This window comes from Bradyrhizobium sp. LMTR 3, assembly GCF_001693485.1.
Lineage (GTDB): Bacteria > Pseudomonadota > Alphaproteobacteria > Rhizobiales > Xanthobacteraceae > Bradyrhizobium.
Window position 1 is genome coordinate 55,926 of the sequence record NZ_MAXC01000007.1, and the last position, 115,343, is coordinate 171,268.

General features: G+C 62.9%; 92 protein-coding genes (1 of these 92 only partly in view). 28 read left to right on the forward strand and 64 right to left on the reverse strand.

The genetic code is table 11. From position 1 onward, the window contains the following. Nucleotides 1-5: 5 nt before the first annotated feature. The gene (locus LMTR3_RS06345) at nucleotides 6-1,598 is read right to left on the reverse strand and encodes an FAD-binding oxidoreductase (RefSeq protein WP_065744235.1); all 1,593 of its coding nucleotides are present in this window, start codon (nucleotides 1,596-1,598) and stop codon (nucleotides 6-8) included. Between the two features lie 191 nt (nucleotides 1,599-1,789). Here LMTR3_RS06345 and LMTR3_RS06350 point away from each other — a divergent pair, with 191 nt between their 5' ends. Further along, nucleotides 1,790-2,704 (forward strand): amidohydrolase family protein, encoded by a 915-nt coding sequence (locus LMTR3_RS06350; protein WP_245319784.1) that lies wholly within the window; start codon nucleotides 1,790-1,792, stop codon nucleotides 2,702-2,704. On the opposite strand, the gene LMTR3_RS06355 is transcribed toward LMTR3_RS06350, so the two are convergent. The 5 genes from LMTR3_RS06355 to LMTR3_RS06375 form a co-directional block, all read right to left on the reverse strand. Further along, on the reverse strand, nucleotides 2,692-3,597 hold the full coding sequence (locus LMTR3_RS06355) for a methylenetetrahydrofolate reductase (protein WP_065744237.1): 906 nt from the start codon (nucleotides 3,595-3,597) through the stop codon (nucleotides 2,692-2,694). The two genes, LMTR3_RS06350 and LMTR3_RS06355, sit on opposite strands and share 13 nt — an antisense overlap. 15 nt (nucleotides 3,598-3,612) lie before the next feature. Next, a complete protein-coding gene (locus tag LMTR3_RS06360; RefSeq protein ID WP_245319786.1) occupies nucleotides 3,613-5,088 on the reverse strand; it encodes a hypothetical protein in 1,476 nt (491 codons plus the stop codon). Nucleotides 5,089-5,192: 104 nt separating this feature from the next. Continuing rightward, nucleotides 5,193-8,309, reverse strand: coding sequence for an efflux RND transporter permease subunit (locus tag LMTR3_RS06365; RefSeq protein ID WP_065744238.1), 3,117 nt, complete (start codon nucleotides 8,307-8,309; stop codon nucleotides 5,193-5,195). Nucleotides 8,310-8,338: 29 nt separating this feature from the next. Beyond that, nucleotides 8,339-9,538: an efflux RND transporter periplasmic adaptor subunit gene (locus tag LMTR3_RS06370; protein ID WP_502686606.1), complete on the reverse strand. Its 1,200-nt coding sequence runs from the start codon at nucleotides 9,536-9,538 to the stop codon at nucleotides 8,339-8,341. 179 nt (nucleotides 9,539-9,717) lie between these two features. Continuing rightward, nucleotides 9,718-11,112 (reverse strand): CoA transferase, encoded by a 1,395-nt coding sequence (locus tag LMTR3_RS06375; protein ID WP_065744240.1) that lies wholly within the window; start codon nucleotides 11,110-11,112, stop codon nucleotides 9,718-9,720. Between the two features lie 55 nt (nucleotides 11,113-11,167). Here LMTR3_RS06375 and LMTR3_RS06380 point away from each other — a divergent pair, with 55 nt between their 5' ends. The 5 genes from LMTR3_RS06380 (at nucleotide 11,168) to LMTR3_RS06400 (ending at nucleotide 14,564) form a co-directional block, all read left to right on the forward strand. Continuing rightward, a complete protein-coding gene (locus LMTR3_RS06380) occupies nucleotides 11,168-11,455 on the forward strand; it encodes a hypothetical protein (RefSeq protein ID WP_065744241.1) in 288 nt (95 codons plus the stop codon). A 133-nt stretch (nucleotides 11,456-11,588) separates the two neighbouring features. Further along, nucleotides 11,589-12,359, forward strand: a complete 771-nt coding sequence (locus LMTR3_RS06385; protein WP_065744242.1) for an SDR family NAD(P)-dependent oxidoreductase — start codon at nucleotides 11,589-11,591, stop codon at nucleotides 12,357-12,359. A 297-nt stretch (nucleotides 12,360-12,656) separates the two neighbouring features. Next, the gene (locus LMTR3_RS06390) at nucleotides 12,657-12,929 is read left to right on the forward strand and encodes a PilZ domain-containing protein (RefSeq protein WP_065744327.1); all 273 of its coding nucleotides are present in this window, start codon (nucleotides 12,657-12,659) and stop codon (nucleotides 12,927-12,929) included. Nucleotides 12,930-13,122: 193 nt separating this feature from the next. Further along, the gene (locus tag LMTR3_RS06395) at nucleotides 13,123-14,040 is read left to right on the forward strand and encodes a hypothetical protein (RefSeq protein ID WP_065744243.1); all 918 of its coding nucleotides are present in this window, start codon (nucleotides 13,123-13,125) and stop codon (nucleotides 14,038-14,040) included. Nucleotides 14,041-14,132: 92 nt separating this feature from the next. Next, nucleotides 14,133-14,564 carry an MgtC/SapB family protein gene (locus tag LMTR3_RS06400; RefSeq protein ID WP_065744244.1) on the forward strand — a complete coding sequence of 144 codons (432 nt, stop codon included), beginning with the start codon at nucleotides 14,133-14,135 and terminating at the stop codon, nucleotides 14,562-14,564. Nucleotides 14,565-15,232: 668 nt separating this feature from the next. On the opposite strand, the gene LMTR3_RS06410 is transcribed toward LMTR3_RS06400, so the two are convergent. From LMTR3_RS06410 to LMTR3_RS06430, 5 genes are all read right to left on the reverse strand, one after another. Continuing rightward, nucleotides 15,233-16,048 (reverse strand): slipin family protein, encoded by an 816-nt coding sequence (locus LMTR3_RS06410; RefSeq protein ID WP_065744328.1) that lies wholly within the window; start codon nucleotides 16,046-16,048, stop codon nucleotides 15,233-15,235. Between the two features lie 11 nt (nucleotides 16,049-16,059). Next, a complete protein-coding gene (locus LMTR3_RS06415; RefSeq protein ID WP_065744246.1) occupies nucleotides 16,060-17,445 on the reverse strand; it encodes an NfeD family protein in 1,386 nt (461 codons plus the stop codon). 281 nt (nucleotides 17,446-17,726) lie between these two features. After that, nucleotides 17,727-21,305: an error-prone DNA polymerase gene (locus LMTR3_RS06420; RefSeq protein ID WP_065744247.1), complete on the reverse strand. Its 3,579-nt coding sequence runs from the start codon at nucleotides 21,303-21,305 to the stop codon at nucleotides 17,727-17,729. Next, nucleotides 21,302-22,795, reverse strand: a complete 1,494-nt coding sequence (locus tag LMTR3_RS06425) for a Y-family DNA polymerase (protein WP_084029450.1) — start codon at nucleotides 22,793-22,795, stop codon at nucleotides 21,302-21,304. Before LMTR3_RS06425 ends, LMTR3_RS06420 begins: the two co-directional genes overlap by 4 nt. Before the next feature lie 316 nt (nucleotides 22,796-23,111). Further along, nucleotides 23,112-23,924 carry an ImuA family protein gene (locus LMTR3_RS06430; protein ID WP_065744248.1) on the reverse strand — a complete coding sequence of 271 codons (813 nt, stop codon included), beginning with the start codon at nucleotides 23,922-23,924 and terminating at the stop codon, nucleotides 23,112-23,114. Nucleotides 23,925-24,123: 199 nt separating this feature from the next. On the opposite strand from LMTR3_RS06430, the gene LMTR3_RS06435 reads away from it, so the two are divergent. Then, the gene (locus LMTR3_RS06435) at nucleotides 24,124-25,494 is read left to right on the forward strand and encodes a UdgX family uracil-DNA binding protein (RefSeq protein ID WP_065744330.1); all 1,371 of its coding nucleotides are present in this window, start codon (nucleotides 24,124-24,126) and stop codon (nucleotides 25,492-25,494) included. A gap of 221 nt (nucleotides 25,495-25,715) precedes the next feature. Here the strand turns inward: LMTR3_RS06435 and LMTR3_RS06440 are convergent, their stop codons facing one another. Then, entirely contained in the window at nucleotides 25,716-26,186 is a 471-nt protein-coding gene (locus tag LMTR3_RS06440; RefSeq protein ID WP_065744249.1) for a VOC family protein, read from the reverse strand. A 448-nt stretch (nucleotides 26,187-26,634) separates the two neighbouring features. Here LMTR3_RS06440 and ppk2 point away from each other — a divergent pair, with 448 nt between their 5' ends. Further along, on the forward strand, nucleotides 26,635-27,561 hold the full coding sequence (ppk2, locus tag LMTR3_RS06445) for a polyphosphate kinase 2 (protein WP_065744250.1): 927 nt from the start codon (nucleotides 26,635-26,637) through the stop codon (nucleotides 27,559-27,561). Between the two features lie 147 nt (nucleotides 27,562-27,708). On the opposite strand, the gene LMTR3_RS06450 is transcribed toward ppk2, so the two are convergent. Continuing rightward, nucleotides 27,709-28,881 (reverse strand): M20 aminoacylase family protein, encoded by a 1,173-nt coding sequence (locus LMTR3_RS06450; RefSeq protein ID WP_065744251.1) that lies wholly within the window; start codon nucleotides 28,879-28,881, stop codon nucleotides 27,709-27,711. Between the two features lie 173 nt (nucleotides 28,882-29,054). Here LMTR3_RS06450 and LMTR3_RS06455 point away from each other — a divergent pair, with 173 nt between their 5' ends. Further along, the gene (locus tag LMTR3_RS06455; protein ID WP_065744252.1) at nucleotides 29,055-30,677 is read left to right on the forward strand and encodes a GMC family oxidoreductase; all 1,623 of its coding nucleotides are present in this window, start codon (nucleotides 29,055-29,057) and stop codon (nucleotides 30,675-30,677) included. A 56-nt stretch (nucleotides 30,678-30,733) separates the two neighbouring features. Here the strand turns inward: LMTR3_RS06455 and LMTR3_RS06460 are convergent, their stop codons facing one another. Beyond that, nucleotides 30,734-31,006, reverse strand: coding sequence for a hypothetical protein (locus tag LMTR3_RS06460; protein WP_065744253.1), 273 nt, complete (start codon nucleotides 31,004-31,006; stop codon nucleotides 30,734-30,736). Nucleotides 31,007-31,347: 341 nt separating this feature from the next. Between LMTR3_RS06460 and LMTR3_RS06470 the strand changes: the two genes are divergently transcribed. After that, on the forward strand, nucleotides 31,348-31,662 hold the full coding sequence (locus LMTR3_RS06470; protein WP_057848059.1) for an EthD family reductase: 315 nt from the start codon (nucleotides 31,348-31,350) through the stop codon (nucleotides 31,660-31,662). Between the two features lie 848 nt (nucleotides 31,663-32,510). Here the strand turns inward: LMTR3_RS06470 and LMTR3_RS38340 are convergent. The 11 genes from LMTR3_RS38340 to LMTR3_RS06520 form a co-directional block, all read right to left on the reverse strand. Then, nucleotides 32,511-32,663 (reverse strand): hypothetical protein, encoded by a 153-nt coding sequence (locus tag LMTR3_RS38340; protein WP_176721827.1) that lies wholly within the window; start codon nucleotides 32,661-32,663, stop codon nucleotides 32,511-32,513. A gap of 159 nt (nucleotides 32,664-32,822) precedes the next feature. After that, nucleotides 32,823-34,289 (reverse strand): flavin-containing monooxygenase, encoded by a 1,467-nt coding sequence (locus LMTR3_RS06475; protein ID WP_065744255.1) that lies wholly within the window; start codon nucleotides 34,287-34,289, stop codon nucleotides 32,823-32,825. 198 nt (nucleotides 34,290-34,487) lie between these two features. Further along, entirely contained in the window at nucleotides 34,488-35,921 is a 1,434-nt protein-coding gene (gene ahcY / locus LMTR3_RS06480) for an adenosylhomocysteinase (protein WP_065744256.1), read from the reverse strand. A gap of 128 nt (nucleotides 35,922-36,049) precedes the next feature. Then, nucleotides 36,050-37,243, reverse strand: coding sequence for a methionine adenosyltransferase (metK, locus tag LMTR3_RS06485; protein WP_065744257.1), 1,194 nt, complete (start codon nucleotides 37,241-37,243; stop codon nucleotides 36,050-36,052). Nucleotides 37,244-37,303: 60 nt separating this feature from the next. After that, nucleotides 37,304-38,656 carry a hypothetical protein gene (locus tag LMTR3_RS06490; protein ID WP_065744258.1) on the reverse strand — a complete coding sequence of 451 codons (1,353 nt, stop codon included), beginning with the start codon at nucleotides 38,654-38,656 and terminating at the stop codon, nucleotides 37,304-37,306. A 342-nt stretch (nucleotides 38,657-38,998) separates the two neighbouring features. Beyond that, nucleotides 38,999-40,120, reverse strand: coding sequence for a cobalamin-independent methionine synthase II family protein (locus tag LMTR3_RS06495; RefSeq protein ID WP_065744259.1), 1,122 nt, complete (start codon nucleotides 40,118-40,120; stop codon nucleotides 38,999-39,001). Nucleotides 40,121-40,139: 19 nt separating this feature from the next. After that, on the reverse strand, nucleotides 40,140-40,856 hold the full coding sequence (locus LMTR3_RS06500) for an ABC transporter ATP-binding protein (RefSeq protein ID WP_065744260.1): 717 nt from the start codon (nucleotides 40,854-40,856) through the stop codon (nucleotides 40,140-40,142). Next, the gene (locus tag LMTR3_RS06505; protein ID WP_065744261.1) at nucleotides 40,849-41,601 is read right to left on the reverse strand and encodes an ABC transporter ATP-binding protein; all 753 of its coding nucleotides are present in this window, start codon (nucleotides 41,599-41,601) and stop codon (nucleotides 40,849-40,851) included. Before LMTR3_RS06505 ends, LMTR3_RS06500 begins: the two co-directional genes overlap by 8 nt. Beyond that, nucleotides 41,598-42,629 carry a branched-chain amino acid ABC transporter permease gene (locus LMTR3_RS06510; protein ID WP_065744262.1) on the reverse strand — a complete coding sequence of 344 codons (1,032 nt, stop codon included), beginning with the start codon at nucleotides 42,627-42,629 and terminating at the stop codon, nucleotides 41,598-41,600. The genes LMTR3_RS06505 and LMTR3_RS06510 overlap by 4 nt, the downstream gene beginning before the upstream one ends. 7 nt (nucleotides 42,630-42,636) lie before the next feature. Next, a complete protein-coding gene (locus LMTR3_RS06515) occupies nucleotides 42,637-43,506 on the reverse strand; it encodes a branched-chain amino acid ABC transporter permease (RefSeq protein ID WP_065744263.1) in 870 nt (289 codons plus the stop codon). Between the two features lie 153 nt (nucleotides 43,507-43,659). Next, the gene (locus LMTR3_RS06520; protein WP_065744264.1) at nucleotides 43,660-44,832 is read right to left on the reverse strand and encodes an ABC transporter substrate-binding protein; all 1,173 of its coding nucleotides are present in this window, start codon (nucleotides 44,830-44,832) and stop codon (nucleotides 43,660-43,662) included. 350 nt (nucleotides 44,833-45,182) lie between these two features. Here LMTR3_RS06520 and LMTR3_RS06525 point away from each other — a divergent pair, with 350 nt between their 5' ends. Further along, nucleotides 45,183-45,461, forward strand: a complete 279-nt coding sequence (locus tag LMTR3_RS06525) for a hypothetical protein (protein ID WP_057848049.1) — start codon at nucleotides 45,183-45,185, stop codon at nucleotides 45,459-45,461. Here the strand turns inward: LMTR3_RS06525 and purU are convergent. Continuing rightward, complete coding sequence (gene purU / locus LMTR3_RS06530; RefSeq protein ID WP_065744265.1) at nucleotides 45,458-46,321, reverse strand: formyltetrahydrofolate deformylase; 864 nt, start codon at nucleotides 46,319-46,321, stop codon at nucleotides 45,458-45,460. The genes LMTR3_RS06525 and purU overlap by 4 nt on opposite strands. Before the next feature lie 138 nt (nucleotides 46,322-46,459). Here purU and LMTR3_RS06535 point away from each other — a divergent pair, with 138 nt between their 5' ends. Continuing rightward, the gene (locus tag LMTR3_RS06535) at nucleotides 46,460-47,305 is read left to right on the forward strand and encodes a uroporphyrinogen-III synthase (protein ID WP_065744266.1); all 846 of its coding nucleotides are present in this window, start codon (nucleotides 46,460-46,462) and stop codon (nucleotides 47,303-47,305) included. Nucleotides 47,306-47,367: 62 nt separating this feature from the next. Here LMTR3_RS06535 and LMTR3_RS36090 read toward each other — a convergent pair whose 3' ends face one another. The 4 genes from LMTR3_RS36090 to hpnO form a co-directional block, all read right to left on the reverse strand. After that, nucleotides 47,368-47,718, reverse strand: a complete 351-nt coding sequence (locus LMTR3_RS36090) for a DUF3551 domain-containing protein (protein WP_349643791.1) — start codon at nucleotides 47,716-47,718, stop codon at nucleotides 47,368-47,370. 467 nt (nucleotides 47,719-48,185) lie between these two features. Next, the gene (locus tag LMTR3_RS06540; RefSeq protein WP_084029454.1) at nucleotides 48,186-49,163 is read right to left on the reverse strand and encodes a tripartite tricarboxylate transporter substrate binding protein; all 978 of its coding nucleotides are present in this window, start codon (nucleotides 49,161-49,163) and stop codon (nucleotides 48,186-48,188) included. A gap of 209 nt (nucleotides 49,164-49,372) precedes the next feature. Then, nucleotides 49,373-49,780 (reverse strand): GFA family protein, encoded by a 408-nt coding sequence (locus LMTR3_RS06545; RefSeq protein ID WP_065744267.1) that lies wholly within the window; start codon nucleotides 49,778-49,780, stop codon nucleotides 49,373-49,375. A gap of 133 nt (nucleotides 49,781-49,913) precedes the next feature. Further along, the gene (gene hpnO, locus LMTR3_RS06550) at nucleotides 49,914-51,305 is read right to left on the reverse strand and encodes an aminobacteriohopanetriol synthase HpnO (RefSeq protein WP_065744268.1); all 1,392 of its coding nucleotides are present in this window, start codon (nucleotides 51,303-51,305) and stop codon (nucleotides 49,914-49,916) included. A 100-nt stretch (nucleotides 51,306-51,405) separates the two neighbouring features. On the opposite strand from hpnO, the gene LMTR3_RS06555 reads away from it, so the two are divergent. After that, nucleotides 51,406-52,062: a DUF2147 domain-containing protein gene (locus LMTR3_RS06555; RefSeq protein WP_065744269.1), complete on the forward strand. Its 657-nt coding sequence runs from the start codon at nucleotides 51,406-51,408 to the stop codon at nucleotides 52,060-52,062. Here the strand turns inward: LMTR3_RS06555 and hpnN are convergent. Then, nucleotides 52,030-54,618 carry a hopanoid transporter HpnN gene (gene hpnN, locus LMTR3_RS06560; protein ID WP_065744270.1) on the reverse strand — a complete coding sequence of 863 codons (2,589 nt, stop codon included), beginning with the start codon at nucleotides 54,616-54,618 and terminating at the stop codon, nucleotides 52,030-52,032. The genes LMTR3_RS06555 and hpnN overlap by 33 nt on opposite strands. 451 nt (nucleotides 54,619-55,069) lie before the next feature. Between hpnN and ispH the strand changes: the two genes are divergently transcribed. Both ispH and hpnH read left to right on the forward strand, forming a co-directional pair. Further along, the gene (ispH, locus tag LMTR3_RS06565; protein WP_057848041.1) at nucleotides 55,070-55,996 is read left to right on the forward strand and encodes a 4-hydroxy-3-methylbut-2-enyl diphosphate reductase; all 927 of its coding nucleotides are present in this window, start codon (nucleotides 55,070-55,072) and stop codon (nucleotides 55,994-55,996) included. A 41-nt stretch (nucleotides 55,997-56,037) separates the two neighbouring features. Continuing rightward, nucleotides 56,038-57,198, forward strand: coding sequence for an adenosyl-hopene transferase HpnH (gene hpnH, locus LMTR3_RS06570; RefSeq protein ID WP_065744271.1), 1,161 nt, complete (start codon nucleotides 56,038-56,040; stop codon nucleotides 57,196-57,198). Nucleotides 57,199-57,302: 104 nt separating this feature from the next. On the opposite strand, the gene LMTR3_RS06575 is transcribed toward hpnH, so the two are convergent. The 10 genes from LMTR3_RS06575 to LMTR3_RS06620 all read right to left on the reverse strand — a co-directional run bounded on the left by LMTR3_RS06575 (nucleotide 57,303) and on the right by LMTR3_RS06620 (nucleotide 67,846). Continuing rightward, nucleotides 57,303-58,217: a Rossmann-like and DUF2520 domain-containing protein gene (locus LMTR3_RS06575; protein WP_065744272.1), complete on the reverse strand. Its 915-nt coding sequence runs from the start codon at nucleotides 58,215-58,217 to the stop codon at nucleotides 57,303-57,305. Then, nucleotides 58,214-59,059: a class II aldolase/adducin family protein gene (locus LMTR3_RS06580; protein WP_065744273.1), complete on the reverse strand. Its 846-nt coding sequence runs from the start codon at nucleotides 59,057-59,059 to the stop codon at nucleotides 58,214-58,216. Before LMTR3_RS06580 ends, LMTR3_RS06575 begins: the two co-directional genes overlap by 4 nt. A gap of 26 nt (nucleotides 59,060-59,085) precedes the next feature. After that, nucleotides 59,086-60,774: an acyl-CoA dehydrogenase family protein gene (locus LMTR3_RS06585; protein ID WP_065744274.1), complete on the reverse strand. Its 1,689-nt coding sequence runs from the start codon at nucleotides 60,772-60,774 to the stop codon at nucleotides 59,086-59,088. Further along, on the reverse strand, nucleotides 60,771-61,415 hold the full coding sequence (locus tag LMTR3_RS06590) for a TetR/AcrR family transcriptional regulator (protein ID WP_065744275.1): 645 nt from the start codon (nucleotides 61,413-61,415) through the stop codon (nucleotides 60,771-60,773). Before LMTR3_RS06590 ends, LMTR3_RS06585 begins: the two co-directional genes overlap by 4 nt. A gap of 263 nt (nucleotides 61,416-61,678) precedes the next feature. After that, on the reverse strand, nucleotides 61,679-62,395 hold the full coding sequence (locus tag LMTR3_RS06595) for a phosphorylase (RefSeq protein ID WP_245319787.1): 717 nt from the start codon (nucleotides 62,393-62,395) through the stop codon (nucleotides 61,679-61,681). A 26-nt stretch (nucleotides 62,396-62,421) separates the two neighbouring features. Then, on the reverse strand, nucleotides 62,422-64,383 hold the full coding sequence (gene shc, locus LMTR3_RS06600) for a squalene--hopene cyclase (RefSeq protein WP_065744333.1): 1,962 nt from the start codon (nucleotides 64,381-64,383) through the stop codon (nucleotides 62,422-62,424). Between the two features lie 65 nt (nucleotides 64,384-64,448). Next, nucleotides 64,449-65,702: a hydroxysqualene dehydroxylase HpnE gene (gene hpnE / locus LMTR3_RS06605; protein WP_065744276.1), complete on the reverse strand. Its 1,254-nt coding sequence runs from the start codon at nucleotides 65,700-65,702 to the stop codon at nucleotides 64,449-64,451. Next, nucleotides 65,702-66,541, reverse strand: a complete 840-nt coding sequence (hpnD, locus tag LMTR3_RS06610) for a presqualene diphosphate synthase HpnD (RefSeq protein WP_065744277.1) — start codon at nucleotides 66,539-66,541, stop codon at nucleotides 65,702-65,704. The genes hpnE and hpnD overlap by 1 nt, the downstream gene beginning before the upstream one ends. Further along, entirely contained in the window at nucleotides 66,538-67,416 is an 879-nt protein-coding gene (hpnC, locus tag LMTR3_RS06615; protein WP_065744278.1) for a squalene synthase HpnC, read from the reverse strand. Before hpnC ends, hpnD begins: the two co-directional genes overlap by 4 nt. Nucleotides 67,417-67,609: 193 nt before the next feature. Continuing rightward, nucleotides 67,610-67,846: a hypothetical protein gene (locus tag LMTR3_RS06620; RefSeq protein WP_065744279.1), complete on the reverse strand. Its 237-nt coding sequence runs from the start codon at nucleotides 67,844-67,846 to the stop codon at nucleotides 67,610-67,612. Between the two features lie 425 nt (nucleotides 67,847-68,271). Between LMTR3_RS06620 and LMTR3_RS06625 the strand changes: the two genes are divergently transcribed. Next, nucleotides 68,272-68,775 carry a hypothetical protein gene (locus tag LMTR3_RS06625; RefSeq protein WP_065744280.1) on the forward strand — a complete coding sequence of 168 codons (504 nt, stop codon included), beginning with the start codon at nucleotides 68,272-68,274 and terminating at the stop codon, nucleotides 68,773-68,775. 69 nt (nucleotides 68,776-68,844) lie between these two features. Here the strand turns inward: LMTR3_RS06625 and LMTR3_RS06630 are convergent, their stop codons facing one another. From LMTR3_RS06630 to LMTR3_RS06655, 6 genes are all read right to left on the reverse strand, one after another. After that, a complete protein-coding gene (locus LMTR3_RS06630) occupies nucleotides 68,845-69,903 on the reverse strand; it encodes a hypothetical protein (protein ID WP_065744281.1) in 1,059 nt (352 codons plus the stop codon). Between the two features lie 58 nt (nucleotides 69,904-69,961). Beyond that, on the reverse strand, nucleotides 69,962-72,352 hold the full coding sequence (locus LMTR3_RS06635; protein WP_065744282.1) for an efflux RND transporter permease subunit: 2,391 nt from the start codon (nucleotides 72,350-72,352) through the stop codon (nucleotides 69,962-69,964). Between the two features lie 209 nt (nucleotides 72,353-72,561). Beyond that, the gene (eutC, locus tag LMTR3_RS06640; RefSeq protein ID WP_065744283.1) at nucleotides 72,562-73,356 is read right to left on the reverse strand and encodes an ethanolamine ammonia-lyase subunit EutC; all 795 of its coding nucleotides are present in this window, start codon (nucleotides 73,354-73,356) and stop codon (nucleotides 72,562-72,564) included. 5 nt (nucleotides 73,357-73,361) lie between these two features. Beyond that, the gene (locus tag LMTR3_RS06645) at nucleotides 73,362-74,948 is read right to left on the reverse strand and encodes a B12-binding domain-containing radical SAM protein (RefSeq protein ID WP_065744284.1); all 1,587 of its coding nucleotides are present in this window, start codon (nucleotides 74,946-74,948) and stop codon (nucleotides 73,362-73,364) included. A 132-nt stretch (nucleotides 74,949-75,080) separates the two neighbouring features. Further along, entirely contained in the window at nucleotides 75,081-76,463 is a 1,383-nt protein-coding gene (locus LMTR3_RS06650) for an ethanolamine ammonia-lyase subunit EutB (protein ID WP_065744285.1), read from the reverse strand. 165 nt (nucleotides 76,464-76,628) lie between these two features. Further along, entirely contained in the window at nucleotides 76,629-77,210 is a 582-nt protein-coding gene (locus tag LMTR3_RS06655) for a hypothetical protein (protein ID WP_210184678.1), read from the reverse strand. 465 nt (nucleotides 77,211-77,675) lie between these two features. Between LMTR3_RS06655 and LMTR3_RS06660 the strand changes: the two genes are divergently transcribed. Both LMTR3_RS06660 and LMTR3_RS06665 read left to right on the forward strand, forming a co-directional pair. Beyond that, the gene (locus LMTR3_RS06660) at nucleotides 77,676-79,382 is read left to right on the forward strand and encodes a methyl-accepting chemotaxis protein (protein ID WP_065744287.1); all 1,707 of its coding nucleotides are present in this window, start codon (nucleotides 77,676-77,678) and stop codon (nucleotides 79,380-79,382) included. A 430-nt stretch (nucleotides 79,383-79,812) separates the two neighbouring features. Continuing rightward, entirely contained in the window at nucleotides 79,813-80,445 is a 633-nt protein-coding gene (locus tag LMTR3_RS06665; protein ID WP_065744288.1) for a hypothetical protein, read from the forward strand. A 131-nt stretch (nucleotides 80,446-80,576) separates the two neighbouring features. On the opposite strand, the gene LMTR3_RS06670 is transcribed toward LMTR3_RS06665, so the two are convergent. The 9 genes from LMTR3_RS06670 to hpaR all read right to left on the reverse strand — a co-directional run bounded on the left by LMTR3_RS06670 (nucleotide 80,577) and on the right by hpaR (nucleotide 94,148). After that, nucleotides 80,577-82,277 (reverse strand): methyl-accepting chemotaxis protein, encoded by a 1,701-nt coding sequence (locus LMTR3_RS06670; RefSeq protein WP_065744289.1) that lies wholly within the window; start codon nucleotides 82,275-82,277, stop codon nucleotides 80,577-80,579. Nucleotides 82,278-82,331: 54 nt separating this feature from the next. After that, entirely contained in the window at nucleotides 82,332-82,799 is a 468-nt protein-coding gene (locus tag LMTR3_RS06675; protein WP_065744290.1) for a cache domain-containing protein, read from the reverse strand. A gap of 181 nt (nucleotides 82,800-82,980) precedes the next feature. Continuing rightward, complete coding sequence (locus LMTR3_RS06680) at nucleotides 82,981-83,859, reverse strand: transglutaminase family protein (protein WP_065744291.1); 879 nt, start codon at nucleotides 83,857-83,859, stop codon at nucleotides 82,981-82,983. Then, entirely contained in the window at nucleotides 83,856-86,366 is a 2,511-nt protein-coding gene (locus LMTR3_RS06685) for a circularly permuted type 2 ATP-grasp protein (RefSeq protein WP_065744292.1), read from the reverse strand. Before LMTR3_RS06685 ends, LMTR3_RS06680 begins: the two co-directional genes overlap by 4 nt. Before the next feature lie 28 nt (nucleotides 86,367-86,394). Next, nucleotides 86,395-89,673, reverse strand: coding sequence for a transglutaminase family protein (locus tag LMTR3_RS06690; RefSeq protein ID WP_065744293.1), 3,279 nt, complete (start codon nucleotides 89,671-89,673; stop codon nucleotides 86,395-86,397). A 197-nt stretch (nucleotides 89,674-89,870) separates the two neighbouring features. Beyond that, on the reverse strand, nucleotides 89,871-91,397 hold the full coding sequence (locus tag LMTR3_RS06695; RefSeq protein WP_065744294.1) for a UxaA family hydrolase: 1,527 nt from the start codon (nucleotides 91,395-91,397) through the stop codon (nucleotides 89,871-89,873). A gap of 160 nt (nucleotides 91,398-91,557) precedes the next feature. Further along, a complete protein-coding gene (locus LMTR3_RS06700) occupies nucleotides 91,558-92,337 on the reverse strand; it encodes an HpcH/HpaI aldolase family protein (protein ID WP_057901996.1) in 780 nt (259 codons plus the stop codon). Between the two features lie 51 nt (nucleotides 92,338-92,388). Then, nucleotides 92,389-93,474, reverse strand: a complete 1,086-nt coding sequence (locus tag LMTR3_RS06705; protein ID WP_065744295.1) for a malate/lactate/ureidoglycolate dehydrogenase — start codon at nucleotides 93,472-93,474, stop codon at nucleotides 92,389-92,391. A gap of 209 nt (nucleotides 93,475-93,683) precedes the next feature. Next, nucleotides 93,684-94,148, reverse strand: a complete 465-nt coding sequence (hpaR, locus tag LMTR3_RS06710) for a homoprotocatechuate degradation operon regulator HpaR (protein ID WP_245319790.1) — start codon at nucleotides 94,146-94,148, stop codon at nucleotides 93,684-93,686. 218 nt (nucleotides 94,149-94,366) lie between these two features. Between hpaR and hpaH the strand changes: the two genes are divergently transcribed. The 6 genes from hpaH to LMTR3_RS06740 all read left to right on the forward strand — a co-directional run bounded on the left by hpaH (nucleotide 94,367) and on the right by LMTR3_RS06740 (nucleotide 100,760). Next, on the forward strand, nucleotides 94,367-95,173 hold the full coding sequence (gene hpaH, locus LMTR3_RS06715) for a 2-oxo-hept-4-ene-1,7-dioate hydratase (RefSeq protein WP_065744296.1): 807 nt from the start codon (nucleotides 94,367-94,369) through the stop codon (nucleotides 95,171-95,173). Between the two features lie 29 nt (nucleotides 95,174-95,202). Further along, a complete protein-coding gene (locus tag LMTR3_RS06720) occupies nucleotides 95,203-95,601 on the forward strand; it encodes a 5-carboxymethyl-2-hydroxymuconate Delta-isomerase (protein ID WP_065744297.1) in 399 nt (132 codons plus the stop codon). Continuing rightward, a complete protein-coding gene (gene hpaE / locus LMTR3_RS06725) occupies nucleotides 95,594-97,129 on the forward strand; it encodes a 5-carboxymethyl-2-hydroxymuconate semialdehyde dehydrogenase (protein ID WP_065744298.1) in 1,536 nt (511 codons plus the stop codon). The genes LMTR3_RS06720 and hpaE overlap by 8 nt, the downstream gene beginning before the upstream one ends. A 109-nt stretch (nucleotides 97,130-97,238) precedes the next feature. After that, the gene (gene hpaD, locus LMTR3_RS06730) at nucleotides 97,239-98,222 is read left to right on the forward strand and encodes a 3,4-dihydroxyphenylacetate 2,3-dioxygenase (protein ID WP_065744299.1); all 984 of its coding nucleotides are present in this window, start codon (nucleotides 97,239-97,241) and stop codon (nucleotides 98,220-98,222) included. Between the two features lie 11 nt (nucleotides 98,223-98,233). Continuing rightward, nucleotides 98,234-99,103, forward strand: a complete 870-nt coding sequence (locus LMTR3_RS06735; protein WP_065744335.1) for a fumarylacetoacetate hydrolase family protein — start codon at nucleotides 98,234-98,236, stop codon at nucleotides 99,101-99,103. Between the two features lie 28 nt (nucleotides 99,104-99,131). Further along, entirely contained in the window at nucleotides 99,132-100,760 is a 1,629-nt protein-coding gene (locus tag LMTR3_RS06740; RefSeq protein WP_065744300.1) for a thiamine pyrophosphate-dependent enzyme, read from the forward strand. A 101-nt stretch (nucleotides 100,761-100,861) separates the two neighbouring features. On the opposite strand, the gene LMTR3_RS06745 is transcribed toward LMTR3_RS06740, so the two are convergent. The 5 genes from LMTR3_RS06745 to LMTR3_RS06765 form a co-directional block, all read right to left on the reverse strand. Next, on the reverse strand, nucleotides 100,862-102,097 hold the full coding sequence (locus LMTR3_RS06745; protein WP_065744336.1) for an MFS transporter: 1,236 nt from the start codon (nucleotides 102,095-102,097) through the stop codon (nucleotides 100,862-100,864). Between the two features lie 197 nt (nucleotides 102,098-102,294). After that, the gene (alkB, locus tag LMTR3_RS06750; protein WP_065744301.1) at nucleotides 102,295-102,948 is read right to left on the reverse strand and encodes a DNA oxidative demethylase AlkB; all 654 of its coding nucleotides are present in this window, start codon (nucleotides 102,946-102,948) and stop codon (nucleotides 102,295-102,297) included. A 12-nt stretch (nucleotides 102,949-102,960) separates the two neighbouring features. Continuing rightward, entirely contained in the window at nucleotides 102,961-103,704 is a 744-nt protein-coding gene (locus LMTR3_RS06755) for a 2OG-Fe(II) oxygenase (RefSeq protein WP_065744302.1), read from the reverse strand. A 159-nt stretch (nucleotides 103,705-103,863) separates the two neighbouring features. Continuing rightward, nucleotides 103,864-104,550: a DUF2848 domain-containing protein gene (locus tag LMTR3_RS06760; RefSeq protein ID WP_065744338.1), complete on the reverse strand. Its 687-nt coding sequence runs from the start codon at nucleotides 104,548-104,550 to the stop codon at nucleotides 103,864-103,866. After that, complete coding sequence (locus LMTR3_RS06765) at nucleotides 104,543-105,892, reverse strand: amidase (RefSeq protein WP_065744337.1); 1,350 nt, start codon at nucleotides 105,890-105,892, stop codon at nucleotides 104,543-104,545. The genes LMTR3_RS06760 and LMTR3_RS06765 overlap by 8 nt, the downstream gene beginning before the upstream one ends. 248 nt (nucleotides 105,893-106,140) lie before the next feature. On the opposite strand from LMTR3_RS06765, the gene LMTR3_RS06770 reads away from it, so the two are divergent. The 4 genes from LMTR3_RS06770 (at nucleotide 106,141) to LMTR3_RS06785 (ending at nucleotide 110,168) form a co-directional block, all read left to right on the forward strand. Then, the gene (locus LMTR3_RS06770; protein WP_065744303.1) at nucleotides 106,141-106,554 is read left to right on the forward strand and encodes a Zn-ribbon domain-containing OB-fold protein; all 414 of its coding nucleotides are present in this window, start codon (nucleotides 106,141-106,143) and stop codon (nucleotides 106,552-106,554) included. 5 nt (nucleotides 106,555-106,559) lie between these two features. Beyond that, the gene (locus LMTR3_RS06775; protein WP_065744304.1) at nucleotides 106,560-107,699 is read left to right on the forward strand and encodes a thiolase C-terminal domain-containing protein; all 1,140 of its coding nucleotides are present in this window, start codon (nucleotides 106,560-106,562) and stop codon (nucleotides 107,697-107,699) included. 150 nt (nucleotides 107,700-107,849) lie between these two features. Further along, nucleotides 107,850-108,764, forward strand: coding sequence for an SDR family oxidoreductase (locus tag LMTR3_RS06780; RefSeq protein WP_065744305.1), 915 nt, complete (start codon nucleotides 107,850-107,852; stop codon nucleotides 108,762-108,764). 468 nt (nucleotides 108,765-109,232) lie between these two features. Further along, the gene (locus LMTR3_RS06785) at nucleotides 109,233-110,168 is read left to right on the forward strand and encodes an SMP-30/gluconolactonase/LRE family protein (RefSeq protein WP_084029457.1); all 936 of its coding nucleotides are present in this window, start codon (nucleotides 109,233-109,235) and stop codon (nucleotides 110,166-110,168) included. 129 nt (nucleotides 110,169-110,297) lie between these two features. Here the strand turns inward: LMTR3_RS06785 and ppc are convergent, their stop codons facing one another. The 3 genes from ppc to LMTR3_RS06800 all read right to left on the reverse strand — a co-directional run. After that, nucleotides 110,298-113,090: a phosphoenolpyruvate carboxylase gene (gene ppc / locus LMTR3_RS06790; RefSeq protein ID WP_065744307.1), complete on the reverse strand. Its 2,793-nt coding sequence runs from the start codon at nucleotides 113,088-113,090 to the stop codon at nucleotides 110,298-110,300. A gap of 224 nt (nucleotides 113,091-113,314) precedes the next feature. Further along, on the reverse strand, nucleotides 113,315-114,859 hold the full coding sequence (locus tag LMTR3_RS06795; protein ID WP_065744308.1) for an acyl-CoA synthetase: 1,545 nt from the start codon (nucleotides 114,857-114,859) through the stop codon (nucleotides 113,315-113,317). Between the two features lie 143 nt (nucleotides 114,860-115,002). Beyond that, a protein-coding gene (locus LMTR3_RS06800) for a crotonase/enoyl-CoA hydratase family protein (RefSeq protein ID WP_065744309.1) crosses the window boundary here: on the reverse strand, nucleotides 115,003-115,343 show its 3' end. The gene runs 475 nt beyond the window's last position; only the last 341 of its 816 coding nucleotides appear in the window; its start codon lies beyond the right edge, outside the window; the stop codon is at nucleotides 115,003-115,005.

Sequence of the window (115,343 nt, forward strand, 5' to 3'; positions counted from 1 at the left end):
AGGCATTACGACGCGTACTTCTGGTAAAACGTATTGGTGAACAACTCGCCCGGATCATACTTCCGTTTCGCTGCGAAGAAATCGTTGATCTGTGGGTATGAGCGCTGCAACTGGTCCTTCGAATAGTAGAGCTGGTAAGGCAGGAAGAACCGGCCCTTGTGCGCGATGGTGAGGTCGATCAGTTCTTCCGTCGCCTTTTTCATCCGCCGGCTGCCCTCTTCGTCCGTGGTCTGGTTGATGTAGAGCACCAGCGAGAACGCCGGCTCCGGCGAATAGGTCAGGAAGTTGTTTTCCTGATGCACGACGCGCACCGATGCGTTCAGCAGATTGGTCTTGTTGTCGGTCAGCACCTTGCGCATGCCGTCGACAAACGAAACAAACTGGCTGCGCGGGATGAAATATTCGTGCAGGATGTCCGTATCGTCAGGCAGCGAGTTGCGCAAATAGGGCACGGAATCGTGCATGGGGTCGTTGCGGTTGACGAGGCAAGCATCCGCCGATCCGATCGCCTGCGCGCGCGTCGCCGTACAGTTTTCCATGCGGTGCTCGATGTGCTTCTCGGACAGCCACTTTATTTCCTGAAACAGCGGGCCTTGCTTGGACAGGTTGATGGTCAGCCGCCGCAGCTTGGTGCCGCTGACCTCGCCGAGCGGCTGGCGCTTGAAATCGGTGCCGTCGATTTTGGTGTAGGTATAGAGCAGCAGTTCCTTCAGGAACGTGCTCGGCGCAGTCGAGAGATGGCCGTACATCAGGCCTATATCGGCGTCCTTCTCGATCTCGCCGGCGAACAGCGCCGGAAATTCCTTGTAGTCCATCATGCGACGGCCGGTCTGGTAGACGAGGTTGTCGGCAATATCGAGCTCGGCCTCGACGATCACGCCGAACAGGCCGTAGCCGCCGACCACGAGGTTGAACAGATCCGCATTCTCGGTCGACGAGACCGTGCGCAGCGAACCGTCCGCCAGCATCACCTTCATCGACTTGATCGATTTCGCGAGCGCGCCGGCCTGATGGTCCATGCCGTGGGCATTGACCGAGATCGAGCCGCCGACGGTGAAGATGTCGGTCGACTGCATGGCGCGCACCGCAAAGCGCGGATGCAAGACGTTCTGGATGTCGTGCCAGGTCGCGCCCGGCTGCACCGTGATCGATCGCGAACTCTCGTTGAGCACGATCTTGTTGAAACCGCGCATGTCGAGCACAATGCCGCCCTTGCGGAAGGCGTGCCCGCCCATGCTGTGGCGGACGCCGGCGGTGGTGACGGAGAGCCTGTTGTCGCGTGCAAAGGTCAGCGTCCTGGCGATGTCCTCGACGCTGCGCACCTCGACCACGCCGTAGATTTCGGTCTTGTTGAGACAGCTCGCATCATTGATGCTGCCGCCAAGCTGCGACCATTTCACGTCCTTGAGCGGCGCTATCGCCTTGATCCGCTCCAGATCGATTTTCGCCTGCTCGCCGCCGCCGCCGACCGCCGGGCCGCAATCCTTTTCCCCGGCAGGATCGGCCGCCAGCGCCTGAAGCTTGCGGTAGCTGTAAACGCCGAGCAGCACGACGACCACGGAGACGCCGGTTTTGAATTTTTGCGAAAATTTCTTCATGAATTGATTCCAGGGGATTGCGAGATATTCCGGGCGGGCGGATCTTTAGTCAAATCTGGGCGGCTTCTGGTTCGATAGACCGGTTGCGTTACCGAAGCGATAAGCCGGAGCGGACAATTGCAGAGCTGCCGCATACATGTGAGAGAACGCGACGCAGTATAATGCTCACCTCCATAGCGGCCGGAGTGATCATGAACGATAGAACCGCCTCTGCCAAAGCGGCGCAGCCGGCGACGCCGGTGAATTTCGAGGTGCCCGCGGACGCCTGCGACTGCCATACCCATATCCACCCCGATCCCGAAAAATTCCCGTTCTTCTCCGGCCGCGTCTATACGCCCGAACTGGCCTCGCCCGAGGAAATGACCGCCCTGCACGAGGCGCTGCACATGGAGCGCGTGGTGATCGTGACGCCCTCGATCTACGGCACCGACAATTCGGCCACGCTGTTCGGCATGGCGGCACGGGGGCCGACCGCGCGCGGGGTTGCGGTGATCGACGACAAGACGTCGGAGAGCGATCTCGATGTCATGGGCAAGGCCGGCATTCGCGGTATCCGCCTCAATCTCGCGACCGGCGGCGTCAACGATCCGAGCGTCGCCCGGCCACGCTTCACAGCCGCCGTCGAGCGCATGAAAGCGCGCGGCTGGCACGTGCAGATTTTCACCAACCCGGCGATGATCACCCCGATCAAGGATCTGGTGTTGGCCTCGCCGGTGCCGGTCGTGTTCGATCATTTCGGCGGCGCCAAGGCAGCCCTTGGCGTCGAGCAGCCGGGCTTTGCCGACCTCGTGGATCTCGTCAAATCGGGCAAGGCCTATGTGAAGATTTCCGGCGCCTATCGCGCCTCCAAACTCGCGCCCGATTACACCGATTGCATCCCGCTCGCCAAGGCGCTGATAGCAGCCAATCCCGACCGCATCGTCTGGGGCACCGACTGGCCGCACCCGAACTCGGTCACGCCTGCGGACAGGAAGATCACCGACGTCACTCCGCTGTTTCAGATCGACGACGGGCGGCTCTTGAATCAGCTTCCGGTGTGGGCGCCGGATGCGACGATCCGCAAGAAGATCTTGGTCGACAATCCCGCCCAGCTCTACGGGTTCTGAAGCCCGGCACTCGACATCGCGGCCCGCTGCTGTCCGAACGGATCGCGGTCGTAATTGCGCAGCCAGTCACCGGCCTTGCGCAGGCCGCCGAACGGGAACAGGTGGAATCCGGCGATCGGCACGGTTGCCGCCCCGGGCGCCGCTCGCAATCCCCTGACGACGTCGTCAGGTCCGGTGTCCGTCAGCAGGCGGCCGAACCGGCCGATCTGGGCCCGCAGCGCACGCATGGAATTGCCGATGCCGCAGCGGAGCGCGAATTTTGTCAATGTCGCCGGCGTTGCCGGACCGGCCAGGCCGACGATGACAGGCAGATCGATACCCGCGCGATCGAGGGCGCCGATCCATTCCAGGATCGGCGTGCTCTCGAAGCAGAATTGTGTGACGACATCGACCCGCGTTCCGGTCCGCCGCCCCCAGTCGCGCCACGCCTTGAGGCCGTTCAGCGCGTCCGGCAGATCGTGATAGGGGTGCCCCTCGGGATGACCGGCAATGCTGACGGATGCAATCGCATGCGCCTCGAGCAGGCCGCTGGCGGCGACATCGCGTGTCGATTTGAACGGGCCTCTCGCAGCGGCGACATCGCCGGCGATCAGGAGGATGCGCGAGACATCGGCCTCGCCGCGCGCCCGCGCCAGGAAATCGTTGAATGCTTCCCGCGAGGCCATTTCGCGCGCCGCGATATGGGGCACCGGATTATAGCCGGCCCGGCGCAGCGCGGCAGCCGTCTCAATGTTGTGGCAATAATTATCGCCGGGCAGGAACGTGATCGTGACGTCGGTGCCTCCAGCGAAATGATCGCTCAGTTCCGCGATCTGATGCCCGCGCGAGGAAATTTCGACGGATGCCGTCGGCAGTAGCGCGGCTAGTCTAGAGGATTGATCGGAGACGATCACGAGCGCCTCCCTTTGTCATGCCGGCGCGCGGCGGCGCGAGATCACATAGGTTTCGTCGTTGAACCAGAGGCCGCCATGTTTCTTCAGCACACGATCGGTGGCTTCGAGATAGCGGCCATCGCGAACCACTTCCGACAACCTGTTGTCCTCGATCTGCGCCACATAGATCGCGGCGTTCCAGGCCGCGAACAGCGTCGAGGTGCCGATCGGGCCGCTGACCTCGTCCGGCAGCGTGTGCATCTGGTAACGGAAGATCGAGCGTGCATCCGAGGACGCATTGAAATTGTAGTGGCGTGCGACCGCGCCAAGCTCGTGCTTGACCTGGCGCAGGATCGCGTAGCGGTCGGTCTTGAAGGGATCGTCGCCCGGCCAGACCTGATCGATGATCTCGATGCCGGGATCCTTGCCATGCGAATGAATGCCGATCAGCCGTCCACCCGGGCGCAGCGCCTTGACCAGCGGTGTCACTACCTTCGAAGCCTTGAACTCGACGCTCGCCCGCGCCCGATAGGGTTGCGAGGCGATGACCAGATCGTAATCGGCCATCACGCGGCCGGGCCGCGGCATGATCGGATCGAGCAGGAAGGAATGATCCTCACGCCGCAGCGTCAGGATCACCGGGCGCTGGTAGACCGGATTGCCCGTGGTCGGGCTGATGCCTGCGCGCCAGTTCTCGGCCAGGAAGCTCTCGAGCTCGCCGATCTGCTCGGCGAAACCGTGCGCGGTGTTGCCTGATAGCGTGACGTCTTTCCAGATCAGGCCTTGCGCTGACGTGACCGAGCGTGGCGTCAGCCATGGCGCCTCGGCGTAATAGAGGTTGGTCACGACCAGCACGGTGGCGGGATGCTCGAACAGGCGGTCCGCCATTTTCTCCAGCATCAGGCGGACGTCTTCGTAACTGATCTCTTTCGCCACGGCATAGAGCGGCATGGTGGGGAAGCGCGCATGCACCGCCCGCATCACCCGCGACAGCACGGTGCCGTCGCCGACGCCGGCATCGAAGATACGAAGCGCCGGCGGCGCCGGCTGCAGATTGCCGAGCTCGAGCGAAATCCGGTTGCCGACCTCGGTCTTCTCGCTGCAGGTCGAGACGAACAGCAGGTATTTTTGGCGGTTGTCGAAGAATCGGAAGCCTGGCGGCGCGACCGCATTGGCGGCGGCCGCGTCGTTCAGTGGTTGGGCCGAGAGCGAGTTGGCCGGCGCGCCGTCCGATTCCGGCCGATGCTCGGCGAGATACGCGCGGACCTTGTCGAGCGTGCCGGTCGTGATCCGGGCGCCATCGCGTAAGCGCGACACCAGCTTGCCGTCATTGACCACCAGCCGGCCGAAGGTCGATTCGGCCGTGCGCGTCTGGCGGCAATAGTCACGGATTTCTCCGAGTACCTGCTCGGCCGTGGGCGCCGATTTTGCCGGCGGCGCGTGGCCGTTTTGTTGCCCCGTAGATCCTTGGCCAGATGCTTGGCTAGATCCTTGGCTTTCCTCGATCCGCATGGCTTGCTCCTGCGGTGGTCCCTGCCGGTATCAAGGGACGGCCGCCGGATCGCGTCAACCACAAACCGAGTGGGCAGGAAACATGGGCATGTGCCCACACGATTCTAGCGTGCGCGGCGTGAAAACACCGAGATCAGCACCGGCAGCGTCACCAGGATCACCAGCGGCGCCAGCATCATGCCGGTGACGACCACGATCGCCAGAGGCTTTTGCACCTGCGAACCGATCCCCTCCGATACCGCCGCCGGCAGCAGGCCGACCCCGGCCACCACGCAGGTCATGAGCACCGGCCGCAACTGCAATTCACCGGTGCGGATCACCGCCCGCATCCGCTCATAGCCTTCGTCGATGAGTTGGTTGTACTGCGACAGGATGATGATGCCGTCCATCACGGCGATGCCGAACAGCGCAATGAATCCGATTGCCGCCGAGACGCTGAAGGGAATTCCCGAGATCAACAATCCGAGCACGCCGCCGAAGATCGCCATCGGGATCACGCTCATCGCGAGCAGCGTATCGACCATCGACCCGAAATTGAAAAACAGCAGCACACCGATCAGCGCCAGGCTGATCGGCACCACGATCGACAGCCGCCGGATGGCGTCCTGCAGATTTCCGAATTCGCCAACCCATTCGATCCGCGATCCCGGCGGCAATTGCACCTCGGCGGCGACCTTGTCCTGCGCTTCATGGATCGCGCTGCCGAGATCGCGGTTGCGGACCGAGAACTTGATCGGCAGGTAGCGCTCCTGTTGTTCGCGGTAGATGTAGGCGGCGCCCGAGATCAGGTTGATCGAGGCGACCTCGCTGAGCGGGATCTGCGTGATCGTGCCGCCCTGCCCGGCCACGCCGATCCGTAAGTTATGGATCGCCTCCGCGCTCTTGCGGTATTCGGGCGCGAGGCGAACGATGATCGGGAAATGCCGGTCGCTGCCGGGCTCATAGAGATCGCCAGCGCTGTCGCCGCCGACGGCGACCTTGATGGTGGCGTTGATATCGCCGGGCGATAGGCCATAGCGTGCCGCGCGGGCACGATCGATATCGATCTGGATTGTGGGTTGGCCGAGCGAAGTGAACACTGCGAGGTCGGTAACGCCCTGCACCGTGCCGAGCACGGATTTGATCTTTTTGGCGGTGTCAGTCAGCGCCTGCAGGTCGTTGCCATAGAGCTTGATCGAGTTCTCGCCCTTGACGCCCGAGACGGCCTCCGAGACGTTGTCCTGCAGGTATTGCGAGAAGTTGAACTCGACGCCCGGAAAGTTCTCCTGCAACTGCCCCAGCAATTGCGCTGTCAGCTCGTCCTTGTCATGGGTATCAGGCCACTCGCTGTTCGGCTTGAGCGGCGCGAAAAACTCCGCATTGAAGAGACCGGCGGCGTCCGTTCCGTCGTCGGGCCGGCCGTGTTGCGACACCACCGATTCGACCTCAGGACGCGCGCGGATGATCTTGCGCATCTCGTTGACGTAGGCATTGCCCTCCTGCAGCGAGATGGTCGGCGGCAGCGTGGCGCGGATCCACAAATTGCCCTCTTCCAGCTTGGGCAGGAATTCCAGTCCGAGCAGCCGCGCGAAAGCAATGGTCGTGAGCACCAGGACGGCCGCGCCGGTGAGCACGATCCTGCGGTTTACGAGGGCCCATTTCAGCACCGGCACGTACAGCCGGTCGAGCTGTTTCACGATCCAGGTTTCGGCTTCATCCAGATGCGAGGGCAGGATGATCGCGCTCAACGCCGGCGTCACCGTGAAGGTCGCGATCAGCCCGCCGGCCAGCGCGTAGGCATAAGTCCGCGCCATCGGCCCGAAGATATTGCCTTCGACGCCGCTCAGCGTGAACAGCGGCAGGAAGGCTGCGATGATGATCGCGGCGGCGAAGAAGATCGAGCGCGACACGTCGATCGCCGCAGACAGGATGGCGTGGCTCTTCATCCCCATCGTGGTGTCGAGCGAGCTGCGCTCGGCTTCCGACAGCGCGCTGGTCTGCGTCAGCCGCCGGAAGATCGCCTCCACCATGATCACGGTGGCGTCGACGATGAGACCGAAATCGATCGCGCCGACCGACAGCAGATTGGCGGATTCGCCGCGCAACACCAGGATGATCACGGCGAAGAACAGCGCGAAGGGGATCGTCGCGCCGACGATCAGCGCGCTGCGGAGATCGCCGAGGAATACCCATTGCAGCAACACGATCAGGATGATCCCGACCACCATGTTGTGCAGCACCGTATGCGTGGTGATGTCGATCAGATCCTTGCGGTCGTAGATACGCTCGATCTGCACGCCGGGCGGCAGGATCGAGGAATGATTGATGTCGTGGACGAGCTTTTCGACACGGGCAATGGTCGGCGAACTCTGCTCGCCGCGCCGCATCAGGACGATGCCCTGCACGATGTCGTCGTCCTGGTCGAGGCCGGCGATGCCGAGCCGCGGCTTCTCGCCGATCGTGACATGGGCGATGTCGCGCACCAGCACCGGATTGCCGCCGGACTGCGATACCATCGTGTTGTTGAGGTCGTCGATCGAGCGGATCAGCCCGACGCCGCGCACCACGGCGGATTGCGCGCCGATATTGACGGTGTTGCCGCCGACATTGATGTTGGCGTTAGAAACGGCCTGCAGCACCTGCGGCAGCGTCAGCCCGTTGGCGACGAGCTTGTTGAAATCGACCTGCAGCTCGTAGGTCTTGGTCTTGCCACCCCAGCCGGTGACGTCGATGACGCCGGGCACCGCGCGGAAGCGGCGTTGCAGCACCCAGTCCTGCAGCGTCTTGAGATCGAGCACGCTGTAGTTCGGCGGGCCCTTCAGGCGGTAGCGAAAAATCTCGCCGGTCGGGCTCAGCGGCGAGATGGTCGGCTGCACGTTGCCCGGCAGTGGCGCGAGCTGCGACAGCCGGTTCAACACCTGCTGAAGCGCTTCGTCATATGTGTAGTCGAACGAGAACTGCAGCTTGACGTCGGACAATCCGTACAGCGAGATGGTGCGGATGGTGCGCAGGTTCTTGATGCCGGCGACCTGGGTTTCGATCGGGATCGTGATGTAGCGTTCGATCTCTTCAGACGACAGCCCCGGGCTTTGGGTCACGATGTCGACCATCGGCGGGGTCGGATCGGGATAGGCCTCGATGTTGAGCTGCTTGAACGCGATCAAGCCGCCGACCAGCACGGCGATGAACATGCCGACCATCAAATAGCGGCGGCTGACGGCTAGGGCGACCAGGCGATCCATTCAGACCGAAGCTTTCAATGAGGCAAGCATCAGCTTCCGGACGCGGCCCGGTCGATGAACAGAGCGCCCTTGGTGACGATCTGCTCGCCGGGCTTCAAATTGCCGACTACCTCGACGAGATCGCCATTGGTGAGACCAGGCTTGACCTGACGCAGTTCAATCGTCTTGTCCGGATGCGCGACCCAGATCCGGACCTGATCGCCTTCATAGATCAACGCCTGCTTCGGCACGCCGACCGCAGGACGGTCGCCTGCCGAATAGATCGTGACGTTGGCGAACATCTCAGGCTTCAGCGTACCGTTCTTGTTGTCGATCGTGGCGCGGACGAGCAGCCGCCGCGTCGCAGGGTCGATTGCGGTTGCGACGTAGTTGATCCGCGCCGAAAGCGAACGGCCCGGCAGCGCCAGCACGTTGAACGTCACCTCCTGCCCGACCGCGACGTTCGCGCAGTCGCTTTCGCGGACGAAGGCCGTCATCCAGACGGTGGAGAGATCGCCGATCACATAGATGGGGTCGCTGGCGCCGGCGTTGACGTATTGCCCCGGGCCGATCTTGCGTTGGACCACGGTGCCCGCGATCGGTGCGAAGATGGTGATCTCGGGATTGATGCGGCCCTTCTCCTGGAAGGTCGCGATGTCGTCGTCGGTGAGGCCGAGAAGGCGCAATTTGTTGCGCGCTGCCTGGACCGCCGTTTCCGACGAGCGCACGTCATTCTGCGCCTGGATCAGCGTCGCCTGGCTCTGCTGATAATCCTTCAGCGGAACGGCCTTGCCCTCGAACAGGTCCTTGGCGCGAGCTCCCTGCAACTCCGCCAGATCAAGCGCAGACTTTGCCTTGTTCATCGCGCTCATCGCCGCGATGAAATCGTTTTGCGCCTGAACGTTATCAGCGGCCTCGATCACGAACAGCGGCTGGCCCTTGACGACGCTATCGCCTGGCTTGGCCAGCAACCTGGTGACGCGGCCCGCATAGGGCGAGAACACCGGTGTCGAGCGATCTTCGTCGATTGCGATCTTGCCTTCGGTGACACGCTCGGCGCGGAAGTCGCGTTCAGCGACGGGCTGAATGGTCAGGCTGGCCCATTCGGCTTGGCTCGGCGTGTAGCGCTGCAGTCCGCCCTTGCGGGACTGGCTCGAGATTTCCGAATGCCCGCGCTTTGGGCCGCCGAGATGGATGGCGCCGTAAGCGGCCGCCCCAGCCACTGCCATCAGGGCAACGACCACGACCATTTCTGACCTAACCGTCTGCAATCGCTTGAAAAATCGGCCAAACATACGATATGGGTTCCAGCGACAATTTGTCTCACCCGCGCTATAATGCCCAATTGGCGTCCCGCACAACCCAAAAAAACAAAATAGCCGTACCGGACGCGATTAAAATTTGGAGAGGCAGGCTCTGAGGGGACCTCCTATTCGCGGACGGGCCATTGCGGCGGGTGGCTGCCGAGTGGCATCGCCGGGCCCGCCCAGAACGCTGGCGTTTTCGACAACAGCGCCGAGTGCGTCACGTACCGCAGCGGCCCGAAGCCGGAGCCCACCTCCGCGATGAACGGCTTCACCGCTTCCCCCTTCAGATCCTCGATCGCAAGCCCGCCGGCCACTCGCCCGAGATTCCAAAGCCAGCGTCCGGTCTGCGCCAGCGATACCTGGACGTGCCAACTACCGCCTTCGCGCGCCTGGCGCGCCTTGGCCATCATGGCGCCGAACGCCATGAAGTAGCCGGTGGCGTGGTCGAGCATCTGCGCCGGCAATTCCTTGGGTCCAGCGACACCTGCGGCCTGCCCCTCGGCATGGTTGAATCCGGTCGCCGTCTGCACCAGCGAGTCGAAACCGCGACGCTCCGCCCAGGGGCCGGCGGCACCATAGGCCGACAGCGTGACACAAATGATGCCGGGATTGATGCGCGCAGCCTCCTCCGGCGAGAAGCCGAGGGCGGCGAGTGCGCTAGGTCGATAGCCTTGCGAAAAGATATCCGCGTGCGCCAGTAGATCGCGCAGCACGCCACGCCCCTGCTCGCTCTTGAGTTCGACAAAGCTCGTCAGCTTGCCCCTCCCGGTGTCGATGACGAGCCAGGGGATCGCCGGCAAATCGGGCCCCGAGATCAACAGCACGTCGGCGCCATGCGCGGCGAGCGTTCGGCCTGCAACGGGACCTGCGATGACGCGCGACAGATCAAGCACACGGATACCTGCGAGCGGCCGCTCGCCCTTGGGCCACAGCTTTGGCGGCGCCGCGCCAATCTTCGTGATCGAGATCAGCGGCAATCCGGCGAGCGCCTTGGCATGCGGTGTCGCCAGCCATTCGTCATGCGAGCGCATGAAGGCGACGACGCCGCCGCTCGCATAGGCCGCGGTCTCGAACGCCTCGCCGTCCCATTGCAGCAGCGCGGCCTGCACCGCGTCACGCTCCGGCTTGCAGTTCAGCACCTTGCAGACGGCGTCGCGGTGATGGGGAAAATTGGTGTGCAGGCGCACGAAGCCATCGCGGGTCTTGTAGACACCGGCGATGGCGTCCCAGGCCGGCGGTGGCGGCTTGCCGTCGACGCGCAGATAACGCTCGCTCCGGCATTCGACCACGGCATGGCGCATATCCACCGCGACGTCCTGCGTCTCGCCGCTGCGCATTTTCCAGATCTCGGCGGCTGCAAGCCCGGTTGCGGCGACGCTGACCTGCGCCGCGGCGGCGACGCGAAACGACGACGGCAATTGCGGTTCGTCGCCGGTCAGCGTGAGCGCGCCGAGCGCGCACGGATCGCCGCCGACGGAGGTCCAGATATCGGAGAGCATTTCTCTGGGGCTTTGCATCGGCGTGTCTCTTCCCTAGTTTCTCAAGCTCTGCCCGACCACCAGAGGAGTTGCAATGGCTGCCATCGATCCCCTGACGGCGGGAGCCGTTTTGCTTGCGACCGCCGCAACGGATGCGGTCTACGTCATGTTCACTTCCGCGGTGGTGGCGCGCAAGCGCGTGCCAGCGGCGACCTGGAGCAGCGTCTGGTATTTGCTCTCGTCGTACGCCGTCATCAGCTACACCGAGAACTGGGTTTACGTCGCCTTCGCCGCACTCGGTTCGTGGCTCGGTGCCTACGCGACGATTACTTTCCTGCACCGTCCGCCCGGCGGCCCGCCGGTGGGCGCGGCGCCGGAGTAGTGTGCGCATCCGGCTACGAGTTCATTGAGAACCGCCCTGGAATGGGCGGAAGGGAGAGGCTTTCTCGGTTTGAGCTTTCGTCGTAACCGCCGTCGTCGCTACAATGCTGCGGAATCAACTAAGGAAAAACAAGATGGACTTGGGTTTGAAAGGCAGAAACGCCGTCGTGCTCGGCGGCACGCGCGGCATCGGACGGGCGATTGCGGAAACGCTGGCGGCCGAAGGCTCGGGCGTCGCCGTGTGCGCCCGCAATGCGGATCAGGTCGCCGCCACCGTTGCCGAGCTGAAAGGGCTTGGCGTGCGCGCCACCGGCGCGCCGGTTGACGTCACCGACGCGGCTGCGCTGAAATCGTGGGTGTCGGATGCGGCCGGGGAGCTAGGCAGCATCGACATGCTGTTTTCCAATGCCGGCGCCATGGCGCAAGGCGGCGATGCTGCCTCCTGGGAGCAGAATTTCCGGCTCGACGTGCTCGGCGCCGTCAACGCATTCGAGGCCGCGCGGCCGTTGCTCGAAGCGGGCGCGCAGAAGACCGGCGATGCAGCCTTCATCATCATCTCGTCGATCTCGGCGGCGCAGGCGGATAGCGCCAGCTCCTACGGCCCGATCAAGGCGGCGCTGATCCACATGGCCAAGGGACTGGCGCGGCAATACGCGGACAAGAAAATCCGCGTCAATGTGGTGTCGCCGGGCACGGTCTATTTCAAGGGCGGCATCTGGAACATGGTCGAGCAGAATATGCCGAAACGCTACCAGGATGCGCTGGCGCGTAACCCGACCGGCCGCATGGCGACGCCGCAGGAAATCGCCAACGCAGCCGTGTTTCTGGCGAGCCCGGCCTCCTCGTTCACGACCGGCTCGAACCTCGTCGTCGACGGCGCGATTTCGAACCGCGTGAATTTTTGAGGAAGTTGGTAGGGTGGGCAAAGGCGCATCGCGCCGTGCCCACCATCCATCCCGGTCGTGAATGGTGGGCACGCTTGCGCTTTGCCCACCCTACCATTCCGGAATGACGGACGGAGCACCGCATTGCGGAGGCCTTAACGTGCCGACGGGACTGGCAGGGTTGTGAGAGCTCGGCTTACAACTCGCAAACCAAACCGGTCAATTTGAATCGATAAGCTAACTGAACTTTACGAACTTGCCCTCACTGTGAGCCTGCTTCGATGACCCAGCCGCTGGGTCCAATGACGGATGGCCACGATGATTGTCGACGAGCAAAGGACAAAAGTGCAGCGCGAACCGCGACGCCAGCTCCGCAAGCGGCCGACATGGATGACGACCGACAACGGGACGACGAGGATTGAATGCTTTGTCCTGGACGTCTCGCCGGGTGGCGCCAAGATCGTGACCGATGTCGCGTTCGACGTCAGGGACAGCTTTCAACTGGCGCTGGTACCCGACCATACGACGCGCCAGTCCTGCGAGGTGGTCTGGCGCCGGGGCAAGACCTACGGCGTGAAATTCCTGTCTTGAGGAGCGACGCTTAGAACCTCATCCTGAGGAGCGGCATCTTTGCCGCGTCTCGAAGGATGCAGGCCCTGTCGCCTGATGGCCTTGCTCGCCGCCGGAGTGCCATCCCGCCCCGCCCTACTCTCGTCGCCATTGGCTTCGATATGTGACTGTATTATTACAGTCAGATGTCAATTCGATTACGGCGGAGCGGCGAATGAGCTTGGAATGGCAGGCGCGGTCAGGTTCCCTGGCCTGGTCGAATCCCGTGTCCTGGTGGTGGGGCCTGCTGACGCTGGTGAGCGGCGTCAATATCGCCATCTGGTTCGCGCTGTACCGCGAGCTTCCCGTCCAGCCGACCGGCGCTGCCGGCGGCTCGTCCGGCATCGGAATGATGCTGCTGTTCTGCGCGGCCTATGTGTTCGGCTGTGCCTTCAGGTCGTTTCTGCCGCGCGCCGATGTGCAGCGGATCTGCCTGGTCGACACCTGGTTGTCGAGCGTCATGGTCGGACGTTCCGTGGCAACCGTGGCCGAGATCTGCTTCGTGGCGCAATGGGCGATTATCCTGCACCAGCTCGGCACGATGACCGGCGCGGAAACGACCGTAAATGTCGCGTGGGTGATCGTGCCGCTGATCCTGATCGCGGAATGCCTTTCATGGTATGCGGTGCTGACCAGGAATTATCTCGGCAACGCCATCGAAAATTCGCTGTGGGCGGTTGCCTTCTTCGCCGTCGGCGTCGGCCTTTGCCGCCTGCTTCCGGAATTCAACGGCGCGGTTCGCATAGGCCTCGTCGTCGCCATCGCGGGCATTGTGGGCTTCCTGGCGTTTCTGATGACGATCGACGTCCCGATGTACCTGAAGCGCTGGCGGACCGGGGATGCCGATGGCGACAAGCGCCTGACGCCGCGCGAGGGCCTGCGCGACGTCAGCACGCGCTGGGTCGTGACGCACGACCTGGCCGAGTGGAAGGACGAGATTGCCTGGATGTCGCTTTATTTCAGCCTGGCCGTCTGGTCCAGCCTTGCGCTTTGCGTCTTCTATTCGCTCGAACATCATTTGCCGCAGTACCGGACCGAAGCAGCGATCACGAGCGCAGCGCCCAGCACGACCGTCGTCGGCAGCACCCGGTGACACAACCGCCGCCGCGCTGAAACTTGCGCCGCTTTGCGGCGTTACACGCCTGCGTCGCGGGTTGCGCGACTTCTATTTCAGAAGGGCGTGTTTTGGACTGGACTCAGATAGGCATCCATTTTCTGACGCTGGCCGCCTCGTTCGCGCTGGCCATACCGATCGGATGGGATCGCGAGAAGCGGGCGCGCAGCGCAGGCCTGCGAACCTTCCCGCTGGTGGCGCTGGCAAGCTGCGGTTTCGTGCAAGCCAGCGAACAGTTGATGGTGAATTCTCCCGATGGCATGTCGAAGGTGATCGAGGGTGTGATCACCGGCATCGGCTTCATCGGCGGCGGCGCGATCCTCAAGCACGGCACGACCGTGCAGGGCACGGCGACGGCGGCGAGCCTGTGGGCCACCGGCGCGATTGGCCTCGCCGTCGGGCTAGGCAGTTATGACGTCGCGGTGACGATCGCGGTGGTTACGTTCCTGACGCTGAGGCTGCTGACGCTGGTGAAGGACGAACACGACCTGAAGATGGATTGAAGTCCGGGGGACGGGCTGCGGCAACCAACGGACAGGGAATAGCAGTCACGACGCTGTGAAGGTGTTTCGTCGCCCGCGGCCATATGAATATTTCCGCCCTCCCGGCGAAGCCATTTTTCCCGGACGACGAAGAAATCCGGAAACAATCTGCTGGTAGTGTGACACAATGATCAACCTGGCGTCCGATCATGTGGAACCTGATCAACATACTGTACCGGGAATATTGCCTGGCCCGGTTAAAGGACATGCGTAGGGTTCATCTCTCGCACTGAATACCAGTGGCGCGAGCAATCCATCGCAGCCACCATCTGCGGTTCAGCCAGCGACTCGCGGTGAACCGACATCAGAGAATCCAGCCGGAACCAAGATTGAGGGAGGAGGATATGCAGCCATCGACAGACGATCTGCTGATACGCCAAATCAGTGCCCTGATATCAGCGACCGCTGCTGCGGCGTCCAGCCCAAGGGAGCACGCTCCATTCGTGGAGGCAAGGCTATACGAAACTCTCGCGGCACATTGCGCCGAAAAGCAGAGGCTTGCAGCAGCCTTTGCGAAAGGCGGAGCCGGGACGGCGCAAAGAGGATTGATCTACTGGTAACGAAAGACGTGTCCAAGCGAAAGAGGCCGCCAGGTTTGGCTTCCGATCTCCGGACCAACCGGAAGAACGTCACGCCTGGGTAGCTTCTGATCCCCGCCGGCGACTTGCCGTTTCCCGCTGTACTGTCGCCGGCGCTGCCAGAGCTTGAAGAAACTCCACGGGCACCGGGAATACGATCGTCGAATTCTTTTCGCCTGCAATGTCCTGCAGCGTCGACAGGTAACGCAATTGCATGGACTCCGGCCTCCTTGCGAGCATCTCTCCTGCTTCCACCAGTTTCTCGGCGGCCTGCTGCTCCGCTTCGGCGCCTATAATTCGTGCGCGGCGGTACCGTTCGGCCTCGGCTTGACGAGCAATGGCACGAATCATGCTCTCGTTGATGTCGACGTGCTTGATTTCGACATTCGCGACCTTGATACCCCACGCATCGGTCTGGCTGTCGAGAATTTCCTGAATATCGCGATTGAGCTTGTCCCGCTCGGCCAGCATTTCATCCAGCTCGTGCTTGCCAAGCACGGACCTGAGGGTGGTCTGTGCCAACTGGCTGGTGGCGGCCATGAAGTTTTCCACCTGGATAACGGCTTTGTCGGCATCTACCACGCGGAAGTAGATAACTGCGTTGACCTTTACCGAGACATTGTCTCGAGAAATCACGTCCTGGCTGGGAACATCCAGCACGAGCGTACGAAGATCTATCCGTACAAGCTGCTGGACGATCGGCACCAATATGATGAGCCCGGGACCTTTCACGCCGGAAAAGCGCCCCAATGTGAAGACCACCGCACGCTCGTATTCCCGCATGATCCGAATCGCCGACAGGAGCACCGCAATGATTATGGCTCCGATCACGATGTACGGGAGGGTCTCTGTTACGAATGTTGGCATGGTTTCACTCCTCATGATTTCCGTGGGGCGTCAGGATCTGGCACGACGAGCAGTTTCAGGTTTTGACGTTCGAGAACACGCACGCGATCGCCCGGGGTGAACTCGCTTTCCGATTTCGCCGCCCAACGTTCTCCCATGACCAGGACCTCGCCTTTGCCGTCGGCCCACGACAGCACCTGCCCCGCGCTGCGAAGCAGAGCCGCTTCGCCTGTGGTCACCTCGCGCCGATGCGCCCGCCATGCCGCCGCCAGTGCAATCACCAGGAATCCCGCGCTGGCAATGGTGGCCGTGGCGACCACCGGCCATGAGAGTTGGAAACCCGGCACGTCGCCGCGAAACAGGAACAGCGAGCCAACGGCGAACGAGACGACGCCGCCGATTCCGAGCACGCCAAACGAGGGCAGAAAAGCTTCCGCAATCATCAGCGCAATGCCGAGCAACAGCAGGCCGGCACCGGCGTAGCTGATCGGCAGGAGATTCAAGGCATAGAGGCCGATGAGGAGAGCGATTCCGCCGATCACCCCGGGGAAAATAGCGCCTGGACTGATGAACTCGAATAGAAGCCCGTAGAGCCCGATCAGCATGAGTATGTAAGCGATGTTCGGATTGGTAATCGTGGCCAGAATGCGGTTGCGCCAATCGGGCTCAATTGCCGTAGTGCTCAGGCTTCCGGTATGCAGACTGACCTGTTGATCATTGATCGTTACGGTTCGACCCTCGGCCTGGGACAACACATCGGATAAATCCTTCGCAACAATCTCGATGACACGCTGCGACTGGGCCTCGCTCGCGGTGAGAGTGGCGGCTTCCCGGACGGCTTTCTCCGCCCAGGAAACATTTCGTCCCCGAAGCTCTGCCAGTCCCCTGATATAGGCAACCGCATCGTTGATCGCCTTCGCCTCGCCTGCATTGGCCGGCGACGAGGCTCCTTTCTTGTCACCGTCTTTCTTGTCATCATCTTTCTTGTCATCGGTGCGCCAGCCGGAGCCGCCGCCGCCAAGCAGGACGGGCGTGGCTGCACCGAGATGCGTGCTCGGCGCCATCGCGGCGAGGTGGCTGGCATAAACGATGTAGGTGCCGGCGCTGGCGGCTCGCGCACCGCTCGGGGTCACGTAAGAGATCACAGGAATGGGGGACTTAAGTATCTCTCCTATGATCTCGCGCATTGAGGGGTCGAGACCGCCAGGCGTATTCAGTCTCAGCACGATGACCTTCGCCTGTCGCCGACGCGCCTCCTCAAGTCCATCGCGGATATATTCAGAAGTCGCCGGCCCAATCGCTCCATTCACATCCAGTAGAATGGCGACATTCGCCGGCTCGCTACTTTGTCCAAGTGCTGCTCCTGGGCCAAGTACGAGCAATGCTACGGTAAAAAGCCTGTAAAGAAAGTGCACCATGGTAGTCGCTCAAAAGCTTGCGCGACGAGACAGTCACAACTGTGTGGCCCATTCGCAGGTAAACCTGACTGTTACGGCTGGAGCGCAGGAACGGGGCCGGGCGGGCGGTGACATGTGCTGAAGTCCTGTTGCGCAAAAGCGCGCTCCGCAGGTCATGTGAAGCGAACGCACATCCGAAATCCCGGTTCCCCAAACTTATGCCTCCGGGACGGATTTCATCTCGGTGTGCCGGCAACACCCTGGATGATGCACGGCGATCACCGCCGTCCGAAGAGAGCGGCTCAATGAAAATCGCGGGACGGCGGCAGGATGCGGACGTCGCGGGGGTGACGGATTTTCTGCGCGGGCGCGTCAGGGTGATCGCGGCGGTCGTCGTTGAGCGGTTCGACCAGCGCGGGCCCTGCGGGCACCGGGTGCTTGCGGCTTAACGCATCATTGGCGAGGCCGATCAGGTCGTGGGAGCGGTCGAACATCCGCTGCGCCACCAGATGCGTCACCTGCTCCGGGCTGCTCTGGATATAGCCTTCGACCAGGATCAGGCGCGCGCCCATCACCTCTTTGCGGTACTGCTCCATCACCTTGGGCCACACCACGATGTTGGCGATGCCGGTCTCGTCCTCCAGCGTCATGAAGACGACGCCCTTGGCGCTGCCCGGCCGCTGCCGCACCAGTACCACGCCGGCGCAGCGGATACGGCGGCGGTCGTTGCTGTGATTGACGTCCTTGCAGGGGACGACACGCTCTTTCGTGAACCGCTCGCGCAAGAATTCCATCGGATGGCCCTTCAGCGACAGTCGGACCGTCTGGTAATCGGCGACCACCTGCTCCGGCAGCGGCATCTGCGGCAGCGGCTTGGCGTTCTCGTCGGGCTGCTCGCGGGCGACCGCGGCCTGAAACAGCGGCAGCGGCACGTCGTCGGGCAGCCGCCGCACCGCCCAGAGTGCTGCGCGGCGATCGAGACCGATCGAGCGGAAGGCATCGGCGTCGGCAAGTAGGATCAGCGCGCGCTTGGGCAGGCCGGTGTCGCGGGCGAATTCCTCCAGCGAGGTAAAGGGCCGGCGTTGACGGGCGGCGACGATGCGGTCGGTCCAGTCGGTTGCTTCCACAGCGGCTAGTCCGCGGGCACGCTTCACCTCTCCCGCTTGCGGGGGAGGTCGGATCGCATCGATAGATGCGATCCGGGTGGGGGAAGCTCTCTCCATACGGGCAGTGTGACTCGCGGAGACACCCCCACCCCAGCCCTCCCCCGCAAGCGGGAGAGGGAGCACAGTCCCCGTGCGGCTGGCCGAATGGGATTCCGCCTCCGATATACCGCGAAACGACGACTGCATTCGCTTCAGCCGCTCCTCGTCTTCATCGAGCCAGTGAAAACCATCGATCTGGCGGAAGCCGAGCCGGACGGCGCAATATTTCCCGCTCCCCTCCTCCAGCGTGTTCTGGGCAAAGCTGTAGGAGACGTCGATCTCGCGGACCTCGACGCCGTTCTTGCGGGCGTCGCCGACGATCTGGGCGGGCGCGTAAAACCCCATCGGCTGCGAATTGAGCAGGCCGCAGCAGAACGCATCCGGATGATAATGCTTCAGCCATGACGAGACGTAGACGAGCTGCGCAAAACTTGCGGCGTGGCTTTCCGGAAAGCCGTAAGAGCCAAAACCCTTGATCTGGTCAAAACAGCTCTTGGCGAATGCCGGGGCGTAGCCGCGCGCGATCATGTTGTTGATCAGCTTGGCCTCGAATTTTCCGATGGTGCCGACGTTACGAAACGTCGCCATCGCACGGCGCAAGCCGTTGGCTTCCTCGGGCGTGAATTTTGCGGCTTCGATTGCGATCCGCATCGCCTGTTCCTGGAACAGCGGCACGCCGAGTGTCTTGTGCAGCACGCGGTACAATTCGTCCGAAGGGCCGTGCTCGGGCGCCGGCGAGGGATAGCTCACCTTTTCCTGGCCGTTTCGCCGTCGCAAATAGGGATGCACCATGTCGCCCTGGATCGGACCGGGGCGGACGATCGCGACTTCGATGACGAGGTCGTAGAAGGTGCGCGGCTTCAGGCGCGGCAGCATGTTCATCTGCGCGCGGCTCTCGACCTGGAACACGCCGAGGGATTCGCCCCGCTGCAGCATTTGATAAACTTCGTCGTCGTCCTGCGACTTGATGTCGGCCAGCTCGTAACGCCGACCCTTGTGGTCGGCGATCAGATCGAAGCTCTTGCGGATGCAGGTCAGCATGCCCAGCGCCAGCACGTCGACCTTCATCATGCTGAGCGCGTCGACGTCGTCCTTGTCCCATTCGATGAAGGTGCGGTCGTCCATCGCGGCGTTGCCGATCGGCACATAGGTGTCGAGCCTATCCTGCGTCAGCACGTAGCCGCCGACATGCTGTGACAGATGGCGGGGGAATTCGATCAGCTCGGAGGCCAGCGCAACCGCGAGCTCGACCATCGCATTCGCAGGATCCAGCCCGGCCTGCCGGACCTGCATCTCATTGAGGCCCTTGCCCCAGCTCCCCCACACGGTGTCGGCAAGCGCTGCGGTAACGTCCTCGGTCAGCCCCAGCGCCTTGCCGACGTCGCGGATGGCGCTGCGCGGGCGGTAGTGGATGACGGTCGCAATGATCGCGGCGCGGTGACGGCCGTAGCGGCGGTAGACATATTGCATCACCTCCTCGCGCCGCGAATGCTCGAAATCGACGTCGATATCGGGCGGCTCCAGCCGCTCCTTGGAAATGAAACGCTCGAACAGCAGGTCGACCTTGGTCGGATCGACCGAGGTGATGCCGAGCACGTAACAGACGGCGGAGTTCGCCGCCGATCCCCGGCCCTGGCACAGGATGTTCTGGCTGCGCGCGTAGCGGACGATGTCGTGCACGGTGAGAAAATAATGCGCGTATTTGAGCTCGGCGATCAGATCGAGCTCTTTGCGCAGGGTGGCGCGCAGCTTGCCGTCGATCACGCCCCCGAAATATTTGTCGACACCGGCCCAGGTCAGGTCTTCGAGGTGCTGTTGCGCGGTCTTGCCCGGCGGCACTGGCTCGTCCGGATACTGGTATTTGAGCTGGTCGAGCGAGAAGTTGATGCGATCGGCAAAGCGCATGGTTTCCGCAATCGCCTCGGGCAGATCGCGAAACAGCCGTGCCATTTCATGGACAGGCTTGAGATAGCGTTCAGCATTGGCCTCGAGCCGCCTGCCGATCGCATCGATCGTGGTCTTCTCTCTGATACAGGTCAGCACGTCCTGCAGCGCTCGGCGGGCGGGATGGTGGTACAGCACCTCGTTGGTCGCCAGCAGCGGCACTTTGGCCGCGAGCGCCAAACGATGCAGCCGCTCGAGGCGGCGTTTGTCGTCGCCGCGGTAGAGCAGGCTTGCGGCGAGCCACACGCCATCGGCATCGGAGTTCTTCAGGCGCTCCAGCGTTGTCTGCGCGCTCGCCACGTCAAAGCGATGCGGCAGCGCCAGCACCAGAAGCTGGCCCTCGGCGAAATCGAGGAGGTCGTCGAATTTCAGGTGGCATTCGCCCTTTTCGATCCGCGTGATGTCATCGCCGCGTTTGCCGCGGGTGAGTAACTGGCAGAGTCGGCCGTAAGCCGCGCGGTCGCGCGGATAGGCCAGAATGTCAGGCGTGCCGTCGATGAAGACGAGACGCGCGCCGATCAGAAGCTTTGGCTTATGCCTGACGGCAGGGTTGTCGAGCTCGCTCCAGGCGCGCACCACGCCGGCCAGTGTGTTGTGGTCGGCGATGCCGATCACGGGAATACCAAGCTCGCTTGCCTGATGCACATAGGCGCGCGGATCCGAGCCGCCGCGCAGGAACGAGAAATTGGTGGTGATGCCGATTTCGGCATAGTCGGGCACAGGGCTTTTCATGCGAACAATCCATGCACGAACCATCTGATAGAAGCGGGCTCGCCCTCCGCATCCGTCGGTTCGCTCTCATAGAGGCCGTCGCGAAAGATCCAGAAACGAAGTCCCGCTTCATCCTCGATACGGAAATAGTCCCGCGTCGGGCCGTCGCTACCCGGCTTCCACCATTCCATCGCGATGCGTTCGGGCCCCTCCACCCGCACCACCGCGTGCGTGACGCGCCGCCAGGTGAATTGATGCGGCGGGCCGTCGGGCACGGTTGCGAACGGCACTTTTATCGGCTCCGGCTTGTCGAACAGGCGCAAGGGGCGCAGCGGCGGCTCGCCCTCGATACGCTCGGGCCATGCCGCCTGCGTCGCGGCCGCCAGATGATGCTGCGCTGGCACCGACAGCACCGCGCGTTCGGGGATGTGGGTATCCTCCGGCAGATGCACGACGACGCGTTTTCCGCCGATGCGCGCGGCGATGCGGTCGATCAGCGCGGACAGTTCGTCATTGTCATGGACGTTGGCATCGAGATCGCGCTGCTGCTGCACCACGATTTCGGTGCGGCTGGCGGAGAGACGGATGAGATCGAAGCCAAAGCCGGGGTCGAGGGGATCGTTGAGCGCATCGAGCCGCTCGCGGAACAGGCGGTCGATCACATCAGCTTTTGTCACGGGACGCCCGGTATCGACCGAGATCGTGCGTACCGCGCCGTCGGTGCGGAAAAAGCTCGCCTCCAGCCGCCGCGCGCCCTTGCCCTGCTTGTCCATCGCCGTAACCAGCATTTGAGCGAGCGCGGACAGGTTCATCGCGATCACGGTGTCGGTGGCGACCGGATCGGGAAAGCGTTTCTCGACGATGTAATCCGGCGGCGGTTTGCGCGGGCTGATCGGCGCATCGCCCTGCCCGAGTGCCTGCTGCAACAGCGTCGTGAAGGGCGCACCGAACCGCGCCGTGATTTCGTGCGGCGCGCGCGAGGCGACGTCGCCGATGGTTTTCAAGCCGGCGCGGCGCAGGCCGGCGGTGATGGCATCGCCGGCGCCGAGCGCAGATACCGGCAGCGGACTGACGGCCTCCGCCTCCTCGCCATCGGCAACGATCTTTCCGGAAGTCTGGCGCGTCAGCGTGCGGGCGCAGATCGCGGTGCTCGCGATCGCGGCGCTGACGGCAAAGCCGCGGCGGCTCAGCGCACCGCTGACGATCTGCAGCAACGCACGCTCGCCGCCGAACAGATGGGCGCAGCCGGTGATGTCGAGGAACAAGCCGTACGGCGGATCGAGCGCCACCAGCGGGGTGAAGCGGTCGCACCAGTCGGCGATGTCTTCGAGTGTCTTGCGATCGGCGACTTCATCCGCGTCAAACACCGTCAGCTCGGGGCAGATCGCGCGCGCATTGGCGAGCGGCAGGCCGATCGAGAGGCCGGCCTGGACGGCAAGATCGTCGAGGGAGTGGATCAGGATGGCATTGTGCTGCTTGGCGACGACGACGGAGGGCGAGGTTTGCGTCATCTCGAGAGTAGGACTCGCGGCGAGACCCCCACCCGTAGCCGATGCTCCGCATCGGCGTTCTTCTAAAGAACGGCGGCCATAGGCCGCCTGTGCCTCCCCCGCAGGCGGGAGAGGGAGGGCACCGTTTGTGGGGTGAGAGATATCAATCCGGGCACCGCTGTCGTTCCCTCCCCCCTTGCGGAGGAGGGTTAGGGAGAGGGGTAAGCCGCACGGGCGGTGCTCGTGGCCACCCCTCTCCCCCGCCCTCCCCCGCAAGGGGGGAGGGAGCCCACTGTCCGTGCGGTTAGAGATTTCGCACGAAACCGCTTGGCAATTTTCAGCTTGCGCGGCGCTGGCCGGCGAAAGCTTGCGCTTGATGCGGTCGATGGGCAGGCGTGGCAGCCAGAGGCTGAGGATACGCCGACGGTTCTCTGAATAGGCGCTCATCACAATTCCATTCCATGATCCAGCGGCCGACCGGGCCATGACGGTTACGAACGAGCTGCGCGTCGAACACCGGCGCGCCCCAGGCGCTCCAAGGCGCCGCAGGCTTTGGAGGAGCTGACGGCGGCGAATGCGCCGCGCGCACGATCCATCTTGTCTCCGCGGTCGAGGGGCGCGGCTCCGCCGCCACCCGCAGCAGCAATGCGGTGACGCCGGAGGCTGCTGCGGCCAGCGTGAGCTTGCGGCTGGCGACAAGATCGAGCTGACGCGCCTGCCCCCAGACTTCCAGCACGACGGCGCCGAGCGCGTCGCAGGCCAGCGCATCGGCGGCGGTCCGCAGCGCGGCGTCGGTGTCGGTCGCGCGCACGGTGACGAGCAGCCGCGGATCGAGCCCGAGTTCGGCGAGCCCGCTCATCGACAGCGCGCCCGATTCAATTTCCGAAAAGTCCTGCCGCACCCAGACCAGTGGCCGGCGCGGCGATACCCTTCCCGCCAGCCCTGCGATGAAGCCGGTTGCGGTCGCGCTCTGGTGTCCCTCGGCGAACACTTCATGCACCGCCGCGAGCGCAAGCCCGCCGTGCAGCACAGCATCCGCCGCCTTATGTCCAAGCGTAATCTTGTTGAGGTCATGCGCATCGCCATGCGCCTCCAGGCGCTCGATGCTTCCGCGCAAACTCGCAAGCGTGCTTGTGCGTGCGGTGCTCATCCGCCGTCCCTTCAGAAAATTGGCCTTTACCGCTTTTTCCCTAAGTGAACGCGCGGCTGGCTCATTTGTTCATGATATGTTCTAATATAAAGCTAACAGCGCCGGCAGAGTCAATCGAGATCGACGCTTTGGCGATTCATGAGCGGAATCAAAGGGATTCGGGGGCTCCTCAGACGAGGGAGTATGAGGCATGAGCACAATGCACCACATCACTCTCTCCAGCCAAACTGATTTCGATGGCTGGCGTAAAGCGGCCCGCGCGCTGGCGCTGAATGACGTGAAACCGTCCGACGTGAGCTGGCGCGTGGCTGATGATGCGCCGGAATTGTTCGAGCCAACGGCAGCACCGCTCGAGCCGCCACAGGGCACCTTCAACGTGCCGGCCAGATTCGTCGAACTGGCTGAGATTACGATCCTGCACCGCAACCCCGAGCGCTTCGCCCTGCTCTATCGCCTGCTATGGCGGTTGCGAATGCATCACGATCTGCTTGAACCCGCGACCGATCCCGACGTAGCCGAGATCACCGCGATGGCCAAGGCCGTGCGCAGCGACGAGCACAAGATGCACGTCCTTGTCCGCTTCCGCGAAATAGGCCGCGAGCAGAAATCGCACTTCGTCGCCTGGTTCGAGCCGGAGCACCACATCGTCGAACTGGCCGCCCCGTTCTTCGCGCGCCGTTTCGCCGACATGCCCTGGTCGATCCTGACGCCTGATCTCTGCGCGCATTGGGACGGCCACGTCATCTCGTTCACGCCGGGAGTCAGCAGAAGCGAAGCCCCCAGCACGGACCGGCTGGAGGAAACCTGGCGGCGCTATTACGCCAGCATTTTCAATCCCGCCCGGCTGAAAGTGCAGACCATGCAAAAGGAGATGTCCCGGAACTACCGGCGGAACCTGCCGGAGGCTTCATTGATTAAACCCCTGGCAAGCGACGATAAGGCAAGCGATATGCCCCGCAAACACGCCGATGATATCGAGACGCTGCGCGAAGAAGCCGCCGAGTGCCGCGCCTGTCATCTTTACAAGAATGCCACCCAGACCGTGTTCGGCGAAGGCCGGCAAACCGCGCGGATCATGCTGGTCGGCGAGCAGCCCGGCGACAAGGAAGACCTCGCCGGCAAACCGTTCGTCGGGCCCGCGGGGCAAATGCTCGACCGCGCGCTGGAAGAAGCCGGCATCGACCGCCGCACGGTCTACGTCACCAATGCGGTCAAGCATTTCAAGTTCGTGCCGCGCGGAAAGATCCGTCTGCACCAGAAGCCGAACACGCCGGAGATCAAGGCCTGCCGGCGGTGGTACGAGCGCGAGTTGGCCGCGATCAAACCCGATCTGGTGGTGGCAATGGGCGCAACCGCAGCGCAAAGCGTGTTCGGGAAAATTACGCCGATCAACAAGAACCGCGGCCGTGCGATCGATCTCGACGACGGCACCAGGGCGCTGGTGACGGTGCACCCGTCCTATCTGCTGCGATTGCCTGATGCCGATGCCAAGGCGCGCGAATACCGGCGCTTCGTCCAGGACCTCAAAATCGCCGCCGACGTGCTGCGAAAATCGGCACATGCGGCCTGAATTCCGCCAATCCGATAGCCGCAATTTCTGGCGAAATAGAACGGGAAAAATTGACAATCCTGCTTGCAACTATTAATTGATAGAGGACACAATCGCATTCTCAAGGGAATGTGGCAAGGGAATGTGGGACGTCTGCTCACGCTATGATGCTCCCACATGGTCGACGCGCTGCGCGGTTCCCTACCTCCAGCCCCGGCGCCGTGCAGCGCGCGACCCTCTTGTTAGCCTCTCGCCACGGCCTCCAGTTCTGCAATATCGAACTTGACCATCTTCAGCATGGCCTCGGCAACGCGCTTGGCTTTTGCGGGATCGGGATCGTTCATCAATTCGCCGAGCCGCCTGGGCGCGATCTGCCAGGAGAGGCCCCAGCGATCCCTTAGCCAGCCGCATTGCTCGATCTTGCCGCCCTCCCTCAAGGCATCCCACAAATTGTCGATCTCGGCCTGCGTGTCGCATTCGACCATGATCGAAAAACTGTGGTTGAACCGGTCGAGGAGCCCCGCCTCGATCGCCATGTAGCGTTGGTCGCCCAGGGTAAAGGCCGCGATCTTGACGCTGCCGGGCGGGCCGCTCGGGCTCTCGGCCGGCAGCGACGAGACCCACTGGACTGACGAGCCGCGGATCAGCGAGGTGTAGAAGCCGATCGCGGCCTCCATATCCTTTTCGAACCAGAGATGCTGTGTAACCTTCATCGATGCTGCCTTTCTCCATCAACTACTAGCCGGCGCGGCCGCACCTGTGACAAGGACGGATGGAGCGGGCGGCGTTCCGACAGGGGCGATTAAAAATATTGTGGAATTTCCCTGAACCACCTGCGGCCTGGACAGCGCGCATCCCTGGCCTTACGCGGCCGGGATAGCCCAACTGTCATTAACGGTTCGCAATCTCCTGATGGCGTAGGTGCCGCTCTGCCGGCCGCGATCTGCCTGTCGGCGAGTTCTACGTACTGTTCTCGAACCTGTTCTGACGACATCGGCGATACGGTCGGAACGCTGCAGTGGCAGGCCCCGACCGGATAGCGGGAGACCGGAACCAAACTGCGGCCTTCTGCTTTTCCGCAAAGTACCTGACGGATGATACGGCAGGACATCGACATTCACACATCACGTGAACCCAACAGCTCTGCAGCCGGAGCCCGCCATGACCAAAAGGCCCCCGAATGGCACCAAGCCGATCCACGATCCGATTCGGGAGGAAATGCTGGACAGTTTCGATGAAGAACTGGAACTTGAGATCGACGACGATCGCCTCGATGCACTGACCAATGAATTTGCCGACCATACGGCAGAAGAGACGATCGATCGGCGCGTGTATTTCAAGGAATTATTCCGTCTGCAGGGTGAATTGGTAAAATTGCAGACCTGGGTGCAGGACCATCAGCTCAAGGTGGTGGTGATTTTCGAGGGGCGCGATTCCGCCGGCAAGGGCGGCGTCATCAAGCGCATCACCCAGAGGCTCAATCCGCGGGTCTGCCGCGTCGCGGCGCTGCCGGCGCCGAATGAGCGTGAGCGCACCCAATGGTACTTCCAGCGTTACGTTTCGCATTTGCCGGCCGGCGGTGAGATCGTGCTGTTCGACCGTAGCTGGTACAACCGCGCCGGCGTCGAGCGCGTGATGGGCTTCTGCACCGAAGATGACGTCGAAGAATTCTTCCGGTCGGTGCCGGAATTCGAGCGTATGCTCGTGCGCTCCGGAATCACCCTCATCAAGTACTGGTTTTCCATCACCGATGAAGAGCAGTATTTGCGCTTCATGATGAGGATCCATGATCCGCTCAAGCAGTGGAAGCTCAGCCCGATGGATGTGGAATCGCGCAGCCGTTGGGAGCAATACACCAAAGCCAAGGAAGCGATGCTGGAGCGTACCCACATTCCGGAAGCTCCCTGGTGGCTGGTGGAGGCCGACGACAAGAAGAAGGCACGGTTGAACTGCATCGCGCATCTGCTCGAACAAATTCCCTACCAGGAAATCAAGGTCGAACCGGTGGTACTGCCGCCGCGGGTTCGCAATCCGGAATATAGCCGCGGACCGATTCCACCCGAAATGTACGTCCCAGAGCGCTATTGAGCGCGGCGTGACCACCAGATGCTGAAGGCGAAGAGCCCCACACTTCAAGTCGCGGCTGAGCGGGAAAAATAAAGAAGGCCCGCACTGGAGATACGGGCCTTCCTTGATGTGACCTCGCACTTCAAGTGCGATCGAAGTTGAAGGACCTTACGACGCCGCCAGCTTGTTCTCGACCAGCTTGATCCAGTACGAGGTGCCGTACACGATCGCCTCGTCGTTGAAATCGTAGGCGGGGTGATGAAGCCCCGCGCTGTCGCCGTTGCCGCAGAAGATGAACGCGCCCGGCCGCGCCTCCAGCATGTAGGAAAAGTCTTCCGCGCCCATCAGCGGCGGCATCTCGTGGACGTTCTGGGCACCGGCCACCTCCTTGGCCACCTGCGTGGCGAACTCGGTCTGCTCGGCGTGGTTCTTGGTCACGGGATAGCCGCGCTCGTAAGTGAGGTCGATCTTGGCCCCGGTCATCCTGGCTACGCCCTCGCACACCTCGCGCACCCGCTTCTCGACGGTCTCGCGGACTTCCGGCGTCAGCGTCCGCACGGTGCCCCGGAGTTCCGCGGTGTGCGGGATCACGTTGCGGGCGTTGCCGGCGTGGAACTCGCAGATCGAGATCACCGCCGACTCCAGCGGATCAATGGTCCGCGAGACGATCGACTGCAGGGCAGTAATGAGCTGTGAGCCGACGAAGACGGAATCGATGCATTTGTTGGGGCGCGCGGCGTGCCCGCCGAGCCCCTCGATCTTGATGTCGATCGAGTCGGTCGCGGCCATCACAGGGCCGGTCCGGATGGCGAATGAGCCGACCGGAATTCCCGGACCGTTATGCATGCCGTAGACCTGCTCGATCCCGAACCGGTCCATCAGCCCGTCCTGGATCATGGCGGCAGCGCCCGCGCCACCCTCCTCGGCCGGCTGGAAAATCACGACCGCATCGCCGGCGAAATTCCTGGTCTCGGCGAGGTACCGCGCTGCACCCAAAAGCATCGCGGTGTGACCGTCATGGCCGCAGGCGTGCATCAGGCCCGGCGTCTTGGAGGCATGAGGAAGGTTGGTCGCCTCTTCGATCGGCAGCGCGTCCATGTCGGCGCGAAGCCCGATCACCTTGATCTCGCCGTTGCCGGGCTGCTTGCCCTTGATGACGCCGACGACGCCGGTACGGCCAAGGCCGGTGGCGACCTCGTCGCAGCCGAATTCGCGCAGCCGATCGGCCACGAATGCTGCAGTGCGGTGCACGTCGTACAGCAACTCGGGATTTTGATGGATAACGCGGCGCCAGGCCTGGATATCGGGTTGCAGATCGGCGACGCGGTTGACGATGGGCATGGGAATTCTCGAACCTCGGGTTGGAACGTTAAACCTCTGTAGCATGCAAGCGGCGGTCCACCCAACAGAGCCTGGAGACGCCGCCCATTCCCGGACGTCATGGCCGGGACTTGTCCGAGCCATCCACGTCTGACTATTAGGCACAAGGGGCGCGTGATGGGCGGAAACTGAGCATGCCGAAAAGGCTTGAAGGCGATTTCGATCATATCGTGGTGGGCGCCGGCACCGCCGGCTGCATCATGGCCAACCGGCTGTCGGCCGATCCCAAAAACCGCGTGCTGATCCTGGAGGCCGGCGGCAACGACAACTGGATCTGGTTTCACATCCCCGTCGGCTACCTCTTTGCGATCGGCAATCCCCGCTCGGACTGGATGTTTCGGACCGAAGCGGAGCCCGGGCTCAATGGGCGGTCGCTCGCCTATCCGCGCGGCAAGGTGATCGGCGGCTGCTCCGCCATCAATGCGATGATCTCGATGCGGGGCCAGGCCGCCGATTACGATCACTGGCGCCAGCTCGGCCTCACCGGCTGGGGCTATGACGACGTCAAGCCGCTGTTCAAGCGGCTGGAGGATCATTTCCTCGGTGAAAGCGAACATCACGGCATTGGCGGCGGCTGGCGCATCGAGGCGCCGCGGCTGTCCTGGGAGGTTCTCGACGCGGTCGGCGACGCCGCCGAGGAGATGGGCATCAAGCGCATTGCGGATTTCAACACCGGCGACAACGAAGGCGTCAGCTACTTCCACGTCAATCAGAAGCGCGGCCGGCGCTGGTCGTCGGCGCGCGGTTTTCTCAAGCCGGTGCTCAACCGCGCCAATCTGCGGCTGGAAAAGCACGTGCTGGTCGACCGGCTCATCGTCGAGAACGGCCGCGCCGTCGGCGTGCGCTTCATCCAGGGCAATGAGGTGATCGAGGTCCGCACCAAAGGCGAGGTCGTGTTGTGCGCGGGATCGATCGGCTCGACCCAGGTGCTGCACCGCTCCGGCATCGGACCGGCCGACTGGCTGTCCCCACTCGGCATCGATGTTGTGCTCGACAGACCGGGTGTGGGGCGCAATCTGCAGGACCATCTGCAGCAGCGCGCGATCTACAAGGTCGAGGGCGTCCGCACGCTGAACGAGACCTACTGGTCGCTGGTCCGGCGCGGGATGATGGGGCTCGACTATGCCTTCCGCCGCCGCGGGCCGCTGACGATGGCGCCCTCGCAACTCGGCATCTTCACGCGCTCAGATCCACGCCGCGCGCGCGCCAACATCCAGTTCCACGTACAGCCGCTGTCGCTCGACAAGTTCGGCGATCCCCTGCACCGCTTTCCCGCCATCACGGTGAGCGCCTGCAATCTGCAGCCGACCTCGCGCGGCACCGTGCGCATCCGCTCGGCTAGACCTGACGAAGCGCCGTCGATCGCGCCGAACTATCTCTCGACCGAGGACGACCGCCAGGTCGCGGCGGATGCTATCCGCACCACGCGCCGGCTGATGAAGCAGAAAAGGCTGGAGCGATATCGGCCGCAGGAGTACCTGCCCGGCCCAAGCGTCGGTGACGACGATGCGTCATTGGCAAAGGCCGCCGGCGATATCGGCACCACGATCTTCCATCCCGTCGGCACCGCGAAGATGGGCACCGCGAACGACCCGATGGCCGTGGTCGACGAGCGGCTGAGCTTTTACGGCATCGCCGGCTTGCGCATCGCCGATGCGTCGGTAATGCCCACGATCACGTCGGGCAACACCAATACGCCGACGGGGATGATCGCGGAGAAGGGTGCGACGTTGATCCTGGAGGATCAGCGCAAATAGCTGCGTAACGAAGCAGCGCAGATGGCCCAACGGATCATCCAGGCTGCACGCTCACGCTACTGCGCCCCGCGATAATTCCTCGGCGTGACCTGCCTCTGCCGCAGCCGCGGTTCGGGCGTGGGCACAGCCTGGTTGTAATAGGCATTGGAATTGTAATAGGCATTCGACCGATCGAACGACCGGTATGCCGGCCGGCCGCCGAGCACGTCGGCATTGGGATGATAGAAGGAGTAGGCGCCGGGCTCCTGGATCGCGGGTTGCGCGAACACCGGCGTTGCGATCGCGGTCATCAGAAACGCGGCGGCGAGTGTTGGGATAGACTTGGTCATTGGTGATATCCTCTTTTGTCGTGAAATCACTCCATCCAATTGGGTATCGCAGCGCAAAAGCGGATAACCATGCGACGGCTCTCACCGCGATTTGAAAAGCCGTGCTTGAAAGCGCGCGATGGCGTGAACGCCGCGGAATATGCTCGCCAGCAAGTCAGTAGAATATTCGTCTACAAATGAAATGATCGGCCGGCCTGCCCGCGCTGGAATATCGGCGGAGACGTGCGGCGGCAGGATGAGGCGAAGGCCCGCCGCTTCCGGTTGCAAGATCCGCAAAACTGACACAGATTCCCACTATTGCCGGAGAATAACGGTGAACGCGAGAATCGGAGGGCACGTCCATGATCAAGGTAAGCGTGATGTATCCCAATACGCCCGGCGGGCGCTTCGATCACGACTACTACCGCGACAAGCACATGCCGCTCGTGAAGGCGCGCATGGGCGACGCCTGCAAGTCCTACACGGTCGACAAGGGCCTGGCCGGCGGCGCGCCCGGCGCTCCCGCCACCTATGTCGGCATGTGCCACATCTTCTGCGACTCGATCGAGGCGTTCCAGACCGGCTTCGGGCCGCATGCCAAGGAGATTATGGCTGATATCCCGAACTATACCGACCAGTCTCCGGTGATCCAGATCAGTGAAGTCGTCGTCGGCTGATGGCGCAGCCGCGGCTCGCAACGTCGCGATGTAGGGTGGGCAAAGCGAAGCGTGCCCACCATCCATGACCGGTCGCGTTGCTTGATGGTGGGCACGCTGTCGCTTTGCCCACCCTACGATCCGCGAACTGGTTTGCCTCGCGTGCAAGCGCAATCTCGATGCACCGCTGCGGCAAATCAACACGACAGGCAAATCACTTCTGATTTTCAGAAATCGTGTCAAGCCCGGGAATCAAAAATATTCCGCTTAACGCGAGAGGCAAATCAGTCGCATATTTCCGCCCGTCTCGCCCATTGAGGGGCGCTCGCGATCGTCACGAACGTGCGGTGAGATGCGATGGACGCGGAATGCGCAAGACGTAGGCGCAGGAAGCGTACGGCGAAGTCGTGTGGTTCGGGCGCCGCGGTGCTGGCGCTGAGCTGCGTGAAACTATTTGCGCAGCGACGGAGGCAAAAGAGCCGTTCTCCGGGAAGAGCACGAAGTAAGCCGTAAAGCCATTGCGCAGGGAAGGCCGGGATGCTCCCGCTGTACCTGTATGCTCGTGTGCGTGTTCTTTATGCGCAACGGCACACGAGACCGCGGGTGCAGCAAGCACCCGGTCTTCCCTGCGCCCTCTATTTGGAGAGGGCGGGAATTTGAGAGCAAACCTCGGGCGATCGGCGTCGCGAGAATACTTCGTCACATTCAGTTGTCATCGTCCGCCAACGGGTCGCGCGAATGCGCGCCCGATGACAGGCTCCAGCGGACGATCCAGTATCCCAGAGACAGCAGTGATTGAACCGATAAGCCTCGGCGTACTGGATCGCCCGGTCAAGCCGGGCGACGACAGGGAGGAAGTACGGCTGCCGTCACCCCCGCAGTGCCTGCAGTCCCTTGAACGTCAGCCGCTTGGGGTCGCGGACGCCGGCCAGATAGAATTTGCGGATGAAGGCGATCGCCGCGTCGCGGTCGCAATCGGTCAGCGCCACAAGGGCATCGACGGCAATTCGCTGGGCGTCCATGGGCTTCCTCGTGCTGTCAGGGGCCGCAAGCTATGCAGCGTGCGACACGACGGTTAATCCGGCGTTAACCGTGAGGACATGTTGGACGATTCGAAGCCATCTACGTATACGCGAAACGACGCATCGGACGGCCGCACGCACCCTCGCGAGGTGCATCGCTCACGAATACTGCATCACGCCGTCGTCGACCTTGCCGTAGCGGAGCGTGACGATGTCGAGCGCGTAGTTCTGGTACAGCCGCCACGGCCGCTTCGAGCCCTGCTTGGGCAGTTTGGCGATCGAGCGCTGCACATAGCCGGAGGAGAAATCCAGCGACGGCAGTTCGGTGACGTCAGGATCGACATTATGCGGCATGCACTGCTTGTAGCCGTTGCGGTCCATGTAGTTGATCAGCCGGCAGACATATTCGCAGGTCAGATCGCATTTCAGCGTCCACGACGCGTTGGTGTAGCCGAACGCCGCCGCCAGGTTCGGAATGTCCGAATACATCATGCCCTTGTAGTTCAGCGTTCGTGCGAAATCGACCGTGCGGCCGTCGACGCTGACTTCGAGCCCGCCGAGCACCTGCAGAACCAGCCCGGTCGCGGTGACGATGATATCGGCTTCAAGCTCGCTGCCGTCCTTCAGCTTGATTCCGCCCCTGGTAAAGGTGTCGATCTCGTTGGTGACGACGGAAGCGCGCTTGTCGCGGATCGACTTGAACAGGTCGCCGTCCGGCACCAGGCAGAGCCGCTGCTCCCACGGATTGTAACGCGGCGTAAAGTGCTTAGCCACGTCGTATTCCGGTCCCAGCGCCATCTTGACGCCGCCGAGGATCAACTGCTTGGCGCGCTCCGGCTTGCGGCGGCAGAGCTGAAAGAAATACATGCCGAACAGCACGTTGCGCCAGCGGATCATATGATAGGCGAGCTTGGCGGAGAGCTTTTGGCGCAGCTTGTTGGCGAGCGCGTCCTCCGCCGGCCGCGCCACCACGTAGGTCGGCGAACGCTGCAGCATCGTGACGTGCGCAGCGGTCTTGGCCATCTCCGGCACCAGCGTCACGGCGGTCGCACCCGAGCCGATCACCACCACGCGCTTTCCCGCATAGTCGAGGTCTTCGGGCCACTTCTGCGGATGCACGATCTGGCCGGCGAAGTCCGCCGTGCCCGAAAAATCCGGCGTATAGCCTTCCTCGTATTTGTAATAGCCCGAGCACATGAACAGGAAATTGCAGGTGAAGCGCACGGTCTCCGCCGCGCCCTCGCCCACGTTGCGTTCGGCCTCCACCGTCCAGCGCGAATCCGGCGACGACCACGCGGCGCGTTTGACGCGGTGGTGGAAGCGGACGTGCTTGTCGATGCCGTTGTCGGCAGCGGTCTCGCGAACGTAGTTCAGGATCCGCGGCCCGTCGGCGATCGCCTTCGGCTCGGTCCACGGCCGGAACGAATAGCCGAGCGTGTACATGTCCGAGTCGGAGCGGATGCCGGGATAGCGGAAGAGATCCCAGGTGCCGCCGATGCAGTCGCGCCCCTCGAGAATGACGTAGCTCTTGCCGGGACACTTCTCCTGCAAATGATAGCCCGCGCCGATGCCGGACAGTCCCGCGCCGACAATGAGGACGTCGAAATGCTCTGCCGCATCGGTCATGGCGATCTCCCTGCTTTCAGATGTAATGGCCAGCAGGCAGAAATTGCAACTCGCATTGTCAGGTTGCTGCGACGATACAGGCTGTATCGGAATTTACCGTTGAATTTCAACCGTCGCAGGTTGTGCGACCGATCAGCAAAAAGCCCCGGATCGCTCCGGGGCTTGGTCGTGCTTCAGGACGTCGCCCGCGACGTGAAGTCAGTAGCGGTAATGATCCGACTTGAACGGGCCTTCCGGCTTGACGCCGATATAGTCGGCCTGGTCCTTGCGCAGTTCGGTCAGCTTGACGCCGATCTTGGCGAGATGCAGCCGCGCCACCTTCTCGTCCAGCGTCTTCGGCAGCACGTAGACCTTCTTCTCGTACTTGCCGTCCTTGTTGTTGGCGAACAGTTCGATCTGCGCCAGCGTCTGGTTGGTGAAAGACGCCGACATCACGAAGGACGGATGGCCCATGGCGTTGCCGAGATTCACCAGGCGGCCTTCCGACAACAGGATGATGCGGTGCTTGTCGGGGAATTCGATCTCGTCGACCTGCGGCTTGATGTTGGTCCACTTCAGGTTACGCAAGCCAGCGATCTGGATCTCGTTGTCGAAGTGACCGATGTTGCAGACGATGGCGCGATCCTTCATCGCGCGCATGTGGTCGATGGTGATGATGTCCTTGTTGCCGGTCGCGGTGACGAAGATGTCGGCGCGGGGCGCCGCGTCTTCCATCGTCGTGACTTCATAGCCTTCCATCGCCGCCTGCAGCGCGCAGATCGGATCGACTTCGGAGACCATGACGCGGCAGCCGGCCTGGCGCAGCGAGGCCGCCGAGCCTTTGCCGACGTCGCCGAAGCCCGCGACCATCGCGGTCTTGCCCGACATCATGACGTCGGTGCCGCGGCGGATGCCGTCGACCAGCGATTCACGACAGCCATAGAGATTGTCGAATTTCGATTTCGTCACGCTGTCGTTGACGTTGATGGCGGGGAACAACAGCGTCCCCTTGTTCGCCATATCGTAGAGGCGGTGCACGCCCGTGGTGGTCTCCTCCGAGACGCCCTTGATATTCCCAGCGATCTCGGCGAAGTACCCCTTCGGCTTCTCCTTCAGGAGGCGCTTGACGAGCGCATAGAAGATTTCCTCTTCCTCGGACGTCGGCTTGTCGAGGAAGGCGGTATCGCCCTGCTCGGCGCGGTAGCCGGCATGCACCAGCATGGTGGCATCGCCGCCGTCATCGAGGATCATGTTGGGCGTGCCGCCGCCGTGCCAGTCGAACAGCTTTGCGGTGTAGTCCCAGTATTCGGCGAGCGTCTCGCCCTTCACCGCAAACACCGGAATGCCGGCGGCGGCGATCGCGGCAGCCGCATGGTCCTGCGTCGAATAGATGTTGCAGGACACCCAGCGGATGTCGGCGCCGAGTGCGGCCAGCGTTTCGATCAAGACCGCGGTCTGGATCGTCATGTGCAGGGAGCCGGCGATGCGAGCGCCCTTCAGCGGCTGCTTCGGACCGTATTCCTCGCGCGTCGCCATCAGGCCCGGCATCTCGGTCTCGGCCAGCGAGATTTCCTTGCGGCCGAATTCGGCGAGCGAAATGTCCTTGACGATGTAATCGGTGAAGGCGGGCTTCTTGGCGGCGGCGGTGGTCATGGGGAGTTTCCCTCTGTTGAGTTCGTCATTCCGGGGCGCGCGTGAGCCACGAACCCGGAATCTCGAAATCATTGAAAAAGGTTCCGGGTTCACCGCTATCGCGGTGCCCCGGAATGACGCTGTTAAGACTAAACTGCGCGCTTGAGCGGTTCGACAAGGTCGGTCTTCTCCCAGGAGAAGCCGCCTTCATTGTCGGGCGTGCGACCGAAATGGCCATAGGCTGCGGTACGCGCGTAGATCGGGCGATTGAGATCGAGATGGGTGCGGATGCCGCGCGGCGTCAAATCCATCGCCTTGGCGGCTGCCTTCTCGAGCTGGTCCTCCGGCACCTTTCCAGTGCCGTGGGTATCGATGTAGATCGACAGCGGACGCGCCACACCGATCGCGTAAGCAAGCTGCAGCGTGCAGCGATCGGCGAGACCGGCGGCGACGATGTTCTTGGCGACATAGCGCGCGGCATAGGCGGCCGAACGGTCGACCTTGGTCGGGTCCTTGCCGGAGAAGGCGCCGCCGCCATGCGGGGCTGCGCCGCCATAGGTATCGACGATGATCTTTCGGCCGGTGAGACCGGAATCGCCGTCGGGGCCGCCGATGTAGAACTTTCCGGTCGGGTTGATGTGCCAGATGGTCTTGCCGTTGATCCATTCCTTCGGCAGCGCCTCGCGGACATAGGGTTCGACGATGTCACGAATCTGATTGGAGGTGAGGTCCTCGACCAGATGCTGGTGCGAGACCACGATCTCGCGCACGCCGACCGGCTTGCCGTTCTCGTACTGCACGGTGACCTGGCTCTTGGAGTCCGGACCGAGCACCTTCTCGCGGCCGGAGTGGCGCGCTTCGGAAATCAACCGCAGGATCTTGTGGGCGTAGAAGATCGGCGCCGGCATCAGGTCAGGCGTCTCGTTGGTGGCGTAGCCGAACATGATGCCCTGGTCGCCCGCGCCCTCTTCCTGGTTGCTGGGCTGCTTGGCATCGACGCCCTGCGCAATGTCAGCGGACTGCGGATGCAACAGGATTTCAATGTCAGCGGTCTTCCAGTGAAAACCCTCCTGCTCGTAACCGATGTCCTTGATGGCCTCGCGCACGGTGCTTTCGATCTGCTCGTTGGTGACCGACTCCGGACCACGAGTCTCACCGGCGATCACCACCTTGTTGGTGGTGGCAAGCGTTTCGCAGGCCGCGCGGATCTGCCATGGATCGATGCCCGCCTTCGGGCCTTCCCGGTAGAACAGGTCGACGATCTCGTCCGAGATTCGATCGCAAACCTTGTCCGGATGACCCTCGGAAACCGACTCGCTGGTGAAGAGATAGGAGGCGCGCATCAACAAACCCCTTGTTCCCGCCGGACCCCGGCGGCTGTCTGTGTTGTGTATCCTGGAATGTCAGTCGCGACGCCGCGAAATGACGTAGGATTCGTCGTAAAACCAAAGCCCGTTATGCTTGCGCAGAACCTCTCTGGTGGCATCGAGCGTCCGGCTGTTTTCAGTCATTTCGGTCAACCGGTCGTCTTCGATCTGGGCGACATACACCGCCGCATTCCACGCTGCAAAGGCCGTCGAGGTTCCGATCGAGCCGGTGACCTCGTTGGGCAGCGCTTCCATATCATAACGGAAGATGGAACGGTTATCGGCGTAGGCATTAAAGTTAAGGTCCCGCCCGGCCGACCCCAGCTCGTATTTCACCGCGCGCAATAGCTCATGACGGCTCACGGCGAAAGGATTTTCTCCCGGCCAGACCGACTGGATGATTTCCAGCCCCGGATCCTGCCCATGGGAGTGAATTCCAATCAAACGGCCCCCTGCCCGCAGCGACCGGGCCAACGGTGCAATGATCCGCTTGGCGCGGAAATTCACAGAGGATTTTGCCCGATAGGGCTGGGAAGCGATCACAAGGTCGAAATTGGCCTCGGTCCGGCCGGCCCGCGGGATGATCGAATCAAGCAGGAACCGGTGGTCCTCCCGGTACAGCACCAGCGCCACCGGCCGCTCATAGATCGGCATGCTCGATTTGGGGCTGATATTGGCCCGCCAGTTTTGTTCCAGAAACGGCCCCAGTTCGGCAATTTGCGTCTCAAACTCCCCCGAAGAGGCCCCCCGCAGGGCCACCTCATGCCAGATCATGCCCGCGGCTGCCGCGGGCGAGGCCGGCGTCAGCCAGGGCGCCTCCGCGTAATGCATGTTGGTCAGGACGATGACGGTCGCCGGGTGCTCGAACAGCCGGTCGGGCACCTTGTCGAGCGTCAGGCGGACGTCCTCCAGGCTCAACTCTTTGCCGGCGATATAGAACGGCATATGGGGAAAACGCCCGTGCATCGAGCGCATCACCCGCGCGAGCACCGTGCCGTCTCCGACTCCTGCGTCGAATACCCTGAGCGCCGGCGGCCGCGGATGCAGGCTCGACAGTTCCAGCGCCACCCGCTCGGCAATCACCCGTTTTTCGCTGCAGGTATGGACGAACAGCAGGTATTTCTGCCGGTTCTCGAAGAAGCGGAAATTGCCTCTGGGATCGCGCTTTTCGGGCGGCACTTCGAGGCCGCGCGGCGGCGGCAGCGCGCCGGTGGACGCCGCGATATAGGCCTGGATGCGGTCCAGCGTATCGATGGTGATGCGCTTGCCCTCGCGCAGCCGCTGCACCAGCTTGCCGTCGTTGACCGCCCGGCGTCCGAACGTCGTCTCCGCCATGTCGGCCTGGCGGCAGAACTCGGTGATCTGGCTGAGGATCTGGTCGTTTTTCATCGGGCCAGTGGTTGGGACATGCCGGTGGGCAGCGGGAGATGGCGGAAGCTTCCTACCATCATCTGCCCAACAAGTATACGTCCCGAAAAGGGTGAGGCGTCATTGGAACCCGCCGCACCTGCTAATATACATGATGACAAAATGAAACTTTGGCATGCCGCCTTGCTCCAGCTTACAATGCTGGGCCCGGCTATTGCGCACCGCCCTCACCCCGTCATTGCCAGCCACCCGGTCGGCGCAAAGCGCCGCCGGATGACAGGCTCCGCGAAGCAATCCACCTCTCCGCACGGGGACAGATGGATTGCTTCGTCATTATCGCTCCGCGCAATGACGGCTGAGAGCCTACGACTTCCCCCACACCTCGTTCGCCACTTCGACCGCGAGGCTCAACTTCGCCCACTGCTCCTCCTCGGAGAGGATGTTGCCTTCCTCGGTGGAAGCAAAGCCGCATTGCGGCGATACTGCGAGCTGGTCAAGCGGGGCGAACTTGGCGGCCTCATCGAGGCGGCGCTTGATGTCATCCTTCTTCTCGAGCTCGCCGAACTTCGAGGTGATGACGCCGACCACTACGACCTTGTTGCCCTTTGGCAAATAGCGCAGCGGCTCGAAGCCGCCGGCGCGGTCGGAATCATATTCGAGGAAATAGCCGTCGTAATTGGTGCCGGCCAGCATGGTCTCGGCCACCGGCTCGTAGCCGCCGGAGGAGATCCAGGTCGAGCGGAAATTGCCGCGGCAGACGTGCGTCGTGATCACCATGTCGGCCGGGCGCTCGGCAATCGCATAGTTGATGACGCGCGCATAGATTTCCTGCAGGCCGTCGGGATTGTCGCCGCGATCGCGCGCCTTCTGCAATTCGTCCTGCGAGCAGAGATAGGCCCAGACCGTATCGTCGAACTGCAAGTAACGGCAGCCGGCGTCATAGAACGCCTTCACCGCCTTGCGATAGGACTTGCCGAGGTCGAGGAAGAATTCCTCCAGATCAGGATAGACCTCCTTCGAGATCGACTTGCGGCCGCCGCGGAAATGCAGCACGGCCGGCGACGGGATCGTCATCTTCGGCGTGACGTGAGCCGTGTCAGCATGCTTCTTCAAGAAGCGGAAGTGATCCAGCATCGGATGGTTGTCCGGGAAGTCGAGCTTGCCGATCACGCGGACCGCATCATGCCTCGTTTCCACGCCGGCGAACTGGATGCCCGTGTCGGGGTGGAACAGCTCACAGCCGGTGAGATGGCTAAGAAAGTCGAAGTGCCACCAGGAGCGGCGGAACTCGCCATCGGTCGCGAGCTTCAGCCCGATCGAGGCCTGCTTGTGCACGACCTTTTCGATCTCGAGGTCCTCGGCCTTGCGCAGGTCCTCCGCCGTGATCTCACCCTTCTCCAGCTTGGCGCGCGCTTCCTTGATGCGCGGCGGACGCAACAGACTGCCGACCTCGTCGGCGCGGAACGGGGGCTTTGTTCTCTGCATGGTCTCAACTCCCATAAATCTAGCGGGCGGCCGCGCCGGCGACGCCGAGATAGCGTTCGAGCACGGCGGGATCGGCCTTCAACGCGTGGCTTGGCGCATCATGCACGATTGCGCCGCGTTCCAATATCACAACCCGATCGGCCAGCCCCAGAATCTTTTGCGCATTCTGCTCGACGATAACAGAGCAGATGCCGCCCGCCCGGGTGATCGTGCCCAGCGCCCTTAATAGTTCTTCAACGATGATCGGCGCCAGTCCCTCGGTCGGCTCGTCCAGCAGCAGCACCTTGGGATTGAGGGTCAGCGCGCGGCCGATCGCCAGCATCTGCTGCTCGCCGCCGGAAAGCTGGTTGCCGAAATTGTTGCGGCGCTCCTTCAGCCGCGGAAACATCTGGTAGATCTCTTCCACGGTCCATGGGCCGGGCTGGGCCACCGCGGTCATGTTCTCCTCGACCGTCAGGGAGCGGAAGATGTTGCGTTCCTGCGGCACCCAGCCGATCCCGGCCCGCGCGCGCTGGTCCGGGCGCATCGCGGTGATGTCGAGCCCGCCAAGCGCGATCGTTCCGCCGAAACGGCGGGTGATGCCGACGATCGAGTTGATCAGCGTGGTCTTGCCGGTGCCGTTGCGCCCCAGGAGCGCCAGCACCTGGCCCTCGCCCAGCGACAGCGACATCGAAGGCAACACCACGGCTTCGCCATAGCCCGCGCGCAAGGCATCGATGGCGAGAAGCTCAGGCATGGACCGCCTCGCCGAGATAGACCGCCTTCACTTGCGGATCGCGCGCCACTTCGTCCGGCGGACCTTCCACCAGCATGGCGCCGTTGACCAGCACCGAGATACGGTCAGCGAACGAGAACACCAGGTCCATGTCGTGCTCGATCAGCAGCACCGTGACGTCGCGCGGCAGGGCAGCGACCGCCGCCAGAATATCGTGACGCTCGCTCTCGGGCACACCGGCGGCGGGCTCGTCGAGCAGCAGCACGCGCGGCTTGGTCGCGATCGCGACCGCGATCTCGAGCAGGCGCTGTTTGCCGTAAGGCAGCGTCGCGGTGCGCTCGTTCATCACGTCGAGCAAATGAAACCGTCCGAGCGTCTCCGCGACCTCGCGGTTAACGTCATCGCGCGTGCCCATCCGCCGCCACCAGTCTCCACCACGGCCGAGACGTTCGGAGACGGCGAGCCCGACCGTTTCGAGCGGGGTCAGGTCGGCATAGAGCTGATTGATCTGGAAGGTGCGCGACAGCCCACGTAGCACCCGTTTGTGCACCGGCACATCGGTGATGTCGTTGCCCTCGAGCAGGATCCGTCCCGCATTGGGCTTGAGCACGCCGGTCAGCAGATTGATGACGGTGGTCTTGCCGGCGCCGTTGGGCCCGATCAGGGCATGGCGGGCGCCCTGCTCCACCTTGAGCGACAGCTCGCGCGTGACCCGCAAGCCGCCGAAGGATTTTTCCAGCCCCCTGGTTTCGAGCGCGATCGTCATGGCGCATCACTTTCGGGAACGGCGACGACGGCCTTGCGTCCGAAGACCTGACGGATCACGAGGTTCGGCCCCCAAAGCACCCAGCGATGGATGCGCTCGCGGCCGACCAGCACCATCACGACCAGGACGAGCCCGATCCAGAAAAGCCAGTATTGCGGCGTGATGGTCTGAAACAGTTCCTGCAGCATCTTGAACACGACGGCGCCGATCAGCCCGCCATAGAGATAGCCGGTGCCGCCGATTACGAGCACCAGCATCAGATCGGCCGAGCGTTCGAACGCGAACACATCGAGCGAGGCCAGCGCCGTGGTCTGGGTGAACAGCGCCCCGGCAATGCCGGCGTAGAACGCGGCAATCGTATAGATCGCGATCAGGCGCCGATTGACGGGCACGCCGATGGCAGAGGCTCGCAGCGGGTTATTCTTGATCGCGCGCAGCGACAGGCCGAACGGCGAATTGACGATCCGCCGCGCCAGCAGAAACAGCAGGAACAGCACGATCAGCGAATAGAAGAAGCCGGTCTTGCCGAACATGTCGAACGCAAACAGACCGAGGATCGGCTGCATCTCGATGCCCTGGAGCCCGTCGGTGCCGCCGGTGATATTGGAGAACCGTTCCGCCAGCGCTTCGAGCAGCAGCGCAATGCCGAGCGTCACCATCAGCCGTGTCAGGTCGACGCCGCGGATGACGAGGAAACTGGTGAGGAAGCCGAGCACCATGGCGACGAGGCCGGCGACGACCAGCGCGATCACCGGCTCGTTGATGATGCCATGCAAGGCGAGCAAGCCCGCCGAATAGGCGCCGACGCCAAAGAACGCGGCGTGCCCCAGCGAGACAATGCCGGCGTAGCCGAGGATCAGGTCGAGCGACAGCGTGAACAACGCCAGCCGCAGGATATCGGTCATAATCAGATAGCGCGAGGGAAACAGGAACGCGCAGGACAGCGCAAGAATCCAGAACGCGATCTCGGCCGGGCGCCAGCGGGCGCGGGCGATGGCATGGGATGAGACGTCGGAGGCTGCGGTCATCGCGAACTCATCGCGCAGCGGCGCGGCCGAACAGGCCGTTCGGACGCCAGATCAGAATGACGATCATGATGGTGTAGATGACGAACGGCCCCATCTTCGGCACGTAATATTTCCCGGCGACGTCGCCGATGCCGAGCAAAAGCGAAGCAAGGAACGGCCCGGTGATGCTGGAGGAGCCGCCGACGGTGACCACGATCAAAAAGTAGATCATGAATTTTAGCGGAAAATACGGATCGAGCCCGAGGATCTCGGCGCTCAGCGCGCCGCCGAGGCCGGCAAGGCCACAGCCGAAGGCAAAGGTGAACGCAAACACCTGCGGCACGTTGATGCCGAGGCCGCTGGCGGCGCGCGGATCGTCCACCGCGGCGCGCAGGCGGCTGCCGAAACGGGTTTTCGCCAAAATCAATTGCAGCGCCACCGTGAGCAGGCCGCAGATCACGATGATCATCAGCCGGTAGCGGCCGATGCCGACGCCGAAGAAGTCGAACTGTCCCTCGAGCGCGGCCGGCAGTTTGATGAAAATCCGCGACGATCCCATGATGTAATCGACCGCCGCCACCGACATGAAGGTGAGGCCGATCGTGAACAGCACCTGGTCGAGATGGCTGCGGGTGTAGAGGTGGCGGTAAAGCGTGCGCTCCAGCGCGACGCCGATCAGCGCGCTGACGACAAACGCCAGCGGCAGCGCGGAAAAGAACGGCCAGCCCTGATTGTTCACCAGCACCGCGCAGATATAGCCGCCGGTCATGGCGAAGGCGCCATGGGCAAGGTTGACGAAATTCATCAGCCCGAGCGTCACCGCCAGCCCGCAGGCGAGCACGAACAGCAGCATGCCGTAGGCGACACCGTCGAACAGGATGGTGAACAGCGTGGTCATGGGAGCGCCGAAGAACCTTTAGGACTCGTCATTTCGGGGCAGCGCGCCAGCGCTGAACCCGGGATCTCTTTGCAACAACCTCGAGATCCTCAGGTGCGCAATTGCGCACCATAGTTCGCATCTTCGATGCGCCCCGGGATGACGACTTCGTCGTCACTTCTTCGTCTTACCGGAATCCTTCACCGCCTCGAAGGTCGCGAACTCGACGTTGTAGAGCTCGCCGTCGACCTTCTCGACCTTGCGGATGTAGATGTTCTGCACGATGTCGCGGGTTTCCGGATCGATCATGATCGGGCCGCGGGGGCTTTCCCACTTTGCGCCCTTCATCGCCGCGATCAGCGCGTCGCCGTCGGTCTTGCCGCCGGTCTTCTTCAGCGCCTCGTAGATCAACCGGATACCGTCATAGCCGCCGACAGCCATGAAGCCCGGGCGCTGGCCGAACGCCTTCTTGTAGGCGGCGACGAATTCCTTGTTCGCGGCCGAAGGATGCGCGGCCGAATAGAGATGCGCCGTCACCGTGCCGAGCGCCGCGTCGCCCATGCCGTTGAGCAGGTCGTCGTCCATCACGTCGCCGGGGCCGATCACCTTGATGCCCGCCTTGTCGAGGCCGCGCTCGGCATACTGTTTCATGAAGCTGCCGCCCTGTCCGGCCGGCACGAACACGAACACCGCATCGGGCTTGGAATCCTTCATGCGCTGCAAGAACGGAGAAAAATCAGGATTTTGCAGCGGCACCTTCACCTCTTCGACGATCTCGCCGCCACCGGCGGTGAAGTTCTGCTTGAAGAAGTTCAGCGCGTCGTTGCCGGGCGCGTAGTCGGAGGTCAGCGTTGCGACCTTCTTGATGCCGTTCTTCGCGGCCCAATCGCCGATGATGGTACACGACTGCGCCAGCGTGAACGAGGTGCGCACGATATAGGGCGAGCGCTCCGTGATGATCGAGGTGCCGGCCGCCATCACGATTTCGGGAATCTTGGCCTGCGTCGCCAAGGGGGCCGCGGCAAGCGCTGCCGGCGTCACGCCGAAGCCTGCGATGAAATTGACCTTTTCGTTGACGATCAGTTCCTGCGCGAGGCGCTTGGTGTTGTCGGGAACCGCTGCGTCATCCTTCAGGATGACTTCGATCTTCTTGCCGGCGACGATATCGCCGTTCTGCTGCATGTAGAGCTTGACCGCGTTGTCGATCTGCTTGCCGGTCGATGCCTGCCCACCCGTCATCGGCAGGATCAGGCCGATCTTGACGGTCTCCTGGGCGTAGGCCGGCGCAAGCGCCAGCATCGCGGCGACCGAGCCTGCGGCCAGCAACATTTGACTACGAATAGACATGAGCATCTCTCCCCCTGATCGGCCTTGTGTCTCGAACCGAGTCCCCGGCCCTTGATCTCACCATAACCCAGAATTTTCCGCCGGGTAGCACGGCAACATGGCGTCCTTGCCCGCCTTGTTGTCAATCGGACCATTGGCGTGTCGCAGCGAAGAAGCCGCATAGCCGCGAAGGACGCGATGGTATTATAATATGATCAACGTTGCTGCCCTAACCTCCCTGCGACTGCTGCCTATTTGTACGATTGTACAAATGAAATGGCCCTGTCAACAAAGAACCACTCTCGCCGGTTCCCCAGAGCAACGCCCTAAATCCATCATCCTTAAACGGTTAAGGTTGTAGTCTTCTGCCGATGCCGATCAGCGCGCGCCACATTGTCACGATCGTCACCGTTGCCCTCGCGGGCTGCGGCTTGAGCGGCTGTGGGACCATCAACGAGAAAGTCTCAGCCGGCGTCAGCGATGCCATTCCGGCCTGGGCCGGCGGGTTGCCGGCCGACGCGCCGCCGCGCCCGGGAACCGCGAAGTATGACGAGTACATGCGCGAGCGCGAGCGAAAGCGCCTAATGCCGGCTTCCGAGCGCGACAAGGAGACCAACCCGGCTCCCGCGTCCAAGGATGCGGCGCGCTAATCCATAAACACCACGGTCTTGCGGCCATTGAGGATGACGCGGTCCTCGAGATGATGGCGCATGGCACGCGCCAGCACGCGGCGTTCGATGTCGCGGCCCTTGCGCGAGAGATCTTCCGGCGTATCGCGATGGCTGATGCGCTCGACGTCCTGGTCGATGATCGGGCCCTCGTCGAGGTCGCGGGTGACGTAGTGCGCGGTGGCGCCGATCAGCTTGACGCCGCGCTCATGGGCCTGGTGATAGGGGCGCGCGCCCTTGAAGCCCGGCAGGAACGAATGGTGGATGTTGATACAGCGCCCGGACAGTTTTGCCGACATTTCGTCCGACAGGATCTGCATGTAGCGCGCCAGCACGACGAGATCGGTTTTTGTGTCCTGAACCAGTTTCCAGACGGCCTCTTCCTGCTCGCGCTTGGTTTCCTTCCTCACCGGCAAATAGTGGAACGGGATCTCGCCGAAATCGAGCGAGCTGTAAGTCTCGCGCGGATGGTTCGAAACGATTGCGGTCGGGATCATCTCGAGCTCGCCGGTGCGCCAGCGATAGAGGATGTCGACCAGGCAATGATCCGACTTCGAGACCAGCAGCATCACCCGGCGGCGATTGGCGCGGTCGCGCATCTGCCATTCCATGGCGAAGCGGTCGGCGATTGCGGTAAAGCCGGTCTGCAGTGCCTGCAGTTCGACGGCGAGATCGGCGGCGGTGAACACCACCCGCATGAAGAATTTCTTGGTCTCGATGTCGTCGAACTGCTGGGCGTCCAAAATGTTCTGACCGTTATGGGCCAGAAAGGTCGACACCGCGGAAACGATGCCGGGGCGATCCGGGCAGGACAGGGTCAGGACGAATTGGTGATCGGGCATGGCGCTGACTACAATTCAGGCAGAAGGGTGAAAACCTCGGATTTGCGCCCTGCTCTATCACCGCCGACGCGCTTGCGCCAATCCGGAAACCGGGGTCAGGATGAACAAAGCGCGAAGCAAAAGCGTTGGAGCGAGATCATGGCTGACAGATTGAACGGTTACCGCATCCTGATCCTGGAAACGCGCGAGGAAGCGCAGTTTTCCCGCCTGCTCACCGAACAGGGCGCCGACGTGCTGCAATGCCCGATGTTCACCATCCACGACGCGCCGGACCCGGCGCCGCTCGAAGCCTGGATCAGGCGGTGCATCGAGAGGCCTTTCGACGATCTGGTGCTGATGACCGGCGAAGGCCTGCGCCGGCTGATGAAGGTGGTCCGACGCATCGGCATCGAACAGGAATTCATTGCCGCACTCGGCAAGGCGCGCAAATTCGCCCGTGGCCCCAAGCCGGGCAAGGCGCTGCGCGAAATCGGGCTGGAACCGCAGATGACGACGGAGAAGCCAACCTCCGAAGGTGTCGCCGAGATGCTGTCACGCCTCGACCTCAGCGGCCATCGCCTCGGACTGCAGCTTTACCCGGACAAGGATCACAGCGTCCTGATCAGCGCGATCAAGGCGCAGGGCGCAGAGGTCGATACCGTGCTGCCTTACGTCTACGATGCGCAGGCTGCCGATGCCAACATCATCAGTGCGATCGACGAGATGGCGGCCGGCCGCATCGACGCGATCGCGCTGACCAATCTCGGCCAGATTCGTCGCCTGATCGAGGTCGCGCGTGCACGAGGTTGCGAGGACCGGTTACGCGAGGGGCTTGACCGCACGCCAATCGCTTCGGTCGGACCGGCGGTGTCGGATGAACTCAAGGCTCACGGCCTGCGCACCGACATCTATCCGGCCGAGGACGCCTTCTTCATGCGGCCGCTGATTTCGGCGATGGCAGCGGCGCTCGCGAAAAATCCGCCGCGCGCGGCTGCGGGAAGCTGACAGTTCGGACATAAGCCGGATTACCGGCAAGTGCGCACTCGATCACCCTGCAACCGGGTCGATCATCGCACTTGGTAAGGTCGCCAGCCGTGCTGTTGCCATCCGTATGCAAATCGGGGATTCGCGCCACAATAGGAAAACGTTCCATAGGCCGTAGCCTGGCACTGCTGGTAGCTCGTAAACTGACATAAGCCCGGGTAGCCGTAATCCCTGCCCTGTAAGCAGTAGGGATAATCGTAGGGATTGTTGGGTTGAGCAGATGCCGATGGCGCTGTGAACATCATGGCTGCAAACGCTGCGGCTCCAATGGACTTGCACATTTCAATTTCTCCACTTGATGCAAAACCGCTGTGAATCGAAGCATCCTCTTTGGCCGCTGAAGCGTAGCTTGGTAACCTTTCACACGCTTCCATGGCTCATGATCCCATCTATTCAGCGTTTAAGGGGCGTCAGGCCAATCGAAATACACGCGCGCGACTTGATAGCGCCGAAGTCTCCTGACGGATCGAACGACCCCGCTCAACGTCGATGGTCGCTCCGAGCCGTTTAAGCTTCGCCGTAATCGCGGCTCAGCCGCAGACTCGCACGCGGCGGACCCGCCAGCCAGGGCCGTCCCAGAAACGCTGGTTCACCCATTTGCAACTGCCAAATCTTCGTAGGGCCCGCGACTTGCTCCATAAGGGCGGGCCAATAATAGCGGCCCGGAGCCGCAACGCCCGCGGTGACGCCACGCTGTGCGCTCACGGGCGTCGCGGCGAGCGAACCATCGTAGCTACCGCGACGAAGGCGGCAAATGTTTTCTTCATTCGAAGGGCCTCCTTGGAGGATACCGCCTTCGGTCAGCGCCGGTGGACGGTCAACCCTTGGTGAAAATGCCGCGCTAGTCCACCTTGGCCCCGGCGAACTTGACGACCTTGCCCCACTTCTCGGTTTCATCAGCCACCAGCTTGCCGAAATCGGCGGGCGAGCCCGGCAGCAGAATGGCGCCGATCTCGGCAAAGCGTGCCTTCGCCTTGGGGTCGACGAGGATTTCGTTGACCGCCTTGTTCAGCCTGTCGACGATTTCCGGCGGCGTGCCCTTTGGCGCTGCGAGGCCATACCACGCGCTCGCCTCGTAGCCCGGCAGGAAATCCGCAACCAGCGGCAGATCCGGCAGCACGTCCGAGCGCGTCGTGCTGGTGACGGCAAGCCCGCGCAGCTTGCCGGATTTGACGTGCTCGGCGCAGGTCGGAAGATTGTCGAACATGACATGCATCTGGCCGGAGAGCATGTCGGTGAGCGCCGGCGCACCGCCACGGTACGGCACGTGCTGCATGTTGATGCCGGTCAGCATCTTGAACAGTTCGCCCGACATGTGGATCGTGGAGCCGTTGCCTGACGATGCCATGTTGAGTTTGCCCGGATTGGCCTTGGCATAGGCGATCAGTTCGGGAATCGACTTGATCGGCAGCGAAGGATGCACCACCACGACATTGGGAAAGCGAATGATGCCGGCGATCGGCTCCATCTCCTTCATGAAATCGAAGGGCAGCTTGTCGTAGAGCGTGGCGTTGATGGCGTTGGCCGGCGCCACCAGAAGCAGCGTGTAGCCGTCAGGGGTAGCGCGCAGCACCTGCTCGGTCGCAATATTGGTGCCGCCGCCCGGCCGGTTCTCGATGACGAAGGATTGCCCGAGCTTTTCCGACAGCCATTGCCCCATCAGGCGCGAGGTGAGGTCCGCCGAGCCGCCGGGCGTATAGCCGATCACGAGGCGAACCGGCCGCGATGGATAGGCCTGTGCGCTTGCGATGCTTGACGTAACGGGGAGCGCAGCCGCACCGGCGACGAGCTGCAAGAATTGGCGACGCTGATATTCCATCATGCTTCCTCCGACAACACACGCCGGCGGCTCTTTGCGACCGCTCGGCGCGTGCATCCTAGAGCATGATCGGGAAAATTGGATACCGATTTTCGCCAGGAAGAGGCGAAATGCTTTCGCGTTAGCGCGACTGACAGGGCTTTCGTTCGGCGAGCTAGACGCTCACCGCTGCTCGAACATAGTCGGACTATCCCGGCTTGCCGTGGTCGCTATGGCGGCGGCGGATAGCGGTCGAAGGTGGGCAGCTCGTGCGCGCGCTCCATCCAGCGAAGGCGCTCTGCGACCTGGACATGCACCATGGCCGGCACGGCGTCGGGATCGTCGTAGGTCGCACTCTGGATATCGACGAGCCCGGGCAGCACATTGGCGTTGGTGAAGAAGAGACCGGTGCCACAGTTCGCGCAAAACTGTCGCCGGCCATGCTCCGATGATTGGTAAACCTTGGGCGTTCCCTTCGTTACCTTGAGCGCGCCCTCGGCGTACATCGTCCACCCAACCATCGGCGCGCCGGCGTGACGACGGCAATCCGTGCAGTGACACAGCGCATGAACGATAGGTTTCCCCGCGATCTCGTAACGGATGCCGCCACAGTGACAGCCGCCGGTGATGTTGCTCATGTTCGCCTCCAGAATTCTGTGCGTGGACGTCGCGCGGATTAGCAAAGCCTCATCCGCCGACAATCGTCTAGCGTTGATACTGGCGGCGGATTACGCTTCGCTAATCCGCCCTACGAAGCTACGAGGTCTGTGGTTACGCCGACTTCCTGACCGCGTTGTCGACCAGCGTCTTGCCGAGCGACCAGATCGCGCCGGGCACTTTGTGGCTCGCGGCAATGACGTCGTCGAACGACTTTTCGATCCAGGTGCAATCTTCTTCCGTGATCACCAGCGGCGGCAGCAGCTTGATGGTGTGGCTGCCGTGGCCGGAGACTTGCGTCAGGATCTTGTGATCCTTGAATAGCGGTACGGTGATGAGCTGGCAGAACAGGCCTTTGTTTGCAGTCTCCAGCAGATTCCAGGAAGCCTTCAGCTTCAGCGATTTCGGCGGACCGAACTCGATGCCGATCATCAATCCCTTGCCGCGCACTTCCTTCAGCAATTCATAGCCGGGCACCATGCGGGTCAGCGCAAGGCGAAGCTCGGCGCCGCGCTTGGCGGCCTGCTCGACAAGTTTCTCCTGCTTGATCACATCGAGAGTGGCGATCCCGGCGGCCATCGCCATATCGTTCTTCGAAAAAGTCGAGCCGTGCACGACCGCGCGATCCATCTGGTTGAAGATCTTGTCGAAGATGGACTTGCGGGTCAGCAGCGCGCCGACTGGCACGTGACCGCCCGACAGCGCCTTTGCCAAGAGCACCATGTCGGGCTCGACATTCCAGTGCTCGACCGCGAGGAATTTTCCGGTGCGGCCGATACCGGTCTGGATTTCGTCGGCAATGAAGATCGTGCCGTATTTTTTGCACAGCGCGGCAGCGCCCGGCAAAAATTCATCTGAGGGCATGTTGACGCCCTTGCCCTGGATCGGCTCGACGATGAAGGCTGCGACCTGGCGCGACGACAATGCCTGCTCGAGCGCGGCGAGATCGTCGAAAGGTATCTGCGTGCATCCCGGCAGCAGCGGCTCGAAGCCGCCTCTGAAGTTCGCATCGTCCATCAGCGACAGCGCGCCGTAGGACAGGCCGTGGAAGGAATGCGAGCAGGAGACGATACCGGGACGGCCGGTCGCACCGCGCGCGAACTTGATTGCGGCTTCGACGGTCTCGGCGCCGGAATTGGCAAAGAACACCTTGTCCAGATATGGAACATGTTCGAGCAGGCGTTCCGCCAGTACGCCCGCCAGCGTCGAGACGTCGAGTTGCACCAGATTGGGAAAATCGCTGTCGAGCACGCTTTTCAGCGCCAGACGCAGCGCAGGATGATTGCGGCCAATCGCAAAAACGCCAAATCCGCTGAGTAGATCGAGATAGCGGGCCCCGTCACGATCGAACAGGTATTGTCCTTGACCCTTCTGAAAGCCCACATCGTAGCCGATGGTCTTCAGCACCCGGACGAGCTGCTCGTTCAGATGGCGCGCATGCATGGAACTGCGCTGCGCCTGCCGCTCCACAAACAGCCCGGAAACGTCTAGATATGAATCTGGCATTGGCTACATACGTCGGTTGATGGCTGTTTCGTCAACTGAAAACGCTCAATGTGGCGTTTTGACCCCGCTTGGATCATCTACTTAAACACAGGTTCGAACCATGTTGCACTGCCTAAGAACTGTCGCGCGCACAATAGTTTATTCGGGAATCATTTTAGCCACAGGTCTTAATGCGGCGCTGGCCGCCGATCCCACCGGTGACTGGAAGGTGGCCGACGGTGTTGCCAACATTCGCGTCGCCCAATGCAACGGCAACATCTGGGGCGTCGTTGCCTGGGAAAAGATGCCGGGCGGCAAGGACAAGAACAATCCGGATGCCTCAAAGCAGAGCCGGCCGACTTTGGCCATGCCGATCCTGATCGACATGAAGAAGAAGTCCGGCGTCGATGCGTGGGAGGGTGAGGTCTATAACGCCAAGGACGGACAAAGCTACAGCGCGACCATCAAGCCGGTCGGGACCGACCAGCTCGAGATTCAAGGCTGCGTGCTCGGCTTCCTCTGCGGCGGCGAGACCTGGACCCGTGTCGGTCCGCCGATCCCCTTAAGCCCCACCAATAGCATGGCCAAGGGCGCACCGAAGGGTGCATCCGGCGCAGCGCCCAAGACCGCAGCGCCAGCCGCCCCGCCGAAGACCACGGGTGCTGTAAATCCTGCGCCCGCGCCGAAGGCCGCCCCCGGTCAGAAACAGGCGGCCGCCCAGCCCGGCGATATCGGCGACATCTGCCTACTGCCCGACATCGCGCGGTTTGCCCATTAGCGCCGGCTGGAACAGCAACACTGCAGCAAGCGTGATGACAAACGACAGCGCCAGCAATTTACCCATGCTGGCGGTGCCGGGATGACTGGATAGCCACAAGCTTCCGAAAGCGGTCGCAGTCGTCAGCGCCGAGAAAAAAATCGCGCGTGTCAGGCTCGACTGCAGCAGATTATTTCTGCCCTCGCGCCAGGCCACGACGTAATAGATCTTGAAGGCGACGCCGACCCCGAGCAGCAGCGGCAATGCTACGATGTTGGCGAAGTTGAGCGGCAGTTCGATCAGCACGCAGAGCTCCAGCGTCACCGCGCCGGCCACCAATAGCGGCACCATCGTCATCAGCACGTCGGTGACGCGCCGTAGCGTCAGCCACAACAACAGGCTGATCACCACCAGCGCCCAGATGCCGGCGTGAATGAACGCCTTCACAATGGTGTCGCCGGATTTGAGGATCGACACCGGTCCGCCGATCGCGTTCGGCTCGGCAGCCAGCACCGCATCGGCAAAGCGGCGTAAATTGTCGTTGTCGTTGGGATCGCCTTTCGGCAGCGCCTCGACGCGGATCAGCCCGTCCTTGGACTTCCAGCTATTCAACAGTTCCGGCGGCAGCGTCTTCAGCGTCACCGGCCCGGCTTGCATGGTGTTCCTGAGCTGGTCGAACACGATCTTGAGCGGGGCGACGAAGATGTCCTGGGCCTTGTCGCGCGTCGCCTGGTCGCTTCCGGCAAGCTTGGACAACGCATCCGCCAGCCTTCGCGAGGCAACCGCGCCCGGCCCCTTGCCGTCGCCCGCGGCCCTGCGCAAGCTGTCGACCGAACTCTTCAGCGCCTCTACATTCTCCTCATCGGTGGGCGCCGCGTCGACCGAGTCGGGATTGAGCGCGGGGCCGACGACCTTCGCTGCCTTTCCGATCAACTGGAGCTTGGCTGGCTGGTCTTCGGGCACGAAGCTGTCGATCGACATCACGCGAAGAACTTCCGGCAACTTCTCCAGCCGCGCCTCGATCTTCTTCGCTTCGGCTTCGGAATTGGTCAGCACGTTGATGGCGTTGGCGCCGGTGTTGGGATCCTTGCGCAGGTCGAGGAAGGTCGCGATCGATTCGGCCTTCGGATTGCGCAGGTTGATCGGGTTGAAGTCGAACTTCATGAAGTAGAGCAGCGGCAGGCCCGCCACCACGAGCAGCAGCGTTCCGGCGACGATGATGACGCGGTGCCGTTCGAGGAACTCGTCGACCGGCGCCAGAAACGCGTAACCGACAGGCTCGCTTTCTCCGGGCGGGTGAAGCAGCTTCAGCAGGGCTGGCAGCACCGTGATGCTCGAGATGAACGCGATCAGCATGCCGGCGCCGGCAATCTTGCCGAGTTCGGAAATGCCCTTGTAGTCGGTGGGCAGGAAACAAAGAAAGCCGGCAGCGGTCGCCATCGCGGCAAGCGACAGCGGCACCGACGAACGTCGGGCCGCGCTCTCCAGCGCCAGGGCCAGATCTTCGTTCTTGAAACGCTCGGAACGGTAGCGGACGCTGAATTGAATGCCGAAATCGACGCCGAGACCGACGAACAGCACGGCAAAGGCGATCGACAGCAAGTTCAGCGATCCCACCATCATCAGGCCGACCGCGGTCGTCAGCGCCAGGCCGATGAACAGGTTCACGAACACCGCGAAAATGATCTTCGCGGAGTGCAGCGCCATCCAGAGAATGACGAGGACGATAAGCACCGTTGCGACGCCGTTGACGATCGCGCCATCCTGCACGGTCGAATATTCCTCGTTGGCGATCGGAACCGGGCCGGTCAGCCGGACGCGGGCGCTGTACTCGCCCGCGAAATTGAGGTCGGTCGCGGCCTGTCGGATCGCGTCGGTCGCGTCCCTGCCGGGTTCGAGCGCATTGTAATCGAGCTTCGGCTTGAATTCGATGAAGGCGCGGCGGTCGGCATCGATCAAAGGCTTGTCGCTGACGAGTTCGCGCCAGGAGAACGTCGCCGTCCCCTTGCTCAGGATATCCTCGACCGTCTGGCTGATCAGGTTGAAGGGGCGCTCGGTATTGTCGAGCTTGACCTGCCCGCGCTTGACGCCGGCAAGTCCGGTTTCCAGCGCGCCGGTCAGGCCGCGGATCGAAGGATCGCCGGCCATGATCTCGATCAGGGGCGCTGCGGCTTCGAGCTGGCCGGCGACCTTGCCGACTTCTTCCACCGGCAGGAACAACAGCCCGTTCTTTTCGAAGAACTCGCCGGAACCCAGCGGCTGCACCGATTCGAAATGTTTGGTGTCGCCGGACAGCTTCGTGGCCAGCGCCTTGGAAGCCGCACTGGCGAGTTCCGGGGTCGGCGCCTCGACGACAGCCAGAATCAGCTTTTCACGGTCGAAGGCGTGCTCGAACTGGTTGTCGCGTTTGCGCCAATCGAGATCGGGCGAAATCAGCGTATTGATGTCGGTGTTGATGGCGAAATGCCGGGCGGCATAGTAGGCGCCCCCGACCGCCAGAAGCAGGGAGACGATGACGACGAGAGTGGCAAACCGCGTACAGGCTCTGACAACGGCGACAACAATACTGGTCAGCACTTCGTTTCTTTCTAAATCTAAAGGAGAGAGCTGGGCGAAAACGCCCCGCTGTCTAGCGGAGTTCCCGCAGCCGATCTAATGTTGTTTTGGTTACTTCCCCGAGGGTTCAAGCGAAGTCGCCACAACAGACCGGAACGGGCGTTCGGGCGCCGGTATAGCCGGTCCGGGTGGGCGATAAAGTGACGAACCGGTGAGGAACAATCGGCCACTCAAGTGCGTTTGTCGGTATCTAGATACCCAACAATCAGTAACCATTGCGCGATCCACCTTTTCCATCCGCACAATTTTTGACACATAGTCCTGCGCTTCCATGTGCCTAGTATGGGGATTACCTATGGGAACCGGCCATGGTGCGGATATTGCAAATATCCGGAGTGTGATCGGCTGCACGGAGGCCTTCGGGTGAATTTGCGAATTCGGTACTTGGTGCAACTTGCGTAATGGACATCCCATGGAAGTGTATCTAGCGCAGCCCCGCGGATTTTGTGCGGGCGTCGTGCGTGCCATCGAAATCGTTGAGCGTGCGCTCGAGAAATACGGCCCGCCGGTCTATGTCCGGCACGAGATCGTGCACAACAAATACGTGGTCGAGAGCCTGAAGGCCAAGGGCGCGATCTTCGTCGAGGACCTGTCGGAAGTGCCGCCGCTTGCGGTGACCGTGTTCAGCGCCCATGGCGTGGCCCGCAGCGTCGAGGAAGAGGCCGCCGCCCGCGGTCTTCCGGTCCTCAATGCCACCTGCCCGCTGGTCACCAAGGTCCATAATCAGGGTAAACGGTATATGTCCAAGGGCCGCACCCTGGTCCTGATCGGCCATGCCGGCCATCCCGAGGTCGAGGGCACCATGGGCCAGGTTCCGGGCCCGGTTCTCCTGGTCCAGAACGTCGACGACGTGGCGGCCCTGCCGCTGCCGACCGATGCCCCGGTGGCCTATATCACCCAGACCACCCTCAGCGTGGACGACACAAAGGACATAATTGCCGCCCTTCAGGCCAAATTTACAGATATTCAAGGCCCCGACATCCGGGATATCTGCTATGCGACACAGAACCGCCAATCTGCGGTAAGGGACCTGAGTAAGCTGGTCGACGTCATCTTGGTGGTGGGGGCCGCCAATAGTTCCAACTCAAACAGGCTACGCGAAATCGGCACCGAGGTCGGCGTCGCGAGTTATCTCATTGCTGACGGGAGCGAGCTGAACCCTGATTGGCTGAAGGATGCAAAGGCTGTCGGCATTACGGCGGGCGCATCGGCGCCCGAAGTTTTGGTCGACGACGTGATCGAGGCTTTGAGGCGTATCGGACCCGTCACGGTCTCGGTGCTGCCCGGCCGGGAGGAAAACATCGAGTTCCGGCTTCCGGCCGAACTGACTGCGGGTTGATCCACTTCAAGATTTACAGGTCCAGAAAGAAAATCTCCAAAATGGCAATACCGTTCTTCAAGGAAATGCGTATCGGCGGCTATCTGATGAAGCAAAAGCTGCTTGGCCGAAAGCGCTATCCGCTCGTACTGATGCTGGAGCCGTTGTTCCGCTGCAACCTCGCCTGCGTAGGCTGCGGCAAGATCGACTACCCCGACGCGATCCTCAACCGCCGCATGACTGCGCAGGAATGCTGGGATGCGGCCGACGAATGCGGCGCGCCGATGGTGGCAATCCCCGGCGGCGAGCCGCTGATCCACAAGGAGATCGGCGAGATCGTGCGCGGCCTCGTGGCGCGCAAGAAGTTCGTCTCGCTCTGCACCAACGCACTGCTTCTGGAAAAGAAGCTCGATCTGTTCGAGCCCTCGCCGTACTTGTTCTTCTCGGTGCATCTCGACGGCCTCAAGGACCACCACGACAAGGCGGTATCCCAGAAGGGCGTGTTCGACCGCGCGGTTTCCGCCATCAAGGCCGCGAAAGCGCGAGGCTTCACTGTCAACGTCAACGCGACCATCTTCGACGGCCATGCCGCCGAGGACATCGCGAAGTTCCTGGACTTCACCACCGAACTCGGTGTCGGCGTCTCGATGTCGCCGGGCTACGCCTATGAGCGCGCCCCGGACCAGGAGCACTTCCTCAACCGCACCAAGACCAAAAAACTGTTCCGCGACGTCTTTGCGCTCGGCAAGGGCAAGAAGTGGAATTTTATGCATTCCGGCCTGTTCCTCGACTTCCTGGCCGGCAACCAGTCCTACGAATGCACGCCCTGGGGCATGCCGGCGCGCAACATCTTCGGCTGGCAGAAGCCCTGCTATCTGCTTGGCGAAGGCTATACCAAGACTTTCAAGGAGCTGATGGAGACCACGGACTGGGATTCCTACGGCACCGGCCGTTACGAGAAGTGCGCCGACTGCATGGCGCATTGCGGCTACGAGCCGACCGCGGCCAACGCGGCGTTCGCCAACCCGCTCAAGGCGATGTGGGTCGCGCTGCGGGGCGTCCGCACCTCGGGTCCGATGGCGCCCGAGATCGACCTCTCCAACCAGCGCCCGGCGCAGTACATCTTCTCCGAACAGGTTCAGAAGAAGCTGTCGGAAATCCGCCGCGACGAGGCGGCTACCGCCGCCGCCAAGCAACAGGCGAAGGCCCCCACCGCCGCCTGAGCGGAACGAAGCAAAGATTTGGGGCCCCGGTACAGGTGAACCGGGGCCTTTTTTGCGTTCGCGAACCTTCAGGGGAGCACTGCGGGTTTCGTCCGTCGCGGGGCCTAACGGGATCGCGATCCGGATAGCTCCGATTCCTCCCGACGAGTCCGCAGCAGATTCTCGATCTCTGCCGCGCGCAGCGAACTGAGCGTGCCACGCTCGATCCCGAGCGGGACATTCCGGAGTGCCAGTTCGCGGTACAATGCGCCCGAGGAAGGAAACCGCTCGTCCAACGCTTCGAGGTGCTTGAGGATCGTTCCGACATCGCCACGCGCCACGCACCCGCCCATGCCGTTCGCCAAACCGCCGTCCCGAACGGCCGCGACCGTCCCACGCAGCAGCGGCATCATGGCACGCAGCGCGTCGGCCTCACTGGCGCCAAAACTCTTCCAGAGGTCGACCCCTTCCTTGAGCAGAGCAATCAGGAACGGACCGACATAGTAAGCCGAGGCGTGATAAAGCGCCCGAACGCCGGGCGGCAGCGCCAGCGGTTCGCAACCGATGCTGGTCGCGAGCATTTCCAGTTCGCGCCTGAAATCGGGTTCTGCCTCGATGCCGACGGTGCATCCGCGCAGCCCCTTGAGCGCGACGTCGGGATTTGCAAACATCTGCATCGGATGAAATCCGCCGGTAACGGCCCCAGCGGATTTCGCGTGATCCAACGCTGTCAGTTCGGTCGCTCCGCTGCAATGGACGACGCGGTGACGCGTCTCCCAGCGCAGATCGCGGCACACCGGCAGGATCGCGTCGTCGCTCACCGCCAGGAAGACCATATCGCAATTGTCCACGACCTGCTGCGCATGCGTCATCGGCCGCGCTGACGGTACGCGGAATCCCAAGCGCCGTGCCGCATCGAGGCCGCGGTTGTGGAATGCGGTGACGCGGAGGCCCGCGCGGTCAAACGCCGGCGCTAGCGTTTGCGCCACACGACCGGCGCCGATGAAGCCTATTCTCAACGCCGCGAGCGCCGCACTCATTGCGCATAGCTCCCGTCGATGCGGTCGAGCCTTCGCAGCAGCGCCGGCCATTCCAGCAGGCCGTAGCCGGCTTGCAGATTTTTTTGCGCAGCTTCATTCAACGTCGGATTGGTATCACGCTCATTTTCCAGCGTGATCTCGGTGCCCGCGAAGCAGGTCACGGTGTTGTTGATCGCCGGTTCGGTCGGCGCGTGAAGCGGCTGGCCGCAGCCGAGCGCGTCGACCTGTATCCGGCAAGCCTGCTCCAGCCAATAGATGGCATTGAACGCCTGCGGAATCGTATTGCCGCAGACCAGCAGGCCATGGTTGCGCAGAACCAATACGTTGTTTCGGCCGAGATCGGCGACAACCCGGTCGCATTCGTTCCGATCGATCGCCGGTCCCTCGAAGTCGTGGTAGCCGATCCGCCCGTGAAACCGCATCGCAGTCTGGGACAGCGGAAGCAACCCTCCGGCAAGCGCGCTGACGGCCGTGCCTGCCCGGGTGTGGGTATGGAGAACGCACTTCACGTCGGGCCGGGCCCGGTGAATCGGGGCATGCAGGTAGAAACCTGCCACGTTGACACTGTAGCCATGATCGGGCTGCAGCAAGGTCCGGCCCTCAATATCGATCTTGACGAGACTCGATGCGGTGATTTCCTCGTACAGCATCCCATACGGATTGATCAGGTACTGGTCGTCATGCCCCGGCACCTGCGCACTGATGTGATTGTAGATCAGGTCGGTCATTCCGTAGAGCGCCACCAGTCGATAGCACGCCGCGAGATCAACCCGGGTCGCCCACTCCGCCTCGCCCACAGCGGCCCGGATGTCGTTGACGGAGCGAATTTCGGTTTGACGCATATTACTCGCCGCAACCGCGGCCCCCTCTAGTGGCGGATGACCGCGGCACGCTCCACGATCCGACCAAGGCCTTCCGACGATGGAAGCGCACCGAATACATGCACCCCATCCATGCCCAGCCGTGATTTCACGAACAGATCGGCGGCATCTGCATCGCCATGCTGCAGCATCTCGGCAGCCTGCAACGCATGCGCCATGCGCGTGACCAGGGCCCTCGCATGCCCGTCATCCGGATATTGCGCACGCAATCGATCGGCCAGATCTTCCGTGCTGTTGTCATAAATCCGGTTGAGGCCCCTGCTCGCCCGCAATTCGTCGACAAAGGCGTCCCGACAACCGGTATCCCGCTGTATGGCTCGCAGAACGTCCATGCACATCATGTTCGAGGTGCCTTCCCAGATCGAATTCAGCGGCGCCTCGCGGTAAAGGCGCGCCATCGCATTCTCCATGATGAAGCCGTTGCCGCCATGCACCTGCAGGCACTCGTAGCTGAACGACGGCGCGCGTTGACAATTCCAGAACTTCACCACGGGCGTCGCGACACGCGCCAGGAGCCGATCGTGTTCGCTGGCCTGCAGGCCGTCGGTTGCACGCGCGACCCGGAATGCGCCGAGCATCGCCGCCTCGCTCTCGAGAGCGAGGTCGGCTAGCACATTGCGTTGCATGGGGAGCTCGGACATCGGCCTGCCGAACGCAGTTCGCGTTTGCGCGTGGCTCAACGCCAGGCTCAAGGCCTGCCGCATCAGTCCGGCGGAGCCTACCGCGAAATCCAGCCTGGTCAGATGAGCATGCGAAAGGATTTCCCTGATGCCGCGTCCTTCTTCGCCGACAAGGATCGACCACGTGTCGTGGTACTCGATCTCGCATGAAGCGTTCGAGCGGTTGCCACACTTGTCCTTCAAGCGCAAAATGAAGAAGCGGTTGGCGCTGCCATCGGGCAGCAGGCGCGGCACGAACAGACAGCTTACGCCGGATTCGGTTCGCGCCAGTGTGTAGAACCCGTCAGCTACCGGCACTGAAAAAAACCACTTGTGGCCAGTGATCGAATAGATTTCGCCATGGGCGCCGCGTTCGACGAAACGTGCGGTCGTCTGGGTTTCACGCAGATCGGAGCCGCCCTGCTTCTCAGTCATCGCATAGCCGATGACGGCCGCACGCTTGGCGTCGATGGGGAGGCGCCGCGGATCATAGTCCGCCACCAGCGTTCGCTCCCGCCACGTCGCAAATTGCGGCTTGCCGGAAAATCCGGCGATTGCGGCGTAAGCCATCCCGGTCGGGCAACCGACGCCGTTCTCGATCTGATTCCAGAGATAGCTCAGCGCCGCGCGCGCGAAATGTCCGTTTGGTTCGCTCGTCGACCACGCCAGGCTATGGACCTCGCTCTGGAACGCCAGCGCCATCAATTGATGCCAGGCCGGATGAAACTCGACCCAATCATTCCGGTTGCCGTACCGGTCATGGGTCAGCAGCTTCGGTTGGTGTTCGTTGGCTAGTCGCGCAGCCTCCTGCACGGTTTCGCAGCCGGCGTGAGCTCCGAGTGCAGAAAGCTTGTCCTTCGTCCACGGCGCAATCTTCGCGACCAGTCCGCTTAACGCCCGATCGCCGTCGAATGCGTTGAAACCGAGGGGTGGCCGCGCTTGATTGCGGACTTCGTGGGTGGCAAACGGGCTCGCCTGCGCTTCCGCGATGGCAACCGGCTGGGCAAGCGCATTCATGCGGAAGCTTTCGATACGAGTTTCAATTCGGGCGTGGCGCGCTGAAACAGCATGCGCGCGGAAAGCCCCGCGATCTCTTGTGCGATCACCCTTGCCGCTTCGGAATCGGGCGCCGCTTCCGGCGCCAGAGGACCGACCAGGGCCTCCATGAAAGCGCCGGTCACGCACGATGCAGCGACGTTCGCATCGATCTGAATGAATTCGCCGCTCGCGATGCCACGCCGAACAAGCCGGGCGACTTGATCGGCCAGGGCCGCCCGGTATTTCAGGCGCGCCGCATCGATCTCCGGTTCGCACGGTTCGGCGATCAGCGCGTAGGCCAGACGGCGGCCGCGCATTGCCCGGATCGCAAAGGTGTAAATCGCGTCCACCAAACACTGGGACGCAGACCCTTCGGCCTCGGCGATCGCGGCGACCACGGCCACCTCGCGCTCGGAAACCAGCCCAAGCACTTGCGCGTACAGGTCCGCCTTCGAATCGAAATAGCGGTACACGCTGCCCGTCGCCACTCCCGCCCGTGCGGCGATGAGGGCGATCTGGGCATCCTTCCACCCGCTCAGCGCCACGGCGTCCCGTGCGGCATCCAGAATCCGCGCTTTGGTTTCAATGAGTTGATTGAGGCGGACAGCGGCGATTGCCATAATGAACCTTAATTCATGAATAGAGGATCATTATTCATTCTCAATTCAATGGCGGTTTTTGTCAAGCGCCGACCCGGCCCCGAGGTCAGCCTAACGGCGCCAGTCAGTTCGGCATGAGGGTTACCCGATTGTACAGGCCGTGCGTCGTTCGGCGGCGTGCACGCTTGATGTAGCGGATCCACCTAATTTTAGGGCCCCGGTTCGAGCGACCCGGAGCCCTTTATCTGATTTGACGCCTTCTGAAGTCCAACACCCCGGGCGGATCAGATCTCCGCGGTGGCGAGGCTCTCGCCGTGCAAAAAGCCGCGGCAGCCGCGCAGCGAGCGCAGCGCGCGGTTGAAATCGAGCCCCGTGGAGACCAGCGCGCGCAGCGTGGCGGGATTGCGCACTACCCCGCGCAGCACCTTGCCGAGGTCGATATCGCCGTTCGGCTTGATGGCGCTCTTGGCAAGCGCCGGAAGCGCCCTTGTGGCCGGATCGGAGATGACCCGCAGCGCCGCGAACGGAAGCCCCGCCTCGGCCGCATAGGCCGCCGCGATGTGGCTCTCCATATCGACCGCTGCCGCCCCGGTCTCCGAATGCAGCGCGGCCTTGCAGGCGGTCGCCGCGATCACTTGTTCCACACCCGAAAGAATGCCACGTACCACGCGCCGGCGGCGCAGCGCAGCGCGGGTAATCATTTCCTCGTTCAGCGCCAAGCCTGCCAGAAACCGGGTATCGCCGGCCAGAACCTCGGTTGCAACCACCACATCGCCTGATTTCAGCGACGGATCGAGCCCGCCGGCGACGCCGAACGAGATCACACCCCTGAAAGTGGTAGGATCCAGCGTTGCCAGCAGCGCGCGCAATTGCTGCGGATCGCTGGAACTGCAGATAACGATCATGCCGGGCCCGGCCGCAATACGGGCTTCCTGCACCAATCCTGTAACGATCAAAACCGGCCGCGGATCATTCGAATTGCGATCAACCGAACTGTCCACGATCGCGGCGGCCCCCGCCCCCCAAGTCACATCCCGACCCCTACCACCCTGCTGTTGGTGCTTCTCAAATTCCGATACCGCGCCAGCGCCCAGAGCGGAAAGAACTTCGAGTAGCCATGATACCGCAAGTAAAACACTCGCGGGAAGCCCGTAGCCGTGTAGCGCGCCTCGTCCCAGAGTCCTTTCTCCGTCTGTGTGGCTTTTAGGTACTCCACGCCCCGTACGACAGCCGGATGTTCCACCTCGCCGGCCGCCATCAGGCCAAGCAAGGCCCATGCCGTTTGCGAGGAGGTCGATGGCGCCTGCTCATATCCCTTGTAATCGAGTCGGTAACTGACCGCATCCTCGCCCCAGCCGCCATCCCGGTTCTGGATCGAAACCAGCCAGTCCGCCGCCTTCCGAATCATGGGATCCTGATGGTCCACGCCGGCGGCATTGAGCGCACACAGCACCGACCAGGTTCCGTAGATGTAGTTCAGCCCCCAGCGGCCGTACCAGGAGCCTTCCGCGAGCTGGGTGCGGCGCAAATAGGCAATCCCGTCCGCGACCGCCTTGCTGGTCTGCGCGGTCTCGCCGAGCTGAGCCAGCATCGAGATGCAGCGCGCGGTGACGTCCTCGGTCGGCGGATCGAGCAGCGCACCGTGATCGGAGAACGGGATGTTGTTGAGGTAATATTCAAGGTTGTTGACGTCGAAGGCGGCCCAGCCGCCATCACGGCTCTGCAGGCCCTCGATCCACTCGCGGCCGCGCGCAATCGCCTGATCGTATTCCTTGCTGCCGGTCTGTCGGCGCGCCCGGTCCATCGCCATCACGACCACCGCGGTGTCGTCGAGATCGGGATAATGGTCGTTGTTGTACTGGAATGCCCAGCCGCCGGGACGAACGTCGGGCGCCTTCGCCGCCCAGTCGCCCTTGAGGTCGAGCACCTGCCGCGGCTTCAGCCAGTCGAGACCCTGCTTCATCTTCTTGAGCGTGTCCTCGCCGCCCGCTTCCGCCAACGCGTGGCAGGTCAGCGCTGTGTCCCACACCGGCGAGACGCAGGGCTGGCAATAGGCCTCGTGCTCGCCGATCACGAGCAACTTGTCGATGCCCTTGCGGGTGACCGCACGCGGCGGATAATCCGGTCCCTTGCCGAGCGCGTCGTACATCATGACGATGTTGGCCATCGGCGGATAGATCGCACCCATGCCGTCTTCGCCGTTGAGCCGCTCCTCGGTAAACGCGAGCGCGGCGTCGATCGCGCGCTGGCGCAGCTTTTTCGGAAACAACGGTTCGACCACGCGCAGGATCTTGTCCAGCGCGCTGAACAGCGTGAACCAGCCCCAGCTTTGATGCGGCGCCTTCGTGTTCATCCCGACCGACTTGGGATCCTGCAGAAACAGCTCGTCGATGCCGACGCCCTTGGGATTCTTCGCCAGCGGCTTCAACGCTGCCATCACCATCAGCGGCACGATCGTGGTGCGCGCCCAATAGGAAATCTTGTTGAGATGGAACGGCGACCACATCGGCAACAGCATGATCTCGACCGGCAGCACCGGCACCGCGCGCCAAGTCAATACACCGTAGAACGCCAGCAGAAACCGCGTGAAAACGTTGACGCGGGCAGCACCGCCGCGGGAGCGGATCGCCTCGCGCGCGCGCACCATATGCGGCGCATCGACGGAATCGCCAATCATCTTCAGCGCGAAGTAGGATTTGACGCTGGCGCTCATGTCGAACGGGCCATCCTGCACCAGCGGCCACCCGCCATGATTGCCTTGGGTGCGACGTAGATAGTTCGCGATCTTGGCTTCGAGCTCATTGTCGATGGGCTCGGCGAGATAGTGGCGCAGCAGGATGTATTCGGCAGGGATGGTGCTGTCGGCTTCCAGCTCGAATACCCAGTGTCCGTCGGATTGGCGGTAACCGAACAGCGCCTCGGTCGCGGAAGCGATGCTCTTCTCCAGCGCAACGGGGTCGACGGTGTTTGTTTTGTCGATGGCAAGCATTTCGCTATACATCCCTATATTCGCGACGGGCTCTGTGAGGCCGGTCACGCAACTCGTCCTCAGGCTTAACGCCTCGCCAGGACCAGATCGGCGGCGCGATCGCCTGACCGCACCGATCCCTCGATGGTTGCCGGTAATCCGGTATCAGTCCAGTCGCCGGCGAGAAACAGGTTTTTGAACGATGTCACCGCACCCGGCCGCAGTGCGTTCTGCTCCGGCGTAGCCTCAAAAGTCGCACGGCGTTCGCGCACGATCTGCCAGGGCGGCAGCGGCAATTCGCCCGGCAGGCCGGCGGCTTTGCAGACATCCCGCCAAATCGCCAGCGCGAGTTCTTCGCGCGGCATGTCGACGAGCCGGTCGCCATTGCTGATGGTGACCGACAACCGCTGCGGGAATGCGAACAGCCACTCCACCAGCCCGCCGACGACGCCGAGAATCGGCGGCGCATCCTTGGGCGGGTCGAAGCGGAAATGCGCGTTGACAATCGCCCGGAATTTCGACGGCGTCTTCAATCCGGGCAGCAGCGCCGCCGCAGGGCGCGGCGGCACGGCGAGTACCACGACGTCGTCGGAGCCGAGCGCGATGGTGTCGCCAACGAATTTCAGCTCGCCGACATGGCTCCCCTTCATCACGAGTTCGCGCAGCTCATGGCCGAGTTGGATCGAGGCGCCCCTGTCCTGCAAAAGCTTGATCGCCGGCTCGACCAGCACAGCGCTGAGGCCATCGCGCGCGATCAGCGGCCGGCAGGCCTGCCCGCCCGCCAGCAACGTTTCCCGCACGATCGCGCCGGCCAGGCCCGCCGAACCCTCCGGCGGATCGACATTGAGCGCGGCCAACAGCAGCGGCTGCACCAGCCGCTGGTACAGCGTGCCCTTGCAGCGGATCGCATTGCCGACCAGTTTATCGGTCCCTGCCCAGATCAGCGGCATCAATGCGAGGTAATCGAACAGCTTCGTATCAGGGACGCGGCGAGCCTCGTCGAACACCCACAACGGCAACTTGCCGTCGCCAAGGTCGAGTTGCCAGCGCTGGCCGGTTGAGATGTCGATAAAGGGAAACTGCGCAGCCTTTGGCCCGACCAGCCCTGCCTCGGTGCCGATCGATTTGGCGTAGGCCAGCGCATGACGGTTGCCGGACAACAGCAAATGATTGCCGTTGTCGATGGTGAGGTTGGTGGCCGCATCGAAATAGGACCGGCAACGGCCGCCGGTCTGCTGCGTGGCCTCGTGGACATGCACCAGGTAATTGGCGTTGGCGAGCCGCACGGCCGCTGAAAGGCCGGAAATGCCGGCGCCGATGATATGAACGTTTTTCTGCATCAGATGATCGCGTATCGGAGAAGGATGGCGATCTTCGCCCATTTGTGGACGCGGACCGGCTCGCGCGGAGCGGCAAAGCCCCGGGCCAGCAGCAAGTCCAGGATCGCGCGGTAATATTTCGACATGATCCGCGGCGCGCGCACCACGCGCCGCGAATTGCGCTTCATGATTTCGTCGGCTTTCTCGAAATGCTTTTTCGCGCGCTCGGCCAGCGGCAGACATACTTTCGGCAATGCGCGATCGACGATCACCCGCTGCGGATCGTCGGTCGTGATGCCGGCAAGCAGCAGCCCCTCGCGTGGCAGATAGAGGCGACCGAGGCCGGCGTCTTCATCGATGTCGCGCAGGATATTGGTCAATTGCAGCGCGCGCCCAAGATGGTGGGCGAGCAGGATGCCGTCTTCCTCAGGCAGGCCGAACACGCGCACCGACAGTCGCCCGACGGCGCTGGCGACGCGGTCGCAATAGAGATCGAGGGTGGCAAGATCCGGCGCCCGGATGTCTTGCGGCACGTCCATCTCCATGCCGTCGACGACGGCCAGAAAGTCCTCGCGCTTGAGACCGAAGGTCTTGACCGACGCGGCGTAGTCCTGCAGGCGCGGCGGTGGGTGACCCCGGTACAGCGCATCGATATCGTCGCGCCATTGCTGGAGCGCGGCCAGCCGCTCGGGCCGCGGGCCATCGGAATCGGCGATGTCGTCGACCTGGCGGCAGAAGCTGTAGATCTGGAACATCGCCTCGCGCTGGTCGCGCGGCAGGATGCGCATCGCAGCATAGAACGAGCTGCCGGATGCGGTGGCACCGTAATCTGCGTTGGCCGCCGCCGGATGCAACGTCATGCGCCGGCCGCCGGATTTGCCTGGGGACGGCGTCCGATCGCGCGGCGGGTGATCTCGCCGGCGATGCCGCCGATGGTATGGCCGAGCAACTCCAGCTTGCTCAAATGCACGCGCTCGCTCAGCGGATCGCGCACTTTCAGCATGCCGACGATCTTGTCGGCAAACGCCTGGATCACGGCAATATCGAGCCCGAGCCGGAAATCCTTTACCGCGGCACTCAACGACTTGCTTTCATTGAGAAGAGTTTCAGTCCGCACCGCGAGCGCATGGAGACATTGCAACAGCGCCGGTTGCGATTTCGCCTCACCCAGCATCTCGACGGTGGCCCCGCTTGCTGCCAACGCATCGCGCGGCAGGTAGACGCGGTTGAGGTTTTTGTAGTCCTTGCCGCAGTCCTGCAAATGGTTGTTGATCTGCAATCCCGCGCACAGCGCGTCGGAAGCGGCCCAGGTCGCAGTGCTCTCGCCATGAACGTCGAGCATGAAACGGCCGACCGGCATGGCAGAATAGCGGCAATAATGAATGACGTCGTCCCAGTTTTCGTAGCGTAGCTTATTTACGTCCATCCGGAACGCGACCAGCACGTCGAGCGCGTGGCGCGGCGCCATCGCGCGCTCGGCCAAGGCACGGCGCAGATTGACGGCCTCCGCTTGCGTGTCGCCCTTGCCGAGCAGCTCGGCTTCGAGCAGATCGAGATAGCGCAGCTTATCTTCCGCGCTAAGGGTCGCGTGGTCGGCGATGTCGTCGGCAGTCCTGACGAAATTGTAGAATGCGAGGATCAGCGCCCTGTGACGCGGATGAATGATCCACGACGCGACAGGAAAATTCTCGTCGCGGTCGGTCTTTCCGGATCGCAGGTCGCTCGCGGTGGTCATCAAGAACTGGCTACATCAATCGGGATTGGCGGCATGCGCCGGTGCCCGGCGCATGCGAGAAGATCGCGAGCCCCATATAGGGGAATACGCCGCCAAAACCAATGCTATATGGTCTGATCAACCCCGCCCGTGACGCGCGTCATAGAGCCGAAAAAACGGCTTTTTCCGCGAGGGTTAACGGACGCGGTGCGCCTTATTGGCCGTTGTTCTTGAGAACCTGGTTGCAGGCCGCGCTGATCTTGGGCCGATTTTCCTTGAGGCACGCCAGGATCGTGAGATCGCCCTGATCGATGACCGGGCGGCAGAATTTCTGCACGTCGCGCGTACAGGCCTTCTGCTCCTCCGCCGTTCCGCTGCGCTGTGGTTGCTGGGCGAAGGCGATACTCGACGAGATCGACAACAAGGTGAGGGCCAGGAGAGATTTACGCATCGTATTCCTTCATTTCGGCAGCATGAAATCCCGTTCCCGATTTGCGTTTCGGCATCGCCGGGGCGGATTTTGTTTGGATGGCAGGTGCCGCGTAACGCAGCAACGCGCACAGGACAAGCATGGCAAATACGGCTAAATTTACGGTGCTCCCAGCACGGTAAATAACCGGCTGATATCTAACGTGTATTTCTGCCACACTTTCTCGGAAATTGGTTCTTGCAGACGGTCTTGGGCGAAGCTAGATGCTGCGCCGACGGAGCTGATGGAGCGCTTTGATTCCTCTCGGTCGCTTGCGCGTTTCTTCTGCCACGACCGCCGGAAACAGCATACGGTCATTTGAACCTAACATACTGCGGGAACACTAAATCTTCGATGCGGCGAGACCTATCTTTGCGAAGAACGTCTATTTGAGGGGAAGACTCACGATGAAACTGTTTGGTTCCAGCTTGCTCCGTCAGGCTCTTGCAGTGGCCGGCGTCGGCGCCGCGCTGATGTTGTCGGTCGCTCAAAGCCATGCGCAAGCGGGCGGCCCGTTTGCCGGCTTTGATGGAAACTGGAGCGGCACAGGCACGGTCGCGCTGTCCAACGGCACCACCGAGAACATCCGCTGCAAGGCCGACTACAAGGTCAACGCCAACGGGCTTGGCCTGAAGCAAAACCTGCACTGCGCCAGCGACAGCTACAAGTTCGATCTATCGAGCGATGTTACCAGCCAGGGTGAACGGATTTCGGGCAACTGGAGCGAAAAGAGCCGAAACATCTTCGGCAATTTGCAGGGCACCGCCGGCGGCGGCCAGATCGACGTGTTTGTCGAAGCATCGGGATTTGCAGCCAACCTGAATCTGCGCACCACCGGCAACAAGCAGAGCGTGCAGATCGACTCCAAGGGCGAGATCCGCGGCGTCAAGATCACGATGACCAGGACCTGATTCGGTTCTTCAAAGCAGTAGCGCCAATGGCGGCTTCCCCCGGGTGCCGCCATTTTTATTTTCGGCAGCTCAGCGGAATTGCCACGCCCAATACGCATCACCGCGGTCGCGGCGTTCCGTCACCTCGACGCGCATGAAGCGATCATGCGCGAGCGCGGCGCCCACCCACAATTCGTTCCAGGCATCGAACACTTGAGGCGACAGCGCTTCACGTTCCGCCATCAGGCGCCACGAAGTCTGGCGCACGGTTGCGCCCGTACCTTCGACTTGCAGTTCCGCATCGTCGTCCTGCCCCCGCGCAAGCCGGACGAAGGCCTTGGCGAAACCCACCGCCCCCGCCTCCACGCCACCCAGCAGCGCAGCGACGTCGTCGAAGGTGTGCATCCCGACGAGCCGCGCCGCGGCGCCGGCGAGATGGCCGCCCTCCTCCGGTCCGAGCACGGCAATCGTCTCCGGAACGATCGAGGTGATGTACTCCATCGCATAATTGCGAAGCACCTTCTGCAGCCGTTCCTCCGGCCATGTGTTCTCCGGCAGGCGCGGCGCGAGCTCGGCACGGAACGGCGGACAGCGTTCGCCCGGCGAAAACTGCAGTCGCTCCTCGGGCGCGAGATCGTGATTCCATTCCTTGTAGTAACCTTCGAGCCCCGGCTGACCGTCGACGGTCTGACCCGTGCAGACAAAGCCGAGCCTGGGATTGCCGAGCACGACGCCGTTATTGGCATGCCATCCGCGCAACATCGCCCGCGAGACTTCCGAGGGGATTCCGCAAATGGCCGTGCCGGACCAGATCCAGCGCGGCGGCGGATAGCGCACCCAGGCCTTGGTGTCGCTCTCGCGGACATATTCGACCTTTACGCCGCCGACCTGGTTCGACAGATAGTGATACTGGGCGCACGCGACCGCATGCGGAAGCTGGTCGAGGCCGAGCTTCTTCAATCCGGGAAGGAAGCGCGCCAGTTGCTGGCGCCGGAAGGTGCGAAATACCACCTCGGCCGCGCGCGGCGCGCCGGCCCGCGACGCCAGCATCAGGATCAGCCCGGTGAGATAGGAATGATAGATGTGTTCGACCGCGCGGTAGGCGACAGCGTCGGCCGCAGGGCGAGCGGCTAATCCTGCAGACGTCATTCCTCAGCCCCTCTGCGGCTGCCGTTGGCCGGCAACCCCTGTTGTTCAGCAGCGTTCGTTACTCGGCAGCCTTGTTGTCCGCGGGCTTGACGTGACTGACGCCGCGAATCTTTTCCGACAGGCTGATCAGGAACATCGAGGTCGGCCGCAGGATGAAGAGGTCAGCGACCAGCGCTGCGATCATCGAGAACGCACTGAGCCAGCCGAACAGCCGCAGCGACGGCAAATCGGAGAACACGGTGACGCCGAGGCCGCAGGCCAGCACCACCGTAGTCAGAATCAGCGCCGGACCGACCAGCACGGTGGCGCGCTCGACCGCCAGTCCCGCAGTCACGCCCGGCTTGCTCTCCAGCCGCAAGCGGTTGAGGAAGTGGATGGTGGCGCTCAAGCCGAGGCCGAACGATACCGTCAGCGCGACCACGCTGGCGAATTGCAGCCCCTCACCCATTATCCAGAGCACCGTGCCCGATGCCACGACCGGGAAGATGCCCGGCAGGATGCAGGAGAACATCACCACGACCGAGCGGAATGCGAGGCCAATGAAGATCGCGACCAGCAGGAACTCGACCGTGAGGCCGGCATTCAGCTTCGAAATCATGTTGGCGCTGTTGCGCGCGGCAATCGCCGACAGACCGGTGACCGCGATTTCATAGCCGGGATGCTCGGCCCGCACCTTGTCGAGCGCCTTGTCGAGCTTGTCGACGACGGGAAGGATTTCGCTCGAATCGAGATCGGGAACGCGCCCTGACACCACCACGGCATCCTGATCGGCCGAGATGAAGCGGCGGACCAGATGTTCCGGGATGACGCTGACATATTCCTTCAGCGTCGCGACGTCGCTGCTGCCGGCCTTCTCGGCGAGCCAGCGGCGCAGCGTTTCCAGCGACCAGACGTTGCCGACACCGGCCGACTTCTCGACCATCGAGTGGACCTCGGCGATCGTCTTCAAGGTTTCCGGCGCGTAGAGCGAGGCGCCCTTGGGGAATTCGATCAGCACGTCGATCGGATTGGCGCCGGTGAGCTTGGCGTCTAGCCGGCTCGATGCCGCCACCGCCTGCCGCTTGTCCGGCACCTGATCGGCGAGCCGGTAGCGTGGCTCCAGCGTCGCGTAGATGTAGCCGAGGCCGGCGACGAAAAGCAGCGCTATCAGGCTGAACAGCCCGGGGCGACCGACCATGCGCACCGCAATCCAGTAACAGAAATTGCGCAGCGCCTGCACGCCGGCGTCGGCGCTCTGGAATTTCACCGCAAAAATCTTCTCGTTGCGGACGAACAGCACGCCGAATACCGGCACCAGCGACAGCACGGCCACCAGCGCGATGATGGTGGCGGCAAGACCGGCCTCGCCGAATTTGCGGATCAGTTCGGAATCGGAGAATTGCAGCGCGATGAAGGAAATGCCGGCGGTGCCATGGGTCAGCACGCAGGCCGGGCCGACTACCAGCACGGCGTTGGTGAAGGCCTTCAGCTTGTCCTGGCCCGCAATCAGCCGGTCGCGCGCCGCGAACGTCAGCTGCATGGAGTCCGAGAAGCTGATCACCATGATGAGCGGCGTCATCACGTTCAGGAACATGTTGAGATTGAAACCGGCCCACCCGAGGCCACCGAGCGCGAGCAGGATCGCGATGATCGGCGGGAAGGCCGCAACGACCATGAACGATATCTTGCGGAAGAAAATGATCGCGATGATGCAGCCGGCCAGGATACCGAGAATATTGTAGGTCAGCCCGTCGCGCTTGACCGCGTTGCGGATCTCGAGCTGCATGACGGGAACGCCGGAAAGCTGGGCGTTGAGCCCGCTGCCGGAAAGATCCTCGGCCATGATCTTCCGCATTTCGCCGACCACCGTACCGAGCTCGTTCGAGGAAACGACCTTCGGCTCCAGCGACAGCACGATCAGCGCCAGAGTGCCATCCTCGGACAACAGCTTGCCGCGAATGATCTCGTTGGATTTGACGGTCTCCACGAACTTGTCGTAGGCGGCGCCCTGCGGCAGTTCGGGCGGGAACAGCGCGGCCGGCAACTTGCCGGGCTCCGGCGCCTGACGCGCCGAAAACAGCGAGACCAGGCCGCGCACACCCTCGACCAGTTGCAGGTCGGTGACCATGTTGCGGATCTTTTCGAGGTTCTCGCGGGCCAGCAGCGTCTTGCCCTCGACCACGACCAGCACGTCGAATTCGGTCGCCGGAAAGCGCTTGGTCACGGCCTCATATTGCTTGAAGTCCTTGGAATCGGAGCGGAACAACTGGCTCAGCGAGTCGTCGATCTTGATGCGCTGGATGCCGAAGATCGCCGCCACGATCAGCACCGCGAGAATGACCATGGACAGGATCGGCGCTTTGACCGCGATCAGCCCCATGCGCTCGAGCCCGAAGGCGATGCTCTTGCCCGGCGGCGGTTCCTCAATGGCTGCGACGTGGACGCGACTTTCCGAGTTCTTGTCGAGCATACCCTGTCCAGTTCTCACGTCGCCTGTTTGTGTAGCTTGGTTTTTTGTGCAGCTTGGTGGCGCGAATACGGCTTTGCCAGCCCCTATCCGATCGGCACTAGCCCTTGAAATCACGCGGTAAATTAATCGGCGCCGTTTTACAGGCCCGAACCTGATCCGGCAAGCGCGCGCGGCAGGGCAAATCGGCACGCAAATGTCGAAAATGCGCGTTAAGTCTCTGATTTGCCACACCTGCCAGCACCACTGGCGGCGATCAGCGCGGTTCCGCTTTCGTCCTTCAGCGCCACGCCCGTGACCTGGCGCGCGATGCCTTCACGCACCAACCACGCGATCTTGAAGGTGGCCTCATCGTAGCTCAGGCCTGCGCCGTGGATATTGGATACGCAATTGCGCTTCTCGTCGGTGAGGCCGATGCGCGGCGCAAAGGTCAGATAGGCGCCGAGACTGTCGGGGGCCGACAGGCCGGGCCGCTCGCCGATCAGCATCACCACCATCTGCGCGCCGAGCACGGCACCGATCTCATCGCCCAGCGCCACGCGTGCACCGGAAGCGACCACGACATGGCCGCACCGGATCCCGGTCTCCGCCAGGCGCGGAGCAAGATGGCGAACCAGGTCCACCGCGTGGACATTGACGGCCGCCGGCGACAGCCCGTCGCCGATCACGATTACAACCTGGTTCGCACCGCCGCCTCGCCTTTCCAGCGCGCGCCGTGAATCCGGGTCGAGCATGCGTCCGAGATCGGGGCGGCGCAGATAGTCGCGCCGGTTGCGAGCCTGACTGGAAACCTCGCTGACCTGCAGGCCGAGGCCGGCCAATTCCGCAACGAGTTGCCGCGCATCGAATGGGGCATGCACGGCATCGCGCGCGCGTGCGTGGTCGAGGGTGAAGGCAAGCAGCGCGTCGGTCGGCATGCTCGCGCCGGAGCGGCCGAGCCCGACGCGCGCCGGCGTCAGCTCCCGCAGGGCTTCGAGCGAGCGGGTCGGCGGCGCCGGCGTTTTCATGATCCTTACTCGGCAGGCACGGAGGCCTCGCGCAGCCGGATCGAATAGTTCGACGCGTTCTGCTGGCCGCCGGACGCCGCACGCGCGAACTTGATCAGATGATGCGCGATCGTGGCCGAACCGATCAGCCCTTCGAGATCGCCGCGCCTGAGGCGCCCGATCGCGAATTTCCAGAACACGCGCCTGTAATCGCTGAGCACCCCGACCTGCCAGAAGATGTTGCGCAGCATGATCAGCGCGCGCCTGATGTTGGGCCAGGTCTTCATTTCAGGCGCAACCGGCACCTTGATCCGGTTGGCGTAGGTGTAGTCGCATTGATACTGGTAACGCGCGTAGAGCTTCTCGGGCTGGAAGGCGACCTCCATGCATCGCTTCCAGGAATTGATGACCTGGTCGTAGGGCATCAGGAATTCGACGTTGGAATCGCGGCTCTCGTCCTCGTTGAGCCGGCCTTCGCGCTCCAGCCGGTCCCACAACGGCGTCTTTGGCAGCGCCTGCAGCAGATTGATCGTCAGCAGCGGAATCCGCGATTCATCGACGAAGTTGAGCAGTGCGTCCGCCGTGCCCGGCTTGTCGGTGTCGAGACCCATGATGATGCCGGAGACGACCTCCATGCCGTAGGAATTGATGGTGTGGATGCCTTCGTGGATCGGGACCATCATGTTGTGGTCCTTGTGCATTGCGTGCAGCGCATCGGGATCGGGCGTCTCGATGCCGCAGAACACGGTGACGAACCTCGCCTCGCGCATCTTCTCCAGGATCTCGGGCCGCTTGGCGATGTTCAGCGTCGCCTCGCAGGCCAGCCGCACGACGTAGCCCGTCCTCTTCTGCCATTCGATCAGGTGCGGCAGCAAATCCAGCGTGGCCTTGCGGTTGCCGATGAAATTGTCATCGACGAAATAGACCGTGTCGGTGATGCCGCATTCGCACATCCTGTCGAGTTCGGCAACGATCTGCTGCGGCGTCTTCAGGCGCGGATTGCGGCCATAGAGCCCGGGGATGTCGCAGAACTCGCACTGATAGGGGCAGCCGCTCGAATACTGGATGCTGCCGAGCAGATATTTCTTCACCTCGGCCAGTTCGTAGGCCGGAATCGGAAACTCCGTCATCGACAGGCGTTCGCTGGTCGTCAGCACCACCTGCTGCTCGGGACGCGAAGGGTCGCGCGCCAGCCGCGCGATCAGTTCATCGGTGGCGTCGCCGAGTTCGCCGACATGGAGATAGTCGAACGAGGGATAGTAATCCGGGCACGCGCTCACCGACGGGCCGCCGATCGCGACCGCAAGATCGAAGGCATGGGCGCGGCGACAGATGTCGTTCATCTGCTGGCGCTGGATGTGCATGCCGCTGACGAACACCGCTTCCGCCCATTCGAAGTCTTCCTTGCTGGCGGGGCGAATGTTCTCGTCGATGAAACGCACCTGCCAGTTTGCCGGGAGATAGGCCGCGATCAGGAGCAGGCCCTGTGGCGGCATGAAAGCCTTCACGCCAGCGGTCAGGGGATAGGCGTATTCGAACGTGCCGAAAGAAGACGTATAGCGCGGGAAGACGCACAGGATACGCCGTACCGTTCCAATGCCCTCAGCTCTCATCAAATTTCCTCAAGGCTGACATGAATTTAAGCACGACATTGAAAGTTGGGCCAGAAATTCTTCAACATTGTGACTGTGACTTCTAACTCGCTTTGGGTTCAATTGGTTGCACGAAAATCTGCAGGCTGGAGTTCAGGCGATCAGCCGCGAGGCAAATTCGGGCAGCAGGCCGGCATTGCCGGCAAGCCGGAAATTGCCGTCCGCGAGGCCTGATCGGACAAGCCAATCGTCGAACTCCGGCGCCCGCTTCAAGCCGAAGAGGTCCCGGACGTAGAGCGCGTCGTGGAAGGAAGTCGACTGATAGTTCAGCATGACGTCGTCGGCGCCCGGTACGCCCATGATGAAGGTGACGCCGGCGGCGGCCAATAGCGTCAGCAGATTGTCCATGTCGTCCTGGTCGGCCTCGGCATGGTTGGTGTAGCAGACGTCGACCCCAAGCGGCAGGCCGAGCAGCTTGCCGCAGAAATGGTCCTCCAGGCCGGCGCGGATGATTTCCTTGCCGTCGTAAAGATACTCCGGACCGATGAAACCGACGACGCTGTTGACCAGCAACGGATCGAACGCGCGCGCCACCGCGTAGGCCCGCGCCTCGCATGTCTGCTGGTCGACATTGTGATGGGCGTTGGCCGACAGCGCCGAGCCCTGCCCCGTTTCGAAATACATCAAATTGTCGCCGACCGTACCGCGGCGAAGCGACAGCCCCGCCTCACGCGCCTCGCGCAGCAGCGCGAGATCGACACCAAAACTGCGATTGGCAGCCTCCGTTCCCGCGATCGACTGGAATACCAGATCGACCGGCGCGCCCTGCCCGATCAATCCAAGCGTCGTGGTGACATGCGTGAGCACACAGCCCTGCGTCGGGATATGCAGCCGCGAGATGATGCCGTCGAGCAGCCGCAGCAACTCGCCGATCACGGCCGGATCGTCGCTGGCCGGATTGATGCCGATGCAGGCATCGCCCGAGCCCAGGAGAATGCCGTCGAGGATCGAGGCGGTAATGCCCTTGGTATCATCGAAGGGATGGTTGGGCTGCAGCCGCACGCTCATCCGCCCCTTCAGGCCGATGGTGTTGCGAAAGGCCGAGGTCACGGCGCATTTCTTGGCGACCAGGATCAGATCCTGGTTACGCATCAGTTTTGAGACGCCGGCAGCCATTTCCGGCGTGATCCCGCGCGAGACCTTCGCCAAAGACTCGCTTGTTGCGGCATCGGAGAGCAGCCAGTCGCGGAAGCCGCCGACGGTCAGCGACGATATGGCGGCAAAGCCCGGCGCATCGTGGCTGTCGATGATCAGCCGGGTGATCTCGTCTTCCTCATAGGAAATGACAGCCTCGTTGAGGAACTGCTTCAGCGGCACGTCGGCGAGCGCCATTCGCGCTGCGATCATCTGTTCCGCGCTATCGGCCGCGATGCCGGCAAGACGGTCGCCGGATCGCGGCGGCGTCGCCTTGGCAAGCAGCTCGCGCAAACCGTCGAACGCATAGGTGGTGGCACCGATGATCTGCCGATAGACCATGCTGACCTTCCTGCGCCGTATCCACTCCGTTGCCTGGCTAGTCTATGCCGGGCGACCGGCCAAGGCTACAGGCCGCAATCAGCGAAGTGTCGGCATCGTCCGGGCATCGATCCGCTCGAGGCCGTGCGCGGTGGACGGGACCAGCCATCAACGTCCCGCCTGTGATTAATCCAGCGTACCAAAATGGCGGATCGAAAAGCTTATTTGGTAAGCCACCGCGCTGAGCGCAAACAACATGTGGAATTTTGGGTTGCGCGTTCTCGCGGCTACCACGGACAGCAAAATGAATGCGCTGGTGGCGACGAGATATTCCAGCCCCAGCGATCGCAGATGCGCTTCGCCCTTTATCCAGGTATCGACCACATCGAGCGCTTCCGTGAGGGCCGCAAAGCCGAAGAACCAGCGGCGGCGGGAGAGAAAGTAGTCCTCGTAGCCCTTATATTCATCGAGATCCTGCGGGAAAAGCAGGACGCTCAGGAAATAGTACATCGATGCGTACACGCAAACGAAGAAGTAAAGGCCATACGTCCAGTGCTGGATGTGGCTCAGCCGAAACTCCCACCACCAGAAGGCAACCACGTTCAGGAGCGCCCAGGCGACCCAGCCAAGATGTACAGGCCAAATCGCGTAGCGACCGGGGTGCTGGACCAATGCCGCGATGCCACTGACCAGACGCGTGACGCTGAGCCCGAGGATCAGGGCGATCAGCACGCGCACGTGGAGATAGAGATCGAGATTGCCCGGCAAGGCGGCACTTTGAGTCATGAGTCCCAATTCTCACGCATAATCGAAGCAGCGCGGCGCCACCTTCGCCGTGCTCGCTGTCTAGCTTGATTCGCGCCACGAATGCCTGCCAACCGTTCTTCGGAGGATCATGCGGCTGCGCCGTCATGGCGGTACCGGCTCGTCTTGTCGGGCACTTCCGGGACCGCGCATCTTTCGCCGCACCGGCCACCTCCAATTGCGCTGATATACCAAGGCCCGTTGCAGTCGCACCAACCTGCCGAATTTTCCCGGCGAGTCATATCGCGATATTCAAGTAATCATTTGAAGTTATTCGATGATTTGTCTTTAGTTGCGGTTCCACGAACTTCGCGCGTTAAGACATTCTCCACCAAAATTCAGCACATTGCCTGCGCTGACGGCATTCACTGGATCCTACTCCGGCGTGCCGGTACGGCTGAATTTTCCCGTACTTATTTTGGTGACGCCATGGCATCCCGATTTTCGCTTGCAGCCAAATTGTATTCGATCTTCGCGCTGTTCGCGTTGCTCGTCGCAGCCATCACGGCCTTGTCCGATTACAACACCCGCCAGAACGCGGCCCTCACCGAAGCGGTCTCGATCGCCAGCCGCGCCGCGCTCAACGTCGAGCGCATCAATTCGCTGGTCTATGCGGTCGTGATGGAATCGCGCGGCATCTACATGTCGAGCGAGCCGGCGGTGGTGAAGAAATACGGCGACGGACTCCTCAAGTTCAACGAGCGCATCCTTGATGTCGTGAAGAACTGGGAAACGCTGGTCCAGGCCGACGACGCCCAGCAGTTCGCCACCTTCAAGAAGCGCATCGAACAGTTCGTCGACTTCCGCAAGGAGCTGGTTCGCCGCGGTGTCGAGATCAACGGGGCTGCGGGGCGTGAATGGGGCGACAACGACGCCAACCGCCAGGTGCGCACCGCACTGAACAAGGATCTCGAGGCGCTCTCCAAGGTCTACGCCGAACGCAGCAGGAGGCTGGCCCAACAGACCGACACCAACCATACGATGGCATTTATCCTGACTTGCCTCGGCGTGCTGGCGCTGGTGGTGGTCGTCCTGGGCGTGCTGATCATTTCCCGTTCGATCGCGCGCCCGCTCTCGGTCATCACCGCCACCATCAAGCAGGTTGCCGACGGCGCCGAAGGCATCGAGGTTCCACATGCTGAACGCGCCGACGAAATCGGCGCGCTCGCCCGTGCCATCAAGATCTTCCAGGAAGCGATGGATCGCAACCGCAACCTCAATTCGCAGGTGCTGGAAGATTCCAGAGCGCGCGATGAGCGTACCCGCCACATCGAAGCCTCGGTCGATGCGTTCCGGGAAGCGATCGGCGGCGTGCTGCGCGCGGTCACCGACAATGCGAGCTCGATGCGCGGCACCGCCCAGACCATCGCCAGCGTCTCATCGGAAGCAAGCGGACGCGCGGTGGCCGCCAACGGTGCGACCGAACAGGCCTCCAGCAACGTCTCCGCCGTCGCGAGCGCTGCCGAAGAGCTCTCCGCTTCCGTCGAGGAAATCGGCCGCCAGGTGCGCCAGTCGGCCAGCGCCGTCGAGCAGGCGGGCCAGCGCACCGAGAAATCGGTCTCCGAAATCGAGGGGCTTGCGGCTGCGACCCAGCGCATCGACGGCGTGCTCAACCTGATCCAGGCGATCGCCGAGCAAACCAACCTCCTGGCGCTCAACGCAACGATCGAAGCCGCGCGCGCCGGCGACGCCGGCCGCGGCTTCGCCGTGGTCGCCCACGAGGTCAAGGCGCTGGCCGAGCAGACCGCCAAGGCGACCGCCGAAATCGGCCAGAACGTCGGCCTGATCCAGACGTCGACCAAAACCTCCGTCGAAGCGGTCCGCGAGATCGGCGCCGCCGTGCGCGACATCAACGAGGTGACTTCCATCATCGCCAGCGCAATCGAGCAGCAGGATGCGGCGACCCGTGAAATCTCGGCGAACGCGCAATTGGCGGCGCAGGGCAACGGAACGCTGGTCGTCAATATCGGGTCGCTCAGCGACGCCATCGGCACGACGAGCACGGCGGCGACTTCGGTCCTTACTGCATCCAGCGAACTGACGGCCACGGCCGAAACGCTGTCGCGCGAGGTCGAAAAATTCTTCCGCAACCTGCGTGCGGATTCGTCGGAGCCGGCGCGCAAGACCGGCACGTAAGCCGGCGGCATCTCGGGTTCGCGCCAGAGTGTGAGGAGCCTACGAATCTGGCTCCGCAAAGTTCGGCAAGACTTCGGATTGACACTTAATCCGCCGACACGCCGACTATTGGGCCCTCGGCACGCCGCAGGACTTGTTCGGGAGAAGCAGCCTGATGGCAGTCCACGCAACGTCCGTGAGTCATATCTAATGATTCGAGGCCCCGGTTCGGGAGCTTGATTCATGCCTATCTCGACTTTCGCAACCTCGAAATCGGCAGGTGCGAGATGAGCTGGATATCGGACATATCGCTGATATGGCAAAATCGACGCGAATGACCCAAACCGGACGCACGCGATTCATATATCATTCAGTATTTGAGCACTTCGTGGGTTGACGCGATCCACTTCTACAACCTAGTGACGATTACAATTGGCGCTGGATTACCGAAATGATTCGTGGGGTGCTAAGGGCCATCGCGATTGCCGTCACAATCATCATCGCCGCAAACTATGCGCCACTACTTTCCTGGCATACGGATCAGGACAAATGCACGTTCGGTCCTGTCTCGAATGAGCAATATCGCGCTCATTTGCTGAAAGCGCAAAAGCAACGACCCAAATGGGCTGCTTTTAGCAATGATGGTCGAGAGATAGGCGCGCAGTTGAATTCTCAATTATCCGAGATGCTCACTCCTAAAGCTACGCTCTATGAGCGTATTGCAATCATTCACGCTATCCTGCGTGCGATTGGCGCAGAGTACCTGAACACGAACGGGAGAAAGGATTCGGATCCTTTCGATTCTGCTCATAATCGACGACATGACGTGACATTCAACTACCAGGTTGACATAAATCGGTTGGTGCTCTTTCAGCCATATCCAAGACGCTTATGGATTGTCGCCGGCCTGAGAGATCCGGATCTTCTGCGCGTGAGTATCACGAAGCAAGAAGATCGCATCACTGCGGCGCTTATTTCCGTGTTCGATCACCCTCCAGATGCGTTACTGGTGCCATCCGGGGAGAGCTGTCCACCCGTCCCTTCGACAGCAGAAGCAGCTCGCTACCAGATCGAGCAAAAATAGAGAACTTAATCGGGGAGGTCTGCTTGGCACTTTTCGGACTTGGGGCAATGTCCGACTTGAGTCCGCAAAATGCTGCAAAGCAGACGTGGATCAAGCCACGTTCGCCAATCTCGGCTTTTGGGCCCTACGGCTTAGGCCGACCGCACGGTTGCGAGGAACTTGCCGACCTCGGCCTTGAGGCGCTTGTTTTCGTTGGAGAGCAGTTGCGCGTTGGCCAGCACCTGTGAGGACGCCGTGCCGATTTCGCCGGCGCCACGGTTGACGTCGGCGATGCTGGTCGCGACCTGGGTCGAGCCCACTGCCGCCTGCTGCACGTTGCGCGCGATCTCCTGGGTGGCAGCGCCCTGCTCCTCGATGGCGGCAGCGATCGCCGCAGCGATTTCGGAAACCCGGCCGATGGTGCCGCTGATCTCCTTGATGGCGTGCACCGATTCCTGCGTCGCCGACTGCATCTCGGCGATCTGGGTCGAGATTTCGCTGGTTGCCTTGGCGGTCTGGGTGGCGAGCGCCTTGACCTCCTGGGCAACCACCGCAAAGCCGCGGCCGGCGTCACCGGCCCGGGCGGCCTCAATGGTCGCGTTGAGTGCCAGGAGATTGGTCTGCTCGGCGATCGTGGTGATCAACCTGGTTACGTCGCCGATGCGGTTTGCCGCCTCCGACAATTCGATGATCCGGGCGTCAGTCTTTTGCGCCTGAACGACGGCCTCGTTGGCGATCCGGTTGGAATTCGCAACCTGCCTGCCGATTTCATTGACGGAGCTGGCCATTTCCTCGGTGGCGGACGCCACCGACTGCACGTTGCTGGAAGTCTCCTCGGAAGCCGCGGCGACCACGGTGGAGAGCTCCTGGGTGGCCACGCTGCTGTTGGTCAGGATCGCGGCGGAATTTTCCAATTCGGCCGAGGCTGAGGCAACGTTCTCGACGATATTGCCGACCGCGATCTCGAAACTCTCGGCCAGGTTATGAAGCTCGGCACGGCGGGCCGATGCCAGTTCGCGGTTCTTTTCCTCACGCTCCGCCGTCTCGCGTTCGGCCTTGGCGATCGCCTGCACCTTGAATTCCTGGATCGCGTGCGCCATCTGGCCAACTTCATCGCGGCGCTCCAGACCCGGCAGTTGAACCTCGAAATTGCCGGCGGCCAGCTCGCGCATCGCCCTCGACATCGCAACGACGGGCCGGGAAATGCTGCGACCGATCAGAAATGAAACGACGATACCGGCGAGCGCAACGAGCAGGAGCGCTGCCATCAGCGTCATCTGTTGTTGCTCGAGCTTGATCCCGGCGCGGGCAATCTCGCGATCCTTGCTATCGCTGCTATGGGCGATCAGGTCATCGACCAGCTTTTCAATGACGGCAAAATTTCGCTCTGCACCCTTGATGAATATCAGCGCCGAACCGGCGTCGCCGTCGGCCATCTCGATCGCGTTTTTCGATTGCTTGAGATAGCCCGCGACCGCAGCTTTCAGCTTGTCGAAAGTCTCCGGGCCGAGCCCGCCCTTGATGCCTTCGACGGCCTTCAGCGCCTCGGAAATCTTGCCGGCCGCAGCCGAAGCCTCCTTGGCGACCGCAGCTACTTTCTTCTCGTCCTTTTCGTTGGCTGCAGTGGCAGCAAGACGATAGAGCTTGGCGTGCGCCGTCCACACCGTTGTAGTGAGATCGTTGGCCAGCTCCGATTGCCGGACCGGACCCGACACCAACGCGTCAACGGCGGCCTGATTCGACCGCAGCGTTTGCAACGCATAGGCGCCGAGCCCGATAAGGACGGCGATCAGGAACGCCGGAGCGAGCTGGACTTTCCATGAGAGGCCAATGTTCTTGATCCAGCCGAGCATATCACCCCTTCAGTGCGGCGATCGCCGCACAACAACGCAAACGCTTGATCGGGGTCAGAGCTTGTAGACGCCCGCACAGACGGCCGTGTTATCCAGCTTCTCGCAGTACATTTCCTTCGGCTCGACCTTCTTGCTCACCGGATTGACGAACTTGTAATCCTGCCAGAACGAAGGCTGCTTGGCGGCGAGTTCGACGCGTTCCTTGACGTAGAGCTTGCCGTCGACATCCTGGGCGTCGATCAGATCCTTGCCGACGAACTTCTCGTTCGAGCCGTGAGCCAGCACTTTGCCGTCGAGCTGGTAGACCACGACATAGAGATCGCGGTCGCGGAACTTGCTGGCCTTGTTGGTGAGCTCGGGATACGCCTTTTCGGGTCCCTGCTCCTTGATGAAGGTAACGGCCAGCTTGACCATGGCAACGGCTTCATCCTTGCTTGCGCCGCCGCCCGCGCTGGCGGTACCGCCGAAAACGAGAATGGCTGCCACGGCGGAAACGAAAGGCTTTGTTGACCAATTGTTCACGATTATCTCCTGGCTAGGTGGACGCAACTTGCAGGCGCGGTTCCGCGCACGTCATGCTGGCAACAAAAGTGCAAACCTTCCGTTAAAGTGCCTATCCGTAGTGCAGCGGAGATTAGCGCGGCTTCCCGCTGCGGCAGGACAACCAATTCTTAAAGAAGTCCGGCACGGAGGCATTCCAGCCTCATTCCACCAGCAGCACGTCCACGGCCACGCTGAGCTTCTGCTTGGGCGATCCGACGATGATGCCGTCGACCGGCGAGACGTCGGAGAAGTCTCTGCCGATCGACAGGACGATATGATCGTTCTCGACCAGGAGGTCGTTGGTCGGATCGAAGCCGACCCAGCCGAGCTCGGCGCCGCACCAGACCGAGACCCAGGCGTGGCTGGCGTCGGCGCCCTGCAGGCGCGGCTGGCCGGCGGGCGGAACGGTGCGCAGATAGCCGCTGACATAGGCCGCCGGCAGGCCGAGCCCGCGCAGGCCCGCAATCATCACATGGGCAAAATCCTGGCAGACGCCGTGGCGCTTCTCGAACACTTCCTTAAGCGGCGTCGAAATCACGGTGGCCTTGGAGTCGTACCTGAAATCGCTGCGGATGCGGCGCATCAGGTCGACGGCGCCCGTGAGGATGCCGCCACCCGGCGCGAAGCTTGGCGCGGCATAGGCAGTGAGCGGCGCCAGCACCGGCACCAGCGAGCTTGCAAAGACGTATCCGACCGGCGAAGCAGGACCGAGGCTGGTAGCCTCAAAGGCCACGTCGCGGATGAGCTCCCAGGGCGGGCTGGGTGCCGCGCGACCGGGCGCCTGACGCGCGACCGAAACCCGTGAGCGGGAATCGATCCGCAAACTACGATGCGCGGTCTCGATCAGCACGCTCTCGGTATGCGTTCGGAAAAAGTCCCGCCGCACCGTGCGTTCGGCCGGCCGCGGCCGGATCTCGACTGCGTGCGAGATCAATTGCTGCCCGTCGCCGGTTCGCGGCTCCAGCCGCAGCGAGCAGCGCGCAAAACTCACCGGGCTCTCGTAAGCGTAAGTCGTGACGTGACGGATATCGTAGATCACGCAAGACCCGTGAGCTTCTCCGGCCGGCTCGCATTGGGCCCGTGCGGGAAGTAATGCAGGCCGATGGCGTCGGCCAGGTTGAGCAGATCCTGTTCGAGTGCAAACAGCGCTTTCACATCCAGCGTGGCAGCCTCCGCCGTCGTCAGTGTTGCCTGCAACGCCACCGCCAACCGCTGCGGCCGCTCGATCAAACCGTGTTCCTTCAGGCTTGGCAGCGCCGCGATGTGGTCATTGAGCGCTGAGACCTGAAACGCGACCGAGCGCGGATTATAAGGGTCGAGCACGGCGAGGTCGCGAACCGGCGCCAGCGCCGGCCCGACCAGATAGCGCGAGCGGTAGGTGATCTGGCAATCCACCAGCGTCAACAGCACGTCGAGGTCGTCTTCGCCCGCCTCGTCATAGGCGAACTGCCGCGCGAACCGCGCGGTGTTGATAGCGCGCTCGGCGCGGCGGCCCATGTCGAGGAAGCGCCATCCGGCGGCGCGGTTCATGTTCTCCTGCGCCAGGCCGGCAAGGCTCGCCAGCTCCTGCAGCGTCAATTCAGCGGCGCTGACGATGCTGTCGTCGTCGTCGACCTGCAGCGCGAGTCGCTCCACCATCTCGGTGATGATCTGCCAGGCATCGGGCGAAAGCCGCTCGCGCAGCGAACTCGCAGTTCGCTGCACCGATCGCACCAGCGAAAGTGCGGAACCGAACTTCTCCTCGCTTTGCAGCGCTTCCGCGATGACCCGCGCCGGATTGGTCCGCGTCGCCTGCGAGGTAGCGCCCCAGGTCACCAGAATCCGCTGGATACGCTCGACCGAATGCAACGCGGTCGACGCTCCCTTGGCGGGATCGCGCGTCGAGGTGCCGAGCGCGCGGATCAGCCGCAGCGTCGCCTCGGCGCGTTCGAGATAGCGGCCGAGCCAGAACAGATTGTCCGCGGCACGGCTCGGCACCACGCCGGCGATCCGCCTGATCCGCACCGTGTCGGCGCCGGGCAACAGCGTCGCCGACGCTACGGCCTTGTCGGATACCACCCAGACATCCGCCGACCGCGCCCCGTCACCCATCGACACCGCACGCGCATCCGCCTGTTCGGCGATCCGGCAAAAGCCGCCGGGCAGGATGGTCCAGCCTTGCGGGGTAGCGGCGGCAAATACCCTCAGCACGAACGGGCGCGGCGTGATCCGACCCTGCTCCCACACCGGCGTCGTCGACAGCCGCACCAGTTCCTGGCCGACATAATCGATGCCGCGGTCGGTGATCGCCTGCCTGAGCCGGTCGCGCTCGGCTGGCGGCAACTCGCCGGCAAGCACGGGCGCATGGCCGGCAAAGCCGGGAACGGCCCGGCCATAGGCGCCCTCGATGACGAAATCCTCCAGCCGCGACAGCACTTCCTCACGCGCCGATTTCTGGCCACACCACCAGGTCGCGATGTGCGGCATGATCAAGGTCTCGCCGAGCAAGCGGCGGCACAGGCTCGGCAGGAATCCAAGCAGCGCCCTCGCCTCCAATACGCCCGAACCCGGCATATTGGCGACGACGACGCCGTCCTTGCGCAGCACGTCGATCAGGCCCGGCACGCCGAGATGTGACGAGGCATCGAGCTCCAGCGGATCGAGAAAATTGGAATCGACCCGGCGCAGCAGCACGTCGAGCCGCTTCAGGCCCGCGACGGTGCGGATATGGATGCGGTCGCCGCTGACGGCGAGATCGTCGCCCTCGACCAGGAGAAAGCCGAGATAGCGCGCCAGCGTGGCGTGTTCGAAATAGGTTTCGCTGAAGGCGCCCGGCGTCAACAGGCCGATGCGCGGCTCGTCGCGGTCGGCGCTGGCGCGAAGCGAATCGCGGAACGCTTCGAAGAACGGCGCCACGCGCTCGACGTTCATCGACTTGTAGAGATTGGAAAAGGCGCGCGACAGCACCAGGCGATTTTCCAGCGCATAGCCGGCGCCTGACGGCGCCTGCGTGCGGTCGTTCAGCACCCACCAGCGCCCGTCGGGGCCGCGGCCGACGTCGGCCGCATAAAAATGAAGATGACGCCCGCCGGGTGGTTTGACGCCGCAGACGGCGCGCAGATATTCATTGCTGCCGGCAATCGCGGCCGCAGGCACCGCGCCCTCGCTCACCAGCCGGGCCTCGCCATAGAGATCGCGCAGGATCATTTCGAACAACTGCGCGCGCTGCGCGATACCCGTGGTCAGTTGCTGCCAATCGGCCTCGTCGATGATCAGCGGCAGATGGCTGAGCGGCCACAGCCGGTCGGCGGTTTCGCCGGGGGCGCGATAGGTGACGCCGGCCTCGCGCAGATGCCGGTCGGCGGAGGCGAAGCGCCGCTCGATATCGCCGGGCGAAAGCGCAGCAAAGGCATCGAAAAAGCGAGTCCAGGCCGCGCACGGCGCTCCATCGGACCCGATATATTCGTCGGGGGTGCCGGGCAGCCGCGCATAGTCGCGCGTCCATTGCGCCATCCGGCGCTGGCCCGGGCGGGCCTTGCTCTCCTGACTGTTGCCTTGGCCTGACATTTCGATTCCCCGAGACCGTCGCTTCCGATTAGATCAGGAGCGGCGTCCTCAAGTCGAGCGTCAAAGGGAATTCAATTGTGCGTTCCTCGGGCGGCGGCTCGATCCGCCCCGGGGTGTGGCCGTGATCCTGAAACCGGGCCAGCCGCCGCGCCTCCGCCTCATAGGAATTGACCGGCTTGGTATCGTAATTGCGGCCGCCAGGATGGGCGACGTGGTAGACGCAGCCGCCGAGCGAACGGCCGTTCCAGCTATCGATCAAGTCAAATGTCAGGGGCGCGTGGACCGGGATGGTCGGATGCAGCCCTGATGCCGGCTGCCAGGCCTTGAAGCGGACGGCGGCCACGGCCTCGCCGGAGCGTCCCGTTGATGTCATCGGCATCCGCCTGCCGTTGCAGGTCACGACGTGGCGTCCCTCGACAAAGCCGGTCGCCTTGACTTGCAGGCGCTCCACGGAAGAATCGACATAGCGCACGGTGCCGCCGGCCGAGCCCTCCTCGCCCAGCACATGCCAGGGCTCCAGCGCCTGACGCAATTCCAGCGCGACGCCGCCGTGGTGGACACGGCCGAACACCGGAAAGCGGAATTCGAGTTGCGCCGAATACCATTCCGCCGAGAAATCGTAACCGGATAGCTTGAGCTCATCGAGCACGCCGAGAAAATCCTCCCAGAGGAAATGCGGCAGCATGAAGCGATCGTGCAGCGCAGTTCCCCAGCGTACGAACTTGCCCTGCTGCGGCTCGCGCCAGAGCTTTGCGATCAGCGCGCGGATCAACAATTGCTGCGCCAGCGACATCCGCGGGTCGGGCGGCATTTCGAGCGCGCGGAACTCGACCAGCCCGAGACGGCCGGTCGGGCCATCAGGCGAATAGAGCTTGTCGATGCAGATTTCGGCGCGATGGGTATTACCTGTTATGTCGACGAGGATATGCCGGAACAGCCGATCGACCAGCCATAGCGGGGCTTCGATATCGGGCGGCGGCACATGCGAGAGCGCGATCTCCAGCTCATAGAGCCCGTCATGCCGCGCTTCGTCGATACGCGGCGCCTGGCTGGTCGGGCCGATGAACATGCCGGAGAACAAATAGGACAGCGACGGATGGCGCTGCCAGTACAGCACGAGACTCCTAAGCAAATCCGGGCGGCGCAGGAACGGCGAATCCTGCGGCGTAGAGCCGCCGACCACGACATGATTTCCGCCGCCGGTGCCGGTGTGGCGGCCATCAACGAGAAAGCGGTTGGCGCCGAGCCGGACTTTCGCGGCGTCTTCATACAGGCCGAAGGTGATGTCGACCGCCTCGCGCCAGCTTTGCGCCGGCTGGACGTTGATTTCGATCACGCCGGGATCGGGCGTCACCTTGATGACCTCGATGCGTGGGTCATAGGGCGGCCCGTAGCCCTCGACATGAACCGGGAACTGCATCTCCTCGGCGGTCGCTTCCACCGCCGCGATCAGGTCGAGATAGTGTTCGACCTTCTCGACCGGTGGCATGAAGACGCACAACACGCCGTCGCGGATTTCGACCGAGGTTGCCGTGCGCACCGGCTTGGGTTTGCGCTTTGCTTTCGGCGCGTGCGCCAATCTTGACTCGTCCCCTATTCCGGACTCCTCGTCCTCGGCCGCCAGCTCCGGCCGCGCATCCATTGGATCTTGCTCGACGAGGTAAGGATATTCTTCCGGCGGGACATGCGGCAGCGACGCCATCGGCAACCGGAGCCCGAGCGGGGAATCGCCTGGGATGAGAAACAAATGGCTACGCCGGAACTGCCAGCGCTCGCTCATCCAGCGAGGACTATCGGCGTCCGCATGCTGGATCGGCAGCACGAACCCTTTCGGCTTGTCGAGCCCTTCATCGAACACACGCGCCATGCGTGATCGCTCTTCGGGATCGAACAGCTTGGAGTCGCCGGGATTGACATTGACCGGAAGTGCGGCTTCCTTTTGCAGCCAATGCACGGGGTCTTCGTATGCCGGCATCACGTAGCTGGCGTCGAGGCCGAGCCGCTTCGCAGCGGCTTTCATGAAGGTTTTGGCGTCTTCAATCTTCGCCTTGCGCGAATTCTCGATCCTCGCGATCAGCTCGGCATTCTTCCAGATCGGCACGCCGTCCTTGCGCCAATAGAGTCCGAACGCCCAGCGCGGCAGGCTTTCGCCCGGATACCATTTGCCTTGCCCGTAATGTAGTAACCCGCCCGGCGCGAAGCGCGCTCGCAGCTTTCGAATCAGCTCATCCGCCAGCGCCTGCTTGGTCGGGCCGATGGCAGCGATGTTCCATTCCGGCGATTCCAGATCGTCGATCGAGACGAAGGTCGGCTCGCCGCCCATGGTCAGCCGCACGTCGCCCTGCCTGAGATCGGCATCGATCTGCTCGCCGAGCCGATCGAGCCGTGTCCAGGATTCATCGGAGAACGGCCGCGTGATCCGCGGCGCCTCGCGGATGCGCCTGACGCTCATCTCGAAACCGAATTCGACGTTGGCGAAACCCGCACTGCCCGAGATCGGCGCCGCTGAGCGATAATGCGGCGTGGCGGCGACGGGAATATGCCCCTCTCCCGTCAGCATACCCGAGGTGACGTCGAACCCGATCCAGCCTGCGCCGGGAAGGTAGACCTCCGCCCAGGCATGCAGATCGGTGAAATCGCTTTCGACCTCGCGTGGGCCTTCGACCGGATCGATATCGGGACGCAATTGCATGAGGTAGCCCGAGACGAAACGTGCGGCGAGACCGAGATGCCGCAATGCCTGGATCAATAGCCACGCGGAATCGCGGCACGAGCCGGAACCGCGCGCCAGCGTCTCCTCCGGCGTCTGAATGCCCGGCTCCATCCGGATGACATACTTGATCTTCTTTTGAAGCTGAGCGTTGAGCTCGACCAGGAAGTTGACCGTGCTGTCGGCCTCGCGCGGAATCTCCTTTAAGTAAGCCGCGAACAGCGGCCCCTGCTCGGAGGTCGCGAGATAGGGCGCGAGCTCGGTCTTGAGATCGTTGCTGTACTGAAACGGAAAGGAGTTTGCGTAGGGCTCGACGAAGAAATCGAAGGGATTGACGGCCGTCATCTGCGCGGTGAAGTCGACTTCGATTCTGAGCTCAGACGCCTTCTCCGGAAAGACGAAGCGCGCCAGCCAATTGCCCTGCGGATCCTGCTGCCAGTTCACGAAATGATTGGCTGGCGTCACCTTGAGCGAATAGCTCAGGATCGGCGTCCGCGTATGCGGCGCCGGGCGCAGGCGAACGGTCTGAGGGCCGAGATCGATCGGTCGGTCGTATTTGTAGTGCGTGACGTGGTGTAGTGCGACGTAGATCGACACGGACCGGAGACTCCAGCGGCTTTTTTAAGCAGAACACCGGTTCCGGGCGGGATCAAGCATTAACAACGGGCACAAGGTGCCTACGGGAAGTGCGGATGTTCGACGTCGTCATTCCGGGATGGTCCGAAGGACCAGACCCGGAATCTCGAGATTCCGGGTTCGATGCTTCGCATCGCCCCGGAATGACGATCAATCACTTACATCGTAGCCCCAAGCACCCACGGCGCGAACTCGGCACCGCCGAAGTCGAAACTCTCGCTTTTGGTCGGCTGGCCGGATGCCGTTTTCAGCATCAGCTCGAAGATGCGTTGGCCGCATTGCTGCACGGTTTCCTCGCCGTCGAGGATGGTGCCGCAATTGACGTCCATGTCATCTTCCATGCGCTTGTACATCGGCGTGTTGGTGGCGAGCTTGATCGATGGCGCGGGCTTGCAGCCGAACACGCTGCCGCGGCCGGTGGTGAAGCAGACCATGTTGGCGCCGCCGGCCACTTGACCCGTGGCCGCGACAGGGTCGTAGCCGGGCGTGTCCATAAAGACGAAACCCTTCTTGGTGATCGGCTCGGCATAGTTGAGCACGTCGACCAGATTGGTGCTGCCGGCCTTCGCCATCGCGCCCAATGATTTTTCCAGGATGGTGGTGAGGCCGCCGGCCTTGTTGCCGGGGCTTGGATTGGCGTTCATCTCGGCGCCCTCGCGCCTGGTGTATTCTTCCCACCAGCGCATCAGGCCGACGAGTTTTTCGCCGACCTCGCGGCTGACGGCCCGCCGCGTCAGCAGATGTTCGGCGCCATAAGTCTCCGGCGTCTCCGAGAGGATCACAGTGCCGCCGTGGCGCACCAGCAGATCGCTCGCAGCACCCAGCGCCGGATTGGCCGAAACGCCGGAGTAACCGTCGGAGCCACCGCATTGCAGCGCCACCGTCAATTCGCTGGCTGCGACCTTCTCGCGCTTTACTTTATTGGCGTCGGTCAGCGCCTCCTTCACGAAGGCGATGCCGGCCTCCACCGTCTTGCGGGTGCCGCCGACTTCCTGGATGTCCATCGCGCGCAAACGTCCCGCGAGCTTCTGCTCCTCCATCAGCCCGCCGATCTGGTTGACCTCGCAGCCAAGCCCCAGCACGACCACATGGGAGAAATTCGCATGCCGCGCATAGCCGCCGAGCGTCCGCCGCAACAATGCCAGCGGTTCGTTCTGCGTCATGCCGCAGCCCGTCTTGTGGGTCAGCGCCACCACGCCGTCCACGTTCGGATAGTCGGCCAGCGGGTTATCGCCGGTGAACGGGTTCTTCTTGAACATGTCGGCGACGATGCCGGCGACATGGGCGCTGCAATTCACCGAGGTGAGGATGCCGATATAGTTGCGCGTCGCCACGCGGCCGTCGGCGCGGCGAATGCCGTCGAAGGTGGCGGGCAGATCGAAATTCGGTACCGGCTTGACGTCGACGCCATAGGCATAGTCCTTGGCGAAATCGCCCATACCGCAGTTTTGCGTGTGCACATGCTGGCCCGGCGCGATCGGCGCCGTGGCAAATCCGATGATCTGGCCGTAGCGGCGGACCGGCTCGCCCATGGCGATCGGCCTGATTGCGACCTTATGGCCGGCCGGAATCCGTTCGGTCGTGGTGACGCCCTCAGCCACCAACATGCCTGGCGGCAAGCTCGCGCGCGCGATCAGCACGCCATCGTCAGGGTGCAGGCGGATCACGGGTGCGGGGGTGGTCATAAGATGTCTCCTTGCCTCTAAATCTATCGTGCCCCGGATGCTGCGCAGCGCGGAGCGGTGCGCTGCTGATCCGGGGCCCCACACACCGCTGCTGTTACTGGGTCCCGGCTCTGCGGTGCACCGCCAAGAGGCGCTGCACCGCGTCCGGGACACGAGCCCTTTACGCTTTTCCGCCCGAATCCTTCCTCGTCTGGTTCACCTGCATCTTGGCGTAGGTCATCATCAAGCCACTCTCGTTCGAGAGCGTGACGAGCTTGAAGCCCATGTTGATGGCGCGCACCGCGCCCTCGGCGCCCGAGCAGTGAATGCCGGGATTGAGCCCTCGCTTGCCGCATTCCTTGACGATCTTCTCGTAGATCTTGAGGATTTCAGGCTCGTCGCGGTCGAGCTTCGGCACCAGGCCATAGGAGAAGCCGAGATCGGAGGGGCCGATATAGACGCCGTCGATGCCCTCGACGTCGAGGATCGATTCCATGTTTTCGACTGCCGTCCTGGTCTCCATCATCGGCAGCAGCACGATCTCGTCGTTTGCCGTCTGCTGGTAAGAGCCGGCCGAGCCGTACATACCGGAGCGGATCGGGCCATTCGAGCGCGTGCCCTTCGGCGGATACTTCGCGTACTGGACGAGGTTCTTCGCCTCCTGCGGGGTGTTGATCATCGGACAGATCACGCCATAGGCGCCGCCGTCGAGCACCTTGCCGATGATGCCGGGCTCGTTCCAGGGCACGCGGACCATCGGCGTCACCGGATGGCCGTTCATCGCCTGAAAGCATTGGACCATCGAGAGGTAATCCTGCACGCCGTGCTGCATGTCGACGGTGACGCTGTCGAATCCGCATTGCGCGATCACTTCGGCCGAAAAGCCGGAGGGGATCGCGAGCCACGCGTTCACCACGGCCTTGCCCGAGGCCCATACTTTCTTGACGTTGTTGGTTGCCATTGATCGCTTTCCCTTTGTGATCGTTACAATTGTTGAAGTTCGCAGATTTGATTAGCTGGTCGCGCGCTGAATGCTCGATTCGCTGACGCCGACCTCGCGGGCGGTGTTGACGATCGCAGCCCAGGTATCATCAGGCAGCGGCACGCCGTTCCTGGTGCGCTCGGCGCGCGTCTTCCGTTCCGGGTCGCCCGGGACCAGCACGGACTCGACGCCGGCGATCGGCTTGGTCTCGCGGATGAAGTCGGTATAGCGCGAGATTTCGTCGTCGAAATAGCTGGCCGTGTCGATCACCTTGGGATCGATATAGAAGGCAAGCATGCCGTTGGCGAACTGCCGGCCGCCGGAAGTGGCGCCGGTGCCGGTCAGCGCGCCGCCGAGCAGTTCGCAGATGAAGGCGAGCCCCGAGCCCTTGTGCTCGCCGAAGGCGCGGATCGCGCCGGTCCCCTTGGTGTGGTCGCGCGGCCCGTCCGGCGTGTAGGGACCATAGAGCACGGACGGCTCTTCGCTCAGCGTGCCGTCGGCATCGACCAGTGCGCCGGTGGGAAGCTTCTTGCCGCCGCGGCTGGCGACCAGCACCTTGCCTTCGGCGACGATGGAGGTCGCGAAATCGAGCACGATCGGATCTTGCCCCTGGCGCGGAATGCCGACGCAGTAAGGCGCGGTCGAGAGCCGTTTCTGGACACCGCCGTACGGCGCGACCAGCAGCGAGCCGGCGGCATTGACGAAATGCACCGACACCAGCCCTTCGGCGGCGGCCATTTCCGCCCAGTCGCCGACGCGGCCGATGTGGCCGGCATTGCGGAGCGCGATGGCTGACAGTCCCGCCTTCTTGCACTTCTCGATACCGGTCCGCACAGCGAATGGCGTTGCGGTCTGGCCATAACCAAACTTGCCATCGACCACCGCGAGCGACGGGGTGTCGACGACGATCTCGGGCGTCTGGTTGGGAACGACGTTGCCTGTCTTCTTCCAGCGGATATAGACCGGAACCCGGATCACGCCGTGGCTGTCATGGCCAGTCAGATTGGCTGTCGTGAGATAAGTGGCGATCCGCCTTGCTTCCTCGGGCGAGGATTCCGAATGCGAAAAAACCTCTGCGACGAAGTCGATCAGATTGTTGACTTTTATTGTGACCATGTCCGGATTTCAGCCCTGTCCTTGCACGGGAGAGCCTGAGTTCGAACAGCTACCCACGTGACTCCCGCACCGGTTTTGATGACCGGCTTGGCCGGCACTTTGAACGAAAAATCGCGCACGTGTCTACCGCCTCAGTCGCGTTTGACAAATGATTGCAATCATTTGCCGGCCGCTATGCATCGGGCCAGTAGCATCATGCAAATTTGCGCTTACTCGTCTGCTTCGACCTCGCCCTCACCCGCTACCTCCATCGCGGCAAGGCTGCGCTCGAGTTCGCCCAGCATGTCCTGCAATTCGGCGAGCTTGCGTGCGCCAAAACGATGCGTGATCTCGGCGTAGATCGCTTCCGAGGTCGGCGCGACGGCCTCGATCAGCTTCAGCCCCTTGGACGAGATCGACACCTCGCCGCGGCGAAGATCAGCCTTGGCCGTGCGGCGTTCGATCAGATCGCGCGCTTCGAGATCGCGCAGGATTCGCGACAGGCTCGGCCCCAGCAGGAAGGCGACGCGTGCCAGCTCCGTCACCTCGATGGTATCTACCGCCGTCAGCGCGCGCAGGATCCGCCATTGCTGCTCGGTCAGCCCATGATTGCGCAGGGACGGACGGAACTGGCGCATCACGGCTTCGCGCGCGCGCAGTAGCGACATCGGCAGCGAGCGCGAGAATTCGCGCATCGGCGCGCGGCGTGCCTCCGCCGTTCCCTCCTGGTCCGAACGCGATCCGTTCGGCGATTTCTTGCCTGACATCTTCAGTGGCCCGCCCATCGGGAATCCTCGATTCCGGCAAGGATAGAGTTTTGCGGCGCAACAAGCATCAAATCAGTTTGCGCAAGATAACTTAACATGTTAAACAAATTTCAGCACCCGCTTTTGCTGATCGAGCCGGACGCCCCATGGCCCTTTCCAGAGACGATATCCGAAGCGCCGCCAAGCGGCTCGATGCCGCCGAAAAGACCCGCAAACAGATCCGGCAGCTTTCGCTTGAACATCCCGGCATAACGATCGAGGATGCCTACGCTATTCAAAAAGCATGGGTCGAGATGAAGGTCGCGCAGGGGCGCACCGTGAAGGGCCACAAGATCGGCCTGACCTCGAAGGCAATGCAGAGCGCGCTCAATATTGACGAGCCTGACTCCGGCATCCTGCTCGATGACATGTTCTTTGCCGACGGCGGGCTTGTACCGTCAGATCGTTTCATCGCCACCCGCATCGAGGCCGAACTCGCCTTCGTGATGAAGTCGCGGTTGGCTGGACCGGACTGCACGATGTTCGACGTGCTCAACGCCACCGACTTCGTGGTGCCGGCGCTGGAGATTCTGGATACGCGGGTCGAGCGGATCGATCCGCAGACCAAGGCTAGCAGGAAGATTTTCGACACCATCGCCGACAACGCCGCGAATGCCGGCATCGTGCTCGGCGGCCGGCCGATCCGGCCAATGGACACCGACCTGCGCTGGATCGGCGCGCTCTGTTTCCGCAACGGTCAGCTTGAAGAGACCGGGCTTGCGGCCGGAGTCCTCAATCATCCCGCGACGTCAGTGGCGTGGCTTGCCAACAAGATCGCGCCGAATGGGTTAGCGCTCGAAGCCGGCCAAGTGGTGCTGGCGGGCTCGTTCATCCGACCGATCGAAACCCGCAAAGGCGACACGATCCAGGCGGATTATGGACCTTACGGTTCGGTGAGTTGCTACTTCGCCTGATGCTTTAAGACGACAGGAGCCATCGGAACATGCCGCACTTCACGATTGAATATTCAGCCAATCTCGATGGGCGCGTCGACATGGGCGCGGTCGTGGAACTCGTCCGCCAAGCGGCGGTCGAGACCGGCATCTTCCCGCTCGGCGGTATTCGCGTCCGCGCGATCAGATGCGAGCACTATGCGATCGCGGACCGCCGCCAAGCTTACGGCTTTCTCGACATGGTATTGCGGCTTGGCGAGGGCCGCGACCTCGCCACCCGCAAGAAGGCCGGCGAACATATTTTCAAGGCGTTGTCGGCCTACCTTGATCCGGTGTTTGCGAGCGAAAAGTTCGCGCTGTCGTTCGACATGCAGATCAACGACAAGGAAACAAGCTGGAAGCGCAACAACATCCACGAAGCTCTGAAAGTGGAGGCTATCAATGGATAAGGTGACACCCAAGGACGGGTTTCAGGCCAATCGCGACCGTGTGGCTCCCCTGCTCGCCAAGCTGAAGAGCGAAGGCATCGGGCATATGATCGACGGCAAGACCGTGCCGTCGGTCTCCGGCCAGACATTTGAGACGAAGTCCCCGGTTGATGGCGCAGTGCTGGCATCGGTCGCGCGCGGCAACGCCGAAGACATCGACCGCGCCGCAACCGCCGCCGCAACGGCCTTCAAATCCTGGCGCGACATGCCCGCCGCCGCGCGGAAAAAATTGCTGCATCGCGTGGCCGACGCTATCGAGGACAACGCCGATGATATCGCGGTGCTGGAATGCATCGACACCGGCCAGGCCCACCGCTTCATGGCCAAGGCCGCGATCCGGGCGGCGGAAAACTTCCGTTTCTTCGCCGACAAGTGCGGCGAAGCCCGGGACGGCCTCAACACACCCAGCGAGGAGCACTGGAACATCTCGACCCGGGTGCCGATCGGCCCGGTCGGCGTGATCACGCCGTGGAACACACCATTCATGCTGTCGACCTGGAAGATCGCGCCGGCGCTGGCTGCCGGCTGCACCGTCGTGCACAAGCCGGCCGAATGGTCACCGGTTACGGCGGACCTGCTGGCGAAGCTTGCGAAACAGGCCGGCTTGCCGGACGGCGTGCTCAACACGGTCCACGGCATGGGTGAGGAAGCGGGCAAGGCGCTGACCGAGCATCACGCCATCAAGGCGATCGGTTTCGTCGGCGAGAGCTCGACCGGTTCCGCGATCATGGCGCAGGGCGCCCCTACCCTGAAGCGCGTGCATTTCGAGCTCGGGGGCAAGAACCCCGTGATCGTGTTCGACGACGCCGATCTCGAACGCGCGCTCGATGCGGTGGTCTTCATGATCTACTCGCTCAACGGCGAGCGCTGCACCTCGTCGAGCCGGCTGCTGGTTCAGGAGAGCATTGCCGAAAAATTCGTCGACAAACTCACCGCCCGGGTCAAGGCACTGAAGGTCGGCCATCCGCTCGACCCCGCCACCGAGATCGGCCCCCTGATCCATGAGCGGCATCTTGCAAAAGTCTGCAGCTATTTTGACATCGCCAGGAAGGACGGCGCCACCATCGCGGTGGGCGGCAGGCCGCATGACGGCCCCGGCGGCGGGCATTACGTGCAGCCGACCCTCGTCACCGGTGCGCACTCAAAGATGCGGGTGGCGCAGGAGGAAGTGTTCGGCCCGTTCCTGACCGTGATCCCGTTCAGGGACGAGAAGGACGCCATCGAGATCGCCAATGGCGTGCAGTATGGCCTGACCGGCTATGTCTGGACCGGCGATATGGGGCGCGCGCTGCGCGTCGCGGACGCGCTGGAGGCCGGCATGATCTGGCTCAATTCCGAAAACGTCCGCCATCTGCCGACGCCGTTCGGCGGCATGAAAGCTTCAGGCATCGGCCGCGACGGCGGCGACTACTCGTTCGATTTCTATATGGAAACCAAGCACGTCTCGCTCGCCCGCGGGACGCATAAGATTCAGAGACTGGGAATCTAGAACGCACCGTCGTTCCGGGGCGATGCGAAGCATCGAACCCGGAACCTCGAGATTCCGGGTTCAGCCCTGCGGGCTGCCCCGGAATGACGAACCAACCAAGGGAACGCCCATGCCGGTGCCTACTCACACATTCACCCCGCCGTTCAACATCATCCGCTGCAGCCATGCCGTGCTCGACGTCACCGACCTCGGCAAGAGCCGTGCCTTCTACGAGACCACCGTCGGCCTGCATGTCGAGGACGCCGACGACAAGGCGGTTTACTTGCGCGGCAGCGAGGAGCATCAGCATCACTCGCTGGTACTGCGGAAGGCACAGGCCGCGGCCTGCAATCGGCTCGGCTTCAAGGTCGGCAATGACGGCGATCTCGACAAGGCCGCGACCTTCTTTTCCGAGAACGGCATCGCCTACGCCTTCGCCGATCAGCCGTTCCAGGGCCGCACCCTGCAGTTCAGCGATCCCGCCGGCTTCCAACTCGAGCTCTATGCGTCGATGGACAAGCGCCCGCATCTGCTGCGGCGCTACGATCTCTACAAAGGCTGCCATCCGCAGCGGCTGGATCATTTCAACGTCTTCGCACCCGAGGTTCAGGGCACCATCGACTTCTATGCGCGGCTCGGCTTCCGGCTGACCGAATACGGCGAGGAAGACGGCCCGAACGGGCGGATCGCGGCGGCCTGGATGCATCGCAAGGGCAACGTCCATGACTTCGCCATCACCAACGGCCGCGGTCCTCGCCTGCACCATTTTGCCTATTGGGTGCCGACGGCGATGAACGTCCTGCATCTCTGCGACGTGATGGCTTCAAGCGGATATCTGAAGAACATCGAGCGCGGCCCGGGCCGCCACGGCATCTCGAATGCATTCTTCCTCTATGTCCGGGACCCGGACGGCCACCGGCTCGAACTCTACACCAGCGACTACTTCACGGGAGACCACGACCACGAGCCGCTGCGCTGGTCGCTAAAGGACCCGCGCCGGCAAACGCTGTGGGGCGCACCGGCGCCGCGCTCCTGGTTCGAGGAGGGTTCGCCCTTCACGGGGCAAGAGGTTCGCGATCCGCTCTTTGTCGCCGACGTCTTGATCGCGGATTGACGGAACAGAAGATGGCTCCTCCCCGCCTCGCCACTTTCACCGTCAACGGCGCGCAGAAATACGGCGCCGTGACCGATGCCGGCATCGTCGATCTCTCCGACCGGTTCGGAACGGAATACCCGACGCTGCGCGAAGTCATCGCCGCCGGCGCGCTGATGAAACTCGCCGAGGACGCGGCGCGGCGCGTGCCGGATCATGCGCTCGATGCGATCAGTTGGCAGCCGCCGATCCCCGCACCGGAAAAGATCATCTGCATCGGCGTGAACTATCCCGACCGCAACGCCGAATACAAGGACGGCCAGGACGCGCCGAAATATCCGAGCATGTTCATGCGGACACCGCGCTCCTTTGTCGGCCACAACGCACCGCTGGTCCGCCCGCGCGCCTCGGCGCAACTCGATTACGAGGGCGAACTGGTGCTTGTGATCGGCAAGGCCGGACGGCACATCAAGGAGAGCGACGCGCTCGACCACATCGCGGCCATCACGCTCTGCAACGAGGGCACCATCCGCGATTGGGTGCGGCACGCCAAGTTCAACGTCACCCAGGGCAAGAATTTCGATTCCACCGGCAGCCTCGGCCCCTGGCTCGTGCCCTACACCGATGAAAGCCAGATTGCGGACATCCGCCTCACCACGAAGGTCAATGACGAGACGCGACAGGATGACCGGACCGGCCGGTTGATCTTCGGCTTCCGCTACCTGATCAACTATCTCTCGACCTTCACCACGCTGGTGCCCGGCGACGTCATCGTGACGGGTACGCCGACCGGCGCTGGCGCGCGGTTCGACCCGCCGCGCTATCTGAAGCCTGGCGACGTCATCGAGGTTGCGGCCGAGGGTATCGGTGTGCTCAAAAACGGCGTCATCGACGAAGCCTGAAAAATCCCGTGAGCGAGTGGACAGAACGATGAAATCAACTTCCGGCGGCGAAGCGATCGTCAACGGCCTCGTCGCGCATGGCGTCGACACCGTGTTCGGCCTGCCCGGCGCGCAGATCTACGGATTGTTCGACGCTTTCCATCAGGCGCAGTTGAAGGTGATCGGCGCGCGGCATGAACAAGCCTGCGGCTACATGGCCTTTGGTTATGCGCGTTCATCGGGCAAGCCGGGCGTGTTCAGCGTGGTGCCCGGTCCGGGCGTACTCAATGCCAGTGCGGCGCTGCTCACTGCGTTCGGCTGCAACGAGCCGGTGCTGTGCCTGACCGGACAGGTGCCGACGGCGTTTCTCGGCAAGGGCCGCGGCCATCTGCACGAGATGCCGGACCAGCTCGCAACGCTGCGCACCTTCGTGAAATGGGCCGAGCGCATCGAATATCCCGATGCGGCGCCGGCAGCCGTGTCGCGCGCTTTTCAAGAGATGATGTCAGGCCGCCGCGGTCCGGTGTCGCTGGAAATGCCGTGGGATGTTTTCACGCAGCGCGCGCAGGTCGGCACCTCATCCATGTTCGATCCGTTCCCGGCGCCGCAGCCCGATCCCGATCGCATCAAGGCGGCGGCTGCGCTGATCAAGGATGCGAAGCGGCCGATGATCTTCGTCGGCAGCGGCGCAATCCATGCGCGCGAGGAAATTCTCGAACTGGCCGAAATGATCGATGCGCCTGTCGTAGCGTTCCGCAGCGGCCGCGGCATCGTCTCCAACGCGCACGAACTCGGCCTGACCATGGCGGCGGCCTACAAGCTATGGCCGAACACCGATCTGATTATCGGGATCGGCACGCGCATGGAGCTGCCGGCTTCGGGATTTCGCTGGCCGTACCAGCCGAAGGGACTAAAATCCGTTCGCATCGATATCGATCCGGCCGAGATGCGCCGGCTTGCATCCGACGCCGCCGTGGTCGCGGACGCGAAAGCTGGCACGGCCGATCTCGTGGCGGCTGTGAAGAAGGCTGGCTGTGGCAGGACCAGCGGCCGGCGCGCCGAAATCCGCGAAGCCACCGCAGCGGCGCATCAGGAGATCCAGAAGGTTCAGCCGCAAATGGCCTATCTGAACATTCTGCGCGAGGTACTGCCGGCCAATGCGATTGTCACTGATGAACTCTCGCAGGTCGGCTTCGCCTCCTGGTACGGCTTTCCGGTCTACGAGCCGCGCACTTTTATCACTTCGGGCTATCAGGGCACGCTCGGCTCCGGCTTCCCCACCGCGCTCGGCGCCAAGGTCGCCAACCCGGACCGCCCGGTGGTCGCGATCACGGGCGACGGCGGGTTCATGTTTGGCGTGCAGGAACTATCGACTGCCGTGCAGTTCAAGATCGGCGTGGTCACGCTGGTGTTCAACAACAACGCCTATGGCAATGTGCGGCGCGACCAGCGCCAGCATTTCGACGGACGCGTGGTGGCGTCCGACCTGGTCAATCCGGATTTCGTGAAGCTGGCCGAATCCTTCGGCGCGGGGGCTGCGCGGGTAACTTCGCCCGATCAGTTCCGGCCCGCGCTGGAGAAGGCGCTGGCCGATGGCGGGCCGTCCGTGATTTCGGTGGAGGTGCCGACGGATTCGGAAGTGAGCCCGTGGGCGTTCATCCATCCGCCGAAACCGTAGCTTAAGGCACGTCGTTCCGGAGCGATGCGAAGCATCGAATCCGGAACCTCGAGATTCCGGGTTCGGTCCTGCGGACCGCCCCGGAATGACGGCGGAGAGAGCTAGACCCGCGTCGCCAAACTCCGCTGCATCCGCGACGCCGCAATCACCAGCAACCCCGCTCCAGCAACCGACCAGCACGCCACCGGCGCCCAGTGCAACAACTGCGCGTATTCCGGCAGCTTTTGCAGGCCGCCGGCCACCGCGGCCATCCGCGCAAAGGTTGCAAGCGCCAGCGCGGAAAATACCAGCCCCACCACCTTGCCCTCGGCGCCGGTCTCCCCGATCGCCAGCGCCGCCGAAACTGCGGCCATCAGCATGCAGCCCCACGCCGCGCCGGCGACGAACTGCGCCGCGATCAGCAGGTTGAGATTGCCGGCCATCTCCGCGCCGAACACGGCCAGCGCGCCGAGCAGGCCGGCGGCGCCCATCACGATCAGCCCGCCGCGATGCTTGACCACGACGCTCGCCGGAAACATCGCGATATTGAAGCCGATCCAGAACACCGGCATCAGCCATGGCAATTCGTCCGGCTTGGCAAACCGCAGGAAGAACGGCGTGCTGTTGATGGAAAAATGCAGTTGATAGCCGAGCGAGAGGATCAGCATCGAAGCGATGAAGAACGTCGGTATCGGGCCAAGCGGTTTTGCAGGTGCAACCGGTTGTTTTGCGGCGCGAGGTGCATGCGCCAGATCACGCTCGACCCTCGAGAGCGCGAACGTCGTGAGCAGCAGTACCACGCCCGAGATCACGAAGGGCAGCCGCGGGTCGTGATTGCGCAGCACCACGCCGAGATAGGGCGAGACAGCGCCCGCCAAGCCGTAGCCGAGCATCGTCAGCGCCGACAAAAACGGGATCACCGGCCGCGCGGCGTACTTACCGAGCAATGTCAGCGGTGGCGCGCGCAGGGCCGATGACGTCACGACCCAGACCAGGATCAGGGCGATGAACCAGACCTGCGCGCCCGGCCCCGTACCCGCCACGAACGGCAGCGCGACAAACGCCGTGCAGGAGATTGCTGTCAGGACAGCGACGAACACGCCGAGCTTGCCGACGAAGGGTGCGATCCTGTCGGCGGCAATCCCCATCGCGGTGTCGGTGATGGTGAAGATTGCCTGATCCAGCATCAGGATCAGGATCACGGCTGATGGCGCGATGCCGACATCGGCGCACAGTTTTGGCAAATAGATGACGTAAGTGGTCCAGCCCAGCGTGAACACGAGCTGGAGCACGGCGAGGTAGACGCCGGTTCGATTGGCGGTGGTGGTGGTTTCGGATATTGCTTCTGTCATGCTCATGTCGCCCCCCGGCGGAAAGAGCATAGACGATGAAAACGGTCGATGGAACGTCTCTTCCCTTCTCCCCTTGTGGGAGAAGGTGCCTTCGCGCAAGCGAAGGCGGATGAGGGGTTCTATCCGCGGAGACAGACCCCTCATCCGTCTCGCTGCCGCTTCGCGTCAGCGATCCACCTTCTCCCACAAGGGGAGAAGGAAGATCAGCGCGCCTTGCGGAAAGTGAGATTGATGCGCTGGCGGCCCATCAGGGCGTGCTCGCCGTCGGCCAGCGGGGCCACGCCGTGGAAGAACAGCCGCGACGGTCCGCCCCAGACCACGATGTCGCCATGCTCGAGCCGGTAGCGCTTCGGTTTGTCGGCGCGCTTCGGGCCGCCGAACAGGAAGATTGCAGACAGACCGAGCGACACGGACACGATCGGCGCGGCGAAATCCTGCTCGTCCTTGTCCTGATGGAGCGACATCCGTGCGCCGGGCGCGTAGCGGTTGATCAGGCAGGCGTCGGGCGCGAAGCCGGCAAAGCCAGCCTCGGCGGCCGCCTGCTCCGCAATTGCGCGAAAGGCCCGCGGCATCTCCGGCCAGGGCTGGCCGGAATCCGGATCAATGCTGTCGTACCGATAGCCGCTGCGGTCGGTCACCCAACCGACACCGCCGCAATTGGTCATCGCGACCGACATCTGGTGACCACCAGGCGTAAACATACGACGGAATGGCGCTCGCGCGATGATCTCGCGCAACGCCGCGACCACTTCGTTTTCGAAGGGCTTCGCATATCCGCGCAGCAATACCGCGCCGTCCGCCATCGCTTCGCGCGATGGGCGCACGTCCGGCACGGCCTCGAACAAATCCGCAGTCAATTCTATCAGTACTCACTTGGCGTCGTGAAAGATCACCCCGACGGTATGGCGATGGCCGGACCGTATCCGGCTGACGCCATGGCGCAGGTTAACGCGATAGGGCCCACGCGTCCCCTGCACCGGCCGATGATGCACAGCAAAGGCCACCGCATCGCCCTGCCTCAGCGGTACCACCTCGGGCCGCGACTGCATCCGCGGCCGCTGCTCCGTCAGCACGAATTCGCCGCCAGTGAAATCGCGCCCGGGTTCCGACAGCAGGATCGCGACCTGCAGCGGGAACACGTGCTCGCCATAGAGGTCCTGATGCAGGCAATTGTAGTCGCCCTCGCCATATTGCAGCAGCAGCGGCGTCGGCCGCGTCTGCCCGGCGTCGTGGCAGCGTTTCAGGAACGCTGCATGCTTGTCGGGATAGCGGATGTCGATCCCCATCGTTTCATTCCAGCGATTGGCGATGCCATAAAGCCGTACATAGAGCGCGGGCCGCAACTGCGCGATCAGTTCGGGCAGCGGATAGGCGAAATACTTGTATTCGCCTCGGCCGAATCCGTGGCTCCCCATCACGATGCGGCTGCGGAAATTCCTGTCGTCGGGATAGAGCGCAGCGAGGGCGTTGCATTCGTCCGGCGACAACAATCCCTTCAGCACGGCGCAGCCCTGCGCGTCGAGGTCGGCGGTTACCTGCGTCCAATCGATGGCATCGACGCGGGTGGCGATGTCGGGAGCAGGATGGTGGAGGATTTTCGCGGTTGCTTTCATGGCGGCTAGTCTCGCAGTCAGCCCACGACAAAACCACCCGATTTCCGACGAGTTCCATCCCCGTCATTGCGAGCGTAGCGAAGCAATCCACGCCTCAACTCGGGGATAGATGGATTGCTTCGTCGCTATCGCTCCTCGCAATGACGGCAATTGGAGGCGTCACCCCAACACCGGCAGCGCGGTCACGTCATAGCCGTGGCTGATCTTCCGCTTCAGCACGGGATCCTCCAGTTCGAACTCGAAGCGATCAGCCGGGCGGATGCCGCCCTTTGCCGCAAACGTGCCGCCGAACATGGCGCAGCCGTCGGGCAGGCCTTTGCCGTCAAAACCGCGCTCGATCAGATCCTTGACTGGCAGCATCGCATCCAATGTGCCCTCCTGGTAGAGCACCCGCGCGCCGCCGATGATGGCCCAGGAACGCAGGATCAACTTGTCCCAGTGACCGATGACCTCCTCCAGTTCCCACAGCACCGAGGCCACCGGCTTGTCGCACATCTGTTTTGAGACGGTGACGCTGTAGCTTTCCACCTTGCGGTCGGTATGGTCGGAGCCGCAGCCGACAAAGATGCGGCCCTGCCAGCCGATCAGCACGAACTCGACCTCGCCGCTGGAATCGCTGCCCGTTACCTCGATACGGTCGTCCTGGGTAATCCGCCGCGCCGAGCAGCGATAATAGATCGGCGTCGTCGCGGGTCGCGCGATGCCGAGCGCTTCCAGTTCGACGATATGCTTGTCGCGCGCGACCGGATCGCGCCCGGTCCAGCCTGCGATCACAGCCTGGTCGATCGCGAGCGTCAGCGGCGTCAGCATACCCTTGTCGTCGACGTTGAAGGTCAGATCAAACACGGATGACATCCTCCATTCCGGCGGCGAGTTCGAAGACGCGGCGGTCCGATCCGCCGGCGGCTGCGAGCATCAGCCCGACCGGCACCTCGCCCTCGCGATGCGCCGGCAGCGAGATCGCGCAGCCATCGAGCATGTTGATCAGGGTGCAATTGCGCAAGGCGCGCAGATTCTGCGTCGCGAAGGCCTGGTCGTCGGCGAGGTCGGCGATAACAGGCGGCGTATTCGCGGTGGTCGGCAGCACCAGCGCGTCATACGGCGCGATGCGCTGTTCGGTCCGCGCAATGAACGAGCGGCGCGCCTTGAGGATGTCGATATAGTCCGCCGCGCTGATGCCCTCGCCGCGCAGGATGCGGACGCGGACGCGAGGGTCGTAGACGTCGCCTTTGCCGGTGAGCAGGTAGCGGTGCCAGGCGTAGCTTTCGGCGGCGGCAAAACCGCCCTTGCTGTTCATGACGCCGACGTCGTGAAATTCCGGCACCTCGATGCGCTCGATCAACGCGCCGTGGCGCGACAGCGTCGCCAGCGCGCGCTCGAAGGTTCTGGCGACCTCCTCGTCGAGGTCGTCGAGCGCGATCGTGGTCGGCACCGCAAGCCGCATGCCCTTGATGGTGCGCGGCTGCAACGGCTGCACGGCTTCATCCGCGAGCACGGCATCCAGCACCGCACAGCAAGCTACGCTACGCGCCAGCGGCCCAAAGCTGTCGAGCGAGGAGGACAGCGGCACGCCGCCGTCGAGCGGCACGCGCGCCTGTGTCGGCTTGTAGCCGACGATGCCGTTATAGGCCGCCGGAATCCGGCAGGAGCCGCCGGTATCGGTGCCGAGCGCGCCATACGCCATGCGGTCGGCGATCGAGACCGCCGCGCCCGAGGACGAGCCGCCGGGCACATGGCCGACGCTGCGGTTCCAGACGCTCTTCGGCGTGCCGTAATGCGGATTGATGCCGATGCCGGAATAGGCGAACTCGGTCATGTTGGTGCGGCCGATCACGATGAAGCCGGCCCGGCGCAGCCGCGCCACCACGGGCGCATCGGCGTCTGCCGGCGCAGAATCTTCCAGCGCGCGGGAGCCGGCGCGGGTCACCTGTCCCTTGATGTCGTAGAGATCCTTGATCGAGACGGGAATGCCGGCATAGGGCGATGGCGCGGCGCCCGCTTTGCGCAGATGATCCATCGCGTCGGCTGCGGCGATCGCTGCGTCCTTGTCGACGTGAATAAAGGCCCGTGCGCCCTCGCCGGCGGGATCGGCAATCCTGGCGAGGCATTCCTCGACCAGTTTGCGCGCGGTGGTGCGTCCGGCATCGAGATCGGCAGCGAGACTGGCAAGCGTCGGATGGTCAGGCATGGCTCTCTCGTTCATTCCTGTGGCGTCACTCGTGGTCCGAAGCGAACCCGATGTCGAACGGTGCATCGGCGATTTGCCGTGGCGCGGACTATTGCCCGAGACACGCTGGCATACAAGCGCTCTCGGGCGCGGGAATGCGGCCATGCATCTCCGTCGCCGCTCGGGCCGTTGACGGGCAATAGACAAATGTCGCATCAAGACCGCAACAAGCGGGTAACGCCCGACTTCCCCAAGGAGAAACTGCCGCTATGGCCGAGCCCGCGCGCGCCAAACCAAAACCGACCCCGGAGACCCAGTATTTCTGGGACGGCACGCAGGCCGGCGAACTGCGCCTGCAGCGCTGCGATGCCTGCGCCAATGTCTATTTCCCGCCGCGCCCGTTCTGCCCGTCCTGCGGCTCGCGCAAGGTTTCCGTCTTCAAGGCCAGCGGCAAGGGCAAGCTCTACAGTTATGTCATCAACCACCGCCCGGCAGCGCCCGGCTTCACCCCGCCTTACGCGATCGCCGTGGTCGAGCTCGACGAAGGCCCGCGCATGATGAGCAATATCATCGATTGTCCGCAGACGCCGGAGGCGCTGGAGCTCGACATGAAGCTCGAGGTCGCGTTCGAAAAGCTCGACGACAAGATCACCCTTCCCATGTTCCGTCCGGCGAAGGGTTAGGCACCATGCGCAGGAATCAAGTTGCCGTCGTCGGTGCTGCCGAGACCACCGAACTCGGCATCATCCCGAACATGTCGCAGATCCAGCTCCACGCGGATGCGGCGCTCAATGCTATCGCCGATGCCGGGCTCAAGCTGTCCGACATCGATGGTATCGCGACCGCCGTGGAAACTCCGCAGCAGATCGCCCATTACCTCGGCATCACGCCGACCTGGGTGGACGGCACTTCCGTCGGCGGCTGCTCGTTCATGCTGCACGTCCGCCATGCGGCGGCAGCGATCGAGGCCGGCCTGTGCAAGACCGTGCTGATTACCCACGCCGAAAGCGGAAAATCGATGATCGGCAAATTGCCGCGCTCGATCCCCGCCGACAGCCTGCAGGGCCAGTTCGAGGCGCCGTTCGGCGTCTACGGGCCGCCCAGCATGTTCCCGATTCCGGTGCTGCGCTACATGAAGACCTACGGCATCACCCATGAGCAGATCGCCATGGTCGCCGTCGTGCAGCGCGAATGGGCCGCAAAGAATCCGCGCGCGACCATGAAGGACCCGATCACGGTTGCGGACGTGTTGAACTCGCGGATGATCGCCTACCCGTTCCGCCTGCTGCAGTGCTGCCTCGTCACCGATGGCGGCGGTGCGCTGATCCTGACCTCGGCCGACCGCGCCAAGGACTTTCCGAGAAAGCCGGTCTACATCCTCGGCACCGGCGAGAGCGTGGAAACGCCGATGGTCAGCCAGATGGAGACGTTCAACTCCTCGCGCGCCTTCAAGGTCGCAGGCCCCACCGCCTTCAAGGAGGCCGGCATCACCCACAAGGACGTCGATCATTTGATGATCTACGATGCCTTCGCGCATCTGCCGCTCTACGGCCTCGGCGATCTCGGCTTCATGCCGCACGAAGAGACCGGCAAGTTCATCGCCGACGGCAATACTCGCCCCGGCGGCAAGCTGCCGCTCAACACCAATGGCGGCGGATTGAGCTACATGCATTCCGGCATGTACGGCATGTACGCGCTGCAGGAGAGTGTGCGGCAAATGCGCGGCATCGCGCCGGCGCAGGTCAAGGACGCGAAGATCTCGGTCTGCCACGGCGTCGGCGGCATGTTCGCGGCGAGTGGCACGATCATCTTTACGAACGAACGCTAGGAATGCGAGCCCGAGCGGAGCCCTCAATCCGTCATTGCCGGGCTTGACCGGGCAATCCATCTTCTTCTGAAGAAGGATGGATGCGCGGGTCAAGCCCGCGCATGACGAGTAGGGTTCTGCTTCGGCCGCTAAAACAGGACGGAAAGCATCATGACAAAATCACTGCAAGACAAAGTCGTCATCGTCACCGGCGCCGGCCGCGGCATTGGCCGCGAGATCGCGCTGCTCTGCGCCGCGGAAGGCGCCAAAGTCGTCGTCAACGATCCCGGTGGCGCCGCCGACGGCGCTGGTTCGAGCGCAGCTCCCGCCGAGGAGGTGGTCGAGGAGATCAAGAAGCGCGGCGGCACTGCGGTCGCCAATTTCGAGTCGGTGGCGGAAGCGATCCCGGCGAGCAAGATCGTGAAGACGGCGACCGATCATTTCGGCCGGCTCGACGGCGTCGTCAACAATGCCGGCATTCTGCGCGACATGATCTTCCACAAAATGAGCGTGGAAGCCTTCGAGGCCGTCATCAAGGTGCACCTGATGGGCTCGTTCTACGTCAGCCACGCCGCGGCACGGCTGTACCGCGAACAGGAGAGCGGTTCCTTCGTGCACTTCACCTCGACCTCGGGCCTGATTGGCAATTTCGGCCAGGCCAACTACGCCGCCGCCAAGCTCGGCATCGTCGGCCTGTCGAAGTCGATCGCACTCGACATGGGCCGCTTCAACGTGCGCTCGAACTGCGTCTCGCCGTTCGCCTGGACCCGCATGATCGGCACCATCCCGACCGAGACCGAGGCCGAGAAGGCGCGCGTGGCGAAAATCCAGCAGATGGGACCGGAGAAGATCGCGCCGCTGTGCGCCTATCTGCTCAGCGACGCCGCCAAGGACGTCACCGGACAGATCTTCGGCGTGCGGATGAACGAGATTTTCCTGTTCAGCCAGAATCGTCCGCTGCGCTCGGTACAGCGGAGCGAAGGCTGGACGCCGCAAACCATCGCCGAACACGGCATGCCGGCGCTTGCGGGATCGTTCTACAAGCTCGACCGCTCCGCAGATATCTTCACCTGGGATCCGATCTGAAGATTCCTCGTAGCCGTAGGGTGGGCAAAGGCGCATCGCGCCGTGCCCACCATCTATCGGGATACGAAAATGGTGGGCACGCGGAGCCTGTCATCGGGCGCGCATTCGCGCGACCCGTTGGCTTTGCCCACCCTACAAAACCGCTACGCCGCACCACCACTCTGATTGCCCCGCCCGCTTTATGCCGGAATGCGGGCCGATGTTTTTCCTCCCAACAAAAATACACGGGAGGAAATCATGACAACCTCGCTGACCATTTCCGATTCCCAACAACAAGGCAGCGGTTTTGACCGTCGCAAGATACTGACCGGCGCAGCAGCACTTGCCGCTTCCGCCGTGACGATAAAGACGGCATCTGCCGCCTCCGTCGCGCCGCTGGGCCAGACCGCCGCGCCAACCACGGCAACGCCGCCCCTGCCGCTCGGCCCGCTTCCCGGCGCCCGCTATCCGGACTCTCGCCTGGAATCGATGAAGAAACCGAAGGTTTCGTTCGGGCCGACAGGCTTTCCGGCCTTCGCCGGCACCATGGCGGTCGAGCGCGTCGCGACCGGATTCCGCTGGGCCGAAGGCCCGGTTTATTTCGCAGCCGGGCGTTACGTGCTGTTCTCCGACATTCCCAACAATCGCATCATGCGCTTCTCGGAAGACGACGGCCATCTCAGCGTCTATCGGCAGCCGTCGATGAACTCGAACGGCAACACCATCGATCGCGAGGGACGGCTGATCACCTGCGAGCATTCCGGCCGCCGCGTCACCCGGACCGAACTCGACGGCTCGATCACCATCATCGCCGACAAGTACAACGGCAAGAAACTGAACTCGCCGAACGACGCGGTCGTGGCGGCCGACGGCTCGATCTGGTTCTGCGACCCAGCCTACGGAATCGGCGGCTATTACGAGGGCATCAAGGCGGAGCCCGAGCAGGAAAAGAAAAACGTCTACCGGGTGGATCCGAAATCCGGCGACATCAAGATGGTGGTCGATGACTTCGTGCAGCCGAACGGCCTTTGCTTCTCACCTGACGAGAAGAAGCTCTATATCTGCGATACCGGCTTCACCGACGGACCGGATAACCCGTCGCATATCCGCGTGTTCGACGTCGATCTCGGGGCCGGAAAGCTTTCGAACAGCAAGGTCTTTGCGGACATGCCCAAGCCCAGCATTACCGACGGGCTGCGCTGCGACACCGCGGGGCGCCTTTGGTGCTCCGTGGGTTGGGGCGATCCGAATGAGGACGGCGTGCGCTGCTACACTCCTGACGGCGATCTCCTCGGCAAGATCCACATACCGGAAACCGTCGCCAACCTGTGCTTCGGCGGCCAGCAGCGGAACAGGCTCTACATCTGCGGCTCGTCATCGCTCTATGCGGTCTATACGAGTGTGCAAGGCGCGATGAAGCCGTGAGAGGCAACTGCTGTCATTCCGGGGCGACGCGAAGCGTCGAACTCCGGTGCGCAATTGCGCACCGGAGAATCTCGAGGTTCGGGGTTCGCGCTCGCGCGCGCCCCGGAACGACGGTGATCAAAAAATCCCTCACCCGCTATTCCTCAACCCCGCCGAAATCCCGTTGATGGTAAGCTGAATCCCGCGCAGCACCTGCTCGTCCGGACTATGCGAGCGATGCTCCTTCAGTAGCTCGACCTGCACGTGGTTGAGCGGATCGAGATAGGGGAAGCGGTTGCGGATTGAGCGTTCCAGCAGCGGGTTACCCTGCAAGAGGCGCTCGTGGCCCATGATGTCGAGCAGCATCTCGATCGAGGCATGCCACTCGCGCCGGATGCGCCCGAAGATGCTTTCGCGCAAGGCCACGTCAGGCACCAGCTCGGCATAGCGCGAGGCGATCGCAATCGAGCTCTTGGCCAGCACCATGTCCATGTTCGACAGCAGCGTGCGGAAGAACGGCCATTCGCGGTAGAGTTCCTGCAGGAAGGCCATGCCCTGCTCCGGGTGCTCCGCGATCCAGCTCTCGACCGCGGAGCCGAAGCCGTACCAGCCCGGCAGCATCAGCCGGCACTGCGCCCAACTGAACACCCAGGGGATGGCGCGAAGGTCCTCGATTTCGCGGGTTTTCTTGCGCGACGCCGGGCGGCTGCCGATGTTGAGCGTCGAGATTTCGGTGATGACGGTGGAGCCCCAGAAATAATCGGCAAAGCCTTCGGTCTCATAGACCAGCCCGCGATAGGCCTTGAATGCCAGCGCCGACAATTGCTCCATTGCCGTGAGATACTCTTTCCGCGGCGCGCTCTGCCGGGGATGCAGCAGGCTCGCCTCCAGCGTCGCCGCGGCCAGGATTTCCAGATTGCTGCGGCCGACTTCCGGATTGGAATATTTGCTGGAGATGATTTCTCCCTGCTCGGTGATGCGGATCTGTCCGTTCACCGCGCCGCCGGGCTGCGCGATGATGGCGTCATAGCTCGGCCCGCCGCCGCGGCCGACCGATCCGCCACGGCCGTGGAACAGCCGCAAGCGCACGCCGTGACGCTCGAACACGTCGACCAGTTCGATTTCGGCCTTATACAGCTCCCAGCCCGAAGTGACGAAGCCGCCGTCCTTGTTGCTGTCGGAATAGCCGAGCATCACTTCCTGGATGCCGCCGCGGCTGTCGACCAGCCGGCGGTAATCGTGCAACGCCAGCATCCGATCCATGATGCCGGATGAAGCCTGCAAATCCTCGATGGTTTCGAACAGCGGCACGATGTTGATGGCGCTGCGGCCGGAAGGATTGACGAGGCCGACCTCCTTCAACAGCACCGCCACCTCCAGCATGTCCGACATGCCCTTGCACATGGAGATGATGCATTGGTGGATCACGTCGGGGCCGAAGCGCGCATGGGCCTCGGCGGCGGCACGGAACATGGCGAGTTCGCCGCGTGTTTCTTCGCTGTACTTGACGAACACCGAGCTCAGCGGCCTTGCACTGCGCAGCTCGCGCAGCAGCAGATGGACGCGGGCCTCCTCATTCAGTGCCAGATAGGACATGCCGGGGATGGCGGCATCGAACAGTTCCGCGACCGTGCGCTCGTGCACCGCGGAATTCTGCCTGATGTCGAGCCGGGCCAGATGAAAGCCGAAGCAATCCACGGCACGGCGTAGCAAGCGCAACCGACCGCGCGCGATCACGCCCGAATTGTTCGCAATCAGCGATCGATCCAGAACGTCGAGATCGGCCTTGAACTCCGTCACGCTCGCATAAGACGCGGCCTCGCCGACCGGACGACGCGTCGTCTCGACCTCCAGTCTCAGCGCAGTCGCGGTCAGGCGGGCATAGATGCCCGACACCGCCAGCCGATACGGTTCGCCGCTCCGGTGCGGCGACGTATCCGGAGACCGCTCGGCCAGCGCGCGCAATTCGTCGGAGACGTCAGCGAGGTGCGCGGCCAGCGATAGTTCGGAGCCGAGGACATGCAACTCTTCCAGATAGAAGTTCATCAGCCGGCTCGACTGCAGGCGCAGCGTGCCGCGCATGACGTCGGCAGTGACAAAGGGATTGCCGTCGCGGTCGCCGCCGATCCAGCTTCCCACGGTCAGGAACGACGCCAGCTCGCCGGGCGCGCCGCCCTCCTCCCGGTTCAGCCGGTCCTCCAGCGCGCAATGCAGCCGCGGCACCTCGTGCAGGAAGGTGTAGTCGTAGAATGACAGGCCGTTGGCGACTTCATCGAGCACGGTCAGTTTGGTCCGGCGCAGCAGGTTGGTCTGCCACAGCGTCAGTACGGCGCGGCGCAACTGCTCGTCGCAAGCCTCGGCCTCCTCCGGCGTAAGCTGGACGCGTTCGCGCCGGTCGAGCAGCGCGGCGATCTCCATCTCGCGGTCGAACGTGCTCTTGCGGCGGACTTCCGTGGGATGCGCCGTCAGGACCGGGCTGACCTGGGCCCCCTTGAAGAAGCGGCGCAACTCGGCCGCGTTGATCCCGGCGGTCTTTGCGTGAGCGAGCGTCTGGGTCAGCGCGCTCGGTCGCGGCCCGCCGGGACCGCGGCCACGCATCTGGCGGATGTTGTTTTGGTCCTCGGCGATGTTGGCGAGATGCGAAAAATAGCTGAAGGCGCGGACGATCCGCACGGTATCGCTGATCGACATGCTGTCGAGGATGGTCTCGAGTTCCCGCCGCGCCAGCTTGTCCTCGTCGCGATGGAACCGGATCGAGGTCTGGCGGATACGTTCGACCAGATCGAAGACGTCAGCGCCCTCCTGATCACGGACGGTATCGCCGAGAATCCGCCCGAGCAGGCGAATGTCGGTCCGCAGCCGCGCATCCTCCTCCAACGCCAGCGCCTCGTCGCCGCGGTTGGACCGGACTTCGATCTCGGAAGGCATGGTCTGGGAAGACATTGGCTGGCCACCTCAAACTGCCCGGCTCATCCGAGTGTGCAATTTTTTTGCCGCAGTGCAAGATAAAGATGGAGGCGGTGCCTATTGTCTCTGCTCTTGCGTCGTCCCCGCGAACGCGGGGACCCATACTCCGTGTCCTCTCTTAGGGCACGCTGGGAGAGTCCTTTTGCGAACCCCACGGCCTGTGGTTATGGGTCCCTGCGTTCCGCAGGGACGACAGGATGCTAAATCCTCCGTCCTGCCCGCTCCCAGTAGGGATCGCGCAGGCGGCGCTTGAAGATCTTGCCGGAATCTTCCCGCGGCAGGTTGGACTGGATTTCGATGTGTTTGGGCACCTTGTAGTCGGCCAACGCGACCTTGAGCTGGTTGCGGATGGAAGCCGGATCTAGCGTCACCGCCGGCTGCGGCTCCACCACAGCCATCAGCGCCTCGCCGAATTCGGCGTCGGGAATGCCGAACACCGCGCAATCATGCACGCCGGGAATCGCATGCAGCGCAGCCTCGATCTCGGCCGGATAGATATTGACGCCGCCTGAAATCACCATGTCGCGCTTGCGATCGCAGATGAAGACATAGCCGTCCGCGTCGATGTAACCGACGTCACCCGAGGTGATGAACCCATCGCGATCGATCTCGGTGCGCTTTTCCGGCTTGTTGTGATAGGTGAAGTCAGGATTGCCTGCGATGCGCGAGTAGATTTCGCCGATCTCGCCCTGCGGCAGTTCCCTGCCGTCGTCGCCGATGAAGCGCAATTCCGCACCCTGCGCGATCTTGCCGACGGTGCCGGGCTTCTTCAACGCGTCCTCGGACGTCGCAAAGGTAACCGCGCCGGACTCGGTCGAGCCGTAGAATTCGTGGATGATCGGCCCCCACCACTCGATCATCGCGCGCTTGACGTCGGCCGGACAGGGCGCGGCAGCATGGATGACATGGCGCAAGGACGACATGTCGTACTTCCTGCGCACTTCCTCCGGCAGCTTCATCAGCCGGATGAACATGGTCGGCACCATGAAGATGGTGTCGATCTTCTCGGTCGCGACCACGCGTAAAAATTCTTCCGCGTCGAAGCGCGGCATGATTACCAGTGCCCCGCCGAGACGGCCGGCGCGCAGGCCGAACGAATTCGGCGCGGAATGATACAGCGGCCCCGGCAACAGCGCGCGGGCGCTTGGCTTGAGGCCGTAGATCAGCGCGCGCATGCGCTCGGCGTTGGCGCTTTGCTCCGGCGTCGGCGCAAAGCGGCGCACGCCCTTGGGATGGCCCGTCGTGCCGGAGGTGTAGATCATGTTCTGCGGCTGCGGCACCGCCGGCCCGTCATAGCGCTGGTGTTGGTTCAGCCAGGATTCGAAATCGACCGCGAAGTCGGGCGTCGTCAGATGATCCGGATTGATCTTGTAATGACTGAGAATCTCCGGTGGGGTCGGCACGCTGAGCGCCGTGACGCCTTGCGGGATCGCCGCGCGTAACTGATGCAGCATGTCGGCATGCGCGATCAGCACGGATGTGCCCGAATCCTTCAGCACATAATTGATCTCCTCCGGCTTGAAGTGCCAGTTGACCGGCACGCCATAGGCGCCGAGCCGCATCGCCGCATAAGCCGCCTCGATGAAGGCGATGTCGTTGCGCATCAGCATGGCTACGCTGTCGCCCTGCTTGACGCAGAGCTTTTGCAGCCCGCTGGCGATGCGCTCAGTCCGTTCGGCGACCTCGCCGTGGTCGCGCCGGCGCTCGCCGCTGATGATGCCTTGGAATAGTTGGGAGGCTGACATTGTCTCTTTCCGATCTGGTGTCGGGTTTGACTGACCCTCATGGTGAGGAGCGCGTCTTCGCGCGCCTCGAACCATGAGGCCACAGACGGGCCTACATCCTTCGAGACGGCGCTTTCGCGCCTCCTCAGGATGAGGGGCTGATATTACCCCGCATCCACAAACCGCGGCGCGCGCTTTTCGATATTGGCGCGCACGGCTTCGGTCTGGTTGGGGCTGCCGAGCAGCTTCTGCTGCTCGACGGATTCGGCCAGCAGCGCCGGGGCCGGATCGACGGAGAGTTTGTTCAGCATACGCTTTGCAGCACGGATCGCGTCGGGGCTTTTGCCGGCGATTTCGCGTGCGACCTCGAAAGCTGCCGCGCGCGGATCGTCGCAGATCCGCGTCGCGAGGCCATAACTCATGGCTTCCTGCGCGGAGAAGATGCGGCCGGTATAGGTGAGTTCGCGCAGAATATCGTCGCGGACCAGGCTTGCGAGGATCGGCG

Coding starts and splice junctions, on each gene's coding strand:
- LMTR3_RS06420 (WP_065744247.1), bottom strand. CDS start 21,305: ATGAAAAGCCCTGTGCCCGACTATGCCGAAATCGGCATCACCACCAAT.
- hpaR (WP_245319790.1), bottom strand. CDS start 94,148: ATGCGCGAATTCTCGCGCTCGCTGCCGATGTCGCTACTGCGCGCGCGC.
- LMTR3_RS06735 (WP_065744335.1), top strand. CDS start 98,234: ATGGCTCCTCCCCGCCTCGCCACTTTCACCGTCAACGGCGCGCAGAAA.
- ppk2 (WP_065744250.1), top strand. CDS start 26,635: ATGACCAAAAGGCCCCCGAATGGCACCAAGCCGATCCACGATCCGATT.
- LMTR3_RS06780 (WP_065744305.1), top strand. CDS start 107,850: ATGACAAAATCACTGCAAGACAAAGTCGTCATCGTCACCGGCGCCGGC.
- hpaD (WP_065744299.1), top strand. CDS start 97,239: ATGCCGGTGCCTACTCACACATTCACCCCGCCGTTCAACATCATCCGC.
- LMTR3_RS06390 (WP_065744327.1), top strand. CDS start 12,657: ATGATTGTCGACGAGCAAAGGACAAAAGTGCAGCGCGAACCGCGACGC.
- LMTR3_RS06635 (WP_065744282.1), bottom strand. CDS start 72,352: ATGCTCGACAAGAACTCGGAAAGTCGCGTCCACGTCGCAGCCATTGAG.
- hpnH (WP_065744271.1), top strand. CDS start 56,038: ATGGCAATACCGTTCTTCAAGGAAATGCGTATCGGCGGCTATCTGATG.
- LMTR3_RS06585 (WP_065744274.1), bottom strand. CDS start 60,774: ATGAATGCGCTTGCCCAGCCGGTTGCCATCGCGGAAGCGCAGGCGAGC.
- hpaH (WP_065744296.1), top strand. CDS start 94,367: ATGGCCCTTTCCAGAGACGATATCCGAAGCGCCGCCAAGCGGCTCGAT.
- LMTR3_RS06665 (WP_065744288.1), top strand. CDS start 79,813: ATGATTCGTGGGGTGCTAAGGGCCATCGCGATTGCCGTCACAATCATC.
- LMTR3_RS06385 (WP_065744242.1), top strand. CDS start 11,589: ATGGACTTGGGTTTGAAAGGCAGAAACGCCGTCGTGCTCGGCGGCACG.
- LMTR3_RS06700 (WP_057901996.1), bottom strand. CDS start 92,337: ATGGCAACCAACAACGTCAAGAAAGTATGGGCCTCGGGCAAGGCCGTG.
- LMTR3_RS06350 (WP_245319784.1), top strand. CDS start 1,790: ATGAACGATAGAACCGCCTCTGCCAAAGCGGCGCAGCCGGCGACGCCG.
- LMTR3_RS06460 (WP_065744253.1), bottom strand. CDS start 31,006: ATGACCAAGTCTATCCCAACACTCGCCGCCGCGTTTCTGATGACCGCG.
- LMTR3_RS06345 (WP_065744235.1), bottom strand. CDS start 1,598: ATGAAGAAATTTTCGCAAAAATTCAAAACCGGCGTCTCCGTGGTCGTC.
- LMTR3_RS06770 (WP_065744303.1), top strand. CDS start 106,141: ATGGCCGAGCCCGCGCGCGCCAAACCAAAACCGACCCCGGAGACCCAG.
- LMTR3_RS06745 (WP_065744336.1), bottom strand. CDS start 102,097: ATGAGCATGACAGAAGCAATATCCGAAACCACCACCACCGCCAATCGA.
- eutC (WP_065744283.1), bottom strand. CDS start 73,356: ATGAAAACGCCGGCGCCGCCGACCCGCTCGCTCGAAGCCCTGCGGGAG.
- LMTR3_RS06545 (WP_065744267.1), bottom strand. CDS start 49,780: ATGAGCAACATCACCGGCGGCTGTCACTGTGGCGGCATCCGTTACGAG.
- LMTR3_RS06440 (WP_065744249.1), bottom strand. CDS start 26,186: ATGAAGGTTACACAGCATCTCTGGTTCGAAAAGGATATGGAGGCCGCG.
- LMTR3_RS06535 (WP_065744266.1), top strand. CDS start 46,460: ATGGCTGACAGATTGAACGGTTACCGCATCCTGATCCTGGAAACGCGC.
- hpnC (WP_065744278.1), bottom strand. CDS start 67,416: ATGACCACCGCGAGCGACCTGCGATCCGGAAAGACCGACCGCGACGAG.
- LMTR3_RS38340 (WP_176721827.1), bottom strand. CDS start 32,663: ATGGACGCCCAGCGAATTGCCGTCGATGCCCTTGTGGCGCTGACCGAT.
- hpnO (WP_065744268.1), bottom strand. CDS start 51,305: ATGCCAGATTCATATCTAGACGTTTCCGGGCTGTTTGTGGAGCGGCAG.
- LMTR3_RS06380 (WP_065744241.1), top strand. CDS start 11,168: ATGGCTGCCATCGATCCCCTGACGGCGGGAGCCGTTTTGCTTGCGACC.
- shc (WP_065744333.1), bottom strand. CDS start 64,383: ATGCTTGCCATCGACAAAACAAACACCGTCGACCCCGTTGCGCTGGAG.
- ispH (WP_057848041.1), top strand. CDS start 55,070: ATGGAAGTGTATCTAGCGCAGCCCCGCGGATTTTGTGCGGGCGTCGTG.
- LMTR3_RS06575 (WP_065744272.1), bottom strand. CDS start 58,217: ATGAGTGCGGCGCTCGCGGCGTTGAGAATAGGCTTCATCGGCGCCGGT.
- LMTR3_RS06475 (WP_065744255.1), bottom strand. CDS start 34,289: ATGACCGATGCGGCAGAGCATTTCGACGTCCTCATTGTCGGCGCGGGA.
- LMTR3_RS06520 (WP_065744264.1), bottom strand. CDS start 44,832: ATGTCTATTCGTAGTCAAATGTTGCTGGCCGCAGGCTCGGTCGCCGCG.
- metK (WP_065744257.1), bottom strand. CDS start 37,243: ATGCGCGCCTCCTATCTCTTCACCAGCGAGTCGGTTTCCGAGGGTCAT.
- hpnD (WP_065744277.1), bottom strand. CDS start 66,541: ATGACGTTGCATCCGGCGGCGGCCAACGCAGATTACGGTGCCACCGCA.
- LMTR3_RS06500 (WP_065744260.1), bottom strand. CDS start 40,856: ATGCCTGAGCTTCTCGCCATCGATGCCTTGCGCGCGGGCTATGGCGAA.
- LMTR3_RS06510 (WP_065744262.1), bottom strand. CDS start 42,629: ATGACCGCAGCCTCCGACGTCTCATCCCATGCCATCGCCCGCGCCCGC.
- LMTR3_RS06590 (WP_065744275.1), bottom strand. CDS start 61,415: ATGGCAATCGCCGCTGTCCGCCTCAATCAACTCATTGAAACCAAAGCG.
- LMTR3_RS06455 (WP_065744252.1), top strand. CDS start 29,055: ATGCCGAAAAGGCTTGAAGGCGATTTCGATCATATCGTGGTGGGCGCC.
- LMTR3_RS06395 (WP_065744243.1), top strand. CDS start 13,123: ATGAGCTTGGAATGGCAGGCGCGGTCAGGTTCCCTGGCCTGGTCGAAT.
- LMTR3_RS06685 (WP_065744292.1), bottom strand. CDS start 86,366: ATGTCAGGCCAAGGCAACAGTCAGGAGAGCAAGGCCCGCCCGGGCCAG.
- LMTR3_RS06740 (WP_065744300.1), top strand. CDS start 99,132: ATGAAATCAACTTCCGGCGGCGAAGCGATCGTCAACGGCCTCGTCGCG.
- LMTR3_RS06515 (WP_065744263.1), bottom strand. CDS start 43,506: ATGACCACGCTGTTCACCATCCTGTTCGACGGTGTCGCCTACGGCATG.
- LMTR3_RS06555 (WP_065744269.1), top strand. CDS start 51,406: ATGTTGCACTGCCTAAGAACTGTCGCGCGCACAATAGTTTATTCGGGA.
- ppc (WP_065744307.1), bottom strand. CDS start 113,090: ATGTCTTCCCAGACCATGCCTTCCGAGATCGAAGTCCGGTCCAACCGC.
- LMTR3_RS06370 (WP_502686606.1), bottom strand. CDS start 9,538: ATGGTCGTGGTCGTTGCCCTGATGGCAGTGGCTGGGGCGGCCGCTTAC.
- LMTR3_RS06470 (WP_057848059.1), top strand. CDS start 31,348: ATGATCAAGGTAAGCGTGATGTATCCCAATACGCCCGGCGGGCGCTTC.
- LMTR3_RS06705 (WP_065744295.1), bottom strand. CDS start 93,474: ATGGTCACAATAAAAGTCAACAATCTGATCGACTTCGTCGCAGAGGTT.
- LMTR3_RS06755 (WP_065744302.1), bottom strand. CDS start 103,704: ATGAAAGCAACCGCGAAAATCCTCCACCATCCTGCTCCCGACATCGCC.
- LMTR3_RS06540 (WP_084029454.1), bottom strand. CDS start 49,163: ATGGAATATCAGCGTCGCCAATTCTTGCAGCTCGTCGCCGGTGCGGCT.
- LMTR3_RS06695 (WP_065744294.1), bottom strand. CDS start 91,397: ATGACCACCCCCGCACCCGTGATCCGCCTGCACCCTGACGATGGCGTG.
- LMTR3_RS06765 (WP_065744337.1), bottom strand. CDS start 105,892: ATGCCTGACCATCCGACGCTTGCCAGTCTCGCTGCCGATCTCGATGCC.
- LMTR3_RS06435 (WP_065744330.1), top strand. CDS start 24,124: ATGCACCACATCACTCTCTCCAGCCAAACTGATTTCGATGGCTGGCGT.
- LMTR3_RS06670 (WP_065744289.1), bottom strand. CDS start 82,277: ATGCTCGGCTGGATCAAGAACATTGGCCTCTCATGGAAAGTCCAGCTC.
- LMTR3_RS06630 (WP_065744281.1), bottom strand. CDS start 69,903: ATGACGTCTGCAGGATTAGCCGCTCGCCCTGCGGCCGACGCTGTCGCC.
- LMTR3_RS06525 (WP_057848049.1), top strand. CDS start 45,183: ATGCCGATCAGCGCGCGCCACATTGTCACGATCGTCACCGTTGCCCTC.
- LMTR3_RS06490 (WP_065744258.1), bottom strand. CDS start 38,656: ATGAAAAACGACCAGATCCTCAGCCAGATCACCGAGTTCTGCCGCCAG.
- LMTR3_RS06430 (WP_065744248.1), bottom strand. CDS start 23,924: ATGAGCACCGCACGCACAAGCACGCTTGCGAGTTTGCGCGGAAGCATC.
- ahcY (WP_065744256.1), bottom strand. CDS start 35,921: ATGACCACCGCCGCCGCCAAGAAGCCCGCCTTCACCGATTACATCGTC.
- purU (WP_065744265.1), bottom strand. CDS start 46,321: ATGCCCGATCACCAATTCGTCCTGACCCTGTCCTGCCCGGATCGCCCC.
- LMTR3_RS06620 (WP_065744279.1), bottom strand. CDS start 67,846: ATGCGTAAATCTCTCCTGGCCCTCACCTTGTTGTCGATCTCGTCGAGT.
- LMTR3_RS36090 (WP_349643791.1), bottom strand. CDS start 47,718: ATGGAAGCGTGTGAAAGGTTACCAAGCTACGCTTCAGCGGCCAAAGAG.
- LMTR3_RS06410 (WP_065744328.1), bottom strand. CDS start 16,048: ATGCCAACATTCGTAACAGAGACCCTCCCGTACATCGTGATCGGAGCC.
- LMTR3_RS06645 (WP_065744284.1), bottom strand. CDS start 74,948: ATGAGAGCTGAGGGCATTGGAACGGTACGGCGTATCCTGTGCGTCTTC.
- LMTR3_RS06495 (WP_065744259.1), bottom strand. CDS start 40,120: ATGCAGAGAACAAAGCCCCCGTTCCGCGCCGACGAGGTCGGCAGTCTG.
- LMTR3_RS06660 (WP_065744287.1), top strand. CDS start 77,676: ATGGCATCCCGATTTTCGCTTGCAGCCAAATTGTATTCGATCTTCGCG.
- LMTR3_RS06785 (WP_084029457.1), top strand. CDS start 109,233: ATGAAGAAACCGAAGGTTTCGTTCGGGCCGACAGGCTTTCCGGCCTTC.
- LMTR3_RS06360 (WP_245319786.1), bottom strand. CDS start 5,088: ATGCGGATCGAGGAAAGCCAAGGATCTAGCCAAGCATCTGGCCAAGGA.
- LMTR3_RS06415 (WP_065744246.1), bottom strand. CDS start 17,445: ATGGTGCACTTTCTTTACAGGCTTTTTACCGTAGCATTGCTCGTACTT.
- LMTR3_RS06775 (WP_065744304.1), top strand. CDS start 106,560: ATGCGCAGGAATCAAGTTGCCGTCGTCGGTGCTGCCGAGACCACCGAA.
- hpnE (WP_065744276.1), bottom strand. CDS start 65,702: ATGCAGAAAAACGTTCATATCATCGGCGCCGGCATTTCCGGCCTTTCA.
- LMTR3_RS06450 (WP_065744251.1), bottom strand. CDS start 28,881: ATGCCCATCGTCAACCGCGTCGCCGATCTGCAACCCGATATCCAGGCC.
- hpaE (WP_065744298.1), top strand. CDS start 95,594: ATGGATAAGGTGACACCCAAGGACGGGTTTCAGGCCAATCGCGACCGT.
- LMTR3_RS06505 (WP_065744261.1), bottom strand. CDS start 41,601: ATGACGATCGCGCTCGAAACCAGGGGGCTGGAAAAATCCTTCGGCGGC.
- LMTR3_RS06365 (WP_065744238.1), bottom strand. CDS start 8,309: ATGGATCGCCTGGTCGCCCTAGCCGTCAGCCGCCGCTATTTGATGGTC.
- LMTR3_RS06625 (WP_065744280.1), top strand. CDS start 68,272: ATGAAACTGTTTGGTTCCAGCTTGCTCCGTCAGGCTCTTGCAGTGGCC.
- LMTR3_RS06580 (WP_065744273.1), bottom strand. CDS start 59,059: ATGCGTCAAACCGAAATTCGCTCCGTCAACGACATCCGGGCCGCTGTG.
- LMTR3_RS06650 (WP_065744285.1), bottom strand. CDS start 76,463: ATGGTCTATCGGCAGATCATCGGTGCCACCACCTATGCGTTCGACGGT.
- LMTR3_RS06795 (WP_065744308.1), bottom strand. CDS start 114,859: ATGTCAGCCTCCCAACTATTCCAAGGCATCATCAGCGGCGAGCGCCGG.
- LMTR3_RS06720 (WP_065744297.1), top strand. CDS start 95,203: ATGCCGCACTTCACGATTGAATATTCAGCCAATCTCGATGGGCGCGTC.
- LMTR3_RS06375 (WP_065744240.1), bottom strand. CDS start 11,112: ATGCAAAGCCCCAGAGAAATGCTCTCCGATATCTGGACCTCCGTCGGC.
- LMTR3_RS06425 (WP_084029450.1), bottom strand. CDS start 22,795: ATGACGCAAACCTCGCCCTCCGTCGTCGTCGCCAAGCAGCACAATGCC.